Raw genomic sequence first — 115,343 nt, forward strand, 5'->3', positions numbered from 1 at the left:
TCGGCAAACAACACCCCGGCCTGACGGCTGCCGCTGTCGTTATCCCAGGTTAGCAACCACAGATTATTGTGCTGATCTGTCTGCGGGTAACGCACCCAGGGCTGGGTGCCGCTGAAGGCTTGTGCCAGTTGCGGATCCAGCGTGAATTGCTGCACGGCAGCATCAAAACGGAAAAAGCCGTTTACGCTGGCCAACAGCAGTTGTTGTTTGTACCAGTGTACTGAATTACGGTTGTTGCTGGGTAAGCCGTCGGCCTTGCTAAAGTGTTTTACTGCCAGTGGCACTGAATTGCCCCCTTGCCACTGCGCCGGCAGGCTAAGGCGGTATACACCATGGGCCAGGCTGCCAAGCCAAAGCTCGCCGTCGGCGGTTTCCAAAATACTGTTCAGATTACCGCTGACTCCCGGCACGCGGCCTTCGTCCAGCCATTGGCCTTGCTCATAGCGCATACTGGCCAGGCCGTCCTGCAAGCCGATAAAAATGCGCTGCGGGTTTTGCACTGACTGATACAGCACTTTACTGGCCAACTCAGAGGGGCGCACCAGGCTTATTTGCTGCCCTTGCATAGCATAAACGCCGCTGCTGTTGGCGATCAGCAGTTGTTGCTCAAAGCTGATAAAATCCCAGGTTTGTTTTTGCACCGCGGTTATGGCTTCAAAACGGTTTTGTAAGTTTTTACGAAATAACCCCAGGCTGGTACCGGCGTACAGGCTGTCCTGATGCTGGTACAGTGCCAGCACATTGCCATGCAGGCCATTGGCGTTATTGTAGTAAGAGATAGCGGCTGATAAGTCTATCCGGCTTAAACCATGATCCAGCGCCAGCCACAGGCCCTGTTGATGATCCTGATACAGGGCACGGATATTTTGATCGACCAGGCCGTACTGTTTGGTAATATGGCTTTTTAGTTTGCCCTCAGCACTGAGAATATACAAACCGTCCTGAGTAGTACCCAGGGCAAAGTCACCATTATTTAAGCGCAGCGCACTGTACAGCAGAGCCCGTGGCAAGGCGTCATCAATATCGGTATGCCAGCGCTCGCTGCCTTTGCTGTTAAGCAAAAACAATTCGCCCTCGCGGCTACCGGCGAGCAAGGTAGTCGCATCAAACACTTCCAACATAAATACGCTGGTGTCGGCGAAACGCTCAGACCCCGGCAGCAGGGTAAAATCGCCTTGTTTCAGCTCCAGTAAGCCGGTGCCTTCTTCACGTACTATAAGACGGCCCTGCAACCAAAATGCCTTCAGAAAAGCACTGTTGGTAGTCCAGACTTTGACTTGCTCTGCGGTGATCAGAAATACATAGTCGCGGCTGATAAAGTAAGCGCCATCGGCAGTGGCAAAGGTTTGACGTACGTCCTGAAAGTTGCGGTACTCCGGTGCAATGCGCTGCAGCAAAGAAACATAGCGGCTGCCGGCCGGATTTTGCGTGTCAATATAGCCCAGCTCACCTTTTGAGCCGACATAAATGCGGCCGTCATCGGCCAACGCCATGGAGCGAACCACGGCTTTATTGCTGGTTGGGATCATGCGCCAGCGGGCGCCGTCGTATTCTAAAATGCCAACATTATTACCGACATACAGCAGGCCGCGCTGATCCTGAAGTACCGCCCAGTTCTGCGTGCCGCCGTTGTAATCTTTCGGTTTAAAATTGCTCAGCAGCGGCGTGCCATACTGGCCTTGAGCAAAAACCGCAGGGCAGCACAACAGCAGCAGTATAACCAGACTGATAATGCCTGCATGTGTCCGGCTTGTTACCATGCTCACCCCCTGTTCGCATAGTTTTGCATAGTGGTGCTGCGATAAAGCCGGCAAATACCCGGGCCGGCAGTAGTGTTATTTGCGCAGCACTTTATCCAGGTAGCCCATAGCGAAGGCCGACAACACAAAGGTGATATGTATCAGCAGGTACCACATAATTTTGTCATTGGCGATGCTTTCAGTATTCATAAACACCTTTAACAGGTGAATAGACGAGATAGCCACAATAGAGGCTGCCACTTTGTTTTTTAATGAACCGGAGTCGAGTTTACCTAACCAGCTTAATTTATCGTCGTTGCCTTCCAGATCCAGCCTGGAAACGAAATTTTCGTAGCCGGAAAACATCACCATCACAATCAAACCACCGACTAAGGCGATATCGATCAGTGACAGTACCACCAATATCAGCTCGACTTCTTTCATGCTGAGGATAATGGGCATGATATGGAACACTTCCTGAAAGAACTTAATACCCAGCGCCAGTAACGCCAGGCTAAGACCCAGGTAAATAGGCGCCATGATCCAGCGCGAAGAGTACATCAGTTTTTCCAGAAAATTTTCCATTGCTACACCTGTATTATCCAATCGCTGTATTATGCGGTCATCGGCCAAGACGTCAAGCGTCCGGCTGGTTTTTATCTGTTATCCGGGTTGGCTAACCAGTGAGGAGTGAACCGGTAATTACCGCATATTTTTGCGTTTTACCGCAAGCATACTGGTGAGGGCAGGCTAATGTGATAGCGTCTGCGCGATATGATACTACAGTGTTTCTATATGAGAAAAATACATCGCTGTCTGGCTGTGATGCTAACGCTTTGCAGTGGTGCAGTGCAGGCTGATGAAGGCCTGTGGCAACCACAGCAGTTGCCGCAAATACTGACGGCGGATGCCGTGTCGTCGTTACTGCCTGGCCAGGTGGCCGCGTTACAGCAATCGGTTAATGCTATGGCGCAAGTCGGCGACTGCAGTGCGGCCTTTGTGTCTGCTAACGGTTTGCTGCTAACCAGCTATCATTGTCTGGCGCAAAAGTTGGATTCATTGCAGTCTGCTATGCCGGCCAGCGGTTTTACCGCGTTAACCCCGGAAACTGAATTACCGCTTACCGGGCTGCGCATTGCCATGATGCGGCAACAACAAGATGTGACCGTACTGCTCAACCGTCAGTTAAGCCAGCCACTCAGCCCGCAACAGCGCAGTGAAAAACTGCAGCAGCTTAGCCGGCAGCTGGTCAGCGAATGTCAGCGCCAAAGCGGTTATCGCTGCGAGCTGAAAAGCTTTCATGATGGTATGACTTTTTATCTGTTGCAGTATCAGGACCTGGACAGTGTACGTTTAGTGCATGTGCCGCAAAGGGTTGCTGATGGCCGCAGTTGGGCATGGCCGCGTTACAGTGCCAACTACGTGCTGTTGCGCGCTTATCAGCGTAATGACGAGGAAGTTATACCTTATCGTTCGGCTTTTTTAACGGTGTCGGCACGTGGCGTAGCAGAAAATGACGCTGTAATAGTGGCCGGTTTTCCGCAAAACGGCCAGCGCTATCAGAATGCGGAGCAAGTGCGTTTCCAATTTGAACAGCTGTTACCGGCAGCAGTCGGTTATCTGCAACAAACCATAGAGCTGATTGAGCAGTTGGCGCCGCCAGGCAGCAACAATGCTCAGCGCTATGCCGCTATGCTGCAACAACTTAAACAAAGCGAACAACAGCAACAGGTCATGCTGCAGCAGTACCGCGACAGCAATTTGCTGGCACAAAAACAGCAAACAGAGCGCCAGCTTATTGATTGGATTAACGGCAGCCCGGTGCGCCAGCAGCTGTATGCGCCGGCACTAAGCCGTTTTGCCTTGCTGCAACAGCAAAATCACAACATGCAACTGCGTGACCAGGTGCTGGATTATCTGCAATATGCCCGGTTGCCGGCGTTAGCCAAGCAGCTATACAGCCATGCGCTGGCGCGTGAAGCCACAGAGGATGAAGAGATGCTGCAGCAGCAAGCGCAGCAAATACGCCGGCAGATACAGTTATTGGATACACAATTTGACGCCAGGCTGGATATGGAGCTGGCGCTACATTTTTTGCGGCAATATTCACTGTTACCGGCCGGGCAGCGTTTGCCGGCGCTGGATCATTATTTTGCTCTGGCTGATGGCTTTAACCGCGAAATAGTACGGCATAAATTAGCGGCGATCTATCGCGGCACCAGGCTAACAGATGCCGATACGCGCTTGCACTGGTTAACGCAGCGCCCGCAGCAGTTTGTGCAAAGCCAGGACAGCTTAATTAACTTTGCCGTGGCAATGCACGATACCGCTACGCAATTGGCCGCACAGCGCCGGCAACTTAATGCAGAGCTGGATGCGGCCAAAGCCGGCATGATGGAAGTGTTGCTGGCGTTTGACGAAGCGCGCGGTAAAGCCAGTTACGCCGAAGCTAACGGCTCGTTGCGCTTTAGCCTCGGCCATGTGCGCGGCTATCAGCCGATGGATGCGGTTTGGCATCAGCCATTTAGCAGCCTGCGTGGCTTAAATACGCCGGATAAACCAGTTGTAGCACCGGAGCAAGCCGGGTTAGCGGTGAATTTTCTCAGCACCGCCGACAGCTGTGCCGGCTACACGGCGGCACCTACTTTGAATGCGCGGGCAGAGTTGGTTGGTGTGATGTTTGCCGGCGTAAAAGAAAATGTGCTGGCAGACTGGCACTACGATGCAGCGCAGAGCCGTTCTGTGCATGTCGACAGCCGTTTTATTGTCTGGCAATTGCAGCAATCGGACGCCGGCAAAACCCTGCTGGGGGAAATGCAGCTGCGTTATTGAATAAAACTGCCGGTAGCCGGCAGTTTTACTTTCCTCTCTCTTAATTTCAGTCGATTTGCAGTATTATAGCCGCAGACAGTTTAACGGCTGTGTTGTGGTTACTAATGGTGGAGAGCAAGTGGACAAGCAGTTCCGGGTAAAACTTATTGTACGTCGTGCAGCCGCCCTGGCCTCTTTGGGCTGGTTAAAGCAAAGCTGGCATATCTTTCTGCAGGCGCCTTTGGTGTGGGTATTGATGTTTATCAGCCTCGGCGCTATTGCCCTGTTTAGCCAACTGCACCCGTTTACCGCGGTGATTGGTATTTTGCTGAATCCGTTTTTAACGGCAGGGGTGTATAAAAGCGTGGTGGCGGTACAACAAAAGCAGAGCATCAGCTATAGCGATTTATTTAAACCACTGCAGGAAATTGGCTGCAGAGCCATTTTTATGCGCATAGCGGCGCTGAATATGCTGGCTTCTATTCCGCTAAGCAGTCTGGCGATGACGCTGTTAGAACAACACCAGGCAGAGCAGCCGGTAAGCGCCGGGTTGGTACTGTTGTTTGTGGCCGGTTATATCCTTGGCTGGATGGTTTTTGCTTATGCTGTGGCCATCGCATATTTTTTACGTGAGCGCAGTATCGTGGCTATTATGCAGGCCAGCTTTATTGCCTGCTGGCGCAATATAACGCCGTTGGTGGTATTTGGCCTCTTGAGTCTGCTGCTGATAATGCTTACCATGCCAACCATGTTTATCGGCTTGTTATTAGTGGTGCCACTGCTGAATATCGCGTTTTTCTTATCTTTTAATGAGTTCTTTGCGTTGCAGGTTAAACCCACTGATGAAGCGGTGCTGGAAGTATAGCCTTGGCTGAGCTGGCAGATTTAAAACGCATGGCCATTAATTGGCTGAGCCGACGCGACTACAGCGAAGCCCAGCTAAGCCAGCGCTTAAGCCGCCAGGGCGGTGAAGCAGGGGATATTACTAAGGTAATAGCCTGGTGTAAGGCAGAGAACTACCTGGATCAGCAGCGTTTTATCAGTATGTTGGTGCGTAGCCGGGTGAATAAAGGTTATGGCCCGGGCTACATAGTGCAGGAATGCCGGCAGCAAAATATCAGCCGTGAACAGGTGCTGCAATGCGCGGCAGAGCTGGAAATAGATTGGTTTGCGCTGGCGCAGCAGCTGTATCAGAAAAAATACGGTCAAAGTGTAGTAACCGAATATAAAGACAAGTTTAAACGCATGGCGTATATGCAGCGCCGTGGTTTTAGTAACGAACAAATTCAATTTGCCATTAATCAAACAGAGTAACACTCAAGCGGACAGGATTTTTCCATGACTATGACATCGGCCGGTATCAGGCGCGCCTTTTTAGATTATTTTGCCAGCAAACAGCACCAGGTAGTAGCCAGCAGCTCGCTGATCCCGGGCAACGATGCCACCTTATTGTTTACCAATGCCGGTATGGTGCAGTTTAAAGACGTATTTCTCGGCCAGGATCCGCGCAGCTATAACCGTGCCGTATCTGCCCAGCGTTGTGTGCGCGCCGGTGGTAAACATAATGACCTGGAAAATGTCGGCTATACCGCGCGTCACCATACCTTTTTTGAAATGCTGGGTAACTTCAGCTTCGGCGATTACTTTAAACAAGAAGCCATCGCCTATGCATGGGAGTTCTTAACCGTTGTGGTTAAGTTACCGAAAGAAAAACTGTGGGTAACGGTATATGAAACCGACGATGAAGCCTACAACATCTGGTTAAACGACGTCGGTGTGCCGGCAGAGCGGATTATCCGTATCGGCGACAATAAGGGCGCGCCTTATGCGTCGGATAACTTCTGGGCCATGGGTGATACCGGGCCATGCGGCCCTTGTACCGAGATTTTCTATGATCACGGTGAGCATATCTGGGGCGGCCCACCGGGTTCGCCGGAAGAAGACGGCGATCGCTATATCGAGATCTGGAACATCGTGTTTATGCAGTTTAACCGCCACAGTGACGGCCGGATGGAACAGCTGCCCAAGCCCAGTGTTGATACCGGTATGGGGCTGGAGCGGATTGCCGCTATTTTGCAGCACGTACACAGTAACTATGAAATTGATACCTTTGTCGCGCTGATTAAAGCGGCGGCAGAGGTAACCGGTGCCAGAGACTTAACTGATAAGTCGTTACGCGTAGTGGCCGACCATATCCGCAGTTGTGCCTTTTTAATAGTCGATGGGGTGCAGCCCTCCAACGAAGGCCGTGGCTATGTACTGCGCCGTATAGTGCGCCGTGCTGTGCGCCACGGTAATAAGCTGGGCGCTAAAGGTGCATTTTTCTATCAGTTGGTAGCGGCCTTGGTGGCGCAGATGGGGGAAGCTTACCCGGAGCTGGCAGCAAAACAAGCGGTAGTGGAAAAAGTACTGAAACTGGAAGAAGAGCAGTTCGGCAAAACGCTGGAGCGTGGTCTGACGATACTGGAAGATGCTCTGGCTGGCTTAACCGGTACCGAGCTGCCGGGTGAGCTGGTATTTAAGCTTTATGACACTTACGGTTTCCCGGTTGATTTAACCAATGATGTGGCGCGTGAGCGTAACCTGAGCATTGATCAGGCCGGTTTTGATGCCGCTATGGCAGAACAGCGAAAGCGCGCGCAGCAGGCGTCTAACTTTGGTGCCGATTACAATGCGGCACTAACTTCAAGCCAGCAAACCACCTTTACCGGCTATGAGCAGGAGTTTGGCAATGCGCAGGTGGTAGAAATACTGCGTGATGGCCAGGCAGTCAACAGCCTCAGCGATGGCGACCAGGCGCTGGTTATTCTGGATAGCACGCCGTTTTATGCTGAGTCCGGCGGCCAAATGGGCGACAGCGGCAGCTTAACCCTGGCTAACGGCGCGGTGTTTACCGTACAAGACACTATTAAGCTGGCCAAAGCTTTCGCACACAAAGGCCAGGTAAGCGGCGCTTTAACCGTGGGCGACAAAGTGGATGCACAGATAGACAGTGCACGCCGCGCTGCTATTAAGCAAAACCATTCTGCTACGCACTTATTACACGCCGCGCTGCGTAAAGTATTGGGTGAACATGTAACGCAAAAAGGCTCGCTGGTTGGCCCTGAGCGGCTGCGGTTTGACTTTAGCCATTTTGAAGCTGTAAAAGCAGAAGAGTTGCGCACTATTGAACAGCTGGTTAACGAACAAATTCAGCAGAATCATCCGTTACAAACCCGGTTAATGCCGATTGACGAGGCAAAAGCGGCCGGTGCTATGGCGCTGTTTGGCGAAAAGTATGATGACGAAGTGCGTGTGCTGAGCATGGGCGACTTCTCCATTGAACTGTGCGGCGGCACCCATGTCAGTCGTACCGGCGACATTGGTTTGTGCAAAATTGTATCTGAAAACGGCATCGCCTCCGGTGTGCGCCGGATTGAAGCAGTTAGCGGTGCCGGCGCCATCAGCTACATTCAGCAGCTGGAGCAACAGGCGCAAAGCGTTGCCAGCGCACTGAAAGGCGATATGTTCAGTATTGCCGAGCGCGTGCAACAAGCGCAGGAACGCAGCAAGCAACTGGAAAAAGACATTGAGCAGTTAAAAGCTAAACTGGCCAGCCAGGCCGGTGCTTCGCTATCCGAGCAAGCCGAGCAAATTGCCGGTGCAACGGTGTTAATCAGCCAACTGCCGGCAACCGAGCCTAAAGCGCTGCGTACTATGCTTGATGAGCTGAAAAACAAACTCAGCAGCGGTGTTATTTTGCTGGCTACGGTAAATGATGACAAAATCAGCCTGATAGCCGGGGTGACTGCCGATTTAACCGGCAAGGTACATGCCGGGCAGTTGGTGGGCTGGGCGGCAGAGAAATTAGGTGGTAAGGGCGGCGGCCGGCCGGATATGGCCCAGGCTGGCGGTACTGATGTTGCGGCATTAACGGCAGTATTGGCGCAAGCTAAAACCCTGGTAAGTCAAAAATTGAGCTAAACTGCTTCCAATTGCCAGGGAGGGGCAGCGTTGTCCCTCCGGGCTGATCGGGCCAATTAGCCGTAGCGTAATCAACAAAAGCGGTTATTTGCCGTACAGTACAGTATGAATGTCGATTATTTGCTGCCGGCGTGCAGCAGATTGCTACAATGCCGGCGTTTAGGCACAATTTTGTTGTGCTTAAACGCCAATTATTTAAACGCCCGGCTTTTCATCAGCTGCGCAGCTGAGTTATGATACGGCGCTTTAGTGTATACACCGGTGTAACTTGCGCTGGGTAACAGGGATAAAGGAGCAAACGAATGCTAATTCTTACTCGTCGTGTTGGTGAGACACTGATGATCGGTGACGAAGTTACCGTAACGGTATTGGGTGTGAAAGGCAACCAGGTACGTATTGGTGTTAATGCACCAAAAGAAGTATCGGTACACCGTGAAGAGATTTATATGCGTATTCAGGCCGAGAAAGGTTCACCGGATACAACTTACGGCGAAGACGACTAATTCTCGCGTTACCCGCGTGGCTTGCTGATGAATTCTGCTGATTTTGTACGTTTTGTGACTTAATCGCGCTGAATTGCTTAAAAGGTCGGCAAACGCACTTTTCAGTTCCAAAAATTGTTTGACTTATTTTCCTGAGACATTAATATACACGCCGCAACACAGAGCGGAGAAATGGCCGAGTGGCTGAAGGCGCACCCCTGCTAAGGGTGTATAGGGGAAACTCTATCGAGGGTTCGAATCCCTCTTTCTCCGCCATTTTTTGTCAGACCGGACGCATAGCTCAGCTGGATAGAGTACTCGGCTACGAACCGAGCGGTCGGAGGTTCGAATCCTCCTGCGTCCACCATCTGATTTGGGCAAGCATCATGCACTGTGCTTTAAAATAATTGTGCTAAAATTTGCTTCACCATGGACGCATAGCTCAGCTGGATAGAGTACTCGGCTACGAACCGAGCGGTCGGAGGTTCGAATCCTCCTGCGTCCACCATATACGAAGAACCCGCTACGGTTAACGCCTTAGCGGGTTTTTTCATTGTAACGCTGCATATAACCTGACGCAGGCGGGTAAACAGCTTGAGCAAATAAAAAGGGCGCTGTGTAGCGCCCTTTGTGTAAAGCTGCAGGCTTAGAAACCTAAACTAACAGTAAAGCTTACAGTGCGGCCGGCACCCAGTAGGTAAGCGCCTTCCTGACCGCCGCTGATATAACTTTTATCTGTCAGATTATTTAGTGTCAGCGCCAGATCCACTTGATTAAACATCGCAGCAGCGGCCAGGTTGTACTGATAACCCAGGTAAGCATTCACGATGGTATGCGCGGGGATCGGATCGCGGTTCCACTGAATAACACCATCAATTTCGTCGCTTCCGGCGGCGCCATAATATTCTGCGGTGTATTTACCATTAATACCGGCGCGGTAGTTGCCGTCATTGTAATTCAGCGCCATGCTCAGCATTTGCTCCGGTATTGCCGCTACTTTATCGCCGGCCCGATAACCGTTAATAGTTTCACTGTATTCAGCACTATTAAGTGTTAGTGCTGATGTGAATGACCAGTGCTGAGTAAAGCGCCAGTCAAGGTTGGCTTCAATGCCGCGTGATGTCACGCCACCAACGTTAACAAAGGTGCCGTCCAGCTCGGCTAAATAATCCGGCAGATCGTCAATTTCTTCATAGGCCAGTAGCGTAATACGGTTATTAAAGCTGACGTCATAATAAGTAGCAGACCAGTTGATCGAGTCACCAAAGTAGCGCAGGCCAAAATCGATATTGTCGGCTGTTTCTGCCTCCAACTCGTTAAAGTCCTGGCCCACAGTGTTTAAGATAGTATCCGGTATGGCTTTAAAGTTTTCCGCGAAGCCGGCAAATAATTCCAGTTTGTCTGTCAGGCGGTACACCACACCAATGCCCGGTAATAAATCTGAGTCACTGTTCAGTTTACCGTTATTGCTGCTGTCGAAATTATCAGTGCGTTCAATGTCAATAAGGTACTGCTGCAAGCCCAGAGTAAGCTGCAGGTCGCCAAAACTGATCGTATCCTGCAGATAGTACTTCACCACACTTTGGTCGTAGTCATCGTCAAATTGCACCCAGTATGGTGTGTTATCAAAGTAATGATATACCTGTGGATCCAGCACTTTGTGCCAGTCGCGGCTTTGATTGCGGTCTTGCTGCTCCAGCCACAGGCCGGCGCGCAGAAGGTTGTTGCCCAATGTCCAGCGTAAATTGGCCGTAGTGCCGTAACGTTGTTTTTCATAATGGGTATGGCGATAAGACGATACCCGGGTTGCGCCGGTGGTATCAGCATCGGTATCTAAAATCGGCTGGCCGTTTGCATCAACATAGTTATAAGTAATACGCTGAGCGCCATTGCCTTTGCTGATTAAATTACCCCCGGTATCGGTGGCATACACCTGGTAAGGCGGCAGCCAATCGCCGCGGCCATTTTGTAAATGCAGGTATGGCGTGACATCCATGTCGACGCTGTCACTTAAATCAAACTCGGTTTTTACGTACGCCAGCATATTTTCGCGCAGTGTTGACCAGGCTTCAGCGAAGTTCTGATCAATATCCGGGTTGCCGGTCCAGGCACTGGTAAGGCCGTCCCAGTGAGGGTTTTGTTTAAACTGCGCCAGCGAGCGGTAATCGTAGTTATCTTCGTGCGCATCGTTATAGGAAATGCGAGCGGTAATGCGGGCACGTTCCAGCTCAGTGATACTTTTTGCCTCAACGTGGAAACGGTTAGCGTAGCCATTACTGCCGCTGCCAATCCAGCGACTATTGTAGCTGTCAGACAGGCTGAAATAGGCTGTAGTATTATTGAACACTTCGCCTGTATCAAAGCGCGCATAGTAACGCCGCGCATTATGGCTGCCGTTGCTGTAGCCAAAGCGGCCGCCTTTCTCCATTGCCGGATTAGCTGAGATAAAATTCAGTGTGCCGCCCAGTGCATCCAACGATGCTGATGCGATATCCGAAGAGCCCTGGCCTACTTCAACATAACGGGTGTTTTCCGCATCCAGATAGCGGTTGGCTTTACTGCCACCGGCATAGGCTGAGCCGCCGTTGGGTACGCCGTCTATAGTTATACCCAGTTGCTGATCGGCGCGGTCAATTACAAAGCCGCGCATGCTGATGGTTGTGGTGTAATCGTCGCTGCCAAAGGCATCGCCCTGGCCAACGTTAACTCCGGGCAGGTTATTCACCAGATCCAGTACGTTACTGATAGGGGCCTGAAACTGCGCCATATTGGCATCAGTGCTATTGTTGGCATAGCTGACGCGTTTACCAACGACAGACAGTACTTCAACGTCGCTTTCTGCAGCTGCGACAGTAACGTTTTCTTCTGCTTGCGCTGCACTGCTAAGCAGAGTGGCGATGGCCAGTGTAAGGCTATTTAACCTGAGATTGTGCACAATGAGTCTCCCGAACAGATGTTGTGATCTTGTTGTTATGGTCGGACGAGTCGCCGACGGCGAGCCATTGTGGAGAACTAATGTTTAAATTTCGTGACTTTAAAATGTATTTACTGTGTGATTAAGGTGTTGTTTTTATGACATTATGCTGGCTACAGCGACAGTTTTCATTTGTTTGTCATAATATTTGGCCAGGCTGTGGCAAAACACAGGAGTTGTTATGAAGCCACTATTTTTATGTTTAGCCCTGGTGCTGGCGGGGTGCCAGTCGACCGCTAATCCTGACTTGCCGCTCAGTGCTTCACCGGGGCCAAGGCCGTTATATCTAATCGGAGCCTTGCCCGAAGGTGACTTAAAGCAGCAACTGCAGGCGTGTAAAAATCAGCCGCTGTACCGGCATGAATTTTCCATCGGCCATCGCGGGGCTCCGCTGATGTTTGCTGAGCACAGCCGGCAGTCGTATCAGGCGGCAGCGGATATGGGCGCCGGCATAGTGGAATGTGATGTAGCCTTTACGGCCGATCAGCAACTGGTTTGCCGTCATGCCCAATGTGATTTGCACCAAACCACCGACATTTTGCTGCGCCCTGAGCTGGCAGCAAAATGTAGCCAGCCTTTTAGCCCGGCAGAAGCCGCAACCGGTAAAGCCGCCACTGCACTGTGCTGCACCAGTGATATCACTGCAGCGGAATTCAGCGGACTCTGTGCCAAAATGGATGGCGTAAATACGCAGGCGCAAAATGTTGCCGGCTATGTACAGGGTACGCCCGGTTGGCGCACAGATTTGTATAGCCAATGCGCTACGCCGGTGACGCATAAAGAGTCGGTGGCACTGTTTAAACAGTTGGGTGTGAAGATGACACCCGAGCTGAAACAGCCGGAAGTAGCTATGCCGTTTAACGGCCACTACAGTCAGCAGCGGTATGCGCAGCAACTGGTTGATGAGTATAAAGCGGCCGGTGTCGCGCCCTCACAAGTGTATCTGCAGTCGTTCAACTGGCAGGATATTGTGTATTGGCTGAAGCATGAGCCGGAATTCGCGCGCCAGGCGGTGTGGTTGGATGGCCGCTACGAGCAACCGCAGTTTGACCCGATGCAAAGTAGCAGTTGGCAACCCTCGATGGCACAGCTTAAAGCCAGTGGGCTGAATATTATTGCTCCGCCGCTGTGGGTGCTGGTAACAGAGCATAATGGCAAGATAGTGCCGTCGGCGTACGCCATAGCAGCAAAAGCGGCCGGGTTGGAGATTATTGCCTGGAGCCTGGAGCGCTCTGCGCCGCTGGCACAGGGCAAGGACTGGTACTATCAATCTTTGCCGACGTTGGCAAAGCATGACGGTGTTGTTTTGCAGTTACTTGATGTGCTGGCACGGGATGTCGGGGTTAAAGCGGTATTCTCCGATTGGCCGGGTACTACCACGTTTTATGCAAATTGTCTGTTAGGCAACAGCAGTTTTTAAGCGTTAAAAATCCGCTGCTTGCATCGCTAAGTTACTGTGATTGTGCTATAAATTGTCATTGTAACGGCACGATTTTACTCAGGCTAAGTTCAGCTTTGCTCTGCTACAACCGTGCTTCCGGCTCAACACAGGTAAGCCTGCACCGTGACTGCATCTGCAATACCCGCCACATCAGCTTTGCCATCAACCGCAGCGGACTCCGGGCCGGCGGAGCTGACGTTATGCCGGCATTGTGATCTGGTGCAACAATTGCCGTCTATTGTACCCGGTGAAGAGGCCTGCTGCAGCCGCTGTGGTCATCATTTAGATGCCAGACACCACCAACCGGTGTTGCGACCTGTGCTGTATGCCGGTAGCGCATTATTTATGTTGCTGTTGGCCAATCTGTTTCCGTTTGTCAGTATGTTTGCTGCCGGCAACAGCAACGAAATGAATTTCTTTGACACCTCTTCAGTGCTCTTTACAGAACATCATCAATGGTTGGCGGTGCTAATTTGGTTGTTTATTCAGGCAGTACCGGCGGCCTGTATGTGTGCCATCTTGTATCTGAAGCTGGGCATGCTGTACGCACTGCCGGCCCGCACCTGGGTAGCACGGGTGCTGTACATGCTGAAACCCTGGAGCATGGTCGATATCTTTTTGATGGGGCTGATCATCAGCTTTGTGAAGCTGGTAGCCGATGCTGATATTTCATTGGGGCCGAGTTTCTGGGCTTTTTGTCTGTTTTGTTTACTGCATTTACGTGCCTTCCAGGTAATAGATCGGCGTGAACTGTGGTCGAAAATTGCGCCTTGTCCGACGCCGCAGGTTGCCGCTCATGCCGGCAAAACCGGGCTGCAGCAAAATTTAAAGCTGTGCCAGGTGTGTACCGCCATTATCCCGATTACCCAAACGCATTGCAGCCGTTGCCATACTAAGGTGCGGTTGCGCCAGCGCAGCAGCGTGCAAAACACCATGGCATTGTTAATCGCGGCGACCTTGCTGTATATACCGGCGAATTTAATGCCGATAATGCGTACTGTGTCTTTTGGTGAAACCATTGATTCTACTATTATCAGTGGTCTGGTACTGATGTGGCAGGATGGCGCTTATCCGGTGGCGATTATTATTTTGATCGCCAGTGTCATAGTGCCGGTGGTGAAAATACTGATTATGTTTTGGTTATGCTATTTAACCACTTTGCCGCTCAGCCAACGCCGGCAGTATTCAACCCAGATATACCGCTGGGTAGATTGGGTTGGCCGCTGGTCGATGGTGGATGTATTGGTGGTTGCTATTATGGCGGCCCTGGTACGGTTTGACTTATTAATGAGTGTATATCCCGGGGCCGGGGCTTTAGTGTTTGCTACAGTGGTGATATTAACCATGCTGGCCGCACTGAGTTTTGATCCCAGACTTTTATGGGATCCGATACCGGAACAAACAGGGAGCTCGTCTTGACGCAACAACAAACCAGCGCGCAGGTCCGCCGTATCCGGCAGTGGTCGCCCATTTGGGTGGTGCCGATTGCTGCGGTGCTTATCGGGCTTTGGATGCTGTACAACCATTACCAGCAGCAGGGCGCTATGCTCACTTTATTAACGGCGAACGCCGAAGGCATTGTGGCCGGCAAAACCCAGATAAAAAGCCGCAGTGTCGATGTTGGTCAGGTGATCTCGGTTGAATTGAGTGATGATTTAACCCAGGTAATTATTAAAGCGCGGATGAAACCGGCTATTACTCCGTTGCTTAATGCCGACTCGCAGTTTTGGGTGGTTAAGCCGCAAATTGGCCGTGGCGGCGTTACCGGGTTAAATACGCTGCTGTCCGGTGTTTATATTGAGCTTCAGCCCGGTGATTCTGCACAGCAGCAACTGGAACACGCACTGCTGGATGCACCACCGATAGCGCCGGCAGATGCACCCGGCGTGCGTATTATGCTTAGCACCGCAGATAGCGGCGGTTTGGCGGCCGGTGATCCGGTGCTGTACCGCGGCTATGAGGTAGGTACCGTTGAGCTGAGCGAATTTGATCTCAGCACCCGCCGCACACAGTATCAGCTGTATATCCGCGAGCCGTTTGATGTACTGATTTCAGAAAATGTCAGATTTTGGCGCAGCAGTGGTTTCTCGTTTGATATCTCCGCAGAAGGGTTGCAGGTAGATGTCGGCTCTGCCACTACGCTGCTTAGCGGGGGCGTCAGTTTTGATCTGATGCAGGGCTGGCCGGCCGGCAACGCAGTAAAAGACGGTACTGAGTTTCAGCTGTTCCCGAATAAACAAAGTATTCAGGAAGGGTTGTACAGTGAATTTGTCGAATACCTGCTGTTTTTTGATGAATCGGTGCGTGGCTTAAAAGCCGGCGCGCCGGTGGAATACCGCGGCGTGCGGGTGGGTACAGTGGCCAGTGTGCCGTTTTTCTTTGCCATTGATAAACCGTTTGAAGTGTCGTTGCAGCAGGGCATACCGGTGTTGATCCGTATTGAAGCCGGCCGCTTGTACGAAAACCTCAGTTTGTCACAGTTACGCGAAGAGCTGAAAAAAGCCATCAACGGTGGTATGCATGCGGCATTAAAAACCGGCAACCTGCTTACCGGAGCGCTGTATATTGACCTGGATATTAACCCCGACGTCGTTGTTGATGCGGAACAACAAGTTTTGCAACAACAGCAACTGGCGTTAAGCCAAAGCGCAGGCTATCCGATGTTGCCCACAGAGCGCAGTGGCCTGAGCAATATCGAGCAAAAAGTGTTGATGGCACTGGATAAAATTAACAACCTGCCGGTTGAGCAGTTGCTGGTACAAAGCGAAAAAACCCTGCAAAGCACCGATGCGCTGATGCGAAATGCTGAGCGTATGGTGGCGCAGCTCGAAGCTTTAGTGGCTAATCCGCAGGTGCAGCAGTTGCCGGCGCAGTTGCAACAAAGCCTGCTGGAACTACAACGTATGTTGGCAGGGGTAAGCCCGGGATCTGCTGCTTATGACAAACTGAACGGCAATTTACAGACGCTGGACCAAGTGTTGCGCGAGCTGCAGCCGGTATTGCAAACCTTAAACCAACAAAGTAACGCGTTGATATTTGCTGCTGATGCACCCACAGATCCTCAACCGAAGAGAGCAAAACAATGAGAACAATTCCGCTACTGTTGCTGCTATTGCTTAGTGCCTGCAGTAGTCAACCCGATATCAGTTACTATCAATTGCCGGCAGTAGTCGCCGGTAACGCCGGCGAAAACGCCAAACCGCTGTATATTGAACCGGTGCAGGTTGCCGGTTACTTAAATGGCCGCGGTTTGGTGTTGCAGGTATCGGATGTGGAACTGGTGACGGCACGGCAGCATTTGTGGGCAGAAGCGCTGGATCAGCAACTGCAGCGCCAGTTACGCGATCTGTTGGCATTGGAGGCTGCTGGTTTCAGCCCGGTACTGCAGGCCGGTGCAGACACGCCGCGGCTAACCGTGCAGTTGGCCCGTTTCCATGGTCAGCCCGATGGCTATGCGGTGATCGGTGGCCGTTTTGCCATCAGTAGTCAACCCGGATCACAGGCGTTTACTTTGCGGGTGCCGTTAGCCAATGACGGCTATCCTGCATTGGTAACGGCATTGGCCGAAGGCTTGCAACAACTTAGTACGATGATCAGTTTACAGCTGCAGCAAGCTGGCTGAGCAGCATTTTCTGCGCTGAATAACATACCGCCTGCAGTCATCATTATTTCAGATGGCTAGACATTCGAATGTCTTTACGTGTAATGTAGAGACGATATGCAAATTGTTAGCATAAATACCAACTATCACGCAGTTTTATTTAAGTCAGGCCGGTTGTTCTGCGCATAATGCAGGCTGTCTGAGAAAAAACCGGCCAACACTGTGGCGGTGCACTATTCTGACAAAGCGCCGTTTCGGGTAGGGTAACAATAAGGAGAAAACGCTATGGTCGCAGAATTAATGCTGGAAGCTGCCAATCTGATGTTGATTGGTATGGCTGCAGTCTTTGCGTTTTTATTACTACTGGTGTTGCTAATGCAACTGCTAAGCAGCGTAATGCAGCGCTACTTTCCGGTTAAACCGGCAGAAAAACCGGCTATATCCGATACCTCAGCCAAAGGCCTGAACCCCGCTGTACTGGCTGCCATTACCACGGCTGTGCACCAGTATCGCCAACAACAATAAGAGGAAACCGGCATGAGCAAGCCATTACTGTTAACCGAGTTAGTTTTGCGCGATGCGCACCAGTCTTTACTGGCCACGCGGTTGCGGCTGGACGATATGTTACCCATAGCCGCTAAGCTGGATAAAGTGGGTTACTGGTCAATGGAATCCTGGGGTGGGGCAACCTTTGATGCCTGCATCCGTTATTTAGGCGAAGATCCCTGGCATCGCATCCGCGAGCTGAAAAAAGCCATGCCGAACACCAAACAGCAAATGCTGCTGCGTGGGCAGAATTTATTGGGTTACCGCCATTATGCTGATGATGTGGTGACAGCTTTTGTCGAGCGCGCGCATGAAAACGGCGTTGATGTGTTCCGCATTTTTGATGCGATGAATGATATCCGTAACCTGCAAACTGCAGTACAGGCAGCTATCAGAGTGGGCGCTCACGCTCAGGGCACTATTTCTTATACTGTCAGCCCGGTGCATACCATTGATATGTGGGTAGATATGGCGCGCCAGCTCGAAGATATGGGCTGCCATTCTATTTGTATTAAAGATATGGCCGGTTTGCTTAAGCCCTATGTTTGTGAAGAGCTGGTTACCCGCATTAAAGAAGCCACCAAAATTCCGTTGGCGATGCAGTGCCACGCCACTACCGGGTTAAGTACCGCCACTTACCAGAAAGCCATCGACGCCGGCATTGATATGCTCGACAGCGCGATTTCGTCAATGAGCATGACCTATGGCCATAGTGCTACTGAGACTATGGTGGCGATTACCGAAGGTACAGAGCGTGACACTGGCTTAAATTTAGAATTGCTGGCCGATATTGCGGCTTACTTTCGCGACGTGCGGAAAAAATACGCGCAGTTTGAAGGCTCTTTAAAGGGCGTGGATGCACGCATTTTGTTGGCACAGGTGCCGGGCGGTATGCTCACCAACATGGAGAGCCAGCTTAAAGAGCAGGGCGCACTGGATAAATTGGATGCGGTATTAAAAGAAATACCGCATGTACGCGAAGATCTCGGCTTTTTGCCGCTGGTAACACCTACCTCGCAAATTGTCGGCACCCAGGCGGTATTAAACGTACTTACCGGCGAGCGCTACAAAAGCATCACCAAAGAAACTGCCGGGGTATTAAAAGGCGAGTACGGCGCGACGCCGGCCCCAATGAATGTAGAATTGCAGACACGGGTCCTGGCAGGAGCTCAGGCTATTACCTGTCGTCCGGCCGATTTGCTCGAGCCTGAACTGGATAAACTGCAGCAGGAGTTAACCAGTCTGGCTAAAACCGAAGATATCCGCCTGGCTGATAAACCAATTGATGATGTGCTGACGTACGCCTTGTTCCCGCAGGTAGGGTTAAAGTTCCTGAAAAACCGTGATAACCCGGCGGCATTTGAACCAGCGCCGGAAGAAAACAGTAGTGAAGATAAAAAAGCCTCGTCGGCTAAAGCCCGGCCGATACAAAGCGGCCCGGCCAGTTACAGCGTGCGGGTCGATGGCAAGGTGTTCGAAGTGGAAGTTGCACCGACAGGCGAGCTGAGCTCGGTTAAACCTGTGGTATCAGAAAATATCCCCGGCAGTGCTTCTGTTACCGGTAGCGGCACCTTAAATGCGCCGTTGGCCGGCAATATCTGGAAAATAGTAACTAAGACCGGCGCTGAAGTGAAACGCGGCGATGTGGTGATTATTATGGAAGCGATGAAAATGGAAACGGAAATACGCGCTGTGTCTGACGGCACTGTAGTTAATATCCACGTGGCTGCCGGTGACGCGGTAAGCACCGGTGATGTGTTGATCAGTTTTGACTAACCCGGGCGCTGAGGAATTTTCATGGACGCAGTAGCAACTTTAATCGCCTCTACCGGGCTGGTGAACTTCAGTGCCGGCCAGGTTGTGATGATGTTGGTCGGTTTCTTATTATTGTATCTGGCGATAGCGCGCGGTTTTGAGCCGCTGTTGCTGCTGCCAATTGGCTTTGGTGCCATTTTAACCAATATTCCGCTGGCCGGTATGGGGGAACCAGGCGGTTTACTGTATATGATTTATGAAGTGGGTATTGGCACCGGTATCTTTCCGTTGCTGATTTTTATGGGGGTAGGCGCCATGACCGACTTCGGCGCGCTTATCGCTAACCCACGTATGTTGTTTCTGGGCGCCGCGGCACAGTTTGGTATTTTTGCTACCTTATTAGGCGCTGTAGCACTAAATGCAGTACCGGGGCTTAGCTTTACCATGAAAGAAGCGTCAGCCATTGCCATTATCGGCGGGGCAGATGGCCCAACGGCCATATTCCTCGCGTCAAAACTTGCACCGGATTTACTCGGGGCTATAGCGGTTGCGGCTTATTCTTATATGGCACTGGTACCCATTATTCAGCCGCCTATTATGCGCGCACTTACTACCAAGGCTGAGCGCAATATCCAAATGGTACAACTGCGCGTAGTCAGCAAAAAAGAGAAAATTATTTTCCCCTTGCTGGTGTTACTGCTGACAATATTGCTGTTACCTACGGCCGCGCCGCTAATTGGTATGTTCTGTTTGGGTAACCTGATGCGTGAGTCGGGCGTGGTAGAGCGGTTAAATAAAACGGCGCAGAATGAGCTGATTAATATCGTCACCATCTTTCTTGGCTTAGCCGTAGGTTCAAAACTTAGCGCCGATAAGTTTCTAACTATGCAAACTCTGGGGATTTTAGTGCTGGGGGCGGTGGCTTTTGCTATTGGTACTGCATCGGGTGTATTGATGGCCAAGGTGATGGCGAAGTTCTCCAAACAGCCGATTAACCCGCTGATTGGTGCTGCCGGTGTGTCGGCTGTGCCCATGGCCGCACGGGTGGTTAATAAGGTGGGTTTAGAAGCCAACCCGCATAACTTCCTGCTGATGCATGCTATGGGACCCAATGTGGCCGGCGTAATAGGCTCAGCTGTCGCAGCAGGTATTCTGCTGGCGCTGGTAGGTTAGCGTTCTGCTGCAACAAAAAAGCCACCGCAAGGTGGCTTTTTTATGCTCAAACTAACCGTTTTATACTAACGAACCATATTATTGTTACGGCTGTTACGGCTGTTACGGCGCTGCGGTAGCGCTACCCGTTGTTTTGGCTAACAATACCCGCTCTTTAGTCATCAGCTGAGCAATAATGGGGGCTGCTTGTTGGCTGAACAAGCGTTTTTCTTCGCCCTGCAGTGGTGTCGCCTGAGGTAACTTCACGGTTCTCGGGTTGCGGTGTACGCCTGAGACTAAAAACTCATAGTGCAGGTGGGCACCGGTAACGCGGCCGGTACGGCCTAATTTGCCGATGGCCTGGCCCTGGCGCACTTTGTCACCCTTGGCTACCTGACGCTTGGACAAATGCAGGTACTTGGTTACGATGTTATTCGCATGCTGAATAAACACATAATGGCCGTTAAGGTTGTTGTAGGCTGAAGCAATAACGCGACCATCGCCTGCGGCCATAATGGGCGTGCCCACCGGTGCGACATAATCTACGCCATTGTGCGCGCGTACGGTTTTTAACACCGGATGCAAGCGGCGTGGGTTAAAGTTGGAGCTGACATACTGAAAACTCACCGGGGCGCGTAAAAACGCCTGGCGCATGCTGGCTCCGTCGGGCTTGTAATAGTTGCCGTCGGTATGGCGCACGGCCTGATACAAATGGCCCTGGTTCTGAAATTGCGCGGCAACGATATTACCGTTGCTGATAAATTCGCCATCAACGTACTGAGTTTCATATAACACGCTGAAACTGTCACCGCCGCGAATATCCAAACCAAAGTCGATATCCCAGCCAAAAATACCGGCCAGATTCATAATTTGTGCTTCGCTTAAGCCTGCTTCAATGCCCGCGCTCCAGAAGTTACTGCGAATTTCGGCACTGGCAAACTGGCTGCGCAGCTCTACTTCTTTTTTCAGCTCTTCAGCAACAAAGCTGCCTTCGCTGTTGCGGCTTATTCTTAAGGTGGTTAAGTGGTTCAGGGCATAACGTAATTCTTGCAGTTCGCCGGCGGCATCTAAGCCAAATTCCAGTTGCTCGCCCGGAAATAACCGCGTAAGGGTTTTTACCGGCTGGCCCAATGCTAACAGTTCCAGCATAACCTGTTGGCTAACATTGGCTTTTTTAAACAAGGCAGATAGGGCATCGCCTTTTTGTACCTGCAACGTCGACCAATTTAATGAGGCATCTTCTTCCGGCAGGGCCGGCAATTCAGCAATGGCTTGCTCCTGTGCTAAGTCTTCTGCGCTTTGCGGAATGTCTAAGCTGTAGCGTTTGCCAATTTCAAAGCCTGTGCTTTTATTGCCTTTGGATGCGGCTGCCTGCTCTGATGGCAGCAGCAATACGACAGATAAAAACACCGTGGTAGCTACGATAAGCACACGGTGTTGTTTCGGGATTTTGGTGACTAATTGACGCATAATACCAGTCTGAATTCAACAAATGCACAAAAACCGAGCATATACGGTTTTTTTGCCTGACACCAGACTTTTGTGCGTTTCGCCCGGGCTGAACATGCTATAGAATGCGGTTTGTTTGCGCAATCAGGTGAAAAATCAGGAGAGTAAAATGGCGAATTGGGAGCTGGCTTTAGCTGAATTAAAACGCGGCTGCGAAGAAATTCTGCTCGAAGAAGAGCTTATTGCCAAGTTAAAACAAGGCAAGCCGCTAAAAATAAAGGCTGGCTTTGACCCGACAGCACCGGATTTACACCTGGGCCATACGGTACTGATTAATAAATTACGCAGCTTTCAGCAGCTTGGCCATGAGGTGATTTTCCTGATTGGCGATTTTACCGGCATGATTGGCGACCCCAGCGGCAAAAACGTGACCCGCAAGCCACTGAGTCGCGAAGATGTACTGGCCAATGCCGAAACTTATAAAGAGCAGGTATTTAAGATACTTGACCCGGCCAAAACCCGGGTGGCGTTTAACTCAGAATGGATGGGTGAGCTCGGCGCTGCCGGTATGATTAAACTGGCTTCACGCCAAACCGTAGCGCGCATGCTGGAGCGTGACGATTTTAAAAAGCGCTATGCCAATAACCAGTCAATTGCTATTCACGAGTTTTTATATCCGCTGGTACAGGGCTGGGATTCTGTTGCGCTTGAAGCCGACGTTGAGATGGGCGGTACCGATCAGCGCTTTAACCTGCTGATGGGCCGTGAGCTGCAAAAAGATGAAGGTCAGCGCCCGCAAACGGTCATGATGGTGCCGCTGCTCGAAGGCTTGGATGGCGTGCAGAAGATGTCAAAATCGCTGGGTAATTACGTAGGTATTACCGATGCGCCAAATGATATGTTCGGTAAAATTATGTCGATTTCTGACGAGTTGATGTGGCGCTACTACGATTTGTTGAGCTTTAAGCCGATTGCAGAAATCAGTGCGTTAAAGCAGCAAGTTGCCGCCGGAGCTAACCCGCGTGATATCAAAATTTTACTGGCAAAAGAAATTATTGCCCGCTTCCATGATGAGGCCGCAGCAGAGGCAGCGCATCAGGATTTTACCCAACGCTTTAGCAAAAACGCATTGCCGGATGATATTGCTGAGGTTACGGTAACCGGTGATGGTGGCGCTATGCCAATTGCAAATTTATTAAAAGAAGCCGGGCTGGTGGACAGCACGTCAGAAGCGATCCGCATGATTAAGCAAGGTGCGGTAAAGCTGAACGGCGAAACGAAAATAGAAGACAGTAAACTGGACGTGGCCAAAGGCAGCACACAGATTTATCAGGTAGGTAAGCGTAAGTTCGCCAAAATAACCTTAATTTAATTATACTTAGCGCAACACCTCTGCCGGTGTTGCGCATCTCTTTTATCGCCCCTCTCACCGTTTAAGCCTCGTACCGCTGTGCTGATGAACTACACTGTAGTTTACTAAAGCCATTAATACGAGGTATGTATGACCACGTCCAACCCCTATGCCGACAACCTTACGGTGGCTAAACAGCAGTATGGTATTTTTAGCCTGAACAAGGCGGCTGCCAGCTTTGGTGATATCAGCCGCTTACCATTTTCGCTAAAGGTATTATTGGAAAACTTGCTGCGTAACCTGGATGGCGATACGGTAACCGATGCTGATATTCAGGCACTGGTCGACTGGCAAAAAACCGGCAGCTCGGAGCGCGAAATTGCTTTTCGTCCGGCGCGGGTATTAATGCAGGATTTTACCGGCGTGCCGGCAGTAGTTGATTTAGCGGCTATGCGCGCTACGGTAGCTGGGCTGGGTGAGGACCCGGATAAGGTAAATCCGTTATCACCGGTTGATTTAGTGATTGACCACTCGGTTATGGTCGACCGTTATGCTACAGAGCAGGCGTTTACACAAAACGTCGATATTGAAATGCAACGTAACCATGAGCGCTATGCCTTTTTGCGCTGGGGCGCTAAGGCGTTTGCCAATTTTCGTGTAGTGCCGCCCGGCACCGGTATTTGCCATCAGGTGAACCTGGAATATTTAGGCCAAAGCGTATGGGCAGAGCAAACTGACGATGGCATGCTGGCGTATCCGGATACGCTGGTGGGTACCGACTCCCATACCACCATGATTAATGCGCTGGGCATTTTAGGCTGGGGTGTCGGCGGTATTGAAGCTGAAGCCGCGATGCTGGGCCAGCCGGTGTCGATGATTATCCCTGAAGTGGTAGGCTTTGAATTTACCGGCGCCTTGCAAGCCGGCATCACCGCCACAGATTTAGTGCTGACGGTAACGCAAATACTGCGCAAGCATGGTGTAGTGGGTAAGTTTGTTGAGTTTTTCGGCGATGGCCTTGACCAGTTATCACTGGCGGATCGCGCTACCATTGCCAATATGGCGCCGGAGTATGGCGCGACCTGCGGCTTCTTTCCTGTCGATCAGATAACGCTGGATTATATGCAACTTACCGGGCGTGACGATGCCGTTATTGCCAGGGTTAAAGCTTATTGCCAGGCACAGGGCTTATGGCGGCAAAAAGGCGCTACGCCGATATTCACCGATACACTGCATCTGGATTTAAACACTGTGGTTGCCTCTCTGGCCGGGCCGAAGCGGCCGCAAGATAAGGTGACGTTAAGCACTCTGAAGCAGCACTGTAACGACACTATGGTGCTTGAGCCACAGGTGAGTAAAGCGCGCGACGCCGAAATGGTCAATGAAGGGGCAGCACAAGCAGAAGAGCAGCCGCACGAGCGCAGTTTTGAGTTGGATGGCCAGAGGGTACAATTGAATAACCATGCTGTGGTCATTGCAGCCATTACATCTTGTACCAATACCTCTAACCCCAGTGTGTTGATGGCGGCCGGCTTACTGGCAAAAAATGCCGTGGCCAAAGGCCTGAAACGCCAGCCTTGGGTAAAAAGTTCATTGGCGCCCGGTTCCAAGGTGGTGACCCGTTACCTGCAACAAGCCGGGTTGATGCAACCGCTGGAGCAACTGGGTTTTCATCTGGTGGGCTATGGCTGTACTACTTGTATCGGTAATTCCGGCCCGCTGGCAAAGCCGATAGAAAATGCTATCAGCAGTGCCGATCTGAATGTATCTGCTGTGTTATCGGGTAACCGCAATTTTGAAGGCCGTATTCATCCGCTGATTAAATCAAACTGGTTAGCATCGCCGCCGCTGGTAGTCGCTTTTGCCCTGGCCGGCACCATCAATATTGATTTAAGCAACCAACCATTGGGGCAGGACCAGGATGGTAAAGATGTGTACTTAAAAGATATCTGGCCTGATAGTAAAACCGTGGCTGCTGCTGTGGCTAAAGTTAACAGCAGTATGTTCAGCAAAGAATACGCGCAGGTGTTTGATGGTGATGAAAGCTGGCAAGCCATAGAGGTGCCGCAGGCAAAAACCTATGCCTGGCCGGAGTCGACTTATATTCGCCAGCCGGATTTTTTCCGCGGCTTAACCCGTCAACCCAAACCTGTCGCCGATATAGTCGGTGCCCGTTTGCTGGCAGTGCTGGGAGACTCTGTTACGACGGATCATATTTCACCGGCCGGTTCAATTAAGCAAAGCAGCCCCGCCGGCCAGTATTTACTCGATCATGGTATCGATAAAGCCGATTTTAACTCTTACGGCTCACGCCGCGGTAACCATGAAGTGATGGTGCGCGGTACTTTTGCCAATGTGCGTATTCGCAACGAAATGCTGCCCGGCAGTGAAGGTGGCGTAACAAAGCATTATCCGTCCGGTGAAACCTTGTCTATTTTTGATGCCGCTATGCGCTATCAGCAGCAGGAACTGCCGCTGATAGTTGTTGCCGGCAAAGAATATGGTACCGGTTCATCGCGCGACTGGGCAGCCAAGGGCACGCTGATGTTGGGCGTGCGGGCAGTACTGGCTGAATCTTTTGAACGTATTCACCGCTCTAACTTAATTGGTATGGGTGTGTTGCCATTGCAATTTGTGCCGGGTACAGACAGGAAAACGCTGCAGTTAACCGGAGAAGAGAGCTTTACGCTGCGGGGTCTTAATGATTTGAAACCACGGCAAAAGTTGCAGCTGATTATTACCTACGCCGATGGCGCCAAACAGGAGGTAGATGTGCATTGCCGTATAGATACCGGTAACGAGTTGGCGTACTACCAACACGGCGGTATTTTGCAGTATGTGCTGCGACGAATGATAGGCGAGGCGTAAAAATACAAAACGCGCCTGTTAAAGGCGCGTTTTAACGCTATTGCTCTGACGCCGGCGGTAGCAGGCCGGATTTTATATGCAGGTCGCGCTGCGGATACGGTATGGTGACACCCGCCTGTTTAAACGCGCGCCATATGGCGACATTGATATCCGATTTAACGGTATCTGCGCCGTATTCCGGGTCGGCTATCCACACCCGCAGTTCCAGTTCAATGCCATTGTCAGCAAAGTTTTTCAGCATTACCGTTGGTTCAGGTGACGTTAGCACGCGTTTGGACTTATTGGCACATTGCAGCATCAATGCCATCGCTTGTTCCGGGTCATCTTCGTAGCTTACCTGCACGGCAATTTTTACCCGCACATTGCGGTCTTCATAGCTCCAGTTAATTACTTCGGAAGTGATCAGGTTTTCGTTCGGGATCAGGGTGTCGACGCCCTCCCGGTTACGCACCACCACATAACGTGCTTTAAGTTCGTGCACCCAGCCAAAGTTTTCACCCACTGAAATAACGTCGCCGGGTTTAACACTGCGATCCAGCACCAGAATAAAGCCGCTGATAAAATTCGAGGCAATACGCTGCAAGCCGAAACCCAGGCCAACGCCAAGCGCTCCGCCAAATACCGCCAGCGAGCTGAGGTTAATGCCCACCGCATTCAGCGCAACTAAAAACGCTATGGTGATCAGCAAAAATTTACTGAACTTGCTAAAGCCCACCTGCATGCTGGGACTAATATGTTTAGTCTTCTTCATTTGCTGGTTTAGCAGCTCGGCCAACCACAGTGCCAACGTAAACGCCAGAATAATGACCAGGGTCAGCTTCACCGCACCCAGCAACGACAGCCGGCTTTCACCCAGCGTAAATGCCAGTGAGTCTGAGTCCATCAGGTTAAGCAGCGGCGTTAACCAGCCGGCCAGATGCAATACCACCAACAGCCAGATAATTACTGCTATCACCGGCTCGACGGATTTAACCAACGGGCCGTCGGAAAAGGCTTTACGCAGCCCATACAGCAGCAGACGGATCACGCCCAGCGCCAGAGCAATAGGGATAAGCAGTTGCAACAGGTTATGGCTCAGCTGATACAAGCTGAATAACCCGCTACAAATGGCCAGTAAGGCCGCCAGGCTAAAGGGCAATAAGATGCGGTGCGAGCTGCGCAGTGCGACATGGCGCAAGCCTTCACCACCGCTGTCCATCAAACGATGGCTCAGCAAGTGGTTTATGCTTGCCGCCAGTACAATACAACCGGCAATTGCTGACAGTTGGTACCACAATTCGGCTTGCTGCAGCTGCGTAATAAATTGCTGCCACCAGGTTAGGAGTTTTTCGGTCATATCCGCTATTCGGCTAAATTAAGTTATTGTTTTACCTTAGCAGAAAAGCCTGTCCGCGCCCATCGCTCTGTGCTGTCTGGTAAATGATCACAGCCATAGTTGCATTTTACAAAAAATGCGCTAAAGTGATATCAAAATAATATCACTTTAAGAGGGTTTGACAATGTTGCAGGAACGCATGATTAACAGTAAAGGTGGTTTTGGTATGATTGGCGTCTTGCTGCTATTGCAGCTGGCGGCGCTCGCAGGTATTGCTGTGTTACCCGGAGCAGTAAAGCTAATCGCCTTGTTACTGGCGATAGTAGTGTTTATTTGCTGGTTTGGCTTTTATATGGTGCATCCAAATCAGTCGGCAGTATTGCAGTTGTTTGGCCGCTATGTCGGCACTGATCTGAACAACGGCTTGCGCTGGTCAAACCCATTGTACAGCAAACAAAAGGTATCGCTCAGGGTACGTAACTTTGAAAGCAGCAAGATGAAGGTAAACGACAATGCCGGTAACCCGGTAGAGATTGCTGCTGTCGTCGTGTGGAAAGTGGTAGACAGTGCTGAAGCGGTGTTTGAAGTAGATAATTACGAAAATTTCGTCAGTATCCAAAGCGAGTCGGCTATTCGTCACCTGGCGTCCAGCTATGCTTATGACGCCGGTAACGATGAAGCTATAAGCCTGCGTAGCAGCACAGATGAAGTTACAGAGCTGCTGAAGCAGGAAATTCAGGCCCGGCTAAATAAAGCCGGGGTGCAGGTGCTTGAAGCGCGTATCAGCCATTTAGCTTATGCACCGGAAATCGCCAGCGCTATGTTGCAGCGTCAGCAGGCAGCCGCAATAGTTGCAGCGCGCCAGCAAATAGTCGAAGGCGCAGTCGGTATGGTGGAAACGGCACTGCAACGGTTGTCAGAGCGTAATGTGATAGAGCTGGATGATGAGCGTAAAGCGGCCATGGTAAGTAATTTGCTGGTGGTGTTGTGTGGTGATCATCATGTGCAGCCGGTAATTAATGCCGGCAGCTTGCACCAGTAGGAGTTGTTGTGGCAAAAAAAGCCTTTGCGTTACGTCTGGATGAAAAGATGCTCAGTGCCTTACAGCACTGGGCAGATGATGAGTTTCGCAGTATAAATGGCCAGATTGAATATCTGCTACATGAGGCGCTGAAAAAAGCCGGCCGTTTGCCTGCAGCGAAAAAAGCAGACGCAGACAGCGATGCCGGCAGTTAATCTGGTACTTAATCTGATAGTCAAAGTAACAGCTAATGCAATAACCAGGACACCAGCGGCAGCGTAAGCAGGCCGGTTAAAATACCCAGGCCAATAATGCCACTGACCAGGCGGGGCGCCAGCCCCGCCATTATGGCAATAGCACCGGCCGAGATCATCGGTGGCATCGCCGCCTGAAATATACTGATATTCACTGCTGTGCCACTGTAACCCAGGCTAAACCATAACAGCGCTGCCAATGCCGGCATTATCACCAGTTTAATACCCAGTGCGCTTAACAGGGGAGAAATTTCTGCTTTGCTAAATTTCACCGTTAAGGCGAAACCCACCGCTACCATTACCACCGGTACTAAGGTGGCGGCCAGATTATCAATCAGTTGCGTTGCCAGCGCTGGATACTCAGTACCGCGCAGCAGCAAGCCCAGCGCCAGCGCAATAAAAGAGGGAAAGGTAAGAATTTTTAGCGTGATGCCTTTCACCGTCGGTTTGGCGGCCGTGGGGCTATACAGGGCAGCAATAATGGTAACGTAAGTTGCCAGCGCAATAAAGGAGCCGACCTGGTCGTACACCACGGCGTAAGGCATAGCGCTGCTGCCAAACAAGGCTTCGGTCATTGGAAAGCCTAAAAACGAGGTATTGCCCAGTGGTAGCACTATTAATAAGGCGCCGGTAACTTCGCGTGACCAGTGCAGCAGTTTGCTTAGCAACAACACAGTAGCCACCACCGCCAGCAGCAAAAACCAGGGTGTGATGGCCGGAATAAGCAATTCTGCCGAGAACTGCAGTTGCGGTACATTTTTCAGGATAAGTGCCGGCAGCGCCACATACAGCACATACATATTCAGCGCAATGCCGCTGTTTTCCGGCATCGTGGGCAGGCGGCGTAACAGCACGCCTATCATTAAATAAGCCAGGATCAGAACAAAGTTATCCATCAAATCTCACTTTGGTTGTAGCGCTCTACCAGCGCCAGTTTGGCAGTTCTGGGTAGCTGTTTCAGTTGATATTCGGCTTTGGCTGCGCTGCTTTTATCACTCAGGCTTTGGCTGTAAACCAGGGTTAATGGCCCTTTGCCGCGTAGCGCCTTAGCACCACCGGCCAGTTCACCGCTATGCTGGCGCAGCCGGCGCTTAGGATCAGTGCTGATGCCGGTATACAGCATGCCATTGGCGGTTTGTACCATATACAAATACCAGCTGCTCACCGTGCTAACTCCGGAGCCTGCTGTTCTGCTATACTGCGCGCGTTATTCAGCTGGCTTTGGCAAAACAGGAATTTTAATGTCATTTCAATCTCTCGCCCTGGCGGCGCCTATATTACGTGTGCTGCAAGAGCAAGGCTATGATTCGGCCACCCCGGTGCAGCTGCAAAGTATACCGGTTATTTTAGCCGGTAAAGATGTGTTAGCCGGTGCGCAAACCGGTACCGGTAAAACGGCAGCCTTTACTTTACCGCTGCTGCAGCAGATGCTCAATGCGCCTAAGGTCGTAGCGCCAAATCAGGTGCGGGTGCTGGTGTTAACGCCTACCCGCGAGCTGGCGCAGCAAGTGTATGACAATGTGCGCAAGTATAGCCAGTACCTGACTACGCGTTCGGCGGTATTTTATGGCGGCGTATCGATTCGGCCGCAATATGACGAGGCAGAGCAGGGTTTGGATATCCTGGTAGCCACACCGGGCCGGCTGATTGATCACCTGCATCAGAAAACGGTGGATTTATCTGCGCTGGACGTACTGGTGCTGGATGAAGCCGATCGTATGCTGGATATGGGCTTTATTGTTGATATAAAACGCATTATGGCTAAATTGCCGGCGAAGCGGCAAACGCTGCTGTTCTCTGCTACCTATTCCAATGAAATTAAACAATTGGCAGATGAGCTGTTAAACAGCCCGCAGCTGATTGAAGTAGCGGCAACCAATGCCACTGCCGAGCGGGTAGAGCAACTGGCTTATCTGGTAGATAAGCACCGTAAGCGCGAATTGCTGTCGCATGTAATTGGTAAAAACAACTGGCCGCAGGTGCTGGTGTTTGTCCGTACCAAGCATGGCGCTGATCGCCTGGCCAAGCAACTGGCGAAAGACGGTTTAAAAAGCGCGGCTATCCATGGCGATAAAAGCCAGGGTGCCCGTACCAAAGCATTAGCCGATTTTAAAGCCGGCGCCGTGCGGATTCTGGTTGCCACTGATATTGCCGCCCGCGGTCTGGATATAAACGAGCTGCCCTATGTAGTGAATTACGATTTGCCGCAGGTGTCAGAAGACTATGTGCACCGTATCGGCCGCACCGGCCGTGCCGGTAACAGTGGTGTGGCATTAACATTGATCACACCGGAAGAGATAAAAGCGCTGCAGGACATAGAGCGGCTTATTCAGCAGGTGATTATCGCTAAAGTGCTGCCGGGCTATGAGCACGACCCTACCTTTGTTGCACCGGAGCAAGCGCAGGCGCGCCATGGTGACGGGCCGAAAAAGCCGGCAAAGAAAGGCATGCTTAAAGCTAAATTGCGCGCTAAGGCTTTAGGTAAGGCATAGAAGAGCAAAGCATAAAACGAAGCAGGCCATAGCGTCTGCTTTTTTAGGTGCATTAAATTCTCTGTGTGGACATATATTTATTATTGGTCTATATTGATAATAATTTAGTCAGGCACGAGGTTGTTATGCAGGCAGTACAGCTCGACAGACAAAGCCAACGGCAAGTCGCCGCAACAGGGCTTAAAACGGTTTTTACTATTCTGGATAAATGGCAATGCTCGCCCGAGCAAATCCAGCGTATGCTGCAAATCTCCAAAGCGGCGTATTACAAGTACCGTAATGATCCTTACTGCGCCAGCTTAACGCAGGACCAGGTAGAGCGCATAAGCTATCTGTTGAATATCCACAGCTGCTTACGGTTGCTGTTTGATAACCCGCAAAACCTGTATGGCTTTATGGCACTGCCTAACCATAACCCGTATTTTAACGGTAACAGCCCGCTGGATATTATCAGCAGCGGCCAGTTTGCTGCGCTGTACGAAACCTTTAAACATATCGATGCGCTGCGTGGTGGCATGTGGTAATAAAGGCAACTGAAAAGCCGGATGAGTTACCACAGGTTAAACTGCAACAGCAGCGTAGCTATCGCTTGATTAATTCCAAGTATCCGCCGGTATCGGTGTTTGATGATGTGGCTGATGCCGATGAGTTCGATGCCTTGTTTGAGCTACAAGCGTTAACCAACCCCAGGCTGCTGGCACAGGCAGGGAATTTAAGTTTATTGCCCCGCAGCAGCATTCCGTTTGGTATTGCCGGCTGCTCGTATGCCGTAGCGCCTTTTACTCATGTTAACCCCGCGGGCAGCCGCTTTTCTGACGGCCGCTTTGGCGTGCTGTATCTGGCTGACAGCGTGCAAACTGCTATCAGCGAGGTGGCCTATCATCAGGGCCGCTATTGGAGCAGGGTGCCCGGGCTGGCGTATGAGCGTTTTGTGTTTAAAGCTTTAAGTTGTGAGTTCAGCGATGTTAGCCTGACCGATCTAACCGGCTTAGCACCTCAACACAGCATTTATCATCCGCAAGATTACAGTGCAGCGCATGCACTGGGTATAAGTTTACGTGAGCAGGGCAGTGCCGGGGTGCAATATGGCTCGGTACGTAACAACGGGGCGCTGTGCTGGGGCTTGTTCAGCCCGCAATATGTGACACAGATGGTGCAAAGCGCGCATTATGAGATGATTTGGCAAACCGGCAGTATCAGTGCCATTAACCAGATTGTCAGCTTAAGCTAGCTACTGTATTCGCTAGCTGCGATACAGGGTTTTAATCAGGTGAAAGCCAAACTGGGTTTTTACCGGGCCCTGCACTTCTAATAGCGGGCCTTTAAATACAACATCATCAAAGGCTTTTACCATCTGGCCTTTACGGAACTCGCCTAAGTCGCCGCCTTTTTTACCCGACGGGCATTGTGAGTGCTGTTTGGCCAGTTTGCCAAAGTCCGCGCCTTTTTGCAGTTGCTGTTTTAGCTTGTCTGCTTGTTCCCGGGTTTTAACCAGTATATGTAAGGCGCAGGCTTTGGACATAGTATTGCTCGCTTAAGCTAATGGCTGTTGCTGGGTAATACAGTGAATATTACCGCCGCCAAGCAAAATCTCGCGGCCTGGCACTGTTACTACTTTATGCTGCGGATACAGGCTTTGCAGGATATCTGCGGCTACCTTATCGTTCGGATCATCAAAAGTAGGCAGTATTAAGCCGCCGTTACACAAATAAAAGTTAATGTATGAGCCGGCCAAACGGGCGTTGGCCTCGCGTGGAATGGCGCTCATGGTGGCATCTACTGTGGCGTACTCTTCGGCTTTGGCGATAATCGGTGCCGGTACCGGCAGCTTATGCACCTTTATTTTACGGCCTTTAGCATCGGTGGCTGCTTCTAAGTAATCCAAAGCCGCTTTGCTGCGGGCATATTGCGGATCGGTTTCGTCATCCGTCCAGGCCAGCACCACTTCGCCGGGTTTAACAAAACAGGCCATGTTATCAATGTGGCCATCGGTTTCATCGTTAAAAATGCCGTCTTCTAACCATAATACTTTGTCGATACCCAAATAATCGCGCATCTGTTGCTCAATTTGCTCACGGCTTAAATGCGGGTTACGGTTGCTGTTTAACAAGCACTCCTCTGTGGTTAACAGGGTACCTTCGCCATCAACGTGAATAGCGCCGCCTTCCAGCACAAAGCCGTCAGTGCGGTAGCGTGGCAGTTGCTCTATGCCCAGCACTTTGCTGGCCACCTGGTCGTCTTTATCCCACGGGAAATACAAACCGCCGTTCAAACCGCCCCAGGCGTTAAAGGTCCAGTCGATACCACGTACTTCACCCTGCGCATTGGTAACGAATGTAGGGCCGGTATCACGACACCAGGCGTCGTTGTTGGAAATCTCTACCACCCGAATAGGGAACTTCGTGCCCACGTCGGTCAGCTGCGACAAGGCATTGGCATACTGTGCCGCAGAAGCACCTACCGTTACCGGCTCAAAGCCGGCAATGGCTTTTATTACTGCAACAAAAGCTTTTTGCGCCGGTTTGGCGCCTAAACGCCAGCTGTCGGTACGCTCCGGCCACACCATCCAGGTTTGCTTATGCGCCGCCCACTCGGCAGGCATGCTAAAACCATCGGCACGTGGCGTGCTTTGTAGTGTTGTAAAGGCCACTTAGTTACCACCTTGTTTAACAGGTTGTTTAGTTTCGCCATCTTTGGTCATAACAGCGCCGTAGATATCGATACGACGGTCACGGAAGATACCCCAGGCACGGCGGGTAGCAGCAACAGCGTCTAAGTCAAAGCTATGCACCAGCACGGCTTCGTCGGTTTCATTGGCTTCCTGTACTTTGGCACCGGTTTCGTCGGCAATAAAAGAGCTGCCGTAGAAGGTAATATGGTAATCGCCTTCGGTCTCGGTTCCGATACGGTTAGAGGCAATCAGCGGCATCAGGTTAGCAGCAGCGTGGCCTTGCTGCGTGCGTTGCCAGTGATCGCGTGAGCTGATAGTCGGGTCGTGTGGCTCGCTGCCAATAGCCGTCGGGTAAAACAGCAACTCGGCGCCCATTAATGCCATGCTGCGCGCGCACTCGGGGAACCATTGATCCCAGCAAATGCCGACACCGATTTTAGCGTATTTGGTGGCGAAGACTTTAAAGCCGGTATCGCCGGGCGTGAAGTAGTACTTCTCGCTATAGCCCGGGCCATCCGGAATATGGCTTTTACGGTAAGTACCCAGGTTCTCGCCGTCAGCGTCGATAATAACCACGCTGTTGTACAGGCAGTTACCGGCGCGCTCGTAAATGCTGATTGGCAGCACTACGTTCAGCTCTTTGGCAATCTTAGTAAAGTGCGCCACGGCTTTATTCTCTGCCACTGTAGTAGCAAAGGCTAAATAATCCGGTTTTTGTTTCTGGCAGAAATAATTGCGTTCAAACAGCTCCTGCAGCAGGATGATCTGTGCACCTTTGGCTGCCGCGTCGCGTACTAAGCGCTCGCCACGGGCAATGTTTTCATCCACATTCCAGCCGCCAATCATTTGGGTTGCAGCAACGGTTACTTTACGCATCAGTTATCTCCGGCAGAGGGTAAAACCAACAGGCTAGCATCCCTTCAGATACTTGCCAAACAGGGCGCGAAAAATGCCGTATTTTTGCCCTGTCGTCAACGCTTTTTAATAAAAAAACAGCAGCGGAAAATATGACAGTGTCCGCTGCTGTAAACAGGTGAGAGACGACCTGAAAAGAGAGACGTTTATTGCAGTGCCAGCTCTGCCGCTTTTAGCAGTAATTCGCTGTCTAACCGGGTTTTGTAATTGATATGTACATAGCTGAACAGCGCCTCAGCTTGGGTATTGACGATGTACACCGCCGGTACCGGTAGCACCACTTTTTCCGTACCCTGTTCGGTGGTAATTAAGCTGCCAAGTTTGCCTTTGTAGGCTGCCGCGGTTTTGTCATCCAGATAATAGGCCAGGCCAAAGGCGCTGCTGGCGGCGAAGTTGGCATCAGACAGCAAGGTATAATTCAACTGCTGGCCGCCGGTGTCGTTTAAGCTTTTAGTGATCGACGCTACGCTATCCGGCGTGATGGCAATCAGCTGGTACCCCAGCTTGTTAAGCTGCGGTTCTATATCACGCAGTGCGGCTAATTGCGCATTACAATACGGGCACCAGCCACCGCGGTAAAACACCAGTACGCTGGGTTTTTGCTGTACCAATTGCTTAAGCGCTACAGTTTGATTATTTGCAGTAGTTAAGTTAACTGCAGGAATGGTTAAGCCGTTCAGCAGCGGTGTTACCTGCTCAGGTGAGGGAGCGATGGCCGGAGCAGCCATAAGTTTGATGCTGAACAATACCGCCAGGGTGGCCGTCAGGTAGATTTTCATTGTCTGTGTCCTTGTTGTCAGATACTGAGTCAGTCAACACAGACAGGGACAACGCGGTTTTGCTTTCAGCCTGAGATAAAAAAGCCGGTTTCCGTTTTTATCGCCGTCTGGCGTACAATGCCACTAACAGCTAAGAAGAAATACATTTATGACAAGCAAAAATACGCTGCAACAGTTTGATATCAGCATCGTTGGCGGCGGCATGGTCGGCGCGGCTATTGCTGTGGCACTCAGTCAGGCGGGGTTGCAGGTGGCGTTAATAGAAAAGCAGGCGCCGACGGAGTTTGAGCCAGATAGCGCACCGGATTTGCGCGTATCGTCGATTAATCTGGCCAGCGAAGCCTGGCTAACACAGCTTGGCGCCTGGCCAGCCTTAGAGCAAATGCGGCTATGCCCTTATCAGCGCTTACAGGCGTTTGAGCAACCACACAGTGTAGTCACATTCAATGCAGCAGATATTAAACGCAGCCATTTAGGCCATATTGTCGAGAACAACCTGTTGCAGCTGGCGCTGTGGCAGCAATTTGGCGCTAATGTGCGGCTGTTTTGCCCATCCTCAGTAACGGCGCTTAAGCAAACGGCAGATAGCGCTATAGTAACGCTCGATAGTGGCGAGCAGCTTAGCAGTAAGCTGGTGGTAGCCGCCGATGGCGGTAACTCACAACTGCGGCAGTTAGCCGGTATTGGCACTAACGGTTGGCAATATCGTCAGGCGTGTTTGGTCGCACTGGTAAATACGCCTTACCCGCAGCAGGATGTAACCTGGCAGCAATTTACGCCAACCGGGCCAAAAGCCTTTTTGCCACTGAATGGCCAGCAAGGCTCAGTGGTGTGGTATGAAGAGGCGGTTAAAGTAAAACAGTTGGCGGCACTTACTCCGGCACAGTTAACGCAGCAATTGATTAAAGCTTTCCCGCCGCAGATAGGCGAGGTAGAAGTAGTCGCCAGCTCCTGGTTCCCATTAGCACGGATGGATGCTAACCGCTATTACGCCGGTCGCGTAGTACTGGCCGGCGATGCTGCCCATACTATTAACCCGCTGGCAGGGCAGGGCGTTAACCTGGGTTTTGCTGATGCTAAACTGCTGACAGAACTGATTATCGACGCCAGACGGCACAACAGTGATATTGGCAGTGAGCAACTGCTGCAAAGCTATCAGCGTAAACGTAAGCCGGCCAATTTATTAATGATGAGCGCGATGGATGGTTTTTACCACACCTTTGGTAACGACATAACCCCGCTGCGTAAGCTACGTCAGCTGGTGCTAAACCTTGCAGCTCGTAGCACTATGTTGAAAACCTTAGTAGCGCGTTATGCCGTGGGTTCAGATTAAGGAGGTTAGAACTCTTTTGGCGCAGCCACAGAGTGTTTGAGTCCTGCCGTAGGCATAAGGACGAGTTGCTGTGGCGAGCACAAAAGAAGTTGTAACCGGCAAATTTAAGCCAAAACAACTCTAACCAAAAAGCAAAAAGCAAAAAGCAAAAAGCAAAAACCCAGCCTAAGCTGGGTTTTTCTGTTTAATGGCAGGGGCGGCTGGATTCGAACCAACGCATGGCGGGATCAAAACCCGCTGCCTTACCGCTTGGCTACGCCCCTACTGAAACTTATGTGTGATCGTCGTTTGGCAGGATGTTACGAAAACTACGTTCACTGAATTAATGGCAGGGGCGGCTGGATTCGAACCAACGCATGGCGGGATCAAAACCCGCTGCCTTACCGCTTGGCTACGCCCCTGCAAAAACTTGTGTGCAACCACTTTAAAAGTGGTGCGGAGAGAGAGACTCGAACTCTCACACCTCGCGGCGCTGGAACCTAAATCCAGTGCGTCTACCAATTCCGCCATCCCCGCATGCACAGGTAAAGTTAAGTGGTGGCTACAGCGGGAATCGAACCTGCGACCCCAGCATTATGAGTGCTGTGCTCTAACCAGCTGAGCTATGTAGCCACGCTAACTTGACCTAAGCAAGTGGCGCGTATTATCCAGAACTGCCCCTATAGCGTCAACCGTTTTTTCTGTCGATGCGAATAACTTTGGCCTGTTTGCTGTTTTTTTGCCCATGTCGCTGTAGTTTCAGACAAATATATAGTCGGTAAACAAGATTGACGCGTATCAGATGTAAATATTGCGCAGCTTTGTACTGTGGTTGTGTCTTAACGATTTATGTACTTAATAATTCGTGTATTCAAGTTAGGTAAGCTAAGTTTTATAAGTTTTTACAGCTAACTTCTAAGGAGGTGGTAATGTTTGGCGGTTTCGGAAAAAAAGCTCTACGGGCAGAGAATGAACGGTTAAAAGATGAAATAAGCATGTTGAAACAGGCCAATGCCAGTGTCAGCAAGCAGATGATATATCTGAGACTTGATGCCGGCGGTGGCATCCAATCGGTGAATGATAATTTTATCAAAGAAACACGGATAAGCGAGGCGGATGCTATAAGTCGGAATATCAAGGAGCTGGTACCTGCTGAATTACGAACAACAGAGCACTTTAACAAAATGCAAAAGGCTTTGGGGGCCGGTAATTTCTGGATTGGTGCCTGGCAGATTGCAAACCGCCAAGGGCAGCAATTTTGGATTAGGGCAGCACTTTGTCCAATCCGCGATCGAAAAAATAATATGGACCACTTTGAAGTCTTTGCTACCAACCTGACCAGAACTATTGAAACATCACAGCAGTACGAAAGTCTGATTAACGCCATGCAGCGGTCTACCGCAGTAATTGAATTTGATATGGCAGGGTATGTATTGGCGGCGAATGAACTGTTTCTGGCAGCTATGGGGTATAAACAAGACGAAATTAAGGGCAAGCACCACCGGGTTTTTTGTCCGCCGGACATTGCAAACAGTAAAGATTATGAATTGTTCTGGCAAAAATTAAGCAAAGGACAGTTTATTGCTGCACGCTTTAAGCGGATAGATCGAGCTGGCAGGGAGGTATGGCTCGAAGCCTCGTACAATCCAATAGAGGACGCAACAGGTAGGTACTACAAAGTAGTTAAGTTTGCCACAGTGATCACTGAACAAGTGGAGCAGGAGCTTGAAGTATCTACCGCTGCCCAGGTAGCGTATGAGACATCACAGGCCACTGATGACAGCGCAAAACGTGGTATTCAGGTAATGAATGATATGACGGCGATGATGAGTCAGCTTGAGTTACAGATGACAAGGGCGGTGGATAATATAAATGACTTGGCCAAACAGTCTCAGCTTATCGGTTCAATTATTCAGAGTATCAGTAGTATAGCGGACCAGACCAACTTGCTGGCGCTGAATGCTGCTATAGAAGCGGCCCGTGCCGGTGATCAAGGCAGAGGCTTTGCTGTGGTGGCTGATGAAGTGCGGCAATTAGCTTCCCGAACCAGCGCGGCGACTGTTGAAATTGTCGAGGTAGTCAGCCGTAATCAGCAGCTTTCTGGTGGAGCGGTAAGCATTATCGAAAGCGGCCAACAACAGGCAAAAGATGTCACCAATCTGGTTGGCCAGGCTAAGGTAACCATTGATGAAATCCAGGAAGCTGCACAGAAAGTTGTAGCTGCGGTGTCGCAATTTGCTAACAGGCTGGCGAAATAATGCTGGCACAGTCTTGCTGCTGTCCGAGCGGTTTTCACAAGCAATAAAAAAGCCGTTGTCGGCAAACAACGGCTTTTTTCACTCGGAAAAACCTTTAAACGTTAAAACGGAAATGCATTACATCGCCATCTTTTACAATGTAGTCTTTACCTTCTAAACGCCATTTACCGGCTTCTTTGGCACCGGCTTCGCCGTTAAATTGCACAAAGTCGTTATAGGCGACTACTTCAGCGCGGATAAAGCCTTTTTCAAAGTCGGTGTGAATAACGCCGGCCGCCTGTGGTGCGGTGGCACCTACTGCAACAGTCCAGGCGCGTACTTCTTTTACCCCGGCGGTAAAGTAGGTGTGCAGGTTAAGCAGTGAGTAACCGCCGCGGATCACGCGGTTTAAGCCCGGCTCTTCCAGGCCCATATCGGCCATAAACTCGGCTTTCTCGTCTTCGTCCAGCTCAGCAATTTCCGATTCAATAGCAGCGCATACCGGCACGACGATAGCACCTTCTTTGTCGGCAATAGCCTGTACTATGTCCAGGTAAGGGTTATTCTCAAAGCCGTCGTCCATTACGTTAGCGATATACATCGTTGGTTTAATGGTTAAGAAGTTCATATAGGCAATTAAGGCCTTTTCTTCTTTATCCAGCTCGAGCTGGCGCAGCGTATGGCCTTGCTCTAAATGCACTTTAACCTTTTCCAGCACTGCCATCTCGGCTTTGGCGTCTTTATCGCCGCCTTTAGCTTTTTTGCTGACACGGAAAATAGCGCGCTCGGCGCTGTCCATATCAGACAATACCAATTCCATATTGATGGTATCGATATCGTCAGCCGGGTCAATTTTGCCTGCGACGTGAATAATGTTCTCATCGTCAAAACAGCGTACAACATGGCCAATAGCATCTGTTTCACGGATGTTAGCCAAAAATTTATTGCCAAGGCCTTCGCCCCGCGATGCGCCTTTTACCAAACCGGCGATATCAACAAATTCCATCGTGGTAGGCAGCACGCGCTGTGGGTTAACAATTTGCGCCAGCTTATCCAGGCGCAGATCCGGTACCGGTACTACGCCGGTATTCGGTTCAATAGTACAGAACGGAAAGTTAGCCGCTTCAATGCCTGCCTTGGTTAACGCATTAAACAGGGTGGATTTGCCTACGTTAGGTAAGCCGACGATGCCACATTTGAAACCCATAATTAGTATCCTTTACGTGCTGGAAATTGCTGCGCCTGCTGCTTTAGCCGGCTTTAAAACTGTGCAGACGGTTTTGTGCTTTTACCAGGCCATCACGGGCCAGAATATCAAAACAACGCGCTGCTTCATCTATTGTTTGTTCAATCAGGTTTTGTTCACTGGCCGGGGCTTTGCCCAAAACATAACCGGTAACCTGATCTTTATGGCCCGGATGGCCAATACCTAAGCGCAGGCGATAAAAGTTTTGGTTATTACCCAAGCGGGAGATAATATCGCGCAGGCCATTATGACCGGCATGGCCACCACCGAGTTTAAATTTTGCTACACCCGGTTCCAGCGCCATTTCATCATGCGCCACCAGAATTTGCTCAGCTGTCAGCTTGTAAAACTGTGCCATAGCCAGCACGGCTTTACCGCTTAAATTCATATAGGTAGAGGGAATAAGTAACTTGAATTCTTGCCCGGCGCAGACAAACTTGCCGGTATAACCGAAAAACTTCGGCTCGTTTTTTAAGCTGACATTAAAGGCGTGGGCCAGCTGCTGAACAAACCAGACACCGGCATTGTGCCGTGTCTGGCTGTATTCCGGGCCCGGATTACCCAAGCCCACAATCAACTGAATGGCTGATTGAGTAGTGTCAGACATTACTCAGCAGTTTCAGTTTCTTCTGCATCAGCTGCTTTACCAGCTGGTTTGTTAACAGATACAACGGCTAAGTCATGGCCGGCACCTTTAGTTAACTGAACGAAAGTAACACCTTTAGGCGCTTTCAGATCAGATAAGTGCAGGGTAGTGCCTACTTCAACGTCGCTCATGTCAACTTCGATAAACTCTGGTAAGTCTTTTGGCAGACAAGAGATTTCGATTTCGTTCGCGCCATGTACTACTACGCCGCCTTTCTTGACCGGTGCATCTTCGTTTAAGAAGTGGATCGGAACAATAGTGTGCAGCTCGTGGCCGGCTTCAACGCGTTGGAAGTCAACGTGCATGATTTTTGGCTTGAACGGGTGACGTTGCATAGCTTTAACGATCGCTTTTACGTCTTCTTTACCCACTTTGATAGTCAGGATGTGAGAGTAAAACGCTTCGAAGCTTTGAGCTTTTAACAGTTTAGAATGCTCTAAAGTGATAGAAACCGGGGCTTTGCTACCACCGTAGATGATAGCTGGTACTTTGTCTTCGTGACGCAGGCGGCGGCTCGCACCTTTCCCCGCGTCAGTACGGACTTCTGCATTTAATGTAAAAATTGCATCAGACATGGTGTACTCCAAAAATTAAGGTTTCCCAAGACTCGCGACCAGTCTCAGGCTGGATGCCCTTTTCAGGGGCGCGACATATTACCACCGGGCCCGGTATTCAGCAAATAATTTACTTATTGCAGCGCGGTGCTGATAAACAGGCGCTCATCCATAGCGAGATAGGCATCAAATACCCATTTGCACTCATAAATTATGCTGTTTATTGGTTGCCGAAGTTGATAGCGCTGCAAAGTGCCAAATTCTACTAAGGTATCGAGCGCGAATTGAACTTCGGCTTCTGAAAACTGAGTTAAATTTGCAGTATGTCGGGTGGTTAAAATAGGTTGGTTGATTAATAACGACAAAATAGATGTTATTGCTGGTGTTGTGGTGCGAAGCGCAAGTGATTGCAACAGCGTTTTTTGCAACTGCTGTATCGTGCTAAGCAGCCAGGCACTGGTTTCATTGCTCCAGTTTATAGCGTCAGACCAAAACGCTAATACCTGTGTCCAGTCGCCATGCAGTATCGCTGTCGGGGTTTTGTGGTATCCGCTGTGGCAATGCCCAAGTCGGTATAAAAAAGGGCTGATATAACTCGCAGGGTGTTGAGTTTGCGCCGACAGCAAACTGTCGGTGAGTGCCCGATGCAAACGACCATTACCATCGGTAAAGGGGTGCAGTAATATCAACTGATTGCTGATTGCAATAATGTGTTCAAGACCGGGAGGCTGGTGTGTACAGATAAAATTGAGCCAGTCTTCCAGCATTGGCGGCAGATATTCTGCAGGAGGCGGCACAAAGTGCGCTTTATCCGGCGATGGACCACCAAGCCAATTTTGCACAGTTCTGATTTGGCCTTTTTGTTTATCGTTACTGTTTAGTTGCGCCTGCAGTTGGCACAGTAGCGGGAGACTTATATCAGTTTGGCTAAAGCGGGTTACTGCGTCTGTATATTGCCTGGTCTGCTGATGCACCATAGTTGCCAGGTAGTCCTCCGGCGCCAGATTTAACGAGCATAATGCCAATCTTCGCCTTGATACGGTTCGACCTTCTTTTAAACAGACGCCGCCGGCCAAATAGCGGGCGGTGAAGTCTTTGATCTTAAAATGCTGATCTATGTCAGCGGTTTTTAGTACTGGTAATGGCGAAAGCTTACTAAGGTCTATGTTATGTAAGTATGCGGGTAGTATGCATTTATACCTGGCGTTATTGAGCTGCCATGTGCGTTCAAGATACATAAAAAAATCCCTTATAAAAGAGGCAGTATCCGCTGCCTCTTTTCATTTTGACGTGGCTACAATGCGTAATTGATGTTATCGATTAGCTTAAAGCCAAACATTTGATTATTGGACTCATATCGACCACCGGAACCCCAGCCACCTTTGCCATAAACTTCAGCAGAAGAGCCCAGGCAATATTTTCCGGAACCGTTGCTAATGCTGTTGCGGACGTAATTCACCTGCCAGGCACGGTCAACTGTCACAACCAGGCCAGGGACGGACGTTGGAACATAGCTGTTACTAATGACTTTGTTGCGCGAGTAATCCGGCACGGTGTCAGCAGTAGCAAAGCACTGTTGAATAGTCGCACTTTTTTTACAGGGACCAATAGCGCAACCACCACGGGCTAAATCCAATCGACGCTCAGCCAGTGCAAATTGCTTGAATGAAATTAACTGCGGACGCTGCATACATTGCCCTTGGTTGATGCTATCGATACAAGCCGATGCCGTGGGTAATGCACATTTGTTCCATTCACCCTGGTTAGCACAATAGTTGATGCCGCGGTCTATCATATCTTTGGTGGCGCTGCATAAATGTTCCTGGCTCACATTGCCTTCAAAAAACTTCATGCCCATGGCGGCGGCAATTCTGCCAACAACGTCGAAGCCGACTTTGTCGCTGTTTAACATCCAGCAGCGCTGCTCAACTTGACTGTCTAAACGACCCCATGCGGTTAAAATGTCACGATAAACCGGATAGTTAGTAAAGACACTAAAGTGGCTGCCACCCATTGACGACGGGATTGGGTAATCACGCTCGGTTGAGGCAATAGCCACCAGATCATCATTAGTGCTATCGGCGAAGTTATTCAGTACCGTCATCAGTTCGGTAATGCTATTTAACCGTAACAAATTTGACGGCGAAGATCCGCCGGTTTGTGTGCCGATAATTTCAAAGGTGTAACCCCGGTATTCTTGTTCCAGTGCCGATTTCTCACTGGAAGAAAAATTACCATCTGCACTGTATTGATCAAGAGAGGCTTTTAACTCAAGTGTTTTGTTCTTAATTTCACTGTAAGAACTGGACACACTTTCAACGCGAATCGTAAACAATATTTTTCTACCGGTTGTTACCGTGTCAATAAAGGTATCGCCACATGCTTTACGAAACTCAAGCTTCTGACCAGAAGTCAGCAAGTTGGTGTACTGAGGGGCCATAGACAGCTCATAGGCTTGTTTGGCCTGGAACTTCTTCCGTTTATCAACGAACGACGCCACTATTACAGAGCTTTCTGTAACTTTTGATGTTTCGCTATAGAGTGATGAGCTGCCGGAGCCGCCTATAGAGAATCCACCAAAAGACAGTGAACCACCGCCGGAGCGTTTCAGCTCCAGACTGGTAGCCAAAGATTCATAGCTGTCAACTTGACGAAAACTGTATTTTTGTTCGTTAATATTTTGCACTGTATCTAACTTGTCAGCACCTGCAGAGCTCCAGCAAGTATTGCCAAATACCTCACCTTTAATAGCGTCAAAGCCGTTGCCCAACACAGACAGTGCTGTATCGGTCTCCGTTAAGGTATACACATCTGATGTTGCTGATGATTTGCCCAGATTGGCAACTTGGGGAGGTTGATAGGACTCCAGTGGCATAGTGGTAGCGCCACCGTTGTTATAAGTTGTATTTATTGCAAAATAGCCACTTTCACTCAATGCGCTGCATCCTGCACTATTACACGCTTTGACTTGGTATTTCGCGGTTTTGTCACTGCCGGCGTTATAATTAATCGAGCGGCCGGTTCCGGAATATATTTTGCTATTTGCACCGTTTTTCAGCTGTTGGTACACCTCATACCTGAAATTGCTGCCAACGCCCTGTGATGCTGCCGCCCAGTTTAATTTTACGGTTGGCGAGCCTGCAGTCCTTGATACCGCAATACGTTGTGGTTTTGCCGGTGGTGTATCTACCGGTGGCGCAACCGTGGTATCACAGCCCGTATCGTAGGGGTCACAGAATGCGGCGGAACTCCAGCCCCAACCAGATTCACTTGATGGCGCCACAGTGTTAAATTGCGCATTATCTTCATAAAATTGGGTCGTTGAATCGGAGGGAATAATAATATCTGCATAGGCTGCTAACGGAAATCCGATACAACCAAGTAGCAATAAAATCTTATTTTTTTTAATCATGTACTTCTCCACACTGAGAGTAAAGCAACGTTATAGTGAGTTTTATTCAGGCTGCATCCGGCGCAATGAGGTACTAACGCCACATAAGCTGAATGTTGTCTTTTGCTTTAACCGGTAACTGGCTAGAGCGGCAGTTAACATAGCGTTTTAAATGTTTCAGTTGTGTGATTAAAAAGATATAAAAACAAGATATTTGATGATAAATAAAAAAAGCACCGTTCAAAGTGCTTTTTTTATTTGTTGCAGAATTAATTAATCAAACATTGAAGAGATAGATTCTTCGTTACTTATGCGGCGGATACACTCGGCCAGCATTTCGCTCAAGGTTAACTGGCGTACTTTAGCTACCGCTTTCATTTCGGCGCTCAGCGGAATAGTGTCGGTGATAATCAGCTCGTCGATAACCGAATTAGCGATATTCTCTGCCGCGCCACCGGAAAATACCGGGTGGGTGGCGTAGGCAAATACGCGCTTGGCGCCTTGCTCTTTTAACGCTTCAGCGGCTTTACACAAGGTGCCGCCGGTGTCGATCATGTCATCAACAATAATACAATCGCGATCTTTCACATCACCGATAATATGCATTACCTGGGCAACGTTAGCTTTAGGCCGGCGTTTGTCGATAATGGCCAAATCAGCGTCGTTCAGCAGTTTGGCAATAGCGCGGGCCCGCACTACGCCACCGATATCCGGTGATACCACTACCGGCGAGGTAAAGCCTTTTTTGCGCATATCGTCCAGCAGCACCGGGCTTGCGAACACGTTATCTACCGGCACATCGAAGAAACCCTGAATTTGCTCGGCGTGCAAATCTACCGTTAATACGCGGTCTACGCCTACGCTGGATAAAAAGTCTGCGACTACTTTGGCGGTAATAGGCACCCGCGCAGAACGTACGCGGCGATCCTGACGGGCATAACCGAAGTACGGCATTACTGCAGTGATACGGCCGGCTGAGGCACGACGCAGGGCGTCGACCATGACAATCAGTTCCATCAGGTTATCGTTAGTCGGAGCGCAGGTAGATTGGATGATAAACACATCAGAACCACGCACATTTTCATTGATCTGGACACTAACTTCCCCATCACTGAAACGGCCGACTTCGGCATCTCCAAGTTTAATATACAGACGGCTGGCGATTTTACTTGCGAGTTCTGGTATGGCGTTACCAGCGAAAACCTTCATGTCAGGCACGGTAGGATCCTCAGGGCGGTGGTGAGTCCGGTTTATCAATTAACAGCGGCAACAACACCGCTGCGGTTACTTATTCGGTATCTGCCAACGCAGCCCACACAGGTGACTGGTTGACCCCTTTGGCAATAAAACCACGCCAGGACGGCGGTAATTGCGCAAGAGCATGCTGAGCACTGGTCTGGTCCGGGAATGCGGCGAACACACTGGCGCCAGTACCCGTCATTTGACACGGCGCGTATTCTACCAACCACTGTAAGGTTATTGCAACAATAGGGTAGAGCCGTTCTACCAAAGGCTGGCAGTCGTTATGCCACTGCGCTGTTAACACATGCTCAAAGGCTACTGTAGGGGTATCGCGAATTAAATCAGGGTGTTGGAAGATTTCCGCGGTGCTGATATGACAATCTGGTGTAACCACCAGGTAAACTTTCTCCGGCATTGGCAGCGGTAATAATTTTTCCCCGACGCCTTCGGCGAATGCGGTGTAACCACGGACAAACAGCGGTACATCAGCGCCCAGTTTCAGCCCCAGTTCTGCCAAAGTATCAAGCGGTAATCCCAGCTGCCATAACCTGTTTAACCCCAGCAAGGTAGTGGCCGCATCGGATGAACCGCCGCCTAAACCGCCGCCCATTGGCAGGCGTTTAGCCAGATAGATATCGCAGCCCTGCGTGCATTTGCTGTGCTGTTGCAGCAAACGCGCCGCACGTAAGACGAGATTTTGCTCGTTTATCAGCTGCGCGTCATTGCAATCGAGTGTGATGTCAGTGTCATCGCGTAGGCTAAAACTCAGCTCATCGCCCACGTCCAGCAGTTGAAACAAGGTTTGCAGGTTATGGTAGCCATCCGGGCGGCGCCCGGTAATATGTAAAAATAAATTCAGTTTGGCCACAGCGGGCAAGGTTAGCTTTGTCATTGCCAGCTCCGGACCACAATTTTAATTTGGCTGTCATTGCTTTGCAGCAACAAGCGTTTAGGCAGCGCCAGGCTGTCGGCAAAAAAGCTCTGATATTGCAATTGCCACACTATGCCGGTGCTGTCAGTTAAACTAAAGCCGGTAACACGGCCCTGTGCATCGCGCACTATATTGCGGCCGTTGCTGCCGGGTAAACCGCGTAACCACAGCGGCATATCCTGCAGCGGCATTGACCAGCCGGACAGCTGCAACAGTAAAGTACTGGTATCTGCTGCGCGGTAGGTTTCGCCTTTGAGCAGTATTTCGCTGCCATATTCGCTTTGGCTCAGCTCAAATAAGCTGATACCGAGAAAATTACTTAACCTGGCCTGATAATGCGCCGCATCCTGCTGCTGCCAGCGCAAATTGGCGCTGATAGAATCCTGCGGCGTTTTAATGCCCACGCTTGCTTGCAGTGAAAACTGCTGCAGGGCTTGTATTTGCTGCTCGCGCTCGTTATTGCTAAGCGGCGCTGCTGTAAGCGCCGGGCGTTGAAACAGGCTGCAACCACTGAGTAACAGGCTAAAAATAACCATCAACCAGGCACACTTAAACCGATACACCACACTAAAGTCCTTCACTGTGCTTTCTTAGCTTTTATTAAGTTGGGGCTTTTTGTACAATTCGCCCCCTGACAATTCTGATGATACAGGTGACAGCCATTTTCGCACTCGGCATTAATCATAAAACGGCACCGGTTGCCCTGCGCGAACAAGTTGCTTTTGCGCCTGAGCAGTTGCCTGAAGCCTTGCGCGAGCTGACTACCTTAACCAGTATTTCCGATGCAGTCATTTTATCTACCTGTAACCGCACTGAATTGTATTTTAACGGCAGCGCCAGCCAAGCGGAACAGGTAATTGCCTGGTTAGCACAATTTCATGCTGTGGATGGCCAGGAATTACAGCCGCATTTGTATCTGCACCAGGATAACGCCGCAACAGAGCATCTGATGCAGGTGGCTGCGGGGCTGGATTCTTTAGTGCTGGGCGAGCCGCAAATATTCGGCCAGGTTAAGCAAGCTTATAACCAGGCACGCAGTGCCGGCACCGTTAACCCGCAGTTTGAGCGTTTATTTCAAAAAACCTTTGCGGTGGCCAAACAGGTGCGTACGGAAACCGATATTGGTGCCAATGCGGTATCGGTGGCCTTTGCTGCGGTAAGCCTGGCAAAGCAAATTTTCGGTAACCTCGCCAAAGTACGGGTATTGCTGATTGGTGCCGGCGAAACCATTGAACTGGTCGCAAAGCATTTGCAAGAGCAGGGCGCCGGACAACTCACGGTTGCTAACCGCACTTATGAACGGGCTGTGCACTTAGCTGAGCAATTTTCTGCCTCCGCCATTACCTTAGCCCAGGTGCCGGTGATGCTGGCCGACGCCGATATTGTTATCAGCTCTACTGCCAGCACCTTGCCGATTGTCGGTAAAGGCATGGTAGAACAAGCGCTGAAACAGCGTAAACATAAGCCGATGTTTCTGGTCGATTTAGCCGTGCCGCGCGATATAGAGCAGCAGGTGGCTGAACTGGAGGATGCTTATCTGTATACGGTAGACGATTTACAGTCGATAGTGGCGCAAAACCTGAATAACCGCCAGCAAGCCGCTGAGCAGGCAAAACAGATGATAGCGATAGGTGCAGCTGAATTTGCTCAGTGGTTAACCCTGCAGGGCAGTGTCGACTGGCTGCGCGATTACCGCCAACGCTGTGAGCAGGTGCGCAGCGAATTATTAGCTAAGGCAGTCAATCAGTTGGCTGCCGGCCAGGATGCTGAAAAAGTACTGGCAGAATTTTCCACTAAACTGAGTAACCGGCTGATGCACAGCCCAACCAAAGCCATTCGCCAGTTAGTGCAAGACGACGAACTGAATAAACAAACCTTGATCAACACTTTGTTAGATCTGTAATCAGGCATATAAAACACCATGAAAGAATCGGTATACCGCAAGCTGGAAGGCCTGGCTGAGCGTTACGAAGAAGTGCAGGCGCTATTAAGCGACGCCTCAGTGATCAGCGATCAAACTAAATTCCGCGAGCTGTCAAAAGAATACAGCCAACTGGAAGATATCAGCAAAGCTTTTGCCGATTATCAGCAGGCGCAGCAGGATTTAGCCTCAGCTGAAGAGATGCAAAAAGACAGCGATCCGGATATGCGCGAAATGGCGCAGGAAGAATACAAAGCCGCCAAAGAACGGATTGAGCAATTGGATCAGGACTTGCAAATTTTATTGCTGCCCAAAGATCCGAACGACAATAACAGCTGTTTTATTGAAATTCGTGCCGGTGCCGGTGGTGATGAAGCGGCTATTTTTGCCGGTGACGTATTTCGCATGTACAGCCGTTTTGCCGAAAAACGCCGCTGGAAACTCGAAGTGATCAGCGCCAGCGACGGTGAGCACGGCGGTTATAAAGAAATTATTGCCGGCGTACAAGGCGAGGGCGCTTACGGTACGTTGAAATTTGAATCCGGCGGCCACCGCGTGCAGCGTGTACCTGCCACCGAATCACAAGGCCGGGTGCATACCTCGGCCTGTACCGTCGCCATTATGCCGGAAGTGCCGGAAAGCGAAGCAATAGAAATTAACCCGGCCGATTTAAAAGTAGATACGTTCCGCGCCTCCGGTGCCGGTGGTCAGCACGTTAACCGTACCGATTCTGCCATTCGCATTACCCACTTACCTACCGGCATAGTGGTGGAATGTCAGGATGAACGTTCGCAGCATAAAAACCGCGCCCGCGCTATGAGCGTGCTGCAATCGCGTATTCAGGCAGCCGAAGATGAAAAACGCCGTCTGGTGGAAGAATCTACCCGCCGCTCCTTAGTGGGCAGTGGCGATCGCTCCGAGCGCATCCGCACCTATAACTTCCCGCAGGGCCGTTTAACCGATCATCGCATCAACCTCACCATATATCGCTTAAACGAGGTAATGGAAGGCGATTTAGATCAGGTATTAGAGCCGCTGAAACACGAGCATCAGGCCGACTTGTTAGCCGCGCTGGCCGACGAGAACCGCTAAGTGTCCGCCGCCGTATCACTGGCACAGTGGCTGAAGCTTAGCCAGCAACAGCTGGCGGCGGTCAGCCCTACGGCAGATATTGAAGCCAGGTTGTGCCTGTGTCATGTGCTGAGTGTCAGTAACAGCTATCTTTACAGCTACCCTGAACGGCTACTCAGCCACGCTGAGCTGGCGGCGCTGGGCGAGCTGCTGCAACAGCGCTTACAGGGCCGGCCGCTGGCGTACTTATTTGGCCATTGGCACTTTTTTGATTTACAGCTTGAAGTGGCCCCCAGCACCTTGATCCCGCGGCCTGACACTGAGCTGTTGGTAGAGCAGGCATTAGCCTTGCCGTTACCGGCACAAGCCAGGGTGCTGGATTTAGGCACCGGCACCGGCGCTATTGCGCTGGCGCTGGCGCATAATAAGCCGCAGTGGCAGCTTACCGCGGTGGATTATATTACTGAGGCGGTGCAACTGGCCGAACGTAACCGTCAGCGGCTGCATATTCCTAATTGCACAGTGTTGCAGAGCAATTGGTTTAGCGCACTGGGCGCACAGCGCTACGATTTAATTGTCAGTAACCCGCCTTATATTGACCCGGCCGATACGCACTTAGCCAGCCTGCGCTATGAACCCATTACGGCGCTGACCTCAGAGCAACAAGGTCTGGCTGACATCACGCATATAGTGCAACAGGCACCACAGTATCTGCATGACACCGGCTGGTTGTATCTGGAGCATGGCTATGATCAGGCTGACGCGGTGCGGCAGTTGCTGCAACAGGCTGGTTTTACTCAGGTTGAATCAAAACGCGACTATGGTAATAACTGGCGCATCAGCGGCGGTTGCCTCGGCGGTTGATTTTGGCTTTTAACGGCTTTTTCTTTGACCGCGTTAACGATACAGCATATAACTTATTCATACTTTTCTAACCAGAATCAGTGCTAAGGAAAAGCGGATGAATGATGATTTTTTATTTGCGGAAGAACCGGAGCATGTCGAAACGGTATCGCATGGCAGTTGGAAGATTTTAATTGTTGATGATGAGCCGGAAGTACATGCCGTTACCAAGCTGGCGCTCAGTGATTTTACTTTTCAGAATAAAAATCTGAGTTTTTTCAGCGCCTATTCCGGCGCAGAAGCCAAAACACTGATTGAGCAACATCCCGATGCAGCTATTATGTTGCTGGATGTGGTAATGGAAACCGATGACGCCGGCTTGCTGGTGGCCAGCTATATTCGCGAACAGTTACATAACGAGCATGTGCGCATTATTTTACGCACCGGCCAACCGGGCCAGGCACCGGAGCGCCAGGTGATCATTAACTACGACATTAACGATTATAAATCGAAAACTGAACTGACGGCGCAAAAACTGTTTACCGTTATTATGTCCAGCCTGCGCTCGTACCGCGATATCTTATCATTGGAGCAAAGTCGCAAGGGGCTGGAAAAAATTATCAACGCCTCGGCCGATCTATTTTCCTCGCATTCGATGGAGCAGTTTATTGACGGCGTATTGCAGCAGCTGACCTCTATCTTAGGCTGCAATGAGGACGCTTTACTGGTCAGCTCGTCAATGGTAGCCGGTAATATCAGTGGCGAAGTGTCAGATCCACATAAACTGGTGGTATTTGCCGGCCAGGGCGAGTTTGAAAGCAAAGAGGGCAAACCGGTGCAGGATGTGCTGGCGCCTGAATTAATGGATGCTTTTGAAGTAGCGCTGCAATCGCGCGGCATAGTGTATCGCGATAACTATTTAGTGGCGTACTGTACCAGTAAATTTACCCATGGCTCATTATTGTATATCTCCGGCTTGCCTGGCGTGATTACGGAAAACCAAAAAAAGCTGATTGAGCTGTTCTCGCAAAATGTACAAATAGCCTATGAAAATGTGCAGCTGCAGCATGAAATTGAAGACACCCAGCGCGAAATTGTTTATCGCTTAAGCGAAGCAGTAGAACACCGCTCGATAGAAACCGGTAATCACGTGAAGCGGGTCGCCTTTATCTGTTATGACCTGGCCAAAGCCTATGGTTTGCCGGAAGAGGAAGCCGAGCGGCTGATGTTTGCCGCGCCCTTGCACGATGTTGGCAAGGTGGGTATTCCGGACGGTATTTTAAATAAACCAACACGGTTGCAGGCGCAGGAATGGGAGGTAATGAAAACCCATACCAGCATTGGCTATGAGATACTGAAAAACTCTAAACGCAGCATTATTCAGGCCGGCGCTGTGATAGCACAAGATCACCATGAAAAATGGGATGGCACTGGTTACCCTGCAGGTAAAAAAGGCGAAGATATTCATATCTATGGCCGTATTGCCGCCCTGGCCGATGTGTACGATGCGCTGCGTCACCGGCGTTGTTATAAATCGGCCTGGCCACTGGAGCAGGTAGTGGCCAATATTGAGTCGGAGTCCGGTAAGCAGTTTGACCCTAAATTGGTAGAAATATTTAAAAGCCGGGTCGACAAACTGGAAGCAATACTGCAAAAATACCCCGACAGCGAACAATAACCAAAGCCAGCTTACGCTGGCTGTTTTTTTAATCAGTAAGGATTAACGTTATGTATATGGCTTATAAGCATTTTCACCTGTTAATGGTGGTGTTAAGTGTCAGTTTTTTATTAGTACGCTACGCTATGAGCTTAAAGCCGGCGGCAATATTACAACGCAAATTTTTTAAAATTGCGCCGCATGTTATTGATACGTTGCTGCTGGTCAGTGCGGTGTTATTGATGATCACGCTGCAGCAGTATCCTTTTGTTCACGCCTGGCTGACAGAAAAGCTGCTGGCAGTACTGGCCTATATAGCGCTGGGCGTCATGGCGTTTAAAGGCCGTACTGCTGCCATTCGCTGGATTTGCTTTTTAGGTGCCCTGGGTTGGCTGGGTCTGGTGCTGCGGGTGGCAATAACCAAACAACCGGTGTTTCTAACCGCTTTTTGATTTGATCATGGCCGGCCCTGCGGCCGGCAACTTACTACGGAAAAACTATGACTGCGCAAATTATTCAGGTTGGCAACACCCAAGTGGCTAACCATTTACCCTTCGTGTTGTTTGGCGGCATGAATGTACTGGAATCGCGTGATTTAGCCATGCGCATTGCCGAGCATTATGTGGAAGTCACCACTAAGCTGGGTATTCCTTATGTATTTAAAGCCTCATTCGACAAGGCTAACCGCTCGTCGGTGCACTCTTACCGTGGCCCTGGCATGGAAGAAGGCTTAAGAATTTTTGAAGAAATTAAACGTACCTTTAAGGTGCCGCTGATCACCGACGTGCATGAAACGCATCAGGCGGCGCCGGTAGCTGAAGTAGTAGACGTGATCCAACTGCCGGCTTTTTTAGCGCGGCAAACCGATTTAGTCGTAGCGATGGCAAAAACCGGTGCGGTAATAAACGTGAAAAAACCGCAGTTTTTAGCACCGCATGAAATGCGCCATATCATCACTAAGTTTAAAGAGGCCGGTAATGAACAGGTGATCCTGTGCGAGCGCGGCAGCTGCTTTGGTTACAATAACCTCGTCGTAGACATGCTGGGTATGGACGAAATGAAAAACTACGGCCCGGTGATCTTTGATGCCACCCATGCATTACAAAAGCCCGGCGGCCGTGAAAGTTCGGCCGATGGCCGTCGTGCCCAGGCTGCGCAGTTGGCCCGCTCCGGTATGGCACTGGGTTTAGCCGGTTTGTTTATTGAAGCCCACCCCGAGCCTAACCTGGCCAAATGCGACGGCCCCTGTGCCTTACCATTGGCTAAGTTGGAAGATTATTTACTGCAAATGAAAGCGGTAGATGATTTAGTTAAAAGCTTTGCGCCACTGGATACGGCGGCAAATTAAACAGCAGGGCGGGACAGCAATATAGCGCTGTCCCGTTGCCGGTTTTAGTTCGCTGCCGCTGCAGCAACATCCTGAATGGTTACACGGCCTTTAATGCGATCTTCATAAGGCTGCAGCATAGCGGTAACTTTAACCGCCTGGTTGGCGCGGGCAAAGTCTGTTAAATGCTGGCCGTTACATACTACTTTTTCTACCGCGGCTTGTTTACTGATACGGTAAGCTTTTAGCGTGCTGTGTAAGCCTAACCGATCATCATCTGCAGTTTTGCTGCACACCTGCACCAAAGCCTGATGTATATAACTGCCTTTGACATAGTCATTGGCGGCTACCGGTATTGCCACACCGGCACTTGCTACAGATATTGCCAATAAAAGTGCTGTTTTCATCGTGCTGTCCTCTGTTGTTTAACATATGGCGTTTGCCATAGCCCTATTTTGGCAATACTGCTGCCTCGTTGCCGCTACGTTGGGGTAAGAGGTGGCGCCGTTGTTATCAAGTGATAAGCCGGCGCAGGGCGGGGATAAGCGGTGAGATTAATGTTGTGGCAGAGCGCTGAGTTGGCCGGCCCAATTCAGTTTGTAGCGGCGTGAGGCATTCACTTTTTTACCATTGCTAAGCTGAAATTCGTAATCATTATTATGCGGTTGCAGCTTGTGCACATGGTGCAAATTCAGCAAGGTAGAGCGGTGCACCTGGACAAACTGTTTGGGCAGGCGTTGCAGCAGTTCTTTCATGGTTTCCCGTATGATCAGGGTGTTGTTTAAAGTATGAATGCACATATAGTTGCCGGCGGCTTCAATCAGCATGATGTCAATATCGTCGAGCAGCAGGGTAGAGGCGCCGGTTTTAAACGTCAGCTTGTTAACCGGCGCCGGCACCGCTTGCGGCGCCAGTTTATCCAGCGCCGTACGGGCGTCCAGCAGCGATTGCGCCAGGCGCTGGCGCGACACCGGTTTTAGCAGATAATCAAAGGCGAAATGTTCAAACGCCGAAAAGGCAAATTGCTCATAAGCGGTAACCAGAATAAATAACGGCTTGGCCATGGCCGAGCCTTTAGCGGCTTGCTGCAAAATGTCGATACCTTTAATGCCCGGCATCTGAATATCCAGAAATACCAGGTCGATATCCGGCGCAGTCTGTAAAAACTGTAAAGTGTCATCGCCGTTATCAAAGCAGTCGATAATCTCCAGATTAGTATATAACGCCAGCTTGGCTTTTAAGTTACTGATAGCCAAAGGTTCGTCATCAGCAATAATGACTTTAAGTGCGGCTGTCATCCAGCGCCTCCGTTGCTATGCGCAGCCGGCCGTAAAAGCCGCTGGTGCTGTGGCTGAGATTTAACGCGGCAGCATTACCAAACAACAGCTGTAGCCGCTCAGAGAGATTAATTAAGTTTAGCGGTTGCTGTGTATCGGGCCAGCCGGCGCCCGCATCGGCACCTTGCTGCGCCAGGATAATTTGCAAATAGCCATCCTGCAGTTGCAGGCAGATCTGCAGGCAGATGTTACCCGCTATTTCCGCCACGCTGTATTGAATGGCATTTTCGGCCAAAGGCTGCAATAACAGAGGCGGAAAACGCAGAGTGGGCAGCTGCTGCGGTAGTTGCCAGCACAGTTGCAGTCGCTCACCAAAACGTACCTGCTGTATTGCCATATAGGCCGACAAAGCATCCAGTTCCTGCTGCAACGGAATAAACTCATCCTGTTGGTTTTTCAACGAGTGGCGCAGGTAAGTGGATAAATGCTGGATCAGCTGCTCTGCGGCCTGGCCACTGCGCTGCACTATTAACGCATTCAGTGCGTTGAGCGTATTAAACATAAAGTGCGGGTTAAGCTGATAACGCAGTACTTTTAATCTGGCCTGGCGCGCCTGCTTTGCCAACTGCTGCTGTTGCAGCACACCGGCGTAATGCAGCTGATTGGTTTTAATCAGCATAAACACCGCCAGCCAACCGGCCAGCGGCAGCAATACCAGTGAGAACGCCAGAAAATACTTCAATGGCGAGCCGGAGTCGTGCGCCATATCGGTAGCGTATTGCATGATCAGGTATTGCCGCAGCGGCACCAGTAACAGCCACAGCGGCAGCAGCGCCAGCAACAAGCGCTTAAGCTGCTGCAGTAACGGCCGCTGCTGCAGTAGTTCGTGCCGGCCCAGTAAGCCGGTAAGCAGAATGTTGATCAAAGTCAGCAGGCTATAAATGCACAAATATGGCCAGGTGGCTTCGTTCTGCAACGGCACCAGCACGGCCAGGTGGGTATATTTCACCAGCAGATAACTTAACCAGTACAGCAGATGCCAGTACCAAAAATTAACCAGCCGAAGCTGCTGCGTGCCGGCTGCTATCATGCTGTTTGCCACGGTAAGCTGATATCCACTTTAAAGCCCTGTGGGCTGGCACCGATATCCAAACGGGCGCTGTCGCCAAAGTGTTGTAACAAGCGGTTGCGGATATTATCCAGACCAACCCCGGCGCCGCTGCTGTCGGCTGATACCTGTGAACCCGGACCATCGTCGCTGATACTCAGATGCAGGCTGTTGTGCTCACGTGTGCCGCCTATGGTAATGGTGGCGCCCTGCTTACGGCTGGCGACAGCGTACTTAATGGCATTTTCTACCAACGGCTGCAGCAACAGCGCCGGAATACGCTGGCGTTTCAGTGAATCGTCAATCTGCCAGTTAACCTTTAATTTGTCGCCAAAGCGGGTTTTTTGCAGCTGCAGATAGGCATTAATCGCCGCCAGTTCATCGGCCAGTTGCACCAGACTGTCGGGTGATTTACTCAGCGAATAACGCAAAAAAGTCGCCAGCTGCTCAGACATTGTTTCGGCGTCGTCATAGCGCTGCGCCTCCAGCAGCGCACAAACAGAATTCAGTGCATTAAAGGTGAAGTGCGGGTTGAGCTGATGGCTTAGCGCCTGCAGCTCCAACTGCTGAATTTTTTGGCTTAACTCATTGGTTTGCGCCAGGCGCTGCAATTGCTGCTGGTACAGTAGCACAGTAAGATAGCAGGCGGTCCAGACGAAAAACGTCAGCACCGACGTGTCCAGATTGCCGATCAGCTTGCGGATATCGACAATCTCTCTGTCCCACAACAGCATCCACAGCGCATTCTCTGCCGGAATATACAGCGCCGCGACCAGCACTACGCCGGTCAGTAATTGCCAGTTACTGAATGCCTGCTGCACCAGACGCTGATAGGTCCACACCACCAGCGCCGCCGTTAATAACATCGCCACCAGATCGCTGGCAAGCATCATCGGCAGATAGCTCCAGTCGTACGGCTTATCGTACAGCGCTGCAGCATGCAAAGAGCTGAGCAGGCCCAGCATTAAAATGGCTAACCAGTAGTACAGGTTAAAGCGCAGTAATTTTCCCAGACTGAAAAACGGCATATCCGGCCCCACCGGTTAAACTGACTCTGAGTATAAATGACGCTACTGCTTTTGCCGATAGGGCAGGATAACCGGATGAAAATTCGGGGTAAAGCCGGCGGCAATCTTCATAAAACTGCCATTTTTGTCTGTCGCGGCCGGGTTATGCTGTCACACAAGGTTCACTAACGGAGTCGCACTGTTGTTGCCAGATAGCGATACCCTGCTGCCGGAACTGGCACAGTTGCAACAAATAATCGACCAGGCACCGCCGCAATTGCAGGTAGAACAATTGGCCGCAGTGCCGCATATGACACAGCAGTTGCCGGTTTATGCGTTGGCGCTGGGTAACCGTAGTGCAGCTGCGCCTGCGCTGCTGCTGGTTGGCGGCGTGCATGGCCTTGAGCGTATCGGCACCCAGGTGGTGCTGGCTTATCTGCAAACCCTGTTAAGCCGGCTACCGTGGGACCTGTGCCTGCAGCATACCTTGCAGCAGTGCTGTATTTACTTTATCCCGCTGGTTAACCCGGCCGGTATGGCCAATGGTTGGCGCGCTAATGGCAACAGCGTGGATTTAATGCGTAATGCGCCGGTGGAATGCACTGAGGGCGCTGCCTGGCTGGTGGGCGGGCAACGCATCAGCCGCGCTATTCCGTGGCACCGCGGTCGCAGTGACAAAATGGAAACCGAAAGCCGGGCCGTGGCAGACTTTGTCCGGCGCGAGTTATTTGCAAGACCATTTTCGCTGGTGCTGGATTGCCATTCCGGCTTTGGCACTACTGATCGGTTGTGGTTTCCTTATGCCAAAAGCCGGCGCCAACCCATAACACACCTGGCTGAGATGTACCGGCTGCGGCAATTGCTGGCACACACTTATCCGCACCAGAATTATATTTTTGAGCCGCAATCGCAGCACTACCTGTGCCACGGCGATTTATGGGATTACCTGTACGACTCAGCGTTGGCGCATAACAGCACCATGTTGCCGTTAACGCTGGAAATGGGCTCCTGGAACTGGGTGCGGAAAAACCCGTTTCAGCTGTTATCCAGCCTGGGTATGTTTCATCCGGTAAAGCCGCACCGCGTTAAACGGGTGCTGCGCAGCCATCTTATCCTGATAAACTTTTTAATTAACGCCACCATGTCTTATCAAAATTGGTTGCCGTTAGTCAATAAAGACCAATTGCATACAGAGGCGATGCGTCTGTGGTACTAGCAGCGGATATTCCGGTATTGCTGATCCGCGGTCTTACCCGCGAGCAGCGTCATTGGGGCGGCTTCAGACCGCTACTGGCGCAAACCCTGGCTAATCCGGTACTGAGCTTTGATTTTGCCGGCAGCGGTGAGCTGTATCAACAGCGCTCGCCCTGCAGCATCAGAGCCTTGCGCCAGTCGGTACGCGCGCAGTTACAACAGGCAGCTGAGTTTAACGGTAAGGTGCATTTAGTAGCGATATCGCTCGGTGCGATGCTGGCTGCCGACTGGGCGGCGCAGTATCCGGCAGAAGTGGCCTCTGTTAGCTTGATTAACAGCAGTGCCAGGCCGTTATCGCCGTTTTATCAGCGTTTACGCTGGCAGAATTACCCGCAGCTGCTGCGCAGTGTGCTTGTCAATGCAACAAAGCGCGAACAGCTTATTTTACAGCTCACCAGCGCCAGGCCGGCACAGCATACCGCTGTAGTCGCTAACTGGCAGTTATGGCAGCAGCAAAGGCCGGTAAGCAAATTAAATGCCCTGCGCCAATTATGGGCGGCCAGTCGTTTTGTGGTAACCCCCGCGCCGCAATGCCCTGCATTATTGCTTAGCAGCCTGGGTGATACCCTGGTTAGCCCGCAATGCTCGCTTGATTTAGCCCGCTACTGGCAGGCGGCACATATTCAGCACCCCTGGGCCGGGCACGATTTAGCGCTGGATGATCCCGGCTGGCTTAGCGCACAGCTGGCAGCTTTTCTTGCTAATGCCTAGCGTAATGGCAACTTGCGCTTAACTGTTAAAGTAAGCGCATTTGCAGCTTTTCGTCGCCAATTTCAATAATATCGCCGGCGTTAATTTGCCGGCGCTTGCGGGTTTCAACCTCGCCGTTTACTTTAACCAAACCGGCATCTATGGCGGCTTTCGCTTCGCCACCACTGCTGATCAAACCTTCAAATTTGAGAATTTTATACAGTTCAACCGCGGGTTTACTCAGTATTACATCACGCATGGTGTCGCCTCTTGTTGGTTATCCGGCTATAGCAGTAAAGCTCAAATGGGGTTTGCCGGCGATATAAGCGCGGCGAAATACGTCAAAGTAGGCTGCCAGGGCGTCCGCTGCTGCGCTGTCGTTTGCCAGTTTCAGTACTTCAATAGCTACCTCGGCAGTACACAACTGGTGCAGATGTGCTGCTTCGCGCAGCTGGTAAGCGGAAGCCTGCTGTGGCTGAATGCCCAGCACCGGCAAGTTAGCTAAATAAGGGCTTTTAAACATTTTCTTCGCTTCGCGCCAGGTGCCGTCCAGCATAATATACAGCGGTATTTTACCGTTTTGCACGGCGCTGAGCTCCAGCGGGCTGTTGATACAACGCTGTGCTTCAGCGTATTGTTGCGGAAATACCACTACAGGTGCATAACGCGCATCGGCCAGCAGTGCCAGCATGCTGGCATCGGGGCGGGTCCTGTCCCAAACATAGGCATGGTTGTCGGCGATAACATCGGCAATAATACGGCCGGTATTGCTGGGCTTGTAACACTCGCCGGTATACATAATAAAACAAAAGGCGCTGTTACTGCTAACCGCGGGTTTGCTGGCGCAGATGCAGTCAGTGGCCGGTAGCAGGCACTGCTCGCAGCGTTTAACTTTGCTGCCACGGGCCAAAAACACCCGGGTGGCTTTCGCCAGTTCTTGTGTGCGTAGGTTAAGCACAGAATTAATATGCGACATGCAGGTTCCAACAGCATCTGAACGGCAACGGGCGGCTATTGTAGCCGCTTTTATGCTACACTGCGCGCTGATTTTTCTGCCGGAATACACAGTGTCGATAGCCCGCCAAGCCTCTGAAATTACCCTGCCTGCTGTCAATAACGGCTGGCATACTGTGCTGCAGTTTTTATGCAGCCAGTTTCCGTTTATCAGCGAGGCTGTCTGGCGTGAGCGTATTGCTGCAGGCAAAGTGTATTGGTTTAACGGCGCGGCTATTAGCGCAGATACGCCTTTTATGCCGAGCAAGCGGCTGTGCTATTACCGTGAAGTAACAGCCGAGCCTGTGATCCCGTTTGCACACCAAATTCTGTACCGGGACCAGCATATTATTGTCGCCGATAAGCCGCATTTTTTGCCGGTTACGCCAGGCGGTGACTACGTTAATGAGTGCTTACTGGCGCGCTTACAGCGCGACACCGGCCTGAGCGACATTGCACCGCTACACCGGTTGGACCGCGATACCGCAGGCCTGGTGCTGTTTTCTGTCAATGCCCAAAGCCGGCCGGCTTATTATCAGCTGTTTAGCGAGGGCACTATCCATAAGCAATATCAGGCGGTGGCGCGGTTAACACAGCAGGCTGCCACAGCGGAGTTACCACAGCAGTGGCGTATTGCAAACCGGATTGAGAAAAGCATACCGCGCTTTATCAACGCCATAGTGGCCGGTGAGGCAAATGCGCAATCAACTATCAGCCTGGTGGCCAAAAGCGGCGAGCTCGGGTTGTTTGAGCTGACACCGCATAGCGGTAAAACCCACCAGCTGCGCTTGCATATGCTCAGTTTGGCGATGCCGATTTTGCATGATAATTATTACCCTGAACTTAAACCGAAGCAGGCACCGCAGTTTGATAAGCCGTTGCAATTGCTGGCAAAACAGTTAAGTTTTATCGATCCGCTAAGCCAAAAACAGCAGCAATTCAGCAGTAGACAGCAGCTGTCGGCCTGGCCGGGTTAATCTTTCGCATGCTGCTGTAACAGTTTATCCAGCTGATTAGCAAAGGCCTGGCGGTCGCTTTGGTTTAGCGGTGGCGGGCCGCCGGTATGTACACCGCTGCCGCGCAGTGTGTCCATAAAATCCCGCATCGTCAGCTTTTGTTTAATGGTGTCGGTGCTGTACAGCTCGCCGCGCGGGTTCAACGCATGGCCGCCTTTGGCCAGCACGTCGGCTGCCAGCGGAATATCTGCTGTAACAACTAAATCGCCGGCTTCACAGCGGCGCACTATTTCGTTGTCGGCTTCATCAAAGCCGCTGGATACGGTAATGGCCGAGATAAACTTTGATGGCGGTACGCGGATCGGCTGGTTCGCTACCAGCAGTGTGGCTATCTGTTTGCGCTCGGCGGCGCGAAAAATAATGTCTTTAATCACCACCGGGCAGGCGTCGGCGTCGACGTAAATTTTCATCGTTAAGCGCTCTCGTCGTTATAAAAATGATAGAAGCGCATGCTGTCGGGGTAGGGGAAAATATCTTCTACCACGCCATTGCGGATATTTTGTTGCTTCTGCCGCCAATAGGCTGCATCTAACAACTCGGGGTGTTTGCTAAACAGCAACTCGCGGATTTGCGGCTGCGGCGTCACAAAGGTGGCCATCTGCTCGGGGAAGACATCGCCCGGCGCGGCGCACACTGTGCCTTCAGCAAACAGCGCATCTTCGTAGTTGTCGGTTTTCGGAAAGCTTCTGAAATTCACATCCAGCATATACTGTACTTCGTCGTAGTCATAAAACACCACGCGTTTGTGCCGTGTTACACCAAAGTTTTTCAGCAGCATATCACCCGGGAAAATATTGGCGGCCAGCATCTGTTTAATCGCCTGGCCGTAGTCGTCCATAATATGGCTCTTCTCCGCCAGCGAGGCGGTTTCCAGATAGATATTCAGCGGGATCATCCGCCGTTCAATATACAGGTGTTTAATTACCACCAGCTCATCTTCAAAGCTGAGTGAATCGCCGATAACCTGCTGCAACTCTTCGAGTAATTCAGCCGAAAAACGGTTCTTCGGCAAGGCGACATAAGAGTATTCCAGCGTATCGGCCATGCGGCCAACCCGGTCATGTTTTTTTACCAGCAGGTAGCGCGCTTTTACCGTGTCGCGGCCAAATTCTTTGCTGGGAGCAAACTTGTCGCGGATCACTTTAAACACATAAGGGAAAGAGGGCAGGGTAAACACCATCATCACCATGCCGCGAATACCCGGCGCGGCAACAAATTGATCATTGCTCTTATCCAGGTGGCTTAACAGCTCGCGGTAAAATTCGGTTTTGCCCTGTTTGTGCAAGCCGATGCTGGCATACAGTTCGGCCAGAGTTTTATGCGGCAGCAGCTCGCGTAAAAAATGCACCAGCGCCGAGGGTACCTGGCTTGCCACCATAAAATAAGCGCGCGAGAAGCCGAAAATAATCGTCATCTGCTTGGCGTCGGTTACCAGGGTGTCGATATACAGGCCGGCGCCTTCGCGGTGCAGCAGCGGAATAATAAACGGCTGTTGGCCATCCGGCGTTACCGCGCGGCCAACAATATAAGCGGCTTTATTGCGGTAAAACACTGACCTTAAAATATCAAAACGAATTTGGTACACCGGATGGCGGCCGTGGCTGGACTGCGCCATAAAGCTTTTTACAATCAGGCGTATATCACGGTCGAGGTTAATAAAGGGCGTAATAAAACCAAAGCCGGAGACAATATTACGGATAGTTTGCTTTAAGCCATCCTGGGCCGGGAAGTAGCTGTCATACACCGATGCCACCGGTGCGGGTAAGTGCTGTTTGCTTAGCGTCGACTCAACAAAAATATTCTTATTGTGAAAATACTTGCGCTCAAATAATTGGCAAAACACTGAGTTATAAAAGGTTTCTGCCAGCTCTGCCTGGGGGTGAAACGCCAGAAATTCCATATAGTGCTGCTTTACCTGCTGCCACAGTGTTTCGTTTAAGCACTGTGCCGGCAACTCAGTGGCCAGATGGGCAATGGCTTCGGTAACACGCTGATCGTAAAACGAAATGCGATCTGAGCTGTCCTGCTGAAAGGCACGCCAGTCGGCCAGCTCAAAACGTTGTTTCGCTTTGGCGGTAATAGCCTGGAATAAACTGAAGTGGCGGCGAAAGCCTTTTAAGATAATTTCAGCAATTTGTTTGGCTTGACTCATAAGGCTCCTTTTTTGCTGTCTGCCGTAAGGCGCAACATGACGTTAATCTGAGAATAAATCCAGCGAAAATAATACTTTTTTTCTGCCTTGTCCTATGTTTAACCGGTAGTCAGAACAATAAGCATGAGAGGGATGAATATGAAAGCATCTGTATTATGTAGTGCAGTGACCCTGGCCATGATGCTCAGTCCGGCATGGGCTGAAGTCAAAATGTCCGGGTTTGCCACCATAGCCGGTGGCAGAGTGTTAAGCGGTGATGGTGTGGCAGAGTTTGGTTTACCGCCAACTTTTCTGGCGAATTATCCTCAGGTTGGCGTGTATGAAGAGGAGTGGTCATTTAAACCCGATAGCCGTATCGGTCTGCAGCTGTCGGCCGACCTGTTGGAGGGGTTGTCTGTTACCGGGCAAATTGTCGCGCGTGGTGCGGATGACTTTGATGCTACATTTGAATGGGCTTATATTTCCTATCAGCTTAACGATACCTGGACCATACAAGCAGGTAAAAAACGCTTACCGTTGTATTATTACTCAGACTTCTTCGATGTCGGTTTTGCCTACCTGTGGCTGCGGCCACCGGCAGATAATTACACCTGGCAGATTTTTAACTACACCGGCATAAACGCGCTGTTTAATACGCAGCTGGGCAGTTGGGATGTCAGCGGCAATATATACACCGGCCGTGAGGATGATAAAGAAAACAAACTGTTATCTCAGTTTTTCGGTACCAATCCGATCCGGGAAATTTGGAAAGATATTGTCGGTGGCGTGATCAGCTTTAACCGCGATTGGCTGGATATCCGTCTGACTTATATGACATATATTAACGAGCGTTATCGTACCGTAAATGGTGTAACCGAGCGGGTAGATTGGGATGGAGAGCTGGAGCGACGCGGCAAATTTGCCGGTATTTCGGTGAATATAGATTACAACAACCTGGTATTGCTGTCAGAGCTGAATCAACTTGATCTGGACGGCGGTAAGTTTGATACCTATATGGTGTCGTTGGGTTATCGCTTTAACACTGTCACACCCTATATCTCTTATGCGGATTTTGATAGCGACGGCGAAGTACATAACACCACCAGCGTTGGCTTTCGCTATGATTTTCATAACTCAGCTGCCTTTAAATTGCAGTACGACGATGTTGAAGATAAAGGTTTTGATGGCCTGATGGTGGCAGGTGACAGCAAGTCCGTCACCTTTGGCGTAGATCTGGTGTTTTAGGAGACGGTATGAAAAAAATATTAGTTGTCGGCAGTTTACTGCTGCCCTTAGCGGTCAACGCTGCGATTGCCGTAGTAGTGCATCCATCAAATCAAGCCAGTCTGACGCAGGAAGATTTAGTCCGGCTTTATACCGGCAAGCTAAGCGCTTTCCCTAATGGCTCTTCTGCTGTGCCGGTAAATCTGGCTGACTCGGCTGCGCTGCGTTCAGAGTTTGATCAGAAGGCGTTAGGACGCTCATCCAGCCAGGTAAAGGCATTTTGGTCAAAGCTGGTGTTTACCGGTAAAGGCACACCGCCTAAAGAAGTGTCATCAGACAATGAGGTGCTGACGCTGGTAGCCAATAACCCGAATATTATTGGCTATGTGGAGGCTGGCGCCGTTACGCCGGATGTAAAAGTGATTTTGACCATAGAGTAAATCAACCGGGCCGCTACAGCGGCCCGGTTTTATAGTGTTTAACCACTAATGGCAGTAACGGGCTGCACGCTGTCGCCATAGTCGAATACTACTGCCAGCACTAAGACTACAGCTGATGCCAGCATTAACTTTAACAGCAGTGGCGCACAAAAGCGGAACCAGTGGCCATAAGGGATACCGGCAATACCAATAATGCCCATTAATACTGCATTGGTGGGAATGATCATATTGGAGAAGCCATCACCAAACTGATACGCCAGTACCGCAACCTGGCGCGGGATCTCCAGCAAGTCGCTCAGCGGTACCATTAACGGCATAGTGACATAAGCCTGGCCACTGCCGGAGGGAATAAAAAAGTTCAGCAGGGTCTGAATAATCAGCATACCCACAGCCGCCGCTTCAGCACCAACATAAGACAACGGCAGCGACATGCCATGTACCAGCGAATGCAGAATTTGGCCATCTTCCATAATCAGAGAAATACCGCGTGCCACGCCAATCAGCATCGCTGTAGTGGTCAGCTCCATAGCGCCGTCAATAAACTTTTGCGCGGCAGTATCGGCAGAAATACGGCCAACCACTGCAGTAAACAGGCCCCAGGCAACAAAGCAGGCGCTTAGTTCATACAAGTACCAGCCATGAACCCGAATACCATAGGCTACCACCGCTATGGTGCCGACAAAGCTGGCTAAAATCAGTTTGTGGTTTAGCGCCAGCTGCGGGTAAGTGCCGGTTTGTTTGTCGCCCAGCGGGCAGGGTAAATCGGCTACCATCGAGTTGGCGGGGTTGGCCAGTACTTTTTTGGCATAGCTCCAGACATGGTGAAAGCCAATCAGCACAAAGGGAATAAAAATCGCCAACCGCAGTTCAATGCCCGACAGCACCGGCACTTCAGCAATTTGCTGGGCAATAATCACCGTAAAAGGGTTAATCGCCGATACGCCATAACCAATGCCGTAACCGGCCACTGTCATGCCCACAGCTGTCATCGCATCCAGCCGCATGGCTTTACACAGCGCAACTAAAATCAGCACAAAGGGGATATATTCACCGGCGGTGCCGATAGCGCTGGACGCCATGGCAAAACAAAATACCACCATAAAGATCAGCATATGCGGCTTTTCACCAAACCGGGTCAGCAAGCGGCCGATAAGCGCGTCAACAGTACCGGTGGCGCGGGCGATAGACAGTACGCCGCCTAAAATCATCACGAAGAAAATCACATCCTGGGCACTGGCAAAAGCGCGTGGTATGGCCGTTAACAGCTGCCATGGGCTTAAGTACTGGCGCTGTTCTACCAAAGCAAAGGTGCCGGGCACCACGGCAGAGCGGCCATTGGCCAGGGTTTGGGTTTCAAAGAAGCCTTGCGGCACTATCCAGGTGGCGATCATCGCCAGTACCATCATGCCAAACAACAAAGTAAGGGTGTGTGGCACTTTAAATCTTGCCATGGTTTAAGCTCCCTGTAGTCTCACTTAGTCTGAAAACGACGCGCTTTGCGCGATATTATGATGTTTAAAAACTGGGGGAGTCTACCCTAACAGCAGCGGCATCACAAACCCGGCGCTGGTCTGAGTATGCTAAGTAGATCAGCCGAAGCCGGCTTAAACCGGGCTTAAACCAGATTGGGTTGGCAGATAAAAAAAGCCGGGCTGTACCCGGCTTTTATGTTTTGGCTTATCGCCGGCAGCTTAGTCGTCGTCTTCCACCATCGTCATCAGTGAGGTATTACCGCCCGACGCTGTGGTGTCTATACTGATGGTTTTCTCGGTTACCAGGCGTTTAATCAGCGTATCGTAATACTCGGCGCTGATCACCGGCAAAATAGCGCCGTCGCGCTGCGCCAACTGTTGGCTGAAGTAGCCCAAGCGTGACGAGCGGGCGGCAACCACAGCACCGGCCAGATGCGGATGCGCCAAAATAGCCTGCAGCTGGTCCGGTTTCGCCACCTGAAACACCCCGGCGGCAACGCCGGTAGAGATAAACTTATCTTTAAACGCCATCGCTTCGGCATAGAACAACTCCGATGCAACGGTGATCACGGTATTACCGGCTGCCAGCGCGGTAATAATGGAAATGGCCCAGAAGTTAAACGAAGTGCTCTTGTCGGCATAGCACACCACACAACCGCGCGGCTCTATATGCAGCGTATTTGACTCGCCGGTAGGGCCCGGCAGAGTGGTGGACTTGCGCATGTATTTCTCCAGCCGGTTAAGCTGGGCGCGGGCATCGGCCAGTGTTTGGGCTAAGTCATCGGCTAACTCGTCAATAATATCGACAGTGGCTATTTTTGCCAGCAACTGCCGCACCGCCGATACACGATCGTTTAGTGGCGTGGCGCGCCAGCTTTTTTCATCGCGCAGCGAATTTGCCATCAGCTGCTGTACCTGCGTATCGGCATCCGGGTTATGGTGCAGGTTCAGCTCGTCCGGACTTAAGTTAGTCATTTGCACATTTTCCGGCGAGGCTTTCTCTTTTACCAGCCGCAGCAAATAGTTCGGCCCGCCGGCTTTAGGCCCGGTGCCGGATAAGCCACGGCCACCAAAGGGCTGGGCACCAACAATAGCGCCTATCATATTGCGGTTAATGTAGACATTACCGGCGCGTGACATTTTAGCCAGGTAGTTGCAGCGGTCTTCAATACGCGAGTGAATACCCATGGTCAGGCCATAACCGGTGGCATTAATCTGGTCGATAACCTGATCCAGCTCACTGGCTTTAAAACGGATCACATGCACGCAGGGGCCGAATACTTCGCGTTTCAGTAGTGACAAATCGCTGATTTCGTATAACCGCGGCGCAAAGAAGTAAGCGCCGTTCCCGCTGTTATCCGGAATATCACTCTGATAATGCAAGGTAGCTTTATCTTTGAGGTACTCAACGTGTTGCTGCAGGTTTTTCAGCGCTTTTTCATCAATTACCGGGCCTATATCAGTGCTAAGCCATGCCGGGTCGCCCACATGCAGCTGCTGCAATGCGCCTTTGAGCATTTCGATAATGCCATCGGCGACATCGTGCTGAATAAACAGCACCCGAAGCGCCGAGCAGCGCTGGCCGGCACTTTGAAAGCCCGAGCTGATAACATCATCTACCACTTGCTCCGGCAGAGCGGTGGAGTCGACAATCATGCAGTTTTGGCCACCGGTTTCGGCAATCAGCGGTACCTGAATATCATTACGTTCAGCCAGGGTGCGTGAGATCAGGCTGCCGGTTTCGGTTGAACCGGTAAACATTACTGCCTGAATGCGCGCATCCGGCACTATGGTTTTACCCACGTCGCTGCCACGGGCAATCACCGCTTGTACCACGTGCTCCGGTAAGCCGACGCTATGCATCAGTTCAATGGCACGCAGCGCAATCAGGCTGGTTTGCTCGGCCGGTTTGGCAATAACGCTATTGCCGGTAACAATAGCGGCGGCTACCTGACCTAAAAATATCGCCAGCGGAAAATTCCACGGGCTGATACACAGCACCACGCCGCGTGGCTCAAAGCGCTCATCTTTTGCCAGCTCTTCGGCCCGTGCGGCGTAATAGCGGCAAAAATCGACCGCTTCGCGTACTTCGTCGATACCGTCTTGCGCCACCTTGCCGGCTTCTTTAATACAAATGGCCACCAGCTCATCGTGATGGCGCTCGATAATATCGGCGACGCGGCGCAATAAGTTGGCGCGATCCGCCACCGCGGTTTGTGACCAGCTGCTAAAGGCGTTATCGGCATTGGCCAGCAGTTGCTGCATCTGCTCGCTGTTGTGCAAAGTAACGTGGCCGATAATCTCCTGCAAATTGGCCGGGTTTTTTACCGCTATAGCGCCGTCCGGCACCTGGTCCGCTTGTAGTAAGTGCCCGGCAAACCAGTTATCCAGGTTAGCTTTAAACGGCGTCAGGCTGTTAACGTCGGTTAAATCCAGGCCTTTGGAATTAGCGCGCTCGCTGCCGTATAAATCCAGCGGCAGCTTTATTTGCGTATTGTACTTGTTACGCAGGCTTTGCAGGGTTTCTACCGGGTCTGGCAGTAAGGCTTCTACCGGCTGGCTGGTATCCACTATGGCATTAACAAAGGACGAGTTAGCACCGTTTTCCAGCAGACGCCGCACTAAATAGGCCAGCAGGTTTTCATGTTCGCCCACCGGCGCATAGACGCGGCACTGGATTTTCTCACTGCTGACAATCTGATCAAATAACGACTCGCCCATGCCGTGCAGGCGCTGAAACTCAAAGCCGCTGTTATTGCCTTTGGCCACTTCTAAAATAGTGGCGGCGGTGTAGGCGTTGTGGGTAGCAAACTGCGGGTACAATACATCGCGCGCTTCCAGCAGCTTAATCGCACAGGCTTTGTAAGACACATCGGTAGAGGCTTTGCGGGTAAATACCGGATAGTGATCCAGGCCCTTTTGCTGGGTGGTTTTAATTTCGGTGTCCCAGTAAGCGCCTTTTACCAGCCGCACCATCAGTTTGCGGTTAACTTTACGGGCCAACTGTGTCAGCCATTCAATCACGAAAATAGCGCGCTTCTGATACGCCTGCACCGCCAGGCCAAAACCGGCCCAATCGCCCAGCTCGTCGTCACAGAAGATGGCTTCAATAATATCCAGTGAAATATCTAAGCGATCGGCTTCTTCGGCATCAACGGTAAAGCCGATATCATAGCTTTTGGCTACCAGTACCAGTGCTTTTAGCTTAGGCAGCAACTCGCTCATTACCCGTTCGCGGTGGCTGAACTCATAGCGCGGATGAATAGCAGATAACTTTACCGAAATGCCGGGGCTTTTTACCGGGCCGCGGCCTTTAGCGGCTTTGCCGATGGCATGAATAGCGGTTAAGTAGCTTTGGTAGTAGCGCTCTGCATCGGCCATGGTGCGGGCACCTTCGCCCAGCATATCGTAGGAGTATACGTAGCCTTTTTTCTCGGTATCAAAGGCTCGCTCGATAGCTTCGTCAATGTCGCGGCCCATCACAAACTGCTTGCCCATAATTTTCATGGCAAAGTTAACTGACTTGCGGATCACCGGCTCGCCCAAGCGGCCAAGGGTTTTTTTCAGCACGCCAAATTGCTGCGCTTTGGTTTTATCGTTGTAGTTCACCATCTTGCCGGTAACTAACAAACCCCAGGATGAGGCATTAACAAACAGCGAGTCGCTGCTGCCTAAATGCGAGCTCCAGTCGCCTTTGGCCAACTTGTCGCGAATAAGCGCTTCCTGGGTGCTTTTATCCGGCACCCTCAGCAGAGCTTCGGCCAGACACATCAGTACTACGCCTTCTTCGCTGGACAAGGAAAACTCATTTAACAGTGCATCAATGCCACCCTGGCCGTCCTGATCTTTACGAATGGTATGCACAATTTGCCGCGCCCGCTCCCAGGCCCGGCTGCGGGCTTTAACGCCCACCTCTGCCAGCGGTAACAGATGGTCAATGGCGGCATTTTCGTCAATACGGTAGTAGTTACGGATCTTTTGTCGCAGTGGGCAACGGGTGGTCAAATCAGCATCAAATAACATAAGTCAGCCTTTAGCGGGGGCGCAGTGCCGTGATAACAGTTGCGCCGGGTGAGCATTAATTACTCTGCGCATACTAAAGAAAATAGCGCAAAATAGGCTAGGGTATTTTGGCTTAAAAACCATAATTCACATGGCTTATGTGTATTTTTGCAGTATAAAGTTCTGAATATTTGCAATAGGGCCGGCTTTTGTTGCTGCATTCAGCTTTTTATCCGCAGTACCAGCGTATCGGCCAGTTTATCCTGAATGGCCTGACGGTTCGGGTCCCAGTAAATTTGCAAAAAGCCCAGTAAGCCGGTAGCAAAGCCGGCGCTGTAACCGCCCTGGCGGCCAAATGCGGCCCATAGTGATAACGGCGTGTTATCCAGTTGCACCACGCGGATACCGCAAAGCTTTTTGCCGATGGTTTGGCCATTGTTCCAGGCAATAAACAGGGTGAAATAACCAATGGCCCAGCCAAAACCAATGCCTAAATCGGCCAGAATACCCTTTACCCATTTCAATATACTGTGATCTGATTGTTGTAAACGCTGCCACCACGACGCTTTGGCAGGTTGGCTTTGCGCTACTTTTACTGCAGTGTCCGGCGTGGTTTGCAGTTGGGTCAGCACCTCGTTATAAATTGCAGTTTTGTCTGTGTCGGTAATGTCACTGGCTTCGAGCAGGCCTTCGAGCACGTCTTTTTGCTGAGCTTTTTTCAGTTGAGCCGCCTGTAACTGCGGCACAATCAGCATTAGCTGATTGCGGGCACAGGCGGTATCGCAGTTGTCCTGCGCCAGCTTTAACGCACTGCTGACAAAGATAGCACTGCCGGTAAATTGCTGTACCTGGTCTTTCGACGCCAGTGACGGCAGCCAATTATTAGTAATAAACAGCAGCAGTGCCGCACTTAGTAATAATGCCATCTGGCCGGTTTTTGCCGCCTGCCAGCGCGACCAGGCAATATAGCCCAACATTGGTAACACGAATATCAGGCTGCCGGAGGTAAGTGCGGCAATAAAAAAGCCGTCAATAAGAATAGCCACAGCGCGGCGTGCCGGTTTAGCCAGCGGCTGGCCAATCAGCTCCGGTGCCACGGCAAACACATGCGGCGTTACTACAGCTCTTATCTGGTGCTCATCCAGCTGATGGCCGCTGCTATCAACGAAAGTATCAGGTGAAACCTCTTTAATACTGGCGTTATCGTCAGGTTGCGCTGTGCTCATGGGTTTTTCTCTAACCGGTTGAATGGCATTACTTTAAACAGAGAGAAATGCTAAAGCAATGCACAATATCTGACCGGCGACAGAAGTGCTATACGCTCAGCTGCAGCTTTGTAACCAAATCCACTGCTTAGCGCCAATGCCAAGGTTGGCGGCAAAGTCCATATAGGCATCACACTGTGCTTTAGCCGGGGTTTTACTGCGTGCCAGTAACCAGGCGTAATCGGTTGATGGCCCTACCACCAAAACAATGCTGTAGTCAGCGCTGAGTTTGGCCACATTGTAACTGCCGTAGAAGGGGCCAAAAAACGATACTTTAAGTGCGCCGGTGTTGCTGTCGCCGACAAAGTAAGCCTTACCCTCTGCTTGTTGCCACTGGTTATCTTGCGCATTAAAACCACGGTTAATTACTGTTACGCCGCCATCATCGCGCAACGAGTAGTTAGCAGTTACTTCAGTTAAACCGCGCTCAAAGCGGTGATCTAACCTGGCAATTTCATGCCATTCGCCTAAATAGCGCTTAAGTTCAAACGGTGTTACCGGCGTAACGCCATCCGGCACCCCTGTGCAGCTTTGCAGGCTAAGGCAACTGCCGAGCAGCAGCGCAATACTAAGCAGAGTTTTCATAAAAATCCTTTAATTTTAAACGTTAACTGCTGATACTACGTAAAGTACGCGGTATTGTATCTGTGCACCTGCTTATATAAGCAGGTGTTTTGCCATTCAGGAGTCAGGATGCATAAACACCTGGTTATCGTCAGTGATATTTTCGGCCGCTGCGCCGGGCTAAACCGGCTGGCGCAGGATTTGGCGGCGACGTCTGCTGTGCAGATACAGCTGATTGACCCTTATCAAGGCGCGGTGCAACACTTTGCCGATGAGCAACAGGCTTATGCCGCTTACAGCACGCAGTGCGGCCATGATATTTATACCGGGCAGGTTATGCAGGCACTGCAAACAGCACCGCAGCCGTTTGCGCTTGCTATCGGTTTTAGCGCCGGTGCCAGCGCACTGTGGCGTGCTCTGGCCGATACCACAGTAACCCGGGTAAAACAGGCGGTATTGTTTTATCCGGGGCAAATACACCAGCAGTTGGCACTTGCGCCGGAAATACCGTTGGATATTATCTTTGGTCAGCATGAGCCGCATTTTGCTGTAGCAGATATCTGCGCGCAGTTGCAGCAAAAGCCGGGAGTAAGCGCCGTTACAACGCCGTATGCGCATGGCTTTATCAACCCGGCATCCAAAGCGTTTAGCGAGGCTGGTTATCAGCAGTATCTGGCTGTTTTAACCCGGTTGCTTGGTGGCCGCGCTGAGTTAACAACCTGAGTAAACACAATCAGGCATGAGGAGAAAACCTATTAAACCGAAAGAAAAGAAAACGGCCGGCTTTTACTGGTTACTAACACTGTTTATTGCTGCTGCGTGGCTGGGCTGCGCAGTTATTTTTGTTGATCTTTGCCTCAGTTTTGGCGGGGGCAACAATAGTGGTTGTGTAAGCAGCTTTGATTATCCGGATGTTATTACCGGCATTGCTATAGCCGGCGTGGTGCTGCTTATTCCTGCCTTTTGTGTTACAGGGCTGGTGGCATTAGTCACAACGTTTTTTGGCTACCGGCGCAAAGTATAGTGGCGGCCGGCATACAGAGGTGCACGGCAACAGTCAGCAAAACAAGCGGCATTTCTCAGCAAATTATGCCGTTTCAGGCACCGCTTCCAGCAGCGCTATAATAGTGCCGTTGTTGCTTAGTTTAGCTAAATCAAGCAGGTAGCCTTTTTCCAGCGCTTGCATGCTTTGGTTGCCCAGTAACTGTTTTACCCGCGGTGTTTCGCCATTCACGATGGCGGTTTTCAGTGCCGCATAGTGCATAAAACTGCGTGACTCTTGTTCAGTTTGCTCTGTTTGTTCAGCTGTCATGATTTGCACTCCATTTGGCTTAAAGCCGCCCGTTTTAACGCTATTAAAACGGGCACTATTAACTATCTCAACGGCTCAGCTTAACTACCTTCAAACGAGGTAATATCTAAGGTGACGTCGCAATTTAACAGTTTGGATATCGGGCAGGTTAGTTTGGCTTCTACCGCTGCTTTTTCAAAATCCGCACCACTCATGCCGGGCACTTTGGCAGCTAACTTTATTTCAGACTTGGTGATAGCAAAGCCATCACCTTCTTTTACCAGGGTAATTTCTACCTTAGACGCTAAGCTGCCTTTGCTAAAGCCCAGCTTGGCCAGGCCAAACGACAGCGCCATAGTAAAACACGACGCATGTGCCGCCGCGATTTGCTCTTCCGGGTTGGTACCGGGCTGGTTGTCGAAGCGGGTATTAAAGCCGTACGGCTGGTCTTTTAACGCGCCCGATTGCGTAGAAACCTGTCCCTTGCCGTCCTTGCCAAGCCCTTCATATTTTGCCGTAGCCCAATTGATAATAGCCATATGGTTCTCCTTCATTAATAACGGTTGGTGTCGATCTTGAGGATCTTGTCAGCGCTGTTAAGTACTGATGCCATGCCGGATGGCAACTTAACTGCAGCAAGAGCTGTTCCACACCGGCAAGAGCGCGCCGGCAGGGCGCCTTAACTGATTTAACCTTAGTCCGGCCCGGTAAGGTATTCACGGTAGGGGCTAAGAATTGTAAAAATTGCAGGGTTTGGCATGCCGGGCAGTAAGTTACAACAACATAAATTGCTACAAGATAAAAATGCTTGATTTACATTCAGCCAGCGCCATAGACTTGAGCTAATTTTGCAACTTGCGGGATCTAAACAACGCAACTCGCGGGTTTAGATCCTCTGAATAAGCTGTTATGTACATGGAAGTAAGGAGTTATTTTTGAGTTCTGGAGCTGTATTTTTAGTAATTGCGATTATTACTGTTGTTTGTGAAGTAGCGTTTATATATTCAAAATACAATGAAGTTAACAAATCTCTAAATGAGCAATGTAAAAACTTAACGGATAAAAAGGCTATAAGTGCGTTTAAGCGTAATCACTGGTTTAAGGCTTTTAGAATAACTTGCTTGATTTTATTTTTGCTATTGCTCCCGATTTTGTTAATCGTCTTTTATATATGGCTTCTATAATATAAAAATTAAAAGTGCACATAACAAACGCCGGTGTAAACGCGCCCGTTAGGCGCTCTGACGCGTAAAAATTTGCTCGCGTTTGAGGCGGGTTTTATGTAGCAAGGGGTACGCTCAATGAAATACCAAGTCATGCTACGTGGTGAAAATTTTGAATTGATGTGGGAAGGGGAAGTTAAAAACCTTGGCTTCTTCACGACAAGGTGGGTAAAAGCTGAGTCTATTGCAGATGCGGAGCTGAAGGCTGTCACCTTGATAAAGCAAGATGATTCTCTTAAAGCCATGATGGTAGAACAGTCTACTTTGACACCTATGATTTATCTGGAAGAGGTAGCAGTAGCAAAATGGTGGAAGCGATTGGGTGGTAAGGGTTATTCATTTTGGGAAATGCAACCGGATGCAGTTGCTACATAATAAACTTCGTCATTCGTGGCTTGTGACCCCAGCGAAGCTCACAAGTCAGCGCGTATGCGTGGGGGGATACGCATAAAATGAATACATTAAAAATGATCCTTAAAGTCATCGAAGGAATAGCAATAGCTTTGGCGCTGATTCTTGGAATTCTTTGGTATCTAAACCCGAACGGCTCGTTCGAGGCGTTGTCCTTTATGTCGTTACTGGTGGGTGTAACCATTACAGATCATATTCGAAGGTACATTGACGAAAGGAACCAGAAACAAGCGTATGAAATGCTCCTGAAAGAATTGGCTCGTCTATTTGAAGAAAAAATTAGCAGGCGAATAGAAGACTTAGACGCTGAAACTAAAGACAGAATAAAAACTTATATTTCAGGTCTATTCCCCAAAACCATAAAAGAAGCAATCTTTTTGATGATGGAAGCTAATACTGAATTGAACAATTCAAATTCTGACGACGAAAAACGCGGGCGGGAATATCCGGTAAAGTCACTCGCTGAAGCTTACGGTATTGAAAGCGGAGCTTATCAATTTGATAACATGTCCATCTATGAAGCAAAGGGAAACCGTGCTAAATCTAAGAGAAACGCATAATAAAGGTACAGGCCGGCTTTAACCGGCCTCACGCAACAAGGCTATAAATCGCTATAGCAATGGCAATAACGGAAATAATGCTGCTGCCCAGCACCAAGGTTTTATAGGTAGCAACCTGACGCTGTGCTGCTAATGTTGCCTCTTCGGCAGAGCTAATAACCTTTTGCAATTGCTCGGCAATAATATGCAATGACTGCGCATTTTTGGTTACCGCATCCTGTAACTCTGTAATTTGCTGCGCCACCACCGGGTCTGATTTGGCAACCTCAGATTTAGAGGTAAAAGCCGGAATAGCGCTGGTGGCTATTGTTGTCAGATAGGGAGCAAGAGCTTTGATAAGTGGAATAAATTGTATTGCCATAAGTTCTCCGGTTAAACGTAAACGGCTAAGCCTGCAGCCTGGTTAAACGCTAAATTCTGCTCTGTAGCCAAAATAGCCGCAATTGTTTGTTTCAGCAATCCTTTAACCTGTGCCGCTGTTGCCAGGCGCAACACAAAGCTGATAAGTGGCAGATGCTGTGCCATCAAGGCACAGCTTGTATGCAAAAATTACCTCAGGAATTACTACCCGATGCGCGATACGTTAAGACAGAAAGTTATTGAGATATGCGATAAGAAAATGCTCGCCAAAGGCGACACCGTTGGCGTGTCGTTTTACGCCTTTTTTGCTAATAAAAATGACGACCCGGCGCTGCTGATGGAAGCGGCTACCTGGTGGATCCAAACCCACCGGCTGGATCATTTTGAAAAAGCGCTGAAAATTAAGCAGATGGTGCAAGCAGGGCTTTAGCCGCCGGCAATATAATAATATCAGGTCAGAATATTGTCTTTCTTCTACACTTGTTGCTCTGCCCGGTAATTACTGCGGTTTTGCATCTGGAGTCTTGCTTGAAAACTACACTAATCTGTTTGCTGTGGTTGTTTATGCTGATGCCATTGGCAATGTTGCCTGCTAAGCCGCTTGCAGCTGAACCTACTGCAGAGTCAGTGGCTGCTGTAACAACAAAAGTGCCGCTGCGCATCCTGACTGAACCGGCCGGCCGCGGCCGGTTAACAGACAAGCATGGCAATCTTTACGGTATGTCTACGCAGCTGGTTAAGGCGATACAGCAGCAGGTAGGCGATAACACCACTATTGAGATTTTTCCCTGGGCACGCGCTTATGCCATTGCGGTAAGCAGTGCCAATGTGGCGGTGTATGACACCATCAGAACCGCAGACAGAGAAAATAAATTCAAATGGGTGGGGCCTATTAAGATCTATGCGGTAAACCTGTACGCCAAACGCGACGTTGTCGCCGACAATGCCAGCCTGGCAGATCTACTGCAAAATCATGTTGTCTGTGAAACCCGCAATACCAGTATCGTTAACGAGCTGCTGTCACTGGGTTTTGTGATAGAGCAAAACCTGATCCTAAGCCGGCAGTCCGGCGATTGCTACAATATGCTTAAACTCGGCCGCGCCGATTTAATCGCTATGCACGGCGACGTTACCGCCAAACGCATGGCTGAACTGCGCGACGCCGGGCTGGATTTACAGGCAGTTTACCCACTGCAAAACATTGAAATGTATCTGGCGTTTTCCAGGCAGGTTGATGATGCCGTAATACTTAACTGGCAGTGCGCGTTAAATAAACTGGTGCTGCAAGGCCAGTTCCGTCAGTTATATCAGGATGAATACCCGGAAGTGATGATCAGTGAAATTGAAGCCAGGGCAGAAAGGTCGCAGCAGCAACTGCTGTGCCCCTTGTAATTCTTACCACGACAGACGGGCGATTACATGCGCTTCATCAGCGAGCAGCGAAAACGACCAGCCATTGCGCTCACACAGCCGTTGCACAATACCCAGACCCAGGCCATAGCCATGAGACTCCGTCCTGGCCGGCGTGCGCCGGTCATCGGCATCACTGCTTCGCTGATTGGTGACTAACAGCTCGTGCTGTTTAATGCGAATGGTGATCGGTCCGTGCCCGTCGAGGCTGTGCTCGAACGCATTGCGCACCAGATTATTCACCGCGATAGCAAAAGCCTGCGGATGGCCGCAGACTTCAGCGGTTGCGACTTCGTCGATCTCAACAGCGACCAACTTGCGGTGCAGCAGGTAGCGTTGCTGTTCTATCGCTTTGTTCACCAGCGGCAGCACGAAAAACTGCTCGTCATACCAGCCGTCGTCGGCTTCGCGGGCCAGGCACAAGAACATTTCAATTGTGGTTTTCATGTCCAGCGTGGCGCGCCGCACCCGATCCAGCGCCTTCATATCGCTTGCTGACAGCTCGCTGTGTTCCAGCAGCTCAAGCGCGCCTGTTATCACCGTGATCGGCGTGCGCAACTCATGGCTGGCTGAATCGGTAAAGTAGCGCTCTCTGGCAATAAAGGCGCTGATCCGCTCAAGGGTTTTCTCAATGGTCTCAGCCAGCACACCCACTTCATCAGCGCCAAACCGGTCAGACCCTATGCGTTTATAGTCTTCAGCCGACAGATGTTCCAGGTCGATGGCCGCAACCACTTTGGCCAGTTGCAGGACAGGGGCGACTGCTCTGCGCATCACCACAATGCCAAGCCCGAAACCAATAACACCGAGTGTTCCCACCACAGCGCTAATAAGCAGCAGCCACCACCAGTCCTCTGATGACGCCGCCTCAATCCCGGCAACGTCGAACACCACAAAGGCACGGCGCTGTCCATTATCGGTAGCCAGCACTGCAACATGCAACTCTTTGGCTTCGAATTCGTACAATCCCTCATCGGGGTTAGTTTGTGCCCATTCCCGCAGTGATTCCGGCAGGTCAGCCGCCTCATCGTATGCGCGCAGGTTCGCCGGCATAGCGGGATAGCTTTGGGCGGCACGCTGCAGCTGATGCACCAGTACCCGGTCTTCACTTAACCTGATCGCCGCGAGGAAGGCGAAGCCCCAAAGCACGCTGAGCACAGCAACACAGATAGCAAAGGCACAGGCGACACGCTTACGTAAACTGCGGCGGTACATTACTCAGCATCCTCTGCAATCCGGTAGCCGATGCGGTGCACCGTATGGATCAACGCTTTGGCAAACGGCCTGTCGATAGCCTGGCGCAGCTTGTAAAGGTGCGAGCGCAGGGCATCGCCATCGGGGGGCTCGTCAGCCCACAATAGTGTTTCGAGCACATCACGAGCCACAACAGACGGCGATTGTTCCATCAAACGTTGCAGCAGTCTGATACCGGCCGGGGTGAGATCGATACGCCGTCCTGCGCGATGCACTTGCAGCGTGGACTTGTTCAACGTCAGATCAGCCACAGTTAACAGGTTGTCGGTTCTGCCGTGGCTACGTTTGTACAGCGCCTGCAACCTTGCATGCAGCTCTTGTAAGGCGAATGGCTTGATCAAATAGTCATCGGCTCCTGCGGCAAAGCCTTTCAGTTTATCGTCAAGCGTGTCTCTGGCCGTTAGCATAAGCACCGGCGTTGTTGTTCCTGCATCTGTGCGCAGCCTTTGGCAGAAGTTTAAGCCATCCATCCCGGGCAGCATCAGGTCCAGCACAATAACGTCAAACGAATTGCTCAACGCCAGGTGCATCGCGCTGATACCGTCATAGGCAAAATCCATCACATAGCTATGCTTTGCAAGATAGGCAGCAATGTTGGCGCAAATGTCGCGGTTGTCCTCGACAATCAACACTCTAACCGGCACCGCACCAAGCGCGTGAACCATATGCTGCTACTCCTTACCAGTTGTTACCGGGCCCGATTTACCATGCGCGATTTACCACGCATAATCCAGTCGCAGACCAATCAGCGGCTCCGCTTCGCTATCGTCCTGTACCAGCACGCCGCGGCGGTAGTCAAACTCGGTGTCGTCGCCCGACGACGCTGCCGTTACGTTGATCACATCGAGAAAGGCTGTGACATCTATCGGGCCAAAGGCGCGTCTGTAGTCAACGCGAACATTCAACAAGCCGGAACTGTCTTTGCGCCCGACATTGCGCTCTGTGATCTCTTTTGAGTAGCGCAGCGGTTGCCCGGGCCCCAATACGTCAGCGTGAATAATAAAGTTGTCATCCGGCCGGCCGGAAAGGTACTTGTAACGCCCGGCCACCTTCCAGCGGTCGCTGATCTCCCAGGTCAGGCCCAGGGTCGCCACATGCTTGCGGTTGAATTCAGCGGCTACGTCACCGCGGCCGTCTTTGCGATCGACCACGGCATCGTTGTAAGAATAGGTTGCGCTGGCGTACAGGCCTTCGAATATCGTACCGTTAACCACTATATCAACGCCATAGGAGCGGCCATCGCCAATATTGGCAAAGGTGCCGTTGGCCCGATCCAGGTCTACCACCAGGTTGTCGAGGTTTTGATAGTAGGCTTCGGTTAACACCGACCAATTGCTGTGCGGGAAATATTTAAAACCGACACTGCTGTGGATGATTTTTTCCGTCTCAAGCGTGTTTGACGCGTTAGCGGCCAGCTGTAAATACCGTGGTGACTGATGAAACAACCCGGCAGTGGCAAAATATCTCACCGTTTTACCCGGCCGCCAGTTAACGCTGAACCTGGGTGAGGCGAAGCTTTCGTCGGCAAAACCGTCGCGCTCAAGCCGCAAGCCGGTGCCAAAATCCCAGGCACCGCGCTGGAAAACCTGCTCTACGTAAGCGGCATAGCTGGTTTCTTTCTGCTTTATCGCAGAGTTAATGCTGCCTGGCTCAAGCACAATATAACGCTGCTGTGGGTCGGGTCTGAAATCGTCGTCGTCGTAGACAAAGCGGATCCAATCGCCGTCTAACACTGTGCTATAGTCCAGTTCAATTTGCGTTAGCTGAACACCGGCACTGAATACACCCCATTGATTCATTGTCTCAAAATCGCTGCGCCAGCCGATCTCCGTTTCAGCTTCAGCAATGGTAATAATGTCTTCCCGCACAGGAAAATCAGCTGCGGGTGAGCCCTCTGGTACCAGATCAGGAAAGGCTTCCCCCTCAGAGCTAATCTTGTCGCTGTTGCGGTAGTACAGCTTGTTGGTCCAGACAGCTGTTTCACCAATTAATGAGCGCAAGGTCAGGCCGTACAAGTCACTGTCTTGTTCGGCATATTGCAGCGCGGCATCTTCAAAATTAGGCGACTCAAAAACGTGCGTCACGTCGCGGCTGTAGTCCTCGTGGGTATCTATCAGCAGCACTTCCAGCGTATGGTTCTGGTTGAATGGTATTACCGACTTGACGATGATGTCCCTTAACACCGGCTCGCCAATGTCCAGCTCTTCAATGGTTTCAAACAACTTGCCAAAATCCAGCCGCCGCGCAGAAACCAGCATTGTTGCGTCATCGGTGATACCGGCAGGGCCGTCGTAACCCACTTCATAACCGGCCAGGTCGTAACGGAAACTGGCTGACGGGCCGGGATTACCATCGGCGACATCCAGTTTCAGTAGCGAAGCCGCGCGGCCACCATAAGCCGCACCCCAGCCACCGGGTGAGAAGTCGGCACCATTGATAACATTCGGCGCGAAAATCGAGAACCGGCCGCCACCACCGACATCTTCTTCTTCACCCAGGGTCGCATCAAAGTGCACCGCTTTATCAAACGGAAAGTCATCGACGAATAACAAGTTATCTCTCGGGCCACGGCCGCGTACACTAAAGCTGGCAAATTCACTGGCGGATGCCAGGCCGGGTAAACCGTCTAAGGAGAGCAGCGGATCGGCACCACCGCCGACAGCGCTTAGCAAGGTTTCTCTGTCGAGATAGGTGGAGGAACCTGACGCAAAGGTATTAGTTTGCTGTCCCCGAACCAGCACTTTCTCAATTTCCACTTCGCTGAGTTTGAATTCAACCTTGATATTTTTGCGCGTAATCACCCGCACACTTGGCTCATACACTACGGCAAACCCGCTTTTAGCCAGGTTTACCGAGTAAAGACCGGGTTCGAGCTGTTCAACGACGATACGACCTTGAGCGTCGGTTACTAAAGTTTGCGTTAAATTGCTTTGCCGTTTCGTCAGCGTGATCTGCACCTCTGCCACTGGCCGGTCAGTAAGCTGATTTTTGACGATGACAGTCAGCGCACCGGGTGCCTCTGCAGCACCGGCAAAAATGGGTAAAGCAAAAAGTGGCAAGCCAAGCAGCAGCCCCCACAATCTCAACCGTAGTCTAAACAACACTACCTTTGTTAGTTGCCTGTTCATATTGTTATTCCTCCAACTATCAGCCGTATTTATTTGATGAAACGCTGCGAGATTAGCAAAGCCATTGTGACTAAAAAGTCGCTGAAATGTGGAAGTGGTTGAATTTGTTCCGTGCTAAGCATAAAACCGGCCGGAGTAAATAAGCCGGATCGAGCATAGCAACAGCGCTTGGATAACTCAAACCAGCAGCCGGACAGTTATCCGGCCGATGATTCTTAATCAGAATTGCGTGAATAAAGTACTGGCAATGACTCTGAACCCATAGCGCCTTAATTTCTGACATCAGTTGTAACAATAACCCTATAGGCAAAAACCGCTTTTCGGTGCAGCATCTTAGCGGCAGCGGCAGCTGCTGCAGTGGCAGCGTTAAATCAGCTTATAAACAAGGACAGGTGAAACATGGGATCAGTCAGTGCCGCGGTGTCGCAGGGCTATGTGCGTTTTGCCGGCTGCTGTTATTTGTTAATTATCGGTTTAGGTTTGTATGCTGAAACACAAGTGCGTGGCAGCCTGGTTGTTGCCGGCGATGCCATAGCAACCGCAGCGCAAATTGGCGCGGCCCAGACGTTTTGGCGCAGCGGCATCGTTGCCGATCTGTGTATGCAGCTGTTGGACATCCCGATAATTGTGCTGTTTTATCTGCTGTTTAAGCCGGTTAATGCCGCGCTTAATCTAATGGCTACTGCGTTTAACCTGATGCAAACCGCGGTGCTGGTGGCCAATAAACTCTGCCTGGTGCTGCCGTTGCTGCTGTTAAGTGGCGCGGCGTATTTAAGCGCGTTTTCGCCGGAGCAGCTAAGCGCGCTGTCGTACACGGCAATACGGCTGCATAGCTATGGTTTTGCCATTGGTTTGCTATTTTTCGCGCTGGCCTGTGTTATCCGCGGCTATCTGATTATTAAATCGCAGCTATTCCCGAAAATACTGGGCCTGATGCTGGGCCTGGCCGGTGTCTGTTATCTGGTGAATACCCTGGCACTGCTACTTGCACCTGATTTTGCCGCTATGTTATTCCCATGGATCATGCTGCCGGTGTTAGTCGGGGAGTTATCGCTTAGCCTGTGGATGATAGTAAAAGGCGCAAACGTTAACGGGCCGGCACAATGAGCGCCTACCGGGTTTCACTGTGGTTGCCGCTGGTAGCCTTGCTGTTGGCAGCTATGCATCTGACGATAGAATATTTTTCAGCCGGGGTACAAAGCCATCATTTATTGAATGACGCCACGTTGCCGGCTATTTCAAACTGGTTTGAACTTATCACTTTACCGCTGCTGGGCTTAGCGCTGGCAACCTATGCGCAGCGCCAACCGGCGCATATAGCGCGCCTGGCGACAGTACCGGTCAGCTTATTGCCGGGGCTTATCGGCGCTGCCTGCTACGGTGCGGTGTTCGCCGCCAGTTTTGCACTGGGTTATATGACACTAACCACGCTGCTGTTTTTCGGTTTACTGCCCTGTGCCGTGTTGTTTCCGCTTTACCGGCTGCACTATATCAGCGGCTTTGTGGTGGCGATGACATTCACTTTCGGCGGTATTCTGCCGCTGATGATAGCTGCCGCGTTAGCGCTGCTGTCCTGGCTTAGCCGTTTTGTTATTGCAACTGTGGTAGCAGGTTGGCGTAAATACCGTATCAAGCCAGCACAACCGCTATAACGCGCGATTTAAATTCTTTGTGGTGAAAGGTTGTAAAGCAGCTTAGCGGATAGTGGGGCTAAAGCAAACGGCGCTGTTTAAAGGCAAAGATTAAACCTCAGGCTACGCCAGCCTAATCACGCATTGCGATAAACTCAGCCAACTTGCAAACTCTGGTCTGTTAACTATAGTTGACAATATTTATGGTGATAACTATAGTTCACGCATGATTGAAATTCGAACAACTGATGTCTTCAGAAAATGGTTTGACGGGCTAAAAGATCGGCGGGCAAAAGCCCGGATTCAGGCCCGAATAGATAGGGTAGAAATGGGGCATTTCGGTGATGTTGCCCCGGTTGGCGACGGTGTTAGTGAGCTGCGAATCTTTTATGGCCCTGGTTACAGGGTCTATTTCGTTCAAGCCGGTGACGTTGTTGTTATTCTGCTATCAGGCGGCGATAAAAGCACTCAGCAAGCCGATATCGTCAAGGCCAAAGAGATTGCCAAACAAGTAGAGGTGTAGGTTATGGCTATTAAAACCACGCGCTGGGACAGCGCAGAGCATTTAAAAACTGACGAAGATATTCAGCTATATCTTGAAGCCTGTATTGAAGAAGCAGGTGATGATCCGGCGTTTATCATCCATGCTTTGGGGGTGATCGCTAAAGCAAAAAATATGAGCCAGTTGGCGCGTGATACCGGCATCAGCCGCGAAGGTTTATATAAAGCCTTTTCGCCAGACGGCAACCCAACCTTTGCCACTGTAGCCAAGGTTGCTAAAGCGCTGGGGCTGCAAATTACTGTGCAAACTATCAATCAAGCCCAGCCTGGTTAGCCCAGCTTGGGCTGACGGCTATCAATATCAGCACGGGGCTTTGCCGATTTAAATACTTGACGGTGTTTAAGTTTAAGGTAACAGTGGTATAACTATCGGGACTGGGCTACTGGAGATGGCAAAAGCACGTGCTGCCCTGAGGTTTTGTGCAAAAAACCTGCTTCCTTGTCAAAATGCAAACTATGAAAATCAATAAGTTAGCGTTATGCTATCACTGTATATTACGGCGCAATATCATTCAGGTCTATTAGCTGATGCATGAGATTTCTATTTATTCCTCTCGGTTGAAAAAGGTGAAGATTGAACAGGATAAACTCCAAAAGTTAATTGATCACTGGCAGATCATCATGTCTACCTATGAGCTTTACCTGCAATATTCATTGGTTTGCTCTTCATTGGCAAACTTCAAAAAATTAATGTATGCAAGGGCAATTGATTTACATGAAATGCCGGTAGAACAGCAATTTGTTACAAGCTCTTCGTTTATTGAAGCTGAAAACTCTACTATGCATATGGTATCTTCTTTGCTCAAATTTACGGACTTACTGCCTTCTATCTACTCCAAATGTTTTCCTGAAAAACTTGATGTTTATGCTGAAACAACTACGGCTATAAGTTCTATTTATAATGAGTCGAACAGAAAGTATATGTTTTTATACGAGCTTCGGAATGCTATTGTTCATAACAAAGTGCTAATTACTGTAAGCCATGGTGGATCAAAAAAATTAATATCTCCACATTCGTGCATCCAAATAGGATATTACATAGACTTTGAAAAGTTCTGTGGTAAGCATGTCACGAAAAAACATAAACTTGCTAAGTTATTAGAAGCCAAAAATGAACTTTGCGACGAAAAAGGGCGCGTTGATCTTGCATTGATATTCACTGAAGTAATATCGGACTTATATCGAAAGCTTGTGGTGCCAATGCTCAAAGAACTTGAGCAACAGATCAATTTTTATAGTTCTGAAACTATAAAATACTTGGTTAATTCAGAGTTTATCAAAGAATCTGAACTTTCTTTACTTAATGTCGAATGTGAAAACCGATTGATTTATTCAACGTCTGTTCTTGGTCGTGTCCATGAGCTAAAGAAATCAATTTCATACCCAATTAACGGGTTATGCATTTTGATTGCGCCTTCAACTATTAAATAGCTAGCTCAGCCGCTGGCACTTTTACCCACTGAAAATGCCCACGCTGATATATCTTCGTTGACTTCGCATAAGAGCCCCCAGGGTCTTGCCTTTTGCCTTTGCTACGGAAGCGCGGGTGCTCATATCAAAGTCTTGGTATTATTATCTGCATAAACAACCTGATTTGAGGTAACACCACCCTGACCAGCGTTGACAACCTGACCGGCTTTACCGGAGCTTTTAAAAAATGCATAGCGACACCGTTAAACAGCAATTAATTGCGTTGGAACAGCTACTGGTGCAGCCCGCCACCCGGTTGTCAGCGGAACTGCTAAACCGCTATCTGGCTGATGATTTTTATGAGATTGCCGCTACCGGCCGCTGTTTTGGTAAAGTTGATGTGCTTGAGCGTCTACCAGCTGAAGCGCCGCCTGTTATTACTCAGCAAGATTTTAACTGCAGAGTCTTGGCCGATGGCCTGGCGCAGCTGACTTACCGCGCAACGATACAGCGTGCAGAAAACGAAAGCCCGAGTTACTCGATGCGAAGCTCTATCTGGCGCTTTGATGGTGAAAAATGGCAGATGGTTTTTCATCAGGGCACTGCTTGTGAGCCATTTTGAAATCGCTCTGAAAAAGTTAAAAGGGGCAGAGCAACATTAAGTAAGTTAAAGGCCTTTTAAACTAAAGTTTGTTTGCAGGAATGTTGTATTTTTGAGTGCAAATATTTAAAGTCGGAGGGTTGTAATACAAGGAGTAGCTGTTTTGGATATTAGCCCTGACTATAAAAACTACACATTAGAAGATTTATATAGTGCTGCCCGCTCAATAAATCAGGAAATGTTCCCGGAGCGAACTGCTCAAATTCATCAGTTGATAGCAGAGAAAGAAGCAGAGTTAGCTGCAAATAGCTCAGCGCAGAACGATGCGGATAATACACTGGCGACAAGAACGCACCGGTTTTGGGGTGCCATCATAGATATGGTGTTGCAAATAATATGCACAATTCCTTTCTTCTGGTTTGTCGGCTGGGAGCGGCTGCAGCAGCTTACACCTTGGTTAATGTTGGCAGGTTTAGTGTATGGCGTTGCAGTGTATTTATTGTTGCATGGTTATCTGTTGCATAAATATGGCCAAACGATTGGTAAAGCCGAGTTTGGTATGCGGATTGAAACCTTAGATGGGAAACAGGCAACATTGTCGCATGTGATGTTGTGGCGTTATCTGCCAACAATTCTGTTTTCTTATGTGCCTGCGATAGGTCAGTTTCTGGCGGGGTTAGTCAATCCGCTGTTTATCTTTGGCAAAGAAAAGCGCTGCTTGCACGATTACATTGCCAAGACCCGGGTATCCTATATCTCTAATGCTGAAAGCATGACTGAATAGAAATGAACGCCCTGCTTACAGCAGGGCTTTAGTCGCCACCAACACGCCATTATTATCCGCATACACAAACTGGCTGGGGATAAAATCTACTCCGGCAAACGTCACTGTCAGGTTGATATCACCTAAATCGCGCTTGTCGGTTTTCATTGGGTGAATACCCAGCGCCTGCACGCCAAGTGCGGTTTGGCGTATTTCGTCTATATCGCGTATACAGCCGTTGATAATAATACCCTCCCAGCCGTTTGTTGCCGCTTGCTCTGCTAGCATATCGCCCAAAAGTGCATGGCGCTTAGAGCCGCCACCGTCTACTACCAGCACCTTGCCGTTGCCCGGTGTGGCTACCAGTTGCTTTACCTTGGAGTTATCTTCAAAGCATTTAACCGTAACAATTTGCCCGCCAAAGGCGGTTTTGCCACCGTAGTTTTGAAAGATCGGCTCAGCTACACGAATGTAAGCCGCATGGGCGTCGCATAAATCGGGTAGGGTGAATGGGGGCATGGTTGGATTCCTTTGGTATCGTGGTGCGTCGGGTTTTGCGTATAGCTCGAACCGGTTTGCCCGCTTTTTGAACCTGCAACCGGAAACGATAAAGCGAGATTAGGCTTACTCTAAGCTGACCGTTGAAGCCCCGGACGGGCTGAGACGAGCCCCCAGGGATGGGTTTACGGCGTGTCAGCGTGGGTAAGCCGGTTCGAGCATTTCTCCTGGGCTGACGGCTTAATCCCGCTTTAACTGTCCGCTGCTGCAGATGGTAAAAGCATCAAGCAGAAGCGGACGTTACAACAGCTGTTTATACTTCCAAGCTTATACTTCTAAGTAATCCAGTATGCCCTCGGCGGCTTTACGGCCCTGGGCGATAGCGGTTACTACCAAATCTGAGCCTAATACCATATCGCCACCGGCGAAGATCTTATGCTCGTTGGTTTGCATAGCAAAGGTACTCTTTTCGCTGGCGATAACGCGGCCTTTAGCGTCGAGCTCAACACCCATATCCACCAGCCACTGTGGCGGGCTGGGCTGAAAGCCAAAAGCTATTACGACTGCATCGGCCGCCAATATCTGCTCGGAGCCGGCTACCGGCTGCGGGCTTCTGCGGCCTTTGGCATCGGGTGCGCCCATCTCGGTAGTTACTACCTTAACGCCGCACACCTTGCCATTGCTGTCTACTTCGATACCCAGCGGTTGTAAGTTAAACAAAAACTCCACGCCTTCCTCGCGCGCGTTTTGTACTTCTTTGCGCGAACCCGGCATATTGGCTTCGTCGCGGCGGTAGGCGCAGCTCACTTTGGTTGCGCCCTGGCGGATGGAAGTGCGTACGCAGTCCATTGCCGTGTCGCCACCGCCTAATACCACTACGGTTTTATCTTTTAAGCTGACATAGGGATGTTCAGTCTGCCAGCCCATCAGGTTATTGATATTGCCGATTAAAAACGGCAGTGCTTCATACACGCCCGGCGCTTCTTCATTGACCAGGCCGCCTTTCATTGGCGTATAGGTACCAAGCGCTAAAAACACCGCGTCATATTCGCTTAGCAGGCTGTCAAAGCTGACATCGACACCGACGTTAGTGTTTAAGCGAAACTCGATACCCATGTCAGTGAAGATTTCACGGCGCAGGCTTAGCACGCTTTTTTCCAGCTTAAACGGCGGTATGCCAAAGGTTAACAGGCCGCCGATTTCCGGATAGCGGTCGAACACCACCGGAGTTACGCCGTTACGCACCAGTACGTCGGCACAGGCCAAACCGGCCGGGCCGGCGCCGATCACCGCCACGCGGCGCTCGGTTTTTACCACCGCCGATAAATCCGGCCGCCAGCCCATTTCAAAGGCTTTATCGGTAATGTATTTTTCAATACTGCCGATGGTTACCGCGCCAAAACCTTCGTTTAGCGTACAGGCACCTTCGCAGAGGCGGTCTTGCGGGCACACGCGGCCGCATACTTCCGGCAGGCTGTTGGTTTTGTGTGCCAGTTCGGCTGCTTCAATAATTTTGCCTTCGTTGGCCAGCTTTAACCACTGCGGAATATAGTTATGCACCGGGCACTTCCATTCGCAGTAAGGGTTGCCGCAATCGAGGCAGCGATCAGCCTGGCCTTCTACCTGGGTGTTGGTCATCGGCTGATAAATTTCAACGAACTCTATAGTGCGTTCGTGGTGTGAGCGTTTTGGCGGATCAATCCGTTTTACGTCAATAAACTGGTATACATTCTGTGCCATAACTCTTCCCTACATCGCCTGAACCCGCAGCTCGGCTGACGAGCGTGCGCGGTGTCCCAGCAAGGTGTTTACATCGCTGGTTTTTGGTTTTACCAGCTTAAATTGACTTAAATAACGGTTAAAGTCGTTTAAGATCTTCTGCGCTTTTTCGCTGCCGGTTTCTTCTACGTGCTGGTGCAACAGGCTACGCAGGTGCTCCTGCAGTATCGGTGTGCTGACTTCTAACGCCTCTACCAGCTCGGGGTTTAACCGCAGCTCTAAATCGTTTTGCTCATCGAGTAAATAAGCAAAGCCGCCTGTCATACCGGCACCAAAGTTCACCCCGGTACAGCCCAGCACCACAACCACGCCGCCGGTCATATATTCGCAGCAGTTATCGCCGGTGCCTTCTACCACAGCTAAAGCGCCCGAATTTCGCACAGCAAAACGCTCGCCCACCTGGCCTGCGGCATACAGCCGGCCGCCGGTGGCGCCATACAGGCAGGTATTGCCGGCAATGGTAAAACCGTTTTTGGCAAAGCTGGCGCCTTTGGCCGGGAAAATAGCCAACTGGCCGCCGGTCATGCCTTTACCTACGTAATCATTGGCATCGCCCTGCAGCGACATATGCAGGCCACCGGCATTCCACACACCAAAGCTTTGGCCGGCGGTGCCGGTAAAGCGGATGCGGATAGGGTCGGTTGCCATGCCCTGGTTGCCGTGCTGGCGGGCAATAAAACCCGACAGCGCCGCGCCGACTGAACGGTCGGTATTGCGGATACTCAGGTTTAACCGGCCACCGCTTTTATGCAGTACCATTTGCTCGCAGCGTTTTACCAGTTCTTGGTTTAACTTGCCTTCGTCAAACGGTGTATTGTTTTGCACACAAAACAGCGCCTTGTCAGATTTCACGCCGCTGGCTTGCAATATCGGCGTTAAATCTAAGCGGGCTTGTTTTTGCGTTTCGCTGTCTTTTAGCGCCAGCAAATCGGTGCGGCCAATCAGTTGCGTTAGCTCAGTAACACCCAGCTGTGCCATCAGCTCGCGCACTTCAAAGGCCAAAAACTTAAAGTAGTTCATCACCATTTCCGGCAAGCCGGTAAAGTGATCGCGCCTAAGTGTGGCATCCTGGGTTGCCACGCCGGTGGCGCAGTTATTTAAATGGCAAATACGCAGGAACTTACAGCCCAGCGCCACCATAGGGCCGGTACCAAAGCCAAAGCTTTCGGCACCTAAAATCGCCGCTTTAATCACATCAAGCCCGGTTTTTAAACCGCCGTCTACCTGCAGCCGTACGCGGTCGCGCAGGCCGTTTTCGACTAAGGCCTGATGCACTTCAGCTAAACCTAACTCCCACGGGCTACCGGCGTATTTCACCGAAGTTAACGGGCTGGCACCGGTGCCGCCGTCGTAACCGGAGACGGTGATGAGGTCAGCATAGGCTTTGGCCACCCCGGCGGCGATGGTGCCGATGCCGGGCTCCGACACTAGTTTTACCGAGATCAGCGCCTGCGGATTCACCTGCTTTAAATCGAAGATCAGCTGGGCTAAATCTTCAATCGAGTAAATATCGTGGTGCGGCGGTGGTGATATCAGCGTTACGCCGGGCACCGAGTAGCGCAGCCGGGCAATTTCGGCGGTAACTTTTTCACCCGGTAACTGGCCACCTTCGCCGGGCTTAGCGCCCTGGGCCACTTTGATTTGAATAACTTCAGCATTCACCAGGTAATGCGGCGTTACGCCAAAGCGACCGGAGGCGACCTGCTTAATTTTCGAGTTTTTCTCGGTGCCAAAGCGGCGTGGATCTTCACCGCCTTCACCCGAGTTAGACCGCCCGCCGAGGCGGTTCATTGCTATGGCTAAGGCCTCATGCGCTTCCGGGCTTAAGGCTCCGATAGACATCGCCGCGCTGTCAAAGCGAGGGTAGAGGTTTTGCTCGCTTTCTACCTGCTCCAGCGCCACCGGCGTGCTGCCCGCCAGCTTAAATAAGTCACGCAAATGCGCCACCGGCCGCTGGTTTACAATACTGCTGTACTGCTGATAATCCTCATACTTGCCCGAGCGCACGGCTTTTTGCAGTGTTTGCACCACATCCGGGTTGTAGGCGTGGTATTCGCCATCATGTACGTATTTTAATAAGCCACCGTGGTTTAGCGGCTTACGTTTTAACCAGGCTATTTTGGCCAGTTGCTGCACGTCTTGTTCAAAGTCGCTAAAGCCAGCGCCGCCCAAACGTGAGGGGATATCAGCAAAACACAGCTGCATTACGGCTTTATCAATGCCGACGGCTTCAAACAGGTTAGAGCAGCGATAGCTGGCCACTGTTGAAATGCCCATTTTCGACATAATTTTGTACAGGCCTTTATTGATGCCTTTACGGTAGTTCAGCACCGCCTGGCGTGCGGTGAGGTTAATCACGCCTTTTTCTACCAGTTGCTCTACCGTTTCATACGCCATAAACGGATAAATGCCGGTGGCACCTAAACCAATTAATACCGCGAAATGATGTGAGTCACGCGCTGAGGCGGTTTCAACAATAATGTTCGAATCACAGCGCAGCTGAGCATTAACTAAGGCATGTTGTACCGCGCCTACTGCCATCGCCGCAGGAATGGGTAACTTGCCCTGCTCAATACGGCGGTCGGTTAACATTACCAGCACCACGTTGTTATCGCGCACGGCGCTGATCACATCGGCGCATAATTGCTCTACCGCTTGCTCAAGGTTAACGGCCGCCGGATCGAAGTTCAGCGAAAAAATCTGATGCTTGTAATACTTTTCATCAGCTTGTTTTAGCTGCTTTAAGTCGGAGTACATCATTACCGGCGATTCAAACTGAATACGTCTGGCGTAACCGGCAGTTTCTTTAAATACGTTATGCTCGCGGCCGATGCTGGTGGCCAGCGACATTACATGCGATTCACGCAGTGGATCGATTGGCGGGTTAGTGACCTGAGCAAACTGCTGGCGGAAGTAATCAAATAAGGTGCGTGGCTTGCGCGATAATACCGCCATCGGCGTATCATCGCCCATAGAGCCCACCGCTTCCTGGCCGTCTTTGGCCAGTACCGTCATTACCTGATCAATTTCTTCATAGCTGTAGTTAAACAGCTTGTGGTACACCAGCATGTCATCATCGGAGAATACCCGTTTGCCGATTAAATCTGTTTCGTATTTCTCGTACGGCACCAGCCGCTGCACGTTGGCATTTAGCCAGTCACGGTAGGTGTGGCGCGCCATTAAGTCGGCATCTATTTCATTGGAACGCCAGATTTTGCCGGTGGTGGTATCTACCGCCAGCATTTCGCCCGGGCCAACGCGGCCTTTTTCTACCACTTCATCCGGGGTGTAATCCCAAATGCCGACTTCAGATGCTAAGGTGATCAGCTTATCGCGGGTAATAACAAAGCGGGCAGGGCGCAGGCCGTTACGATCAAGATTACAGGCCACATGCTGACCGTTGGTCATCACGATACCGGCCGGGCCGTCCCACGGCTCCATATGCATGGAGTTAAACTCGTAAAACGCCTTTAGGTTGTCATCCATCACGCGGTTGCCTTGCCAGGCCGGCGGCACTAACAAACGCATGGCACGGAATAAATCCATGCCGCCGGCTAATAACAGCTCCAGCATATTGTCCAGCGAGCTGGAGTCGGAGCCGCTTTGGCTGACAAAGGGCGCCGCATCGTGTAAATCACTTAACAGCGGCGAAGAGAACTTATACTGCCGTGCGCGGGCCCATTGGCGGTTACCTGTAATGGTATTAATTTCACCATTATGGGCTAAAAAGCGAAACGGCTGCGCCAATTGCCAGCGCGGCATGGTATTGGTAGAAAAGCGCTGGTGGAACACGCAAATGGCGGTTTCCATGCGGATATCGGCTAAGTCGAGATAATAACGCGGCAAATCGGCCGGCATCATTAAGCCTTTAAATACGGTAACTAATGACGAGAAGCTGGGGATATAAAAGTCAGCATCGTCGCTCAATTGTTTTTCAATACGGCGGCGCAGCATATACAGCCGGCGTTCTAAGTCGTGATCGCCCCAGCCGTGCGGCGCATTCACTATAACCTGCTCAATGGTGGGCATAGAGCTGAGCGCTAACGGGCCCAGCACACTGCTGTCTATCGGCACGGTGCGCCAGGCAACCAGGGTCAGGGTTTCGCGGGCAATTTCCTGCTCGATAATTTTTTTCGCTAAGGCGGCTTTTACCGGGTCCTGGCTGAAGAAAATCATGCCGACGCCGTATTTCTTTGCCAGATTCCAGCCATTTTCTTCGGCTATAGCGCGGAAGAAACTGTCCGGTTTTTGCATTAATAAACCACAACCATCACCTGTTTTACCGTCGGCAGAAATACCGCCGCGGTGCTGCATACGGTCAAGGCCGTTTATTGCGGTTCTGACGATCCGGTGGCTGGCCGCGCCCTCCAGATGTGCGATCAGACCGAAGCCACAGTTCTCTCTTGCCTGACTGTGCTGATACAACGCCATGACTAACCTCCACACTTGTCCTGATATTTAAATAAATATTTATTATTCTTGAATTATTATTCTAATTTTTGATTTTGCTGCTGCTGAAAGAAAATAACGGTTACTCTTTCAGAGGTCAATGCGTTGTAGAGTATTTGCTCTGGAAATGTTTAGCCATCTAAACGTTCAAGAGTGAACAGGTATACCGCTATTTAAGCGAAAATGCAAGCTGACTTTGTAGCGAGCAGGGGGTGAAATGTCGCAGAACTAAAACCGGCAAAAATGAAAATAAATTACATGAATTGGCGATATTTTTACCAATGATACCCGTGGCAGCAATAAAAAAAGCTGCCGCAGCAGCTTTTTAGCGTCGATAGCTATGGCAGAAGGTGCCATATTTATGCGAATTTGTCTTATTTGCTTTTAGCGCAGTGGTTTCAGCGTTCAAAGGTACCTTTTACCAGCGCCTCACCCTGTTGTACCAACAGTTTACCTTTGGCAATAACGCTGTCGATGGCCAAATCGTCGCGGCGCAGCAACACTATATCGGCATCCAGCCCGGCGGCAATACGGCCTTTGCCTGTTAAGCCCAATATTGCTGCCGGAGCTGCCGTAATGCTGCAAACAGCGTCTGTGATAGCGACCTTATGCTGTGTTATCGCTTCGCGGGCGGCCTGATACAGGCTTTGTACTGTACCAACCTGTAAGCCAAGTAATACGCCATCATCATTGTAGATCGGCAGGCTGGCATTGCCATCCGAGCTTAGCGTGAGCTGCATCGGGCTGATACCAAATTGCAGTGCTTCGGCCAGCGCCGCCGCGGCTGCCACTTCACCGTGTTTTAAGTCAAAGTCGGTGGTGCTGGTGGTAAAGTCAATTACACCGCCTTTAGTGGCAAACTCTAACCCGGCTTCAAACACGCGGCGGTTACGGTTCATATGGGTGGGGTAGAATTGTTTCAGCTTTAACTCAGTGCCGGCTACCGCCTGATAAACAGGCTGCAAAATGCGCTCGCCGGCACCCATATGCACACTGACAATACCGCTTTTACCCGACAAGATACCGCCGACCCGCGCTGCTGCTGCCACTTTGCGGATTTCATCAGTGGTGGGCTGCGATGAGCGGTGATCGCTGATGGCAATTTCGCCGACACCGATAAACTTGTCGATCAAAATTAAATCGTCAGTGATGCTGCCGGTAAGGGTACGGCAGGGTATTTCGTACGAGCCGGTATGGCAGTAGGTGGTAATGCCTTCAATATCCAGCGCATGGGCTTTAGCCAGCAGGTTGGTGAGGGTGCGGGTGGTAGCGTCGGTGCCCAATACGCCAACGGCAGTGGTAACACCGCCCAAGGTGGCATCGGTTAGTTGCATTTCCGGGGTGCGGGTAGCAAAACCACCTTCGCCGCCACCGCCGATAAAATGCACTAACGAGTCAACAAAGCCCGGAGTTAAATAAAAATCGCTGCCGTCAATCACCGTTACCGGCAGGTTGCTGCCGGCGAGGTTAAAGTCGCTGCCGATGGCGGCAATACTGCCACCGGCTATCACTACGTCCATTTTGCCCAGTGGCTGTGGCGAGAGCACTTCGGCATTTTTTATCAGTATGATTGCGTGCAAATTTGCGTTCAAAACTTGTTTCAAAATAATAACCTCAAAGCAGCCGCAGTGCGGCTATTGGTAACCTATGGCCACGGCCAATAGCATAAAGGCGCTGGCTATAGCGAACAGCCATAGCTGCAATTTCCAGACAAAGCGAAACCATACCGTCCAGTCAACCCGCACCACGCCCAGACAGCCGATTAAGGCGGCAGAAGTGGGGATAATGCAGTTGGTTAAGCCATCACCCAGTTGAAAAGCTAATACCGCAATCTGGCGCGAAAGTCCGACTAAATCGGCCAATGGTGCTATCAGTGGCATAGTCAGTGCCGCCTGGCCGGAGCCGGAGGCAACAAAGAAGTTAATCACCGACTGGATAATCAGCATTAGCCAGGCCGATAGGTAAGCCGGCAAGTCACCCAGTGCCTGGCCGGAGTAATACAGCAAGGTGTTTAGCACTGACGGAGATTCAGGGCTATCGCCGCCGAGCAACAGCACTATACCTTTGGCCATACCGACGATAAGCGCCGCCGGTAACAGCTCTGCCGCGCCGTGTTTAAAGCCATCGGCGGCTTCATTCATGCTCAGGCGTTTGCCAAGCACGGCAATAACGGCAATTACAATACCGAGGGTAAAAAACTGGCTGGCAATTTCCGGAATATAGTAATGTCGTACTGTTACGCCCCAGATGATCCAGATTAAGCCGGCAAAAAACGCCAGCAGAATTAGCGTATCAAGCAGGCTGTAGTCGTTTTTGGCATCGGCGCTTTGCTGTGCCCGCAGCTTCTGATCTGTAGCATAGCTTAGCGACAGCTCAGGCCTGGCTTTCACCTTAGCGGCGTAGCGCATGGTAAAAACAATGCCAAACAGCGTGAATACCGCCCACATAACAATGCGCAAATCGCTGCCTGACAGTAGCGGAATTTCGGCAATGCCCTGAGCAATAGCCACGTTAAACGGGTTCATCCAGGAGGTGGCAAAACCAATTTGGGTGGCAACGTAGGTAACCAGCACCGTGGTTATTGCGTCATAACCCAGCGCCAGCATCAGCGGCAGCAGCACGATACAAAAGGCGATAGCTTCTTCGCCCATACCAAATACCGCACCACCTAAAGAGAACAAGCCAAACATCAGCGGAATAAACAAAAACTGCATGCTTTGGGTTTTGCCAATCAGCGCCAGTATGCCGTTATGAATAGCCCCGGTTTTCATAATAATGCCAAAGGCACCACCGGTGAGCAGAATAAAGGCGACTACGCCAATAGCCGAGCCCCATTTATTGCCGGACACCAGGCCTTCAAAGGCATAGTTAAAAAAGCCAATACCACCGCCTTCAGCAAACAGCGGCACACCTTGCTGGCTGTCGGTATGCAGCGTAAAGCTGTTGGGGTCTATCTTGCCCTTAAGTTTGGCCGCGCCCTCTGCTACAGGTGCGGGTTCAGTAAGCGTAAAAGAGCCGGCCGGTACCAGGTGCGAAGTTATAGCAGCCAGTATCATCACAAAGAACAGGATGACAAAGGCGTCCGGCATCGATACCGGTTTTTTGGTTACGGTAGACATATAAAAGCCTTGGGATCTGTTGAATTATCGGGGGGAGTATGGCTCCCCCCGGCTGATTTTAGAAGCGATAGGTTGCCAGTACGCGGTAGTTACGGCCCATAACGTCATGGTTAATAAAATCGACGTCTTTATAGCGGCCATAGACAAATGGTGGATCGCGGTCCAGCACATTATCGATATTCAGGCTGACCGTCAGGCTGTCTGAAATATCATAGCCAAAATTGGCATTAACTTTGGTCCATGACGGCACACGGCGGTCAATGGCGACACCTTGCTCAGCCAACAAGTCTATGTCTGACGGTTCCAACAGCGCGATTTCATCCTGGTAATCACTGGTGTAATTAACACTAATGCCACCAAACCAGTTATCGCCACTGAAACGCAGTTTCATACTGGCTAACAGTTTTGGATAACGGAAGCTGCCGGCCAGTTGTTCGGTACCGGAAAACGCGGTGCGATCGCGGGTAAAGCTCATCAATTTGGTAACGTCGGCACTGAAGCGGACTACCGCCCAATCGCTGTCAAAACGCTGGCTATAGGTAAAATCGATACCTTTAGTTTGTTGGTTGCCGGTGTTTTCCAGCATTAATATATGGTCGCGAAACAACGGCAGACTGGTGGCGCGGGTATCAACATCTTGCCAGTCAGCAAGCACCTGGTTTAAATCTTCGGTGAAGCCGGAGGCCAGGCCCAGCTCATCACACATTTCCGGGTCAAAAGAGATACCTGTTTGGTCTGCGGGTACCAAGCCGCAGAAGCGTAGGTCTGATTCAGTAAGAGTGCGTACCAGCATCGACTCTAAGTCTGTACCGATAATCTTTTTATGATCAAATTGCCAGTAATCTGCGGTAAAGGTGATGTCGCGTGTCGGGCTCCAGGCAAAACCGGCACTGATCGATTCGGCTTCTTCCGCTTTCAGGTTAGGATTGCCAAACTCCAGCGTGTTAGGGGTGATTTCACCACCAACCTCACCGCCACAAAACAGCTCAGCAAATTCCGGCAGACAGCGAGCTGTTGTGCTGGTAGTACGAAGTTCGACACCGGCCTGTGTCAGCGAAGGAGCCCTGAACGATGTGGCCCATGAAGAACGCAGTACCAAGCTGTCAGCCGGACGCCAGGTCAGGCCCACTTTAGGGTTTACGCTGCTGCCAAAGTCGTCGTAGTTGTCATAACGTGCTGCCAGTTGCAAATCGACAGTCCCGGTAAGTGGCACAAACAATTCGGCAAAGGCAGCCCACTGTTTACGTTCTGCGCTGGACTTGCTTGAGCCGAAGCCGATAACATCGACCAGATAGTCGCGGTCAAAACGTGACTGAGCTATTAAATCAGGATTATCACTCAGTTTCTCCTGCCGGTATTCCACGCCAAAAGCTGAAGCAACGACACCTGCAGGCATTTCCCACAAATCACCATTAAAACGCAGGTCGGCGCTTAACACCTCCGATTTACCCTTGCGCGACGGGTTTTCTGCAATTAACTGCAGTACGTCTTCGTTGCCGGTCTGGCCACCAAAGGGGTTGAACCACAAGCCGCCATCATCTGGTGAACAGGTGGTGCTGCCATCGGCACATAGTTCGCCAAACAAGGCGGCATTAAATTTGTAGCGATTGTAAATGCCGGCCAGTGCGTTTTGCTCCGACTCACTGCGCGAATACATAACTGCGCCTTCCCATTCAAAGTCACCAACCTCACCTTGCAATGCGGACACAAAACGCAATGCTGTGGTTTCATTCTCAATCTGCCTTGGAGCCAGAAAGCGGCCGCGTAATTCAACAACATCAACGTCGTTACCATTAGGGCTGGCTTCAAAGCCCGGATAAATCAGTGACACCAGTTCTGAATTGTTCTGAATAAAAGGGTTGTCGAAGGCAGCAAACAGCCAGTTGCTTTGATCCTGCAGATTAGTGAAGTTAGCCGGTGTGCTTTGTGCGGTTGATTTGGTGCGGCTGATGAAAAACTCATTCGACCAGCGTAACGTATCGAGCTCAGTGTTAAACATAAAGCCGCCTGAAGCTGATTCCAGCGCAGGTCGGATCAGCATATCCTGATTTGGATTATAACCGCAGGCTGTATCGCCAAACTCCGGATCGGTAACTACAATCAGTTCCGCCGGGCATGCAGGATCCGGGAAGCCAACATATTCATCTGATACCGGGTCTAAAAAATCTGAAGTGGTATAACGCACACTGGCAAACTGACCACGGGTAGATAATGACCATGTTTCGTCAGTCATATCCCTGTCGCTGTAAGCAAAGTCATTACGATCAAAGTAATCGGCAAACATGGTGAGATTGCTGTTGCCGAAGCTTTTACCCCAGATCAAATTAATGCCGGTTTTGCCTTCATCAGAGCTCGCCATGGAGTTGCCATAGCTTAGGTCCAGCTCTGCGCCGTCAAAATCTTTTTTAAGTACATAGTTAATTACCCCGGCAACGGCATCCGCGCCGTAAATAGCGGATGCGCCGGTGGCCAGAATTTCAACCCGTTCAATGGCTGATACCGGAATAGAGTTAATATCGACAAAGTTTTCGGTACCGGCTGCAAAGGATGATGCAGCAACCCGACGGCCGTTGATCAGGGTAAGGGTAGAAGAAGGACCTAAACCCCGTAACGATGCAGCAGCTTGACCGGCAGGCGTGTCGTTAGATGCAGTACCACTTTCTGATGTGGAGAAAGTGCCTGAACCGCCGCGCAGTTGGCCGACGTCTTTTAGTAAGTCGTACACTGTGCTGGCGCCGGAGTTTTTAATATCATCGGCAGAGATAATGACCAGCGGTTGCGTACCTTCAAGGTCGACACCTTTGATACGTGAACCGGTCACTTCAATCTTTTCAATTTTTTGCTCTTCTTTTGCTACTTCTTCAGCAGAAAAAACAAAAGGGCTAACGAAAAAGCTGCCGGCAACTGCCAGCGCTAAAGGAGATAACTTGCGCATAGATACACCTGTCTTAACATGGCACAGAGTGCGGTATTGTCCGCATAAGTGTGCTTATAATTATTTATGTTAGTTGTTGTGGTGCAGGAATAGAGACCTGCCAGACACGGTTTAGTGCCTGACGTGTATCTACTCGTTAAACCACTCCGACAGGTAGTAGGACGAGTAGTGATATAAGCTAAGCGCGAAGGCTTTCTTTAACATATCGCTACCAAAAAATGATGTGTGATCAATTAAACAACGCTAATAGATTTACTGCTAATTGGCAAAGAAGTCAATACAGGATAATCTATGCTATCTGAAATTTTCGGGTTCTGTCCGGATCACGGTAGTTACCTGATTTTGCGCTTAAGATAAGAAAGAGAATAATGAGATCACTCAGCTTTTATATCACTGCCAGTCTGTTGGCTTGTTCAGTTTCTGCAGCAAACACAGAGGGTAATAAAAAATTTCCCGATTATTCAATGGTGTTAGTTGGTGGCGGTTTACAAAGCTGTAGCTCAGCCAATACCCGTGCTTGCTCTGAGCCGGATGTTTTCTCGCCGGCGGCAAAATCAGCTGACCTGTTCAGTTTGTCAGCTACTCAGCTTAACAATATTGCCAGTGACAGCTTTTGGAGCGCAGAGCGGGCTATAGAACAACAACAAACTTTGGCGCTGCTGCAGTTTGTTCGCAGCAGAGTAACTAATGAACGGGTAACTGAGCGTGAGTTAGTCAGGCTGTGGCGCTCGGCAGAAATAGAAATTGATGGTATCTGGGTATCAGGCCGGGAAAACTACAACCAGTTAAGTGATCGCGAGCGTAACTTTGTACTGGATCAGCTGCAGGTAATGGCGACAGCACAAGATAGCAACAGCCGGCGCAGCGCAGCGCAAAGACAAAAAGAATATGCCAACCTGGCCAAAACCAGCGATGCGTTTTCAGTGGAGCTGTATCGCAAAATTGTTGAATTAGCACAGCAGGTAGCAGGGCCGGCGCGTAAGCCCCGGTTGTTAGTGGTTACTGCTTCAGGTCGTGATCCTTACGCTGCAGTTGATTTTTATACCAACTTGTTTGAAGAGGCCGGTGCTGAAGTAAGCTGGTTACCCATCAATGCTGCCTACCGGGCTGCGCAACAAAACCGCATTGACAATGACCCGTCTTGTGAGCAACTGCCACAATATTTGGCGGCGTACCACGGTACCTACCAACGTGAACGGATATACCCTGATCTGATGCAGCAGCAAATGAAATTTTGCCAGCAGGGCAGCGAAGCGGCAGTGGAGCAAATTCGCCGTGCAGACGCAATTTTTATTAATGGTGGCGACCAGAGCCTGACATTACAGGCGTTTCGTCTGGAAGATGGCAGCGCCTCGGCTGAACTGAAGCAAATACAATCTATGCTAAGCGCCGGCCAGATCATTGTTGCCGGTACCAGTGCCGGTACGGCGGTAATGTCCGGTGCCAGCTACCTGGGCCACAATACGCCGATGATTAGTAATGGTGACAGTTACAGCGCTATGCAGTTTGGCGCCTTCGATCTGCCGGCACCGCAACCCGGCTGTGATAAAGATCAAAGCTGCAGTAATGGTTTGGCAGAAAATCATCTTACTTACACCGCCAGCGGTGGTTTAGGCTTGTTTCCATGGGGGGTGCTGGATACACACTTCTCAGAGCGCGGCCGCCAGGGCCGGTTGATCCGCTTACAACATGATACGCAAACCCGGTTCGGTTTTGGGGTGGATGAAGCCACCGCCTTACTGGTGGGCTTTAGTGCAGAAGAAAATGCCCCTGAGGTGAAAATGGAAGTGCTGGGAGCTGCCGGTGTTTATGTGGTTGATAATCAGTCAGCAGTTACCGAAGGCGAGGGCAGTGCGACTAAAATTACTCAGGTCAGCACCCATTATCTGACCCGCGGTGACACTCTGGAGTTAAAAGATGGCTTGCTCAGAAGCCGTTTTGCCGACTGGAAGTTTGCACCTAATAACACTCAGGCACCTATGTTGAGCTCAGGCGAGCTGTTTGAGCGTGACAATTATAAGCAACTGGCGCATTTACTTTGCCTGACACAAAGCCGTCAGGCCGATGGCAAGGCGGTTAAAGTGGGTCAGGGCCATCAGATAAGTTTGTATAAAGATCATTCATCTTATACCCGCCAGGGGGTATTCCGTCAGCAGGATACTGAAGTGCAGTATTGTTCTTACCGCAACCTGATGCTGGATATTCAACCTGTACAATAATCTCCGCTTAGTGAGGTGACCAGCTGATGCAAGGACCGGTTCATCCACAGGTTAAAGCCGTAGCCAGCTGGATCCGTAAGTGGGGCAAGCTGCGGTTGGCATTATTTTGCCAGCTGTTGTTGCTGGCCCTGGGTGCTGCGATAAGCGCTGCCTTTAGCATTGTTATGACTAACAGCATTGATTGGGCTGCGGTGAAGGGCGCAGCCCTGGTAATGCTGATTATTGCACCGGTGTTTATCGCCTTTGTGTTTTACCTGGTGCTGCATTTAGACGCGGCGCTATCTTATCTGGAAGACTCTGCGCATCAGGAACGCTTGCTGAACGAAGGCATGCAGGATAATATCCGTCAACTTAACTTTGAAATTGAAGAGCGTAAGAAGGCGTTTCAGGCTAAACGTCGCGCTATAGATGAACTGCGCAAAGAAATTGCCGAACGTAAAAAAGCCCAGATTGAACTGGAAGAACAAAGCTTGCTGATCCGCTCTATTGTTGACAGCTCCCCCGACTTATTCTACTACCGCGATGAAACCGGCCGCTTTGCCAGTTGCAATAAAATGTTTGAAGCCATTATGGGCAAAACGGCCGGCGAACTGATTGGCCGTTATCCGGCCGATATTTATAACGACGACAGCGCCCAGGCTGCCATTCTGACCGAGTACAACAGTGATATGCAGCAATCGGAGTTGACGCTGGATGTCGAATTTATTAAAGATGGCGGCCAGGTACTGTGGTTTGAGATGCGCAAAGTCCCGTTTTACGACCGCCACGGCCGCTACATCGGTTTACTTGGTTTTGGCCGCGACATTACCTCGCGTAAGTTGGCTGAACAAGCGTTAGAAAAAGCCTACCTGGATAAAGGCAAATTTATTGCCACACTAAGCCATGAACTCAGAACGCCGTTAAACGGCATCGTTGGTTTAAGCCGGCGTTTGATTGAAAGTAAGCTGACCAAACAGCAGCATGGCTGGGCCAACACCATTTTCAGCAGTGCCGAGACGCTGGGTAATATTTTTAATGACATTATCGACCTGGATAAAATTGACCGCCAGGACCTTGATATTGTTTATCAGAGCGTGTCGTTGCGGCAGTTCCTTAATGATATAGCTAACTTTGCTGAGTTATTGTGCCAGCAAAAAGGCCTGCAGTTTAAGCTGAACTGCACAGGCGAAATGGATGTTTATTTGCGTTTGGATCCGACGCGGCTGCGCCAGGTGCTGTGGAACCTGTTGAATAATGCGGTGAAGTTCACCGCGAACGGCGCGGTTAGCCTGCACTGCAATCTGGACAACAACCGGCTGAGCTTTGCGGTAGAAGATACCGGCATAGGTATAGCGGCACAAGAGCAGGAACGCATCTTTGATATGTACTACAAATCAAATGATGGCCGGCGCCTGAGCATTATGGGCTCGGGTATCGGTTTGTCTGTATCCAGAGCCCTGGTGGAAGCCATGCAGGGGCAAATCAGTGTCAGCAGTACAGTGGCACAAGGCAGCCGCTTTGCTGTCAGTTTACCAACAGAAGTACTGCAGCAAGAGCAACAGCAGGCAATTGAGTGCCCGGAGCTAACCATATTGCTGGTAGAGGATGTACCGCTTAATGCTGAAATTGCCATTGGCTTGCTGGAGCAACGTGGCCACACTGTGGTGCATGCTGAAACCGGCGAAGATGCCATTGCACTGCTGGAAACCGAAGATGATATTGATTTAGTGTTGCTGGATATGCAGCTGCCGGATATGAGTGGTGAGCAAATTGCGGCTTATATCCGCAATGAAGCGCGGCTGTGTGCTTTGCCTGTGGTAGTGCTTAGCGCCAATGTGCGCAAGGCAGAGCAGCAATTGTCCGGGCTGCATATCGATGGCGCCCTGGCTAAACCCTTGAGCACGGCTAAGTTAGATCAGGTATTGGCGCGGTTGTTTTCACCCAGTGCGATGAAGTTGCAGCTGCCAAAAGCGGTAGCGCCGGACAATGAACACCAGCAACTGGACCAGGCAATACTGAATGACTATATCCAATCACTTGGTAAGGATGCGGTAAAACGCAGTGCGCAGTTGTTTAGCCAGTTGTTGCCCGGTTATATGAACCGTATGATGGAAACCGCGGTGCAACGTCAGGAGCATGACTTTCAGGAAGCGGCACATAAGTTAAAAGGTGCAGCGGCATCGGTTGGTTTGTTATGGGTGCAGCAACAGGCAAAACGTTTTGAACAAGAACCGGTTAACTGGCAGGGGTTGGAGCGGCAACTGGTAGACTTTCACTTAAAAACAGAGCAGCACCTGGCTGCTCTGTCTGAATATATCGAACAAGCTTAGCGGCTTACTTATCCAGCTTGCCGACAAAACGGTAACCTTCACCATGGATGGTGCTGATTAACTCAGGGCTGTCGATATCAGATTCAAAATGCTTACGGATACGACGAATGGTAACATCCACTGTACGGTCGTTCGGGCGTAAATCACGGCCGGTCATATGACGGATTAATTGCTCGCGGGTGAAAATTTTACCCGGAGTATCCAACATTAAACGTAAGGCACGGTATTCGCCTTTAGGTAAACGGCGCGCTACACCTTTCGGGGAAGTAAGATTGCGGCTGTTTTCATCCAGCGTCCAACCATTAAATTTAACTACGCTTTTGTGCTCTTCAACCACAGGTTGCGCTACGGTGCGGGTTAACAGGTTACGGGCACGGATCGTTAATTCACGCGGGTTGAAAGGCTTGGTTAAATAATCATCAGCACCAATTTCCAGACCCAGAATACGGTCTACTTCACTGTCGCGGCCGGTTAAGAAAATCAGACCGATATTTTCTCTCTGGCGTAACTCCCGCGCCAGAATTAAGCCGTTTTTACCCGGCAGGTTAATATCCATAACCACCAGATTTACTTTATTATCGGTAAGCTTCTGGTTCATTTCTTCGCCATTCACAGCTTCAATGACATCATAGCCTTCTCCCTGGAATAGACTAACCAGGTTCAGGCGGGTTACTTCTTCGTCTTCAACGATCAGAATCACAGGTGTTTGCATTGGAGTTAAACCTTATGTGAATTTTGTGAAATTTATAATGCGTTTACGTTTTATAGATGACTTGGATTTGTCAAATAATACGTAATTATAACCATCTGTCCAATTGTTAACAAGTTTTTTGTTAACAATTAGGTTTTTCTAATGTTGCTTCAGCGCTGTTAGTCGGGCACATTTTAGCTAAGTTAATGATTTAGATGACTTATTGCTGCGCACTATTACCGGAAAGTCTATTTGGATCTGTATGCCCTGACCAAGGGTGCTCTGCAGTTGAATTTTACCGTTCAATGCCTGAGTGACCAGGTTATACACCAAATGCAAACCCAGACCGCTGCCGCCTTCGCCGCGCTTGGTGGTAACAAAGGGGTCGAAGATACGCTTTTTAATCGACTCCGGCACGCCGGCACCGTTATCTGCATACAGCAGCTTGCAGTTGTTGTTTTCGACGCTGACCGTTATTTGTATTTCACCCTGCTCAATATGCTCAAAGGCATGGATCAGGCTGTTCATGATCAGGTTGATCAAAATTTGGTTGATAGGCCCGGGCTTACTGTCCAGCTCCAGCTCCGGCTCACAGTTAACGCTGATTTGGTGTTGGGTTTTCTTCAGATTAGGTCTTAACGACAGCAGCACCTCGTTAATCAGCTGCAGCATATTAAACTGGCGGCGGTTTTCATTGGATTGATCAACAGCCACCCGTTTAAAGCTGGAAATTAAACTGGCCGCCCGTTCCATATTGCGATAGATAATGCCGAGGTTTTCTTTGCTCTCTGATAAAAACTTAGCCAGTTGTGATGAGGTGAGTTTTTTCTCATCGAAGGCTTTCTGGATATCTGCCAGCCTGTCCTGCAACAGCGTAGAGGCTGTTACGCCAAGGCCGATCGGGGTGTTAACTTCATGCGCCACGCCGGCTACCATCTGGCCCAGGCTGGCCATTTTTTCGGTTTCGACAATCTGGTTTTGGTACTGATGCAGCGTCGCCAGCGTATTAAGCAACTCTTGGTTTGAGGTTTTTAACGCGTCAGTACGCTGCTCAATTTTTTGCTCCAGGCTTAATGTTAAGCGGCGGTTTTCCTGCTCTGCCTGTTGCAACTTACTGATTTGCTGTTCAATTCTGTCCAGCATAGTATTAAAGGCGCGGCTTAGCATATTGTATTCTTTGATTGGCGCTATCGGCGCGCGAATACGGTAGTCTTTTTCTTTGGCGACTTTTTGTACTACATCTAACAGCGTATCTATCGGTGTGGTAAAGCGCCGTTGCAACCTGGAGCTGATAAAAAAGGCGCTGCCCAGTGCGACCAGAGCAATTAAGATGTCCAGCAGGATCCGCGTTTGAATATAAGCACTGAGTTCTTCCTGGCTGGCACGCAGATACACATAGCCAAGCAGGGTGTCGTTATCTTTAATGGCTTTGCTAAGCTCGATGTAGTCGTCGCTGATATAAGGCTTGAGCAGCGCGGGGGCACGGTCGAACTGCACCGGATGAGGCCCTATATCACGGCGGTTATAGCTGGAGAAAAAACTCAGCTTGTCCGGCTCTGCCAGTTTTTTATAAATATGCACATTGTGCAAAATATTCACTGCCGCAAAAGAGCTGAGGCGGTTATCTTCAGTGTCGGCATCATCCTGCAAAATGCTGTTGCGGGCGTTAAAGGCAATAATACTGACATAGCCATCCAGCTGAGAAATCAGTTTTTTACGCTGCAACTTTACATCCTGCATGGTAGATACCACCATCGCCAGGCACAGCGTAAGACTACATATAAGCATGATCACCCAAATTAAAGCGCTTTTTATCGACGTGGTTTTATCTATGGTAATCATTCGTTTATCTCATCCAACCTGAGCCCGGGCCGGCTGTTTTGCCAGCCCTGCATTGATGTTATGCACATTAGCGCTTTTTAGCAAACAACAGTGGCAAAATTAGTAAAGCCGTTTATAGTAAGAGCACTTGTTTCTTTTGGGTTAGGTTATGAGCCTGTGGGAAAGTTATAAAACGAGTATTTTTCTCTGCCACCAGGCACTGACTTGTGATGTTGATTTTGCTATTGTCAGTGCGCAAAACCCCGCCGGTATTACCGAACACCCTTATCTTAACCTACGCCGTGACAATGAATTACAGGCTTATCTTAATCAGCAACGCTTGCCTTATCGCTCGGTAATAGGCAGTGCACCGGATTTAAGCTTTCAGGAAAAAAGCTGGATAGTGTTGTGTGACAAAAGCTGTGCCGTGCAACTGGCATTGCGCTTTGAACAAAATGCGATTTATTGGGTGGAGCAGGGCGAGCTGTTTTTGGTGCCGGTGTTAATGCAGCAGCGCGAAGAAAGCTTAGGTAGTTTTAGTGAGCGGCTGGTATTGTTGCCGGATTAAATCCGCCGTTGCAGTATATCCAGTACCTGCTGCAACTTATCGCCATGTTGTACTTCCAACTGGCGTTTAGTCATATTTAATCTTATCTTTTCTGCCTCATCTTTGGGCTGCACCAACACTTGCGCAAAGTCGCTAACGCAAATACAAATCACGGCAGGCGCTGCCATATCGGGTAATTGCGCCACCCGATATAGTAAATGTGGGCAGGCTTTTAACCGTTTCGGGTTTTCAATGCAGCGCAAACTGTCAGCTGCTGTCGCCGGCGTTAGCCAGATCAGCAATAGCAGAGCAAACAGTTTGCGCATAGCCTTATCCTTTAACTTTGATTAGTCGCCCGGTACACTACAAAGCCATTGGCTTTGGCTTTTACTGTAACCTTTTTAAACGCCTGCTGTAACAGCTCCAGGTAAGACAGATGGCTGTTGGCAACAATAGTCAGGCTACCGTTGCTGCTAAGTCTGGCAGCGCTTTGGCTGATAAAAGCATCCACAATACTGTAGTCGGTTTTAATGCCGGTGTGAAACGGCGGGTTACTGACAATACAATCAAATTGTTTTGGCGTGGCCGGTAAGCCATCTGCCGCGACGACAGCGCCGGTCAGATTATTGGCTGCCAGAGTCAGCTCTGTCGCCTTTACAGCTAAGCTGCTGATGTCAGAGCTAAACAGCTCAATTGCCGGATGCTTACGCTTTAACATAGCGCCGATAACACCACAACCACAGGCAAAATCCAGTACTTTACCCTGGTGTACTTCCGGCAGATTATCCAGCAACAGTGCAGTGCCGACATCCAGCTTGCCGTGGTTAAATACGCCCGGCAGCGAATGCAGGGTTAACTTCTCACCGGCCGCGTCTATGCTAAAACTTGCTGCTTTAGCCTGTGGCAGTTGCTGAAAATCACCATGTAAGGCAAACCATAAACAGTGTTTGGCGTTATCGAGCTTGTTGGCATTTAAACCGAGTTTTTGCGCGTGGCTGCTCAGGCTTTTAATACCGCCTTTGTTATCGCCGGTAACAAACACTGCTGTAGTAGCGCTAAGGGCCGGTTTAAGTTGGGCCAGGGTAAAAGTCAGTTGCTCTTTGCTTTTCGGGTAAAACAGCACGACAGTGTCAAAGGTGGCGCTAAACTGCGGGCTGACATCTGCATACAACTGTACCGCCGGATGGCTCCAGCTTTGGGCGGCGCCGGCATCTGTGCTGTAGCAGCTTAGCTCCAGCTCTGGCGCCAGGTGCAGCAGTTCAGTGGCCAGGTTGTCGGCCATAGGCTCAACTATTAACACTTTGCCGCGTAGATCGTCGATGTTACGTAGTACCAGTTGACTGGCTGTTGCTAGCATTTAGCTTTCCTTTTTAAACATCAGATCCCAAACGCCATGGCCCAAACGTTGGCCACGTTGTTCGAATTTGGTCAATGGCCTGTGCTCTGGCCGCTCAACATAAGTATTGTCGGCAGACAGATTGCTGAAGCCTGCTGCAGGCAGCATAACTTCCAGCATATGTTCGGCATAGTTTTGCCAATCGGTAGCCATATGAAATACGCCGCCGGGCTTTAATTTACGCCGCAGCAGTTGGACAAAATCCGGTTGTACAATACGGCGTTTGTGGTGGCGCTTTTTATGCCAGGGATCGGGGAAAAACAGCTGCACTGTATCCAGGCTGTTATCGGCAATACTGTGTTCCAGCACTTCTACCGCGTCGTGTTCAAACACTTTGAGGTTTTTCACCTGCTGCGCGACGGCTTCAGATAAGCAGGCGCCTACGCCCGGGCGGTGTACTTCGATACCGATAAAATCTTTTTCCGGAGCGTCTTTGGCCATCTGCACCAGCGATTTACCCATGCCAAAGCCGATTTCCAGCACTTTATGGTTATCACGGCCAAATACTTCTGCCAAGTGCAGTGGCTGGCTCTGATAAGTTAAACCGTAGTCGGCCCAGTAAGTATCAAGTGCATGTTGCTGGCCCTTGGTCAGCCGGCCTTCGCGCAGCACAAAAGAGCGAATTCTGCGCATATAGGTAGTGTTTTCAGCCTGTTGATCCTGCTGCTGGCCGGTACTGTCTGTCATTTGTTGCTCCGCATAATCGTTAACGGCGCGTATTATCCTTGTATTAACGGCTTTGCTCAACCGCGATTATGGTTGGCAAGGCAAACAGTGCTGCTTATACTGCGCGCAATCTTCACAGCAGGGGCAGTTATGTTGCCGCAACAAGAAGCAGTTTGGTTTTCAAATCAGTTGGTTAGCTGGTACCAGCAGCACGGGCGTAAAACACTGCCGTGGCAGCTGAATAAAAGCCCGTATAAAACCTGGCTTAGTGAAGTCATGCTGCAACAAACCCAGGTGGCCACGGTAATTCCTTACTTCGGCCGTTTTACCGAACGTTTTGCCGATATTAACGCCCTGGCGCAGGCACCGCTTGATGAAGTGCTGCATTTATGGACCGGACTTGGCTACTACGCACGGGCGCGCAATTTACATAAAGCGGCGCAGGTTATGGCGGCGCAGTATAACGGTGACTTTCCAACCGAATTTGACCAGGTACTGGCGTTGCCGGGTATAGGGCGTTCTACCGCAGGTGCGGTGTTATCTTTAGCGCTGGGGCAGCATTATCCGATTTTAGACGGTAACTGCAAAAGGGTATTGGCTCGCTTTGCCGCTATATCCGGCTGGCCCGGTGATAAAAAGGTTGAGCAGCAGCTATGGCAGTTAGCAGAGCAGCTAACGCCGGAAAAAACCGTAGCAGAGTTTAACCAGGCGATGATGGACTTAGGCGCTACACTTTGCAGCCGCAGTAAGCCACGCTGTGTTGAGTGTCCGCTTAAATTAAACTGCAAAGCGGCCCTGGCCGGTGACCAGGCTTTATATCCCGGCAAAAAGGCAAAAAAAGCGCTGCCGGAGAAGCAAAGTTTTTGGTTATTGCTGCAGCATGACGATGCAGTACTGTTGACACAGCGCCCGGCTGCCGGCCTGTGGGGCGGACTGTTTGGCTTTATTGAGTTTGCATCACCGGCCGAGCGCGAACAATACCTGGCACTTAATGCCTTGGATGTTAAAAGCAGCACCGAACTGGCCGGCTTTCGCCATACGTTCAGTCATTTTCATTTGTGGATCCAGCCACAGCTGGTGCAGCTGGCGCGCAAGCCTGCTAACGTGCAGGAGCAATCAGCAGCAACTTGGTTTACAATAGACCGCATTCCACAGGTAGGTTTGTCGGCACCGGCAAAACAACTGTTTCAGCAGTTGCTGGCGACAGCCCGGACAACAAGGATAAACAATTATGAGCCGTAGCGTATTTTGCGAATATTTAAATAAAGAAGCCCCGGGGTTAGATTTTCAGCTGTACCCCGGCGAGCTGGGTAAAAAGATTTTTAACAGTATCAGCAAAGAAGCTTTTGCCTTGTGGCAAGCAAAACAGATTATGCTGATTAATGAAAAAAAGCTGAATATGATGAACCCCGAGCATCGGCAGTTTTTGGAGGCACAAATGGAAGCCTTCCTGTTCAAAGGCGAAGACGTTGAGATTGAAGGCTACAAACCGGTAGAAAAATAAGCTTAGCTTATCTCTGTGCTGGCTAAGTAGTAATGGCGGCGTTATAATTCGGATTAGAAAATTTAATCACTGATTTAGTTATCTGAGAGATATTATGGCGCGTCGCCTGCCTCCGCTTAATGCCTTAAAAGCCTTTGAAACTGCCGCCCGGCATTTAAGTTTTACCAAGGCGGCAGAAGAGATGTACGTTACCCAAGCCGCTATCAGCCATCAGATTAAAGCGCTGGAAGATCATCTTGGCCTTAAACTCTTTATGCGTAAAAACCGCTCTTTGTTGCTTACCGAAGAGGGGCAAAGCTATTTTCTTGATATTAAAGAGATATTTCTACAACTGCATGAATCTACTGAAAAACTGTTGGCGCGTGGTGCCAAAGGCTCACTAACGGTAAGCCTGCAGCCCAGTTTTGCTATTCAGTGGTTAGTACCGCGGTTAAATCAGTTTAGCGAGCAGCACCCGGATATTGACGTACGGATTAAAGCGGTGGATCTGGACGAAGGTTCACTGACCGATGATGTTGATGTGGCTATTTACTACGGCCGCGGCAGTTGGCGCAATTTACATGCTGATAAGCTACACACTGAGTATTTATTGCCGGTATGTTCGCCGCTGTTACTAAACAGCACTAAGCCGCTACAGGAGCCAACCGATCTGCAATACCATAACTTATTGCACGATGGTTCACGCCGTGCCTGGAAAGCCTGGTTTACCACGCAAAATTTCAAGCATTTTAATGTTAATCAGGGGCCGATATTCAGCCACTCGTCTATGGTGTTGCAGGCTGCTATTCATGGCCAGGGCGTGGCGTTGGCGCATAATGTACTGGCACGGCCGGATATTAATTCCGGCCGCTTAATAGTGCCGTTTAATCATGTGCTGATTTCAAAAGATGCCTATTATTTAGTCTGTCGTGAAAGCCAGACTGAGCTGGGTAAAATAACCGCTTTCCGGCAATGGATGGTGGCTATGGTGGAGGAAGAACAAGCCGCTTTTGCCGAGCAGCAGTTTACCAATGCGGTGGCGCTTGACTGAGGTTATTGTTGATAACGCCGGCTTGCCCAAGGCACGTTTGCTGCTGGCGCATGGGGCAGGTGCCGCTGCCAACAGTGAGTTTATGCAGCAACTGGCACAGCAACTGGCGCTGCTTAATATAGAAGTATGGCGGTTTAACTTTGCTTATATGCAGCGTTTTATCGACAGCGGTAAACGCAGCTTACCGGATAAAATGCCGTTGTTGCAGGCGGAATTCGGCCGGCAGATAGATAACTGCCCGGCTGATTTGCCGCTGTTTATCGGCGGTAAATCTATGGGCGGACGGGTAGCCAGCTTACTGAGCAGCAACTATGGCGTGCAGGCAGTGTTTGCTTTTGGCTATCCGTTCCATGCGCCGAAAAAACAAAGCTGGCGTACTGAGCATTTTGCCGCTTTGGCTTGCCCGCTGTTTATTGCCCAGGGTGAGCGTGATGCTTTTGGCAATAAAGCTGAACTGGCAGACAAAAGCTGGCCGCAGGTAGCACTGCAATGGCTTAATGACGGCGATCATGATTTTAAACCACGGCTTAAAAGCGGCTTAACGCAACAACAACTGATTGCGCAGGCCGCGCAATTTTGCAGCAGGACAATTGATGAAGTACTTTTGGCAAAGCAGTAACAGCATAGCAGCCCTGTATGGCGCTGCTGTAGTGGGCTTAAGCGCAGTACTGATGCATATGTGGCAGGGGCAATTAAGTACTGAAGCAGTAGCGCGGGTGCTTAGTGCTCTGGCAATGCTGGCGTTTCATTGCCTGGCGTTGCTGGCCCTGGGCCGGCAACACAGCGAGGCTAAACTGACAAAGTTAGTGGCTGTTATCTGGCATCTGGGGCTGTGGTGTTTTGTCTGGACTATATTGGCCGGCGTTTTTGCCTGGCCGCTTTATTATTCACAGTTGGCGCCCATCGGCGGCCAGCTCTTTATAGCTGCCTGGCTGTTGCTTGCCATCAGTGCCTGGCGGCGGAGTTAACATGAAACAACTATTACTGTACTGTCGCGCCGGTTTTGAAAAAGAATGCGCGGCTGAAATTCAAGACAAGGCCGGCCAGTACGATGTGTTCGGTTTTTGTAAGCTCAGTGCCAACAGCGCCTTTGTGATATTTGAAGCTTATGACGCCGACAGCCTGGCGCAGTTTTACCGCGACTTTCCGTTTGAGCAGTTTATTTTTATTCGCCAGTGGAGCCTGTTACAGGCGGAACTGCTGGAGCTGCCGCCGGCCGACCGTATTGCGCCGGTAATTGAAGCGGTATTGGCTGCGGAGCTAAGTGGTTGCGGCGAGTTAAGAGTAGAGTATCCGGAAACTAACGACGGTAAAACCTTGTCGACGTTGGCCCGCAAATTTACTGTGCCGCTACGTCAGGCATTGCGCCAGGCTGGCGTTATGCTGGCAAAAGAGCAAAAACGCGCGCCTGTGCTGCATTTATTTTTACTAACCGGCCAGCAGGGCTATATCGGCCTGTCGTATCCGGAGAATAACAGCCCGCTGGAAAACGGTATTATGCGGCTGAAATTCCCCAATGAAGCGCCAAGTCGCAGCACTTTGAAGCTTGAAGAAGCCTTTTTACAGTTTATTCCGAAACATGAATGGGACAAGCGCTTGGGGGGCGGCTTAAATGCGGTTGATTTGGGCGCGAGTCCCGGCGGTTGGACTTACCAACTGGTAAAGCGCAGTATGATGGTTACCGCTATCGATAACGGCCCAATGGCTGAATCGCTGCTGGAAACCGGTCAGGTTAAGCATTTAACTGTAGATGGTTTTAAGTTTGAGCCGCAAAAGAAAAATGTGTATTGGGTTGTCTGCGACATGATTGAGCAGCCGCAGCGGGTTGCTGAGCGAATGGGAGATTGGTTGATTAACGGCTGGTGTCAGGAAGCCATATTTAACTTAAAACTGCCGATGAAAAAACGCTATGAGACCGTAACAGATATATTGGCTCAGCTGGAGCAGCGCCTGGCAGATGCAGATATTAAATTCCGCTTACAAGTTAAGCACCTGTACCATGACCGTGAAGAAGTTACGGTACACGTGCAAAACCTGGTATTAAAATTCTGATCTTTATTCTGATAACTCAGTGCTGATTATTCAGCGCTGAGCTCAAGCTTGACCCACACCAGACGATGATCTGAACTGGCACCACGTGAGCCCACCAACGGATACAACGTATCGGCCTTAGCCGGCCAGAATACACCACTGTCTTTTAGCACAAAACCGGCTTTAGACGGCAACACATAATCTGCCCGCATACGCCAGCCTGCGGTATGAAACGCTGCTTTAGGGTTGTCCGGTGTATTCTCAACAGCACCTTTGCTTTGTGGTGGCATGGCATTGTTAATGCGCGGATGATGGTACAAGGCACTGATAGCGCTATTTAGTGCATCACCTTCGCCATCGGCCGACGCATTTTGATCGCCCAGTAATACAAAGCGCGCATCTGCAGCTAAGCCACCTTTATTGCCGTTGTCATCATAGATATAACCGGCGTTTTGCGGCGTTAAATAATCTACCCATAAACGTATTTCGTCGTGGTTGCGGATGCCGTTGCGGTTTTCTGCCCCATCAAACACCGGCGGTGTCGGGTGGCTGGCCAAAACATGCACGGTTTTACCATTTATATGCAGCGGAACATCCCAGTGGCTTTTTGAGGATAACGGAAACTTAGCCCAGGCTGCTTTGCTGTACCAGGGGCTGCCATCAGCTTTTTTGGTGGGCATATAGCCTGGCATATCCTGCCATTTAAACTGCTGAAAAGTGCGTACATTGGCTGTGTCTATCGGGTACTTTGACAGCAGCAGCATACCGTATTGACCGGGATAGAAACCATAACCCCAGGCATCGGCGCCGGTGCCGGTTGCTTTGCCGTCGTTATCCAGATCAAAAGGGCTGGGCTGGCCGGTATTAACTGTACTGTAATAGAAGTAGGGGTAATCAATAGCTGCAGCAGAGCCTTGAGGCTGATGCAGATAGTTATTAATAAAAGCCTTAACGCCTTTATTGGCATCGGCAATGTAGTCAAATTCATTCAGCAGCAACACATCCGGTCGTACCAGTTGAATAATGTGAGCAATATTACGGATTTGCGGCTGGCTGCCGGTTTGCAGCAATTTTGCCAGCACAGTGGCATCGCCGGTTTCACCCTGCGGTAAATAATTTTGTGCTTCCATGCTGACGTTAAAGGTGGCGAAGGTAATTTCGGCTGCACTCATATTGCTTGATGCTCCAAAGCTAAACAGCGAACTGAAAATAAGAGTTAAAGCGTATTTTTTCATTAAAAGTGGACCATTAATTCAGGCAGGCGCTAAGGATAAAAGGCTTCGCAGGTAAAAACCAGTAAATAGCTGAAAATGCATGTAAAGTCGTTTTTTAACCAATTTTAGTCA

102 protein-coding genes, 7 tRNA genes and 1 pseudogene (1 of these 110 cut by a window edge) are annotated in these 115,343 nt (G+C 50.4%); 57 read left to right on the plus strand and 53 right to left on the minus strand.

Translation table 11 applies throughout. The annotated features are described in order from the left end of the window. Window positions 1–1,760: the 5' end (the start) of a hybrid sensor histidine kinase/response regulator gene (locus tag Q8O77_RS10040; protein WP_305552732.1), read on the minus strand. 1,819 nt of this gene lie to the left of the window's left edge; 1,760 of the gene's 3,579 nt are visible here — the first part of the coding sequence; it begins with the start codon at window positions 1,758–1,760; the stop codon falls past the left edge of the window. Between the two features lie 75 nt (window positions 1,761–1,835). After that, window positions 1,836–2,324, minus strand: coding sequence for a TIGR00645 family protein (locus Q8O77_RS10045; RefSeq protein ID WP_305552733.1), 489 nt, complete (start codon window positions 2,322–2,324; stop codon window positions 1,836–1,838). A 210-nt stretch (window positions 2,325–2,534) separates the two neighbouring features. Between Q8O77_RS10045 and Q8O77_RS10050 the strand changes: the two genes are divergently transcribed. From Q8O77_RS10050 to Q8O77_RS10085, 8 genes are all read left to right on the plus strand, one after another. Next, window positions 2,535–4,571: a S46 family peptidase gene (locus Q8O77_RS10050; protein ID WP_305552734.1), complete on the plus strand. Its 2,037-nt coding sequence runs from the start codon at window positions 2,535–2,537 to the stop codon at window positions 4,569–4,571. Between the two features lie 118 nt (window positions 4,572–4,689). Continuing rightward, entirely contained in the window at window positions 4,690–5,415 is a 726-nt protein-coding gene (locus tag Q8O77_RS10055) for a hypothetical protein (protein ID WP_305552735.1), read from the plus strand. A gap of 2 nt (window positions 5,416–5,417) precedes the next feature. After that, window positions 5,418–5,864 carry a regulatory protein RecX gene (locus tag Q8O77_RS10060; RefSeq protein WP_305552736.1) on the plus strand — a complete coding sequence of 149 codons (447 nt, stop codon included), beginning with the start codon at window positions 5,418–5,420 and terminating at the stop codon, window positions 5,862–5,864. 30 nt (window positions 5,865–5,894) lie between these two features. Further along, complete coding sequence (gene alaS, locus Q8O77_RS10065; RefSeq protein ID WP_371133474.1) at window positions 5,895–8,513, plus strand: alanine--tRNA ligase; 2,619 nt, start codon at window positions 5,895–5,897, stop codon at window positions 8,511–8,513. 302 nt (window positions 8,514–8,815) lie between these two features. Then, window positions 8,816–9,016, plus strand: coding sequence for a carbon storage regulator CsrA (csrA, locus tag Q8O77_RS10070; protein ID WP_173502054.1), 201 nt, complete (start codon window positions 8,816–8,818; stop codon window positions 9,014–9,016). A 165-nt stretch (window positions 9,017–9,181) separates the two neighbouring features. Then, window positions 9,182–9,271 (plus strand) — tRNA-Ser (locus tag Q8O77_RS10075). Between the two features lie 14 nt (window positions 9,272–9,285). Then, window positions 9,286–9,362 (plus strand) — tRNA-Arg (locus tag Q8O77_RS10080). Window positions 9,363–9,426: 64 nt separating this feature from the next. Then, a tRNA-Arg gene (locus Q8O77_RS10085) sits at window positions 9,427–9,503 on the plus strand. Window positions 9,504–9,641: 138 nt separating this feature from the next. Here the strand turns inward: Q8O77_RS10085 and Q8O77_RS10090 are convergent. Then, the gene (locus Q8O77_RS10090; RefSeq protein ID WP_305552738.1) at window positions 9,642–11,930 is read right to left on the minus strand and encodes a TonB-dependent receptor domain-containing protein; all 2,289 of its coding nucleotides are present in this window, start codon (window positions 11,928–11,930) and stop codon (window positions 9,642–9,644) included. Window positions 11,931–12,150: 220 nt separating this feature from the next. Between Q8O77_RS10090 and Q8O77_RS10095 the strand changes: the two genes are divergently transcribed. The 7 genes from Q8O77_RS10095 (at window position 12,151) to Q8O77_RS10125 (ending at window position 20,485) form a co-directional block, all read left to right on the plus strand. After that, a complete protein-coding gene (locus Q8O77_RS10095) occupies window positions 12,151–13,389 on the plus strand; it encodes a glycerophosphodiester phosphodiesterase family protein (RefSeq protein ID WP_305552739.1) in 1,239 nt (412 codons plus the stop codon). Window positions 13,390–13,533: 144 nt separating this feature from the next. Next, window positions 13,534–14,829: a PqiA/YebS family transporter subunit gene (locus tag Q8O77_RS10100; protein ID WP_305552740.1), complete on the plus strand. Its 1,296-nt coding sequence runs from the start codon at window positions 13,534–13,536 to the stop codon at window positions 14,827–14,829. After that, complete coding sequence (gene pqiB / locus Q8O77_RS10105) at window positions 14,826–16,496, plus strand: intermembrane transport protein PqiB (RefSeq protein ID WP_305552741.1); 1,671 nt, start codon at window positions 14,826–14,828, stop codon at window positions 16,494–16,496. Before Q8O77_RS10100 ends, pqiB begins: the two co-directional genes overlap by 4 nt. Then, the gene (locus Q8O77_RS10110; protein ID WP_305552742.1) at window positions 16,493–17,032 is read left to right on the plus strand and encodes a membrane integrity-associated transporter subunit PqiC; all 540 of its coding nucleotides are present in this window, start codon (window positions 16,493–16,495) and stop codon (window positions 17,030–17,032) included. Before pqiB ends, Q8O77_RS10110 begins: the two co-directional genes overlap by 4 nt. A gap of 264 nt (window positions 17,033–17,296) precedes the next feature. After that, complete coding sequence (locus tag Q8O77_RS10115; RefSeq protein WP_305552743.1) at window positions 17,297–17,536, plus strand: OadG family protein; 240 nt, start codon at window positions 17,297–17,299, stop codon at window positions 17,534–17,536. A gap of 12 nt (window positions 17,537–17,548) precedes the next feature. Next, window positions 17,549–19,333: a sodium-extruding oxaloacetate decarboxylase subunit alpha gene (gene oadA / locus Q8O77_RS10120; protein ID WP_305552744.1), complete on the plus strand. Its 1,785-nt coding sequence runs from the start codon at window positions 17,549–17,551 to the stop codon at window positions 19,331–19,333. A 21-nt stretch (window positions 19,334–19,354) separates the two neighbouring features. Next, window positions 19,355–20,485 carry a sodium ion-translocating decarboxylase subunit beta gene (locus tag Q8O77_RS10125; protein ID WP_305552745.1) on the plus strand — a complete coding sequence of 377 codons (1,131 nt, stop codon included), beginning with the start codon at window positions 19,355–19,357 and terminating at the stop codon, window positions 20,483–20,485. Between the two features lie 102 nt (window positions 20,486–20,587). Here Q8O77_RS10125 and Q8O77_RS10130 read toward each other — a convergent pair whose 3' ends face one another. Then, on the minus strand, window positions 20,588–21,934 hold the full coding sequence (locus Q8O77_RS10130; RefSeq protein ID WP_305552746.1) for a peptidoglycan DD-metalloendopeptidase family protein: 1,347 nt from the start codon (window positions 21,932–21,934) through the stop codon (window positions 20,588–20,590). Window positions 21,935–22,082: 148 nt separating this feature from the next. Here Q8O77_RS10130 and tyrS point away from each other — a divergent pair, with 148 nt between their 5' ends. Further along, window positions 22,083–23,285, plus strand: coding sequence for a tyrosine--tRNA ligase (tyrS, locus tag Q8O77_RS10135; RefSeq protein WP_305552747.1), 1,203 nt, complete (start codon window positions 22,083–22,085; stop codon window positions 23,283–23,285). A gap of 129 nt (window positions 23,286–23,414) precedes the next feature. Further along, on the plus strand, window positions 23,415–26,132 hold the full coding sequence (gene acnA, locus Q8O77_RS10140; protein WP_305552748.1) for an aconitate hydratase AcnA: 2,718 nt from the start codon (window positions 23,415–23,417) through the stop codon (window positions 26,130–26,132). A gap of 37 nt (window positions 26,133–26,169) precedes the next feature. On the opposite strand, the gene Q8O77_RS10145 is transcribed toward acnA, so the two are convergent. Continuing rightward, the gene (locus tag Q8O77_RS10145; protein ID WP_305552749.1) at window positions 26,170–27,468 is read right to left on the minus strand and encodes a mechanosensitive ion channel family protein; all 1,299 of its coding nucleotides are present in this window, start codon (window positions 27,466–27,468) and stop codon (window positions 26,170–26,172) included. Between the two features lie 178 nt (window positions 27,469–27,646). Between Q8O77_RS10145 and Q8O77_RS10150 the strand changes: the two genes are divergently transcribed. Both Q8O77_RS10150 and Q8O77_RS10155 read left to right on the plus strand, forming a co-directional pair. Then, complete coding sequence (locus tag Q8O77_RS10150; RefSeq protein ID WP_305552750.1) at window positions 27,647–28,489, plus strand: SPFH domain-containing protein; 843 nt, start codon at window positions 27,647–27,649, stop codon at window positions 28,487–28,489. A gap of 8 nt (window positions 28,490–28,497) precedes the next feature. Beyond that, complete coding sequence (locus tag Q8O77_RS10155) at window positions 28,498–28,683, plus strand: Arc family DNA-binding protein (RefSeq protein ID WP_305552751.1); 186 nt, start codon at window positions 28,498–28,500, stop codon at window positions 28,681–28,683. A 32-nt stretch (window positions 28,684–28,715) separates the two neighbouring features. Here Q8O77_RS10155 and Q8O77_RS10160 read toward each other — a convergent pair whose 3' ends face one another. Next, window positions 28,716–29,618 carry an AEC family transporter gene (locus Q8O77_RS10160; RefSeq protein WP_305552752.1) on the minus strand — a complete coding sequence of 301 codons (903 nt, stop codon included), beginning with the start codon at window positions 29,616–29,618 and terminating at the stop codon, window positions 28,716–28,718. Beyond that, a complete protein-coding gene (locus tag Q8O77_RS10165) occupies window positions 29,618–29,887 on the minus strand; it encodes a GIY-YIG nuclease family protein (protein ID WP_305552753.1) in 270 nt (89 codons plus the stop codon). The genes Q8O77_RS10160 and Q8O77_RS10165 overlap by 1 nt, the downstream gene beginning before the upstream one ends. A 76-nt stretch (window positions 29,888–29,963) precedes the next feature. Here Q8O77_RS10165 and Q8O77_RS10170 point away from each other — a divergent pair, with 76 nt between their 5' ends. From Q8O77_RS10170 to Q8O77_RS10180, 3 genes are all read left to right on the plus strand, one after another. Then, the gene (locus Q8O77_RS10170) at window positions 29,964–31,214 is read left to right on the plus strand and encodes a DEAD/DEAH box helicase (protein ID WP_305552754.1); all 1,251 of its coding nucleotides are present in this window, start codon (window positions 29,964–29,966) and stop codon (window positions 31,212–31,214) included. A 125-nt stretch (window positions 31,215–31,339) separates the two neighbouring features. Beyond that, entirely contained in the window at window positions 31,340–31,738 is a 399-nt protein-coding gene (locus Q8O77_RS10175) for an antitoxin Xre-like helix-turn-helix domain-containing protein (RefSeq protein ID WP_305552755.1), read from the plus strand. Then, window positions 31,732–32,445: an RES family NAD+ phosphorylase gene (locus tag Q8O77_RS10180; protein WP_305552756.1), complete on the plus strand. Its 714-nt coding sequence runs from the start codon at window positions 31,732–31,734 to the stop codon at window positions 32,443–32,445. Before Q8O77_RS10175 ends, Q8O77_RS10180 begins: the two co-directional genes overlap by 7 nt. 12 nt (window positions 32,446–32,457) lie before the next feature. Here Q8O77_RS10180 and ppiC read toward each other — a convergent pair whose 3' ends face one another. The 4 genes from ppiC to Q8O77_RS10200 form a co-directional block, all read right to left on the minus strand. Further along, the gene (ppiC, locus tag Q8O77_RS10185; RefSeq protein WP_305552757.1) at window positions 32,458–32,736 is read right to left on the minus strand and encodes a peptidylprolyl isomerase PpiC; all 279 of its coding nucleotides are present in this window, start codon (window positions 32,734–32,736) and stop codon (window positions 32,458–32,460) included. 12 nt (window positions 32,737–32,748) lie between these two features. After that, entirely contained in the window at window positions 32,749–33,864 is a 1,116-nt protein-coding gene (aguA, locus tag Q8O77_RS10190; RefSeq protein ID WP_305552758.1) for an agmatine deiminase, read from the minus strand. Beyond that, entirely contained in the window at window positions 33,865–34,764 is a 900-nt protein-coding gene (gene aguB, locus Q8O77_RS10195) for an N-carbamoylputrescine amidase (protein ID WP_305552850.1), read from the minus strand. It abuts the gene before it with no gap. 182 nt (window positions 34,765–34,946) lie between these two features. Beyond that, window positions 34,947–35,579: a peroxiredoxin-like family protein gene (locus tag Q8O77_RS10200; protein ID WP_305552759.1), complete on the minus strand. Its 633-nt coding sequence runs from the start codon at window positions 35,577–35,579 to the stop codon at window positions 34,947–34,949. Between the two features lie 148 nt (window positions 35,580–35,727). On the opposite strand from Q8O77_RS10200, the gene Q8O77_RS10205 reads away from it, so the two are divergent. Beyond that, window positions 35,728–36,912 carry an FAD-dependent oxidoreductase gene (locus Q8O77_RS10205; RefSeq protein WP_305552760.1) on the plus strand — a complete coding sequence of 395 codons (1,185 nt, stop codon included), beginning with the start codon at window positions 35,728–35,730 and terminating at the stop codon, window positions 36,910–36,912. A 188-nt stretch (window positions 36,913–37,100) separates the two neighbouring features. Here Q8O77_RS10205 and Q8O77_RS10210 read toward each other — a convergent pair. The 4 genes from Q8O77_RS10210 to Q8O77_RS10225 form a co-directional block, all read right to left on the minus strand. Then, window positions 37,101–37,175: transfer RNA gene (locus Q8O77_RS10210), tRNA-Gln, on the minus strand. A 63-nt stretch (window positions 37,176–37,238) separates the two neighbouring features. Next, window positions 37,239–37,313: transfer RNA gene (locus Q8O77_RS10215), tRNA-Gln, on the minus strand. A gap of 30 nt (window positions 37,314–37,343) precedes the next feature. Continuing rightward, window positions 37,344–37,428 (minus strand) — tRNA-Leu (locus tag Q8O77_RS10220). Between the two features lie 19 nt (window positions 37,429–37,447). Further along, a tRNA-Met gene (locus tag Q8O77_RS10225) sits at window positions 37,448–37,524 on the minus strand. 425 nt (window positions 37,525–37,949) lie between these two features. Between Q8O77_RS10225 and Q8O77_RS10230 the strand changes: the two are divergent. Beyond that, window positions 37,950–39,071, plus strand: a pseudogene (locus Q8O77_RS10230) (methyl-accepting chemotaxis protein); the annotation flags it as partial. Between the two features lie 172 nt (window positions 39,072–39,243). On the opposite strand, the gene ychF reads toward Q8O77_RS10230, so the two are convergent. The 8 genes from ychF to lolB all read right to left on the minus strand — a co-directional run bounded on the left by ychF (window position 39,244) and on the right by lolB (window position 47,719). Next, window positions 39,244–40,335, minus strand: coding sequence for a redox-regulated ATPase YchF (ychF, locus tag Q8O77_RS10235; RefSeq protein WP_305552762.1), 1,092 nt, complete (start codon window positions 40,333–40,335; stop codon window positions 39,244–39,246). Window positions 40,336–40,378: 43 nt separating this feature from the next. Next, entirely contained in the window at window positions 40,379–40,981 is a 603-nt protein-coding gene (gene pth / locus Q8O77_RS10240) for an aminoacyl-tRNA hydrolase (RefSeq protein ID WP_305552763.1), read from the minus strand. Continuing rightward, window positions 40,981–41,595, minus strand: coding sequence for a 50S ribosomal protein L25/general stress protein Ctc (locus Q8O77_RS10245; protein ID WP_305552764.1), 615 nt, complete (start codon window positions 41,593–41,595; stop codon window positions 40,981–40,983). Before Q8O77_RS10245 ends, pth begins: the two co-directional genes overlap by 1 nt. A 113-nt stretch (window positions 41,596–41,708) precedes the next feature. Beyond that, window positions 41,709–42,599, minus strand: a complete 891-nt coding sequence (locus Q8O77_RS10250; RefSeq protein ID WP_305552765.1) for a Fic family protein — start codon at window positions 42,597–42,599, stop codon at window positions 41,709–41,711. A 269-nt stretch (window positions 42,600–42,868) separates the two neighbouring features. Next, a complete protein-coding gene (locus Q8O77_RS10255; RefSeq protein ID WP_305552766.1) occupies window positions 42,869–44,986 on the minus strand; it encodes a hypothetical protein in 2,118 nt (705 codons plus the stop codon). 252 nt (window positions 44,987–45,238) lie between these two features. Further along, window positions 45,239–46,174, minus strand: a complete 936-nt coding sequence (locus Q8O77_RS10260; RefSeq protein ID WP_371133475.1) for a ribose-phosphate pyrophosphokinase — start codon at window positions 46,172–46,174, stop codon at window positions 45,239–45,241. 79 nt (window positions 46,175–46,253) lie between these two features. After that, window positions 46,254–47,099, minus strand: coding sequence for a 4-(cytidine 5'-diphospho)-2-C-methyl-D-erythritol kinase (ispE, locus tag Q8O77_RS10265; RefSeq protein ID WP_305552768.1), 846 nt, complete (start codon window positions 47,097–47,099; stop codon window positions 46,254–46,256). After that, entirely contained in the window at window positions 47,096–47,719 is a 624-nt protein-coding gene (gene lolB, locus Q8O77_RS10270) for a lipoprotein insertase outer membrane protein LolB (protein ID WP_305552769.1), read from the minus strand. Before lolB ends, ispE begins: the two co-directional genes overlap by 4 nt. Window positions 47,720–47,781: 62 nt before the next feature. On the opposite strand from lolB, the gene hemA reads away from it, so the two are divergent. The 6 genes from hemA (at window position 47,782) to kdsA (ending at window position 53,978) form a co-directional block, all read left to right on the plus strand. Further along, complete coding sequence (hemA, locus tag Q8O77_RS10275; RefSeq protein WP_305552770.1) at window positions 47,782–49,041, plus strand: glutamyl-tRNA reductase; 1,260 nt, start codon at window positions 47,782–47,784, stop codon at window positions 49,039–49,041. An 18-nt stretch (window positions 49,042–49,059) separates the two neighbouring features. Continuing rightward, window positions 49,060–50,151 (plus strand): peptide chain release factor 1, encoded by a 1,092-nt coding sequence (gene prfA, locus Q8O77_RS10280; RefSeq protein ID WP_305552771.1) that lies wholly within the window; start codon window positions 49,060–49,062, stop codon window positions 50,149–50,151. Then, window positions 50,152–50,994: a peptide chain release factor N(5)-glutamine methyltransferase gene (gene prmC / locus Q8O77_RS10285; RefSeq protein WP_305552772.1), complete on the plus strand. Its 843-nt coding sequence runs from the start codon at window positions 50,152–50,154 to the stop codon at window positions 50,992–50,994. Between the two features lie 97 nt (window positions 50,995–51,091). Next, complete coding sequence (locus Q8O77_RS10290; RefSeq protein ID WP_305552773.1) at window positions 51,092–52,651, plus strand: response regulator; 1,560 nt, start codon at window positions 51,092–51,094, stop codon at window positions 52,649–52,651. Between the two features lie 50 nt (window positions 52,652–52,701). Continuing rightward, the gene (locus Q8O77_RS10295) at window positions 52,702–53,082 is read left to right on the plus strand and encodes a SirB2 family protein (RefSeq protein ID WP_305552774.1); all 381 of its coding nucleotides are present in this window, start codon (window positions 52,702–52,704) and stop codon (window positions 53,080–53,082) included. Window positions 53,083–53,129: 47 nt separating this feature from the next. After that, window positions 53,130–53,978, plus strand: a complete 849-nt coding sequence (gene kdsA, locus Q8O77_RS10300; protein WP_305552775.1) for a 3-deoxy-8-phosphooctulonate synthase — start codon at window positions 53,130–53,132, stop codon at window positions 53,976–53,978. A 44-nt stretch (window positions 53,979–54,022) separates the two neighbouring features. Here the strand turns inward: kdsA and Q8O77_RS10305 are convergent, their stop codons facing one another. The 4 genes from Q8O77_RS10305 to Q8O77_RS10320 form a co-directional block, all read right to left on the minus strand. Next, a complete protein-coding gene (locus tag Q8O77_RS10305; protein ID WP_305552776.1) occupies window positions 54,023–54,364 on the minus strand; it encodes a DUF3718 domain-containing protein in 342 nt (113 codons plus the stop codon). Between the two features lie 147 nt (window positions 54,365–54,511). Continuing rightward, window positions 54,512–55,255 (minus strand): LytTR family DNA-binding domain-containing protein, encoded by a 744-nt coding sequence (locus Q8O77_RS10310; protein WP_305552777.1) that lies wholly within the window; start codon window positions 55,253–55,255, stop codon window positions 54,512–54,514. Beyond that, window positions 55,239–56,324, minus strand: coding sequence for a sensor histidine kinase (locus Q8O77_RS10315; protein ID WP_305552778.1), 1,086 nt, complete (start codon window positions 56,322–56,324; stop codon window positions 55,239–55,241). The genes Q8O77_RS10310 and Q8O77_RS10315 overlap by 17 nt, the downstream gene beginning before the upstream one ends. Continuing rightward, the gene (locus Q8O77_RS10320) at window positions 56,321–57,370 is read right to left on the minus strand and encodes a sensor histidine kinase (protein WP_305552779.1); all 1,050 of its coding nucleotides are present in this window, start codon (window positions 57,368–57,370) and stop codon (window positions 56,321–56,323) included. Before Q8O77_RS10320 ends, Q8O77_RS10315 begins: the two co-directional genes overlap by 4 nt. A 181-nt stretch (window positions 57,371–57,551) precedes the next feature. On the opposite strand from Q8O77_RS10320, the gene Q8O77_RS10325 reads away from it, so the two are divergent. Together Q8O77_RS10325 and Q8O77_RS10330 are read left to right on the plus strand one after the other, a co-directional pair. Next, complete coding sequence (locus Q8O77_RS10325) at window positions 57,552–58,565, plus strand: M14 family zinc carboxypeptidase (protein ID WP_305552780.1); 1,014 nt, start codon at window positions 57,552–57,554, stop codon at window positions 58,563–58,565. Next, window positions 58,556–59,314, plus strand: a complete 759-nt coding sequence (locus Q8O77_RS10330) for an alpha/beta fold hydrolase (protein WP_305552781.1) — start codon at window positions 58,556–58,558, stop codon at window positions 59,312–59,314. The genes Q8O77_RS10325 and Q8O77_RS10330 overlap by 10 nt, the downstream gene beginning before the upstream one ends. Window positions 59,315–59,339: 25 nt before the next feature. On the opposite strand, the gene Q8O77_RS10335 is transcribed toward Q8O77_RS10330, so the two are convergent. Further along, window positions 59,340–59,552, minus strand: coding sequence for an RNA-binding S4 domain-containing protein (locus Q8O77_RS10335; RefSeq protein ID WP_305552782.1), 213 nt, complete (start codon window positions 59,550–59,552; stop codon window positions 59,340–59,342). A gap of 18 nt (window positions 59,553–59,570) precedes the next feature. Beyond that, window positions 59,571–60,269, minus strand: a complete 699-nt coding sequence (locus Q8O77_RS10340) for a tRNA-uridine aminocarboxypropyltransferase (RefSeq protein ID WP_305552783.1) — start codon at window positions 60,267–60,269, stop codon at window positions 59,571–59,573. A 91-nt stretch (window positions 60,270–60,360) separates the two neighbouring features. Between Q8O77_RS10340 and Q8O77_RS10345 the strand changes: the two genes are divergently transcribed. Next, window positions 60,361–61,263, plus strand: a complete 903-nt coding sequence (locus tag Q8O77_RS10345) for a pseudouridine synthase (RefSeq protein ID WP_305552784.1) — start codon at window positions 60,361–60,363, stop codon at window positions 61,261–61,263. On the opposite strand, the gene Q8O77_RS10350 is transcribed toward Q8O77_RS10345, so the two are convergent. Next, window positions 61,260–61,712: a YaiI/YqxD family protein gene (locus Q8O77_RS10350; RefSeq protein WP_305552785.1), complete on the minus strand. Its 453-nt coding sequence runs from the start codon at window positions 61,710–61,712 to the stop codon at window positions 61,260–61,262. The two genes, Q8O77_RS10345 and Q8O77_RS10350, sit on opposite strands and share 4 nt — an antisense overlap. Before the next feature lie 2 nt (window positions 61,713–61,714). Beyond that, window positions 61,715–63,454 carry a bifunctional isocitrate dehydrogenase kinase/phosphatase gene (aceK, locus tag Q8O77_RS10355; protein WP_305552786.1) on the minus strand — a complete coding sequence of 580 codons (1,740 nt, stop codon included), beginning with the start codon at window positions 63,452–63,454 and terminating at the stop codon, window positions 61,715–61,717. Between the two features lie 138 nt (window positions 63,455–63,592). Here aceK and Q8O77_RS10360 point away from each other — a divergent pair, with 138 nt between their 5' ends. Then, window positions 63,593–64,678: a porin gene (locus Q8O77_RS10360; protein WP_305552787.1), complete on the plus strand. Its 1,086-nt coding sequence runs from the start codon at window positions 63,593–63,595 to the stop codon at window positions 64,676–64,678. An 8-nt stretch (window positions 64,679–64,686) separates the two neighbouring features. Then, complete coding sequence (locus Q8O77_RS10365) at window positions 64,687–65,097, plus strand: phosphate ABC transporter substrate-binding protein (RefSeq protein ID WP_305552788.1); 411 nt, start codon at window positions 64,687–64,689, stop codon at window positions 65,095–65,097. A 38-nt stretch (window positions 65,098–65,135) separates the two neighbouring features. Here Q8O77_RS10365 and Q8O77_RS10370 read toward each other — a convergent pair whose 3' ends face one another. The 4 genes from Q8O77_RS10370 to Q8O77_RS10385 form a co-directional block, all read right to left on the minus strand. Beyond that, window positions 65,136–66,548 (minus strand): YfcC family protein, encoded by a 1,413-nt coding sequence (locus Q8O77_RS10370; protein WP_305552789.1) that lies wholly within the window; start codon window positions 66,546–66,548, stop codon window positions 65,136–65,138. A 240-nt stretch (window positions 66,549–66,788) separates the two neighbouring features. Beyond that, window positions 66,789–70,592, minus strand: a complete 3,804-nt coding sequence (gene putA / locus Q8O77_RS10375) for a bifunctional proline dehydrogenase/L-glutamate gamma-semialdehyde dehydrogenase PutA (RefSeq protein WP_305552790.1) — start codon at window positions 70,590–70,592, stop codon at window positions 66,789–66,791. A 200-nt stretch (window positions 70,593–70,792) separates the two neighbouring features. Then, a complete protein-coding gene (locus tag Q8O77_RS10380; RefSeq protein ID WP_305552791.1) occupies window positions 70,793–71,797 on the minus strand; it encodes an RDD family protein in 1,005 nt (334 codons plus the stop codon). A gap of 96 nt (window positions 71,798–71,893) precedes the next feature. Beyond that, window positions 71,894–72,421 (minus strand): lipocalin family protein, encoded by a 528-nt coding sequence (locus Q8O77_RS10385; protein ID WP_305552792.1) that lies wholly within the window; start codon window positions 72,419–72,421, stop codon window positions 71,894–71,896. A gap of 108 nt (window positions 72,422–72,529) precedes the next feature. Here Q8O77_RS10385 and Q8O77_RS10390 point away from each other — a divergent pair, with 108 nt between their 5' ends. Next, the gene (locus Q8O77_RS10390; protein WP_305552793.1) at window positions 72,530–73,123 is read left to right on the plus strand and encodes a dienelactone hydrolase family protein; all 594 of its coding nucleotides are present in this window, start codon (window positions 72,530–72,532) and stop codon (window positions 73,121–73,123) included. A gap of 16 nt (window positions 73,124–73,139) precedes the next feature. After that, complete coding sequence (locus tag Q8O77_RS10395; RefSeq protein WP_305552794.1) at window positions 73,140–73,424, plus strand: hypothetical protein; 285 nt, start codon at window positions 73,140–73,142, stop codon at window positions 73,422–73,424. Between the two features lie 63 nt (window positions 73,425–73,487). Here Q8O77_RS10395 and Q8O77_RS10400 read toward each other — a convergent pair whose 3' ends face one another. Then, on the minus strand, window positions 73,488–73,712 hold the full coding sequence (locus Q8O77_RS10400) for a hypothetical protein (protein ID WP_305552795.1): 225 nt from the start codon (window positions 73,710–73,712) through the stop codon (window positions 73,488–73,490). An 80-nt stretch (window positions 73,713–73,792) separates the two neighbouring features. Beyond that, complete coding sequence (locus tag Q8O77_RS10405; RefSeq protein WP_305552796.1) at window positions 73,793–74,230, minus strand: OsmC family protein; 438 nt, start codon at window positions 74,228–74,230, stop codon at window positions 73,793–73,795. A 762-nt stretch (window positions 74,231–74,992) separates the two neighbouring features. On the opposite strand from Q8O77_RS10405, the gene Q8O77_RS10410 reads away from it, so the two are divergent. Together Q8O77_RS10410 and Q8O77_RS10415 are read left to right on the plus strand one after the other, a co-directional pair. Then, the gene (locus Q8O77_RS10410; RefSeq protein ID WP_305552797.1) at window positions 74,993–75,289 is read left to right on the plus strand and encodes a hypothetical protein; all 297 of its coding nucleotides are present in this window, start codon (window positions 74,993–74,995) and stop codon (window positions 75,287–75,289) included. Between the two features lie 77 nt (window positions 75,290–75,366). Further along, window positions 75,367–75,885: a hypothetical protein gene (locus Q8O77_RS10415; protein ID WP_305552798.1), complete on the plus strand. Its 519-nt coding sequence runs from the start codon at window positions 75,367–75,369 to the stop codon at window positions 75,883–75,885. A 28-nt stretch (window positions 75,886–75,913) separates the two neighbouring features. On the opposite strand, the gene Q8O77_RS10420 is transcribed toward Q8O77_RS10415, so the two are convergent. Then, entirely contained in the window at window positions 75,914–76,246 is a 333-nt protein-coding gene (locus tag Q8O77_RS10420; RefSeq protein ID WP_305552799.1) for a hypothetical protein, read from the minus strand. A 210-nt stretch (window positions 76,247–76,456) separates the two neighbouring features. Here Q8O77_RS10420 and Q8O77_RS10425 point away from each other — a divergent pair, with 210 nt between their 5' ends. Continuing rightward, entirely contained in the window at window positions 76,457–76,675 is a 219-nt protein-coding gene (locus tag Q8O77_RS10425) for a DUF6500 family protein (protein ID WP_305552800.1), read from the plus strand. A 98-nt stretch (window positions 76,676–76,773) separates the two neighbouring features. Continuing rightward, entirely contained in the window at window positions 76,774–77,637 is an 864-nt protein-coding gene (locus tag Q8O77_RS10430) for an ABC transporter substrate-binding protein (protein WP_305552801.1), read from the plus strand. Window positions 77,638–77,640: 3 nt separating this feature from the next. Here Q8O77_RS10430 and Q8O77_RS10435 read toward each other — a convergent pair whose 3' ends face one another. From Q8O77_RS10435 to Q8O77_RS10445, 3 genes are read right to left on the minus strand one after another with little or no spacing between them, the layout of a single operon-like run. Next, window positions 77,641–78,870 (minus strand): HAMP domain-containing sensor histidine kinase, encoded by a 1,230-nt coding sequence (locus Q8O77_RS10435; RefSeq protein ID WP_305552802.1) that lies wholly within the window; start codon window positions 78,868–78,870, stop codon window positions 77,641–77,643. After that, window positions 78,870–79,574, minus strand: coding sequence for a response regulator transcription factor (locus Q8O77_RS10440; RefSeq protein WP_305552803.1), 705 nt, complete (start codon window positions 79,572–79,574; stop codon window positions 78,870–78,872). The genes Q8O77_RS10435 and Q8O77_RS10440 overlap by 1 nt, the downstream gene beginning before the upstream one ends. Window positions 79,575–79,625: 51 nt before the next feature. Continuing rightward, window positions 79,626–82,037, minus strand: coding sequence for a TonB-dependent receptor (locus Q8O77_RS10445; RefSeq protein WP_305552804.1), 2,412 nt, complete (start codon window positions 82,035–82,037; stop codon window positions 79,626–79,628). Window positions 82,038–82,436: 399 nt separating this feature from the next. Here Q8O77_RS10445 and Q8O77_RS10450 point away from each other — a divergent pair, with 399 nt between their 5' ends. The 7 genes from Q8O77_RS10450 (at window position 82,437) to Q8O77_RS10480 (ending at window position 87,024) form a co-directional block, all read left to right on the plus strand. After that, window positions 82,437–83,144 carry a DUF4386 domain-containing protein gene (locus Q8O77_RS10450; RefSeq protein WP_305552805.1) on the plus strand — a complete coding sequence of 236 codons (708 nt, stop codon included), beginning with the start codon at window positions 82,437–82,439 and terminating at the stop codon, window positions 83,142–83,144. After that, a complete protein-coding gene (locus Q8O77_RS10455) occupies window positions 83,141–83,689 on the plus strand; it encodes a hypothetical protein (protein ID WP_305552806.1) in 549 nt (182 codons plus the stop codon). Before Q8O77_RS10450 ends, Q8O77_RS10455 begins: the two co-directional genes overlap by 4 nt. A 205-nt stretch (window positions 83,690–83,894) precedes the next feature. Next, window positions 83,895–84,191 carry a type II toxin-antitoxin system RelE/ParE family toxin gene (locus Q8O77_RS10460; RefSeq protein ID WP_305552807.1) on the plus strand — a complete coding sequence of 99 codons (297 nt, stop codon included), beginning with the start codon at window positions 83,895–83,897 and terminating at the stop codon, window positions 84,189–84,191. A 3-nt stretch (window positions 84,192–84,194) separates the two neighbouring features. After that, window positions 84,195–84,503 (plus strand): addiction module antidote protein, encoded by a 309-nt coding sequence (locus Q8O77_RS10465; protein WP_305552808.1) that lies wholly within the window; start codon window positions 84,195–84,197, stop codon window positions 84,501–84,503. A 254-nt stretch (window positions 84,504–84,757) separates the two neighbouring features. Beyond that, entirely contained in the window at window positions 84,758–85,660 is a 903-nt protein-coding gene (locus Q8O77_RS10470) for a hypothetical protein (protein ID WP_305552809.1), read from the plus strand. Window positions 85,661–85,886: 226 nt separating this feature from the next. Continuing rightward, the gene (locus tag Q8O77_RS10475; protein ID WP_305552810.1) at window positions 85,887–86,261 is read left to right on the plus strand and encodes a DUF4440 domain-containing protein; all 375 of its coding nucleotides are present in this window, start codon (window positions 85,887–85,889) and stop codon (window positions 86,259–86,261) included. A 142-nt stretch (window positions 86,262–86,403) separates the two neighbouring features. Then, on the plus strand, window positions 86,404–87,024 hold the full coding sequence (locus tag Q8O77_RS10480; RefSeq protein WP_305552811.1) for an RDD family protein: 621 nt from the start codon (window positions 86,404–86,406) through the stop codon (window positions 87,022–87,024). A 15-nt stretch (window positions 87,025–87,039) separates the two neighbouring features. On the opposite strand, the gene rraA is transcribed toward Q8O77_RS10480, so the two are convergent. The 6 genes from rraA to Q8O77_RS10510 form a co-directional block, all read right to left on the minus strand. Continuing rightward, the gene (gene rraA, locus Q8O77_RS10485; protein WP_305552812.1) at window positions 87,040–87,522 is read right to left on the minus strand and encodes a ribonuclease E activity regulator RraA; all 483 of its coding nucleotides are present in this window, start codon (window positions 87,520–87,522) and stop codon (window positions 87,040–87,042) included. 306 nt (window positions 87,523–87,828) lie between these two features. Next, window positions 87,829–89,241: an FAD-dependent oxidoreductase gene (locus Q8O77_RS10490; RefSeq protein ID WP_305552813.1), complete on the minus strand. Its 1,413-nt coding sequence runs from the start codon at window positions 89,239–89,241 to the stop codon at window positions 87,829–87,831. A 9-nt stretch (window positions 89,242–89,250) separates the two neighbouring features. Then, a complete protein-coding gene (gltB, locus tag Q8O77_RS10495) occupies window positions 89,251–93,711 on the minus strand; it encodes a glutamate synthase large subunit (RefSeq protein ID WP_305552814.1) in 4,461 nt (1,486 codons plus the stop codon). Between the two features lie 416 nt (window positions 93,712–94,127). Further along, complete coding sequence (iadA, locus tag Q8O77_RS10500) at window positions 94,128–95,309, minus strand: beta-aspartyl-peptidase (protein WP_305552815.1); 1,182 nt, start codon at window positions 95,307–95,309, stop codon at window positions 94,128–94,130. Between the two features lie 54 nt (window positions 95,310–95,363). Further along, window positions 95,364–96,848: a putative basic amino acid antiporter YfcC gene (gene yfcC / locus Q8O77_RS10505; RefSeq protein ID WP_305552816.1), complete on the minus strand. Its 1,485-nt coding sequence runs from the start codon at window positions 96,846–96,848 to the stop codon at window positions 95,364–95,366. Between the two features lie 58 nt (window positions 96,849–96,906). Further along, a complete protein-coding gene (locus Q8O77_RS10510; RefSeq protein ID WP_305552817.1) occupies window positions 96,907–99,783 on the minus strand; it encodes a TonB-dependent receptor domain-containing protein in 2,877 nt (958 codons plus the stop codon). A 368-nt stretch (window positions 99,784–100,151) separates the two neighbouring features. Here Q8O77_RS10510 and Q8O77_RS10515 point away from each other — a divergent pair, with 368 nt between their 5' ends. Together Q8O77_RS10515 and Q8O77_RS10520 are read left to right on the plus strand one after the other, a co-directional pair. After that, on the plus strand, window positions 100,152–102,002 hold the full coding sequence (locus Q8O77_RS10515; protein ID WP_305552818.1) for a cyanophycinase: 1,851 nt from the start codon (window positions 100,152–100,154) through the stop codon (window positions 102,000–102,002). Between the two features lie 26 nt (window positions 102,003–102,028). Beyond that, on the plus strand, window positions 102,029–104,311 hold the full coding sequence (locus Q8O77_RS10520) for an ATP-binding protein (protein ID WP_305552819.1): 2,283 nt from the start codon (window positions 102,029–102,031) through the stop codon (window positions 104,309–104,311). 4 nt (window positions 104,312–104,315) lie between these two features. Here the strand turns inward: Q8O77_RS10520 and arcA are convergent, their stop codons facing one another. Both arcA and Q8O77_RS10530 read right to left on the minus strand, forming a co-directional pair. Then, window positions 104,316–105,023, minus strand: a complete 708-nt coding sequence (gene arcA, locus Q8O77_RS10525; protein WP_305552820.1) for a two-component system response regulator ArcA — start codon at window positions 105,021–105,023, stop codon at window positions 104,316–104,318. A 177-nt stretch (window positions 105,024–105,200) separates the two neighbouring features. Further along, window positions 105,201–106,844 carry a sensor histidine kinase gene (locus Q8O77_RS10530; RefSeq protein ID WP_305552821.1) on the minus strand — a complete coding sequence of 548 codons (1,644 nt, stop codon included), beginning with the start codon at window positions 106,842–106,844 and terminating at the stop codon, window positions 105,201–105,203. Window positions 106,845–106,992: 148 nt separating this feature from the next. On the opposite strand from Q8O77_RS10530, the gene Q8O77_RS10535 reads away from it, so the two are divergent. Next, a complete protein-coding gene (locus Q8O77_RS10535; protein WP_305552822.1) occupies window positions 106,993–107,391 on the plus strand; it encodes a DUF3293 domain-containing protein in 399 nt (132 codons plus the stop codon). Here Q8O77_RS10535 and Q8O77_RS10540 read toward each other — a convergent pair. Genes Q8O77_RS10540 through trmB form a run of 3 tightly spaced genes read right to left on the minus strand, consistent with a single transcriptional unit; the run spans window position 107,388 to window position 109,453 of the window. After that, the gene (locus Q8O77_RS10540) at window positions 107,388–107,696 is read right to left on the minus strand and encodes a hypothetical protein (protein WP_305552823.1); all 309 of its coding nucleotides are present in this window, start codon (window positions 107,694–107,696) and stop codon (window positions 107,388–107,390) included. The genes Q8O77_RS10535 and Q8O77_RS10540 overlap by 4 nt on opposite strands. An 11-nt stretch (window positions 107,697–107,707) precedes the next feature. Beyond that, window positions 107,708–108,727 (minus strand): class I SAM-dependent methyltransferase, encoded by a 1,020-nt coding sequence (locus tag Q8O77_RS10545; RefSeq protein ID WP_305552824.1) that lies wholly within the window; start codon window positions 108,725–108,727, stop codon window positions 107,708–107,710. Continuing rightward, entirely contained in the window at window positions 108,728–109,453 is a 726-nt protein-coding gene (gene trmB, locus Q8O77_RS10550) for a tRNA (guanosine(46)-N7)-methyltransferase TrmB (protein ID WP_305552825.1), read from the minus strand. It abuts the gene before it with no gap. Window positions 109,454–109,582: 129 nt separating this feature from the next. Here trmB and mutY point away from each other — a divergent pair, with 129 nt between their 5' ends. The 6 genes from mutY (at window position 109,583) to rlmM (ending at window position 114,018) form a co-directional block, all read left to right on the plus strand. Beyond that, a complete protein-coding gene (gene mutY, locus Q8O77_RS10555) occupies window positions 109,583–110,674 on the plus strand; it encodes an A/G-specific adenine glycosylase (RefSeq protein WP_305552826.1) in 1,092 nt (363 codons plus the stop codon). Further along, window positions 110,664–110,936, plus strand: a complete 273-nt coding sequence (locus Q8O77_RS10560; protein WP_305552827.1) for an oxidative damage protection protein — start codon at window positions 110,664–110,666, stop codon at window positions 110,934–110,936. The genes mutY and Q8O77_RS10560 overlap by 11 nt, the downstream gene beginning before the upstream one ends. A 94-nt stretch (window positions 110,937–111,030) precedes the next feature. Continuing rightward, window positions 111,031–111,966: a transcriptional regulator GcvA gene (locus Q8O77_RS10565; RefSeq protein WP_305552828.1), complete on the plus strand. Its 936-nt coding sequence runs from the start codon at window positions 111,031–111,033 to the stop codon at window positions 111,964–111,966. Continuing rightward, entirely contained in the window at window positions 111,947–112,585 is a 639-nt protein-coding gene (locus Q8O77_RS10570; protein ID WP_305552829.1) for an alpha/beta family hydrolase, read from the plus strand. The genes Q8O77_RS10565 and Q8O77_RS10570 overlap by 20 nt, the downstream gene beginning before the upstream one ends. Next, on the plus strand, window positions 112,560–112,934 hold the full coding sequence (locus Q8O77_RS10575) for a DUF423 domain-containing protein (RefSeq protein WP_305552830.1): 375 nt from the start codon (window positions 112,560–112,562) through the stop codon (window positions 112,932–112,934). Before Q8O77_RS10570 ends, Q8O77_RS10575 begins: the two co-directional genes overlap by 26 nt. A 1-nt stretch (window position 112,935) precedes the next feature. Further along, window positions 112,936–114,018 carry a 23S rRNA (cytidine(2498)-2'-O)-methyltransferase RlmM gene (rlmM, locus tag Q8O77_RS10580; protein WP_305552831.1) on the plus strand — a complete coding sequence of 361 codons (1,083 nt, stop codon included), beginning with the start codon at window positions 112,936–112,938 and terminating at the stop codon, window positions 114,016–114,018. A 26-nt stretch (window positions 114,019–114,044) separates the two neighbouring features. Here the strand turns inward: rlmM and Q8O77_RS10585 are convergent, their stop codons facing one another. Then, window positions 114,045–115,169, minus strand: coding sequence for an endonuclease/exonuclease/phosphatase family protein (locus Q8O77_RS10585; RefSeq protein WP_305552832.1), 1,125 nt, complete (start codon window positions 115,167–115,169; stop codon window positions 114,045–114,047). Window positions 115,170–115,343 lie beyond the last annotated feature (174 nt).

This window comes from Rheinheimera sp. (assembly GCF_030690345.1).
Lineage (GTDB): Bacteria > Pseudomonadota > Gammaproteobacteria > Enterobacterales > Alteromonadaceae > Alishewanella.

Coding starts and splice junctions, on each gene's coding strand:
- Q8O77_RS10560 (WP_305552827.1), top strand. CDS start 110,664: ATGAGCCGTAGCGTATTTTGCGAATATTTAAATAAAGAAGCCCCGGGG.
- Q8O77_RS10545 (WP_305552824.1), bottom strand. CDS start 108,727: ATGCTAGCAACAGCCAGTCAACTGGTACTACGTAACATCGACGATCTA.
- Q8O77_RS10515 (WP_305552818.1), top strand. CDS start 100,152: ATGAGATCACTCAGCTTTTATATCACTGCCAGTCTGTTGGCTTGTTCA.
- Q8O77_RS10320 (WP_305552779.1), bottom strand. CDS start 57,370: ATGCCGTTTTTCAGTCTGGGAAAATTACTGCGCTTTAACCTGTACTAC.
- Q8O77_RS10445 (WP_305552804.1), bottom strand. CDS start 82,037: ATGAACAGGCAACTAACAAAGGTAGTGTTGTTTAGACTACGGTTGAGA.
- Q8O77_RS10130 (WP_305552746.1), bottom strand. CDS start 21,934: ATGCGTCAATTAGTCACCAAAATCCCGAAACAACACCGTGTGCTTATC.
- rlmM (WP_305552831.1), top strand. CDS start 112,936: ATGAAACAACTATTACTGTACTGTCGCGCCGGTTTTGAAAAAGAATGC.
- csrA (WP_173502054.1), top strand. CDS start 8,816: ATGCTAATTCTTACTCGTCGTGTTGGTGAGACACTGATGATCGGTGAC.
- Q8O77_RS10370 (WP_305552789.1), bottom strand. CDS start 66,548: ATGGCAAGATTTAAAGTGCCACACACCCTTACTTTGTTGTTTGGCATG.
- Q8O77_RS10475 (WP_305552810.1), top strand. CDS start 85,887: ATGCATAGCGACACCGTTAAACAGCAATTAATTGCGTTGGAACAGCTA.
- gltB (WP_305552814.1), bottom strand. CDS start 93,711: ATGGCGTTGTATCAGCACAGTCAGGCAAGAGAGAACTGTGGCTTCGGT.
- prfA (WP_305552771.1), top strand. CDS start 49,060: ATGAAAGAATCGGTATACCGCAAGCTGGAAGGCCTGGCTGAGCGTTAC.
- Q8O77_RS10410 (WP_305552797.1), top strand. CDS start 74,993: ATGAAATACCAAGTCATGCTACGTGGTGAAAATTTTGAATTGATGTGG.
- Q8O77_RS10200 (WP_305552759.1), bottom strand. CDS start 35,579: ATGAAAATCTACCTGACGGCCACCCTGGCGGTATTGTTCAGCATCAAA.
- Q8O77_RS10245 (WP_305552764.1), bottom strand. CDS start 41,595: ATGTCTGATGCAATTTTTACATTAAATGCAGAAGTCCGTACTGACGCG.
- Q8O77_RS10450 (WP_305552805.1), top strand. CDS start 82,437: ATGGGATCAGTCAGTGCCGCGGTGTCGCAGGGCTATGTGCGTTTTGCC.
- Q8O77_RS10585 (WP_305552832.1), bottom strand. CDS start 115,169: ATGAGTGCAGCCGAAATTACCTTCGCCACCTTTAACGTCAGCATGGAA.
- Q8O77_RS10455 (WP_305552806.1), top strand. CDS start 83,141: ATGAGCGCCTACCGGGTTTCACTGTGGTTGCCGCTGGTAGCCTTGCTG.
- Q8O77_RS10435 (WP_305552802.1), bottom strand. CDS start 78,870: ATGTACCGCCGCAGTTTACGTAAGCGTGTCGCCTGTGCCTTTGCTATC.
- Q8O77_RS10535 (WP_305552822.1), top strand. CDS start 106,993: ATGAGCCTGTGGGAAAGTTATAAAACGAGTATTTTTCTCTGCCACCAG.
- Q8O77_RS10205 (WP_305552760.1), top strand. CDS start 35,728: ATGACAAGCAAAAATACGCTGCAACAGTTTGATATCAGCATCGTTGGC.
- Q8O77_RS10310 (WP_305552777.1), bottom strand. CDS start 55,255: ATGACAGCCGCACTTAAAGTCATTATTGCTGATGACGAACCTTTGGCT.
- Q8O77_RS10510 (WP_305552817.1), bottom strand. CDS start 99,783: ATGCGCAAGTTATCTCCTTTAGCGCTGGCAGTTGCCGGCAGCTTTTTC.
- Q8O77_RS10115 (WP_305552743.1), top strand. CDS start 17,297: ATGGTCGCAGAATTAATGCTGGAAGCTGCCAATCTGATGTTGATTGGT.
- ispE (WP_305552768.1), bottom strand. CDS start 47,099: ATGACAAAGCTAACCTTGCCCGCTGTGGCCAAACTGAATTTATTTTTA.
- Q8O77_RS10315 (WP_305552778.1), bottom strand. CDS start 56,324: ATGATAGCAGCCGGCACGCAGCAGCTTCGGCTGGTTAATTTTTGGTAC.
- Q8O77_RS10095 (WP_305552739.1), top strand. CDS start 12,151: ATGAAGCCACTATTTTTATGTTTAGCCCTGGTGCTGGCGGGGTGCCAG.
- Q8O77_RS10520 (WP_305552819.1), top strand. CDS start 102,029: ATGCAAGGACCGGTTCATCCACAGGTTAAAGCCGTAGCCAGCTGGATC.
- ychF (WP_305552762.1), bottom strand. CDS start 40,335: ATGGGTTTCAAATGTGGCATCGTCGGCTTACCTAACGTAGGCAAATCC.
- Q8O77_RS10150 (WP_305552750.1), top strand. CDS start 27,647: ATGATTAACAGTAAAGGTGGTTTTGGTATGATTGGCGTCTTGCTGCTA.
- Q8O77_RS10290 (WP_305552773.1), top strand. CDS start 51,092: ATGAATGATGATTTTTTATTTGCGGAAGAACCGGAGCATGTCGAAACG.
- Q8O77_RS10440 (WP_305552803.1), bottom strand. CDS start 79,574: ATGGTTCACGCGCTTGGTGCGGTGCCGGTTAGAGTGTTGATTGTCGAG.
- Q8O77_RS10350 (WP_305552785.1), bottom strand. CDS start 61,712: ATGAAAATTTACGTCGACGCCGACGCCTGCCCGGTGGTGATTAAAGAC.
- alaS (WP_371133474.1), top strand. CDS start 5,895: ATGACATCGGCCGGTATCAGGCGCGCCTTTTTAGATTATTTTGCCAGC.
- Q8O77_RS10295 (WP_305552774.1), top strand. CDS start 52,702: ATGTATATGGCTTATAAGCATTTTCACCTGTTAATGGTGGTGTTAAGT.
- putA (WP_305552790.1), bottom strand. CDS start 70,592: ATGTTATTTGATGCTGATTTGACCACCCGTTGCCCACTGCGACAAAAG.
- acnA (WP_305552748.1), top strand. CDS start 23,415: ATGACCACGTCCAACCCCTATGCCGACAACCTTACGGTGGCTAAACAG.
- Q8O77_RS10050 (WP_305552734.1), top strand. CDS start 2,535: ATGAGAAAAATACATCGCTGTCTGGCTGTGATGCTAACGCTTTGCAGT.
- mutY (WP_305552826.1), top strand. CDS start 109,583: ATGTTGCCGCAACAAGAAGCAGTTTGGTTTTCAAATCAGTTGGTTAGC.
- Q8O77_RS10425 (WP_305552800.1), top strand. CDS start 76,457: ATGCGCGATACGTTAAGACAGAAAGTTATTGAGATATGCGATAAGAAA.
- Q8O77_RS10305 (WP_305552776.1), bottom strand. CDS start 54,364: ATGAAAACAGCACTTTTATTGGCAATATCTGTAGCAAGTGCCGGTGTG.
- Q8O77_RS10530 (WP_305552821.1), bottom strand. CDS start 106,844: ATGATTACCATAGATAAAACCACGTCGATAAAAAGCGCTTTAATTTGG.
- Q8O77_RS10340 (WP_305552783.1), bottom strand. CDS start 60,269: ATGTCGCATATTAATTCTGTGCTTAACCTACGCACACAAGAACTGGCG.
- Q8O77_RS10565 (WP_305552828.1), top strand. CDS start 111,031: ATGGCGCGTCGCCTGCCTCCGCTTAATGCCTTAAAAGCCTTTGAAACT.
- Q8O77_RS10400 (WP_305552795.1), bottom strand. CDS start 73,712: ATGACAGCTGAACAAACAGAGCAAACTGAACAAGAGTCACGCAGTTTT.
- trmB (WP_305552825.1), bottom strand. CDS start 109,453: ATGACAGACAGTACCGGCCAGCAGCAGGATCAACAGGCTGAAAACACT.
- tyrS (WP_305552747.1), top strand. CDS start 22,083: ATGGCGAATTGGGAGCTGGCTTTAGCTGAATTAAAACGCGGCTGCGAA.
- Q8O77_RS10255 (WP_305552766.1), bottom strand. CDS start 44,986: ATGATTAAAAAAAATAAGATTTTATTGCTACTTGGTTGTATCGGATTT.
- kdsA (WP_305552775.1), top strand. CDS start 53,130: ATGACTGCGCAAATTATTCAGGTTGGCAACACCCAAGTGGCTAACCAT.
- arcA (WP_305552820.1), bottom strand. CDS start 105,023: ATGCAAACACCTGTGATTCTGATCGTTGAAGACGAAGAAGTAACCCGC.
- Q8O77_RS10460 (WP_305552807.1), top strand. CDS start 83,895: ATGATTGAAATTCGAACAACTGATGTCTTCAGAAAATGGTTTGACGGG.
- aceK (WP_305552786.1), bottom strand. CDS start 63,454: ATGAGTCAAGCCAAACAAATTGCTGAAATTATCTTAAAAGGCTTTCGC.
- Q8O77_RS10360 (WP_305552787.1), top strand. CDS start 63,593: ATGAAAGCATCTGTATTATGTAGTGCAGTGACCCTGGCCATGATGCTC.
- Q8O77_RS10175 (WP_305552755.1), top strand. CDS start 31,340: ATGCAGGCAGTACAGCTCGACAGACAAAGCCAACGGCAAGTCGCCGCA.
- Q8O77_RS10125 (WP_305552745.1), top strand. CDS start 19,355: ATGGACGCAGTAGCAACTTTAATCGCCTCTACCGGGCTGGTGAACTTC.
- Q8O77_RS10365 (WP_305552788.1), top strand. CDS start 64,687: ATGAAAAAAATATTAGTTGTCGGCAGTTTACTGCTGCCCTTAGCGGTC.
- Q8O77_RS10405 (WP_305552796.1), bottom strand. CDS start 74,230: ATGGCTATTATCAATTGGGCTACGGCAAAATATGAAGGGCTTGGCAAG.
- yfcC (WP_305552816.1), bottom strand. CDS start 96,848: ATGTCTACCGTAACCAAAAAACCGGTATCGATGCCGGACGCCTTTGTC.
- Q8O77_RS10145 (WP_305552749.1), bottom strand. CDS start 27,468: ATGACCGAAAAACTCCTAACCTGGTGGCAGCAATTTATTACGCAGCTG.
- Q8O77_RS10420 (WP_305552799.1), bottom strand. CDS start 76,246: ATGGCAATACAATTTATTCCACTTATCAAAGCTCTTGCTCCCTATCTG.
- ppiC (WP_305552757.1), bottom strand. CDS start 32,736: ATGTCCAAAGCCTGCGCCTTACATATACTGGTTAAAACCCGGGAACAA.
- Q8O77_RS10170 (WP_305552754.1), top strand. CDS start 29,964: ATGTCATTTCAATCTCTCGCCCTGGCGGCGCCTATATTACGTGTGCTG.
- Q8O77_RS10110 (WP_305552742.1), top strand. CDS start 16,493: ATGAGAACAATTCCGCTACTGTTGCTGCTATTGCTTAGTGCCTGCAGT.
- Q8O77_RS10380 (WP_305552791.1), bottom strand. CDS start 71,797: ATGAGCACAGCGCAACCTGACGATAACGCCAGTATTAAAGAGGTTTCA.
- Q8O77_RS10570 (WP_305552829.1), top strand. CDS start 111,947: ATGCGGTGGCGCTTGACTGAGGTTATTGTTGATAACGCCGGCTTGCCC.
- Q8O77_RS10395 (WP_305552794.1), top strand. CDS start 73,140: ATGAGGAGAAAACCTATTAAACCGAAAGAAAAGAAAACGGCCGGCTTT.
- hemA (WP_305552770.1), top strand. CDS start 47,782: ATGATACAGGTGACAGCCATTTTCGCACTCGGCATTAATCATAAAACG.
- Q8O77_RS10335 (WP_305552782.1), bottom strand. CDS start 59,552: ATGCGTGATGTAATACTGAGTAAACCCGCGGTTGAACTGTATAAAATT.
- Q8O77_RS10045 (WP_305552733.1), bottom strand. CDS start 2,324: ATGGAAAATTTTCTGGAAAAACTGATGTACTCTTCGCGCTGGATCATG.
- Q8O77_RS10415 (WP_305552798.1), top strand. CDS start 75,367: ATGAATACATTAAAAATGATCCTTAAAGTCATCGAAGGAATAGCAATA.
- rraA (WP_305552812.1), bottom strand. CDS start 87,522: ATGCCCCCATTCACCCTACCCGATTTATGCGACGCCCATGCGGCTTAC.
- Q8O77_RS10465 (WP_305552808.1), top strand. CDS start 84,195: ATGGCTATTAAAACCACGCGCTGGGACAGCGCAGAGCATTTAAAAACT.
- Q8O77_RS10540 (WP_305552823.1), bottom strand. CDS start 107,696: ATGCGCAAACTGTTTGCTCTGCTATTGCTGATCTGGCTAACGCCGGCG.
- pth (WP_305552763.1), bottom strand. CDS start 40,981: ATGTCTGACACTACTCAATCAGCCATTCAGTTGATTGTGGGCTTGGGT.
- Q8O77_RS10490 (WP_305552813.1), bottom strand. CDS start 89,241: ATGGCACAGAATGTATACCAGTTTATTGACGTAAAACGGATTGATCCG.
- oadA (WP_305552744.1), top strand. CDS start 17,549: ATGAGCAAGCCATTACTGTTAACCGAGTTAGTTTTGCGCGATGCGCAC.
- Q8O77_RS10385 (WP_305552792.1), bottom strand. CDS start 72,421: ATGAAAACTCTGCTTAGTATTGCGCTGCTGCTCGGCAGTTGCCTTAGC.
- Q8O77_RS10390 (WP_305552793.1), top strand. CDS start 72,530: ATGCATAAACACCTGGTTATCGTCAGTGATATTTTCGGCCGCTGCGCC.
- Q8O77_RS10160 (WP_305552752.1), bottom strand. CDS start 29,618: ATGGATAACTTTGTTCTGATCCTGGCTTATTTAATGATAGGCGTGCTG.
- Q8O77_RS10260 (WP_371133475.1), bottom strand. CDS start 46,174: ATGAAGGTTTTCGCTGGTAACGCCATACCAGAACTCGCAAGTAAAATC.
- Q8O77_RS10470 (WP_305552809.1), top strand. CDS start 84,758: ATGCATGAGATTTCTATTTATTCCTCTCGGTTGAAAAAGGTGAAGATT.
- Q8O77_RS10575 (WP_305552830.1), top strand. CDS start 112,560: ATGAAGTACTTTTGGCAAAGCAGTAACAGCATAGCAGCCCTGTATGGC.